Here is a 115,343-nt window from a genome sequence, read left to right as displayed (position 1 = left end):
AAGGCTTTGAGTCCCCGTTCCAACGCCAAATAGATCGCAAACTCGCCAACGATCGTCTTTCCGGCGCCGGTGGGAGCTGCTACAAGGACGCCGCGGCCCTCCTGAAGCGACCTGCACGCTTCGCGTTGGAAGTCGTCCAGTTCGAAGTCCAGGGAGCGGGCAAACGCTCCAAGGTAAGTTTTTGACTCAGCCGCCCGCTGGGCTGCCGCCTGGTAACGGTCTGATGGAGATGAAGACCCGGAAATGGAGGACATGCATCAAGCCTAGTGGGCCAAGGTCTAGAGATTCTCCAGATCCGAGGCCGGGGTTGCGATGTCTGCCGTGGCTTCAGTCTCAGCGGCGCGCTTGATGGCCCTGCGCTCACGGCGCCTGTCATTCAATACGCAAATACCGATTGCCGCGAAGAACAGGATCAGCATGGGGGCAGCAAGATAGAACATGCTCATAGCGTCGGCCCCCGGAGCGGCCATCGCAGCGAACAGGCACACCAGGAAAATAGTGATTCGCCAACTCTTGATGAGTTGCTTGCCCTTGATGATTCCAGCAAGGTTCAACCCCACCAGGACCACGGGTATAAGGAAGGCGATACCAAAGGCCAGCAGGAGCCGGAGGACAAAGGCCAAATAAATTTCAGCACTGATGAAGTTTGAACCGCCCACCGGGGTGAAATCGGTCAGCACCCGCACGGCGTTGGGGAGCACAAGCCACGCAAGCAGCACACCACCGATGAACAGCGGTACCGCAGCTGCCACGAAGGACAGCGCAAGACGCCGCTCCTTCTTGTGGAGTCCGGGGACAATGAAGGCCCACAGCTGGTAGATCCAGACAGGGCTGGAAAGGATGACGCCGAGGAAGACCGAAACCTGGACCATGAGGTCGAAGGAACTGGCCACGCCATCAAAGTTCAGTGTGGCAGCGCGTCCCTCCTTTTCGTTGAGGTCCTTGATCGGCTTGATCAATGCTTCCAGGAGGGGCTGGTAGACGATGAAGCCCACCACTGTTCCCACTATGACGCCGATTGCAGCCTTGAAGAGCCGGTTGCGCAGCTCCTTGAGGTGATCCAGGAGCGCCATCCGGGCTTCGGGGTTGGCTTTGCGCCCCTTCGTTTCTACCACTTCTCTTTAGACGCGGTTGGAGGGCGGTACGTCAGTTTCGCCGTTGTTCTTGGCCTTGACGTCCGGGTGGCCTACAACCTTGCCTTCGACGGCGTCGGAAGCGTCCTGGGAGTCTTTTGCCTCCGTGGAACCATCCTTCTTCATCTCCCGGACTTCAGACTTGAAAATACGCATCGACTGCCCGATGCTGCGCGCCATGGACGGCAGCTTCGGCGCTGCAAAGAGCACCAGGGCGAGAACGATGATGATGATGAGATGCCAGCCTTCGAGCCTCATATGGGGAGGTCCTTTCCTTTTGGATACATCCTACGTCTATCTGAATTCAATGTCGTGCAGGGACTGCGGCTGACCCCGCTCGGCTTTGCGCTTGACGCGCCGTTGACGACGAACTTCCTGACGGAAGGCTTTGGCCGTCAGGTAATCATGACGCATCTGCTCCGGGGAGGCAAAAATTGCGGACCCCGGTTCGGGACGCGGTTCCGCTGCTTCAACGTCGGAGGTTTCCGGGGCAGGGGAAAGATTGCTGAAACGTTTACCCGCGGCACCCAACTCGTGAACAGTTGACATGAATTTTCTGTACAAGCGGTAACCCAGTGTCAGGTGAAGGAGCAACGAAAGGGCTATAAGCGCGATCCACAACAGGATCCAGAACCACCAAGGCATTTGAGTAGTCTAGCCAGCCTTGGTGCCCGACGGTGAGTCGTACTGAGCCAGGGCGGCGTCGATCCACTTCCGGGTTTCCTCCCGCACGGACAGCGGTTCGAGAATCCGGACCGCGCCGCCATGCTGGGATACAAACATGGGCAGCCACCCTGCGTCGCCAAACCTCACCTCGGCGAGCAGACCGCCGTCGGGCAGTTGTGCGGTTCTTTCGGCGTAGTAGTCATCGGCAAGGCCGGCACCTTGGCGGGTCAGTTGGAGGGTCACCAGGACGTCGTCGTCACCGGGCGTGAACAACCGGGCCGGGAAGTCCTGCCCGGCAGTTGCAGCCACGGAGACAGCCCGGCCATTGGCCTCCAGGGCTTCCACCCTGTCCAACCGGAAGTTTCTGATGCCGGCCTTGCTGTGGCAGTAGGCCTCGAAGTACCAGGTATTGTCCAGGGAGTAGAGCCTCAGGGGGTCGACGTCGCGCTCGGTCACTTCGTCGCGTTGCAGCGAGAAGTAGCTGAGCCGCAGCTGCCTGCCTTCCCTGATTGCTTGGGTTATCGCGGCAAAGGCTTGTGATTGCTCTGGCGCCACGGATTGGCCGGATACGGAGCCGGCCAGTCTCGCTGCCTGCCCCGCAGCACCTGTCAGCTTGATGGTGACTGACTCCAGCGCACTGGCTGACTCGTCCTGGGGCATGCCTGCCAAGGCAGGCAGGTCTCCCAGCATGGCCAGTCCGGTCAGCAACGCTGCGGCTTCGTCTTCACTGAAACGCACGGGACGATTCAGATCCAGGTGTTCGGAAATGTACACGTGATCGTTTTCCCATTGGATGTCCAGAAGATCGTCCGGATACCCCTCGGGCAGGCCGGAGCAGATCAGGATCTTCAGGTCATCGATCAACGCCTTGCGGCTGATGCCAAAGTGATCAGCGACCTGTTGGATATGCAGGCCCTGATGGTGGACCAGGAACGGCACCAGTTGCAGCATGCGGGCAAGTTGATCTTCGGACGTGCGCTTCCGTGCCCGGGGCGTACGGCCCGCTTCACGAAATTCAACAGGCACTGGCGGAGCGTCATCAAAGTCTGCGGCAGCTTGGAGGCGGCGGACGACGGCGGAGCGCAGTTCGGCGGGTCCCTCCACCTTGAGGTGGGGGCCATAGGATGCCAGCTCTTCTGCCAGTTGCTCCGGATCCCTAAAATCCACCACTATGCGGTCACGGTCACTGTGCTCCGGGGACCCTTCGGCGGGAGCAGACCTCTTGCGCAGGGCAAGCAACCTGTTCTTTTCGACATCCAAGGTGGCTTGCCGGATAGGGAGCTCGTTGAGTTCGTCCAGCTCAGCCCGGGCGTCGAAGCCTTCCGGGGGGTGGAAGGTGCTGGTGGCAACCACGCTAACTGCGGTGGTCATCCGCGAGAGCCTGAAGAGCCTCTTGGCTCCCCTCCCCCGGTCCAGGCCCACGAGGTACCACTGGCCGAAGCGGCTGCCCAAGCCCCAAGGATCCACTTCCCGGACTTCCTCCAGCCCCGTGCTGACCGCAAGGTAGCCGAAGCGGACCGGGTGCTTGCCGTGCATGGCCGCAACGACGTCGTCGAAGGCTTGTCCAGCGGGTTTGATCCGTGGCTGAACTCCAGCAGGGAGATCCACGTCCGTGAAGCCTCCTGCGGCCTGCAGCTTGCGGACGGCGTTGGCCGCTGCCGTTCCCAGCGCGGCCCGTTCCCACAGCTGTGCAGCAAGCAAGAGCACGGTGCTCTCCGCAGGCGTCAGGTTCACATCAGGTAGCCGGTTGGAGTCCTTGCCGATGCGGTAACGCGCAGAGGCGGGGTCGTCCGCGCCGAAGTTTCGCGGATCCATCAAAGTCTCGATCTCGAAGCCAAACTGTTTGAGATCCACTTTGTCGCGCTCGAACATCCGTCCAAAGGCGACGTCATTCTCAGCTGAATCGTGGTACACCTTTTCACGCAGCACGGCACGTGGAAGGCCAACTTTGGTGTTGAGCAAAGCAAGGAGAAGGTTCAGGAGGCGTTCAGTGCGGGATGCGGACACCCTTGCTACGTTACTAAAAACCAGCCGGAAAGCAGCAAGGCGCGTCACCGCCCGGCAAAACCGGAAGGTAACGCGCCCTGCGAAAAACCGATAAGTCCTAGCGGACAGCCACGAGGTCGACGACGAAAATCAAGGCCTCGTTGGGCTTGATGGCTCCACCGGCGCCACGTGAGCCGTAGGCAAGTTCCGAGGGGATCTCCAAGCGACGGCGGCCGCCGACCTTCATGCCGAGCAGGCCCTGGTCCCAGCCCTGAATGACCTGGCCGACGCCCACGCGGAAGTCAAGAGGAGCGCCGCGGCCCCAGGAAGCGTCAAATTCTTCTCCCGTGGACCAGGCAACGCCCACGTAGTGAGTGGACACGGTGTCCCCTGCCTTGGCTTCGGGACCAGTGCCCTCGATCAGGTCAGTGATGACGAGGTCTGTGGGGACGTCGCCTTCCGGGAAGTCGATTTCGGGCTTGGTGCGGTCAAAGTCGCGCTGACCAAATGACATGGTTGCTCCTTAGGTTATGGGGGCGGAGAGAGATTTCAGGAACCAGCTTAGCCAGAACCCGCGCGGGGTTTTACTTCTTAGCGGTGATCTCAACGACGAACACCAGCGGGCCCGCAGGCTTGCCCTGGGCAGCAGCGCTTGCACCGTACGCAAGATCAGTGGGAATCGTCAGGAGAACCTTGGAGCCGACCTTCTGGCCTGTAAGTCCAAGCGTCCAGCCCTTGATGACCTGGTTCAAGCCGAACGTAGCGGCCTCGCCCCGATCATAGCTGGAGTCAAACTTGGTGCTGTCTTCCCAGCGCCAGCCAGTGTAGTTGGCATCGATCGTGTCAGTGTCTTTCAGTTCCTCACCCGTACCCTCGGAGAGGACCTTAACAGAAAGGCCTGCCGGGGCATCAGTCTTGGGAATTTCCACCGAGGGTGCGCCCTTGTCATCGAAGGTCACCTTGGGAAGTTTGCCGTCCTTGTCCAGCTGATCGGTCTCCTCCTTGCTGAGAAGACCAGGCGCGTTCTTGGCTGAGGCAATCTTGAAGACCACCAGCTGGGAGGAGGCAGGCGCCGAAGCAGAGGAGTTGCCCGGAGCAGCGATGGCTACATGACTGCCCACTTTGGCGCCGATGATGGCGTCAAAGATGAGTTCATTGCCGCTTTTCATCTGTTCGGAAAGTTCGATCGCCTGGGGCCCCTTGGCGTAACCGTCCTCAAGTGTCTTGCCATCGGTACCATCGACCGCGATGAACACCAGTTCAGCGATTTGACCCATCTTGACCGGCTCGCCGTCACCTTCTTTGACCACCTTGACGGTGGGTCCAGTCACGGCCAGAGGCTTGGAGAATTCAATGCCGGGCGCTTTGTCATTGCCGTTGTCCGTGATCTTTAGGGAGTCGAGCTTGGAGACGTCACCTACTGACTTGCTGGTGGGCTCAGTAGACGGGGTGTCTCCACCTCCGCACGCGGTCATGAGCAACAGGGCGGGCAGGAGAATTGCTAGGAGTCGGCGCACAAAAAGACACTTTCGTCGGGGCAAAGGGACACTCGGAAAGGCGCATAGCGTATCCAAGTAGGGTGTATCTCGGTAAGAGACCACTATCCAGAGTAGCCCGTGAAGCTGGGAGTCAGCTTACAAAGCCCTTTAGCCCATGGAATCCAGGAGGGCATCTACCCGCTCATCAACGTTCCGGAACGGATCTTTGCACAAGATGGTTTGGTGTGCGCGATCGTTCAGTTTCAGGTGCACCCAGTCCACCGTGTAGTCGCGGCCCAGCTCCTGTGCTCGTCGCACAAAATCTCCCCGCAGTTTCGCGCGCGTTGTCTGTGGTGGAGCGTCCACGGCATCTTTGACATCGGTTTCGGTGACCAGCCTGCGTGCTGCACCACGGGCCTGCAGCAGGAAAAAGATGCCGCGTTGCCGTGAGATGTCATGGTAGGTGAGGTCCAGCTGGGCAATGCGCGGTGAGTCGAGGCTGAGGTCGTGCCGCCGCATGTAACCGTCCATGAGCTTCTTTTTGATGGCCCAGTCCACTTCGGTATCAATGGTGCTGGTATCGCCGCTTTCAATGGCGTTCAAGGTTCGCTCCCACAAGTCCAGGATGAGTGGAACGTGGGCGTTGTGGGCACCATTGGCGGCTACGAACTCGGTGACCTTATTGAGGTACTCGCGCTGGATATCCAACGCAGTCAGCTGCCGGCCGTTGGCCAAGCGGACCAAGGCCCGGCCGCTGAGGTCGTGGGAGATTTCGCGGATGCTGCGGATGGGATTCTCCATGCGCATGTCGCGCATGATGACGCCCGCCTCGATCATGCGAAGGATGAGGTCCACCGTTCCGACCTTCAGCAAAGCCGAGGTTTCGGACATATTGGAGTCCCCCACAATCACATGCAGGCGACGGTAAAACTCGGCATCTGCGTGAGGCTCATCGCGGGTGTTGATAATGGGCCTGGACCTGGTGGTGGCGGAGGACACGCCTTCCCAGATGTGGTCGGCGCGCTGGGAGAAAGCGAACGTGGCACCGTGGGGTGTCTTTAGTACCTTGCCGGCCCCGGCTATCAATTGACGTGTAACCAGGAAAGGAATCAATATTTCGGCAAGGCGGGAGAACTCCCCGCGCCGCGGTATGAGGTAGTTCTCATGGCTGCCGTAGGAATTGCCCGCAGAATCGGTGTTGTTCTTGAAGAGGTACACAGTTCCGTTGAAACCCTCCGCGGCGAGCCTTGCCTGAGCCTCATCCACGAGGTCGTCAAGGATCAGTTCACCGGCCCTGTCATGGGCGATCAGCTGTGCGAGGTCGTCACACTCTGCGGTGGCATACTCCGGGTGCGACCCCACATCAAGGTAAAGCCGTGAACCGTTGGTAAGGAAAACGTTGGAGGACCTGCCCCAACTGACCACCTTGCGAAAGAGGTACCGTGCAACTTCCTCGGGGGCCAAAGGGCGGGAATCAGGGCTGGAATAGGAAATTCCGAACTCCGTTTCGATGCCAAATATCCGCTTATCCATCTCAGCTCTCCTCTGTGAGCAACCGGGTCATGTCTTCCGGCAACAGCCGCCTGAACGCCCTGCGTGATCCGCGATTGCTTTCGGAAGCGCGGTACAGCACGGCAGCTTCGACGGCGGTGGCGGGCAGCTCGTCGATTTCCTTGTTGGTGGCCAGGGCACGCAGAGCCAGTCGCATGGCCCCCGCCAAGGTGAGTTCCGGCTCCCACTCCCCGCTGACGACGTCGGAAATCTGGTCAGCGAGTCCGCCCATCACCACGAACCCGTTTTCATCGGCGATTGATCCATCGAAGGTCAAACGGTAGAGGTGGTCCTCCTCCCGGGTGAGACCAACCTCGGCCACCGCCAATTCCACCTCAAACGGTTTTTGCTCGGCGGTAAACACCGCTCCGAGGCTCTGAGCGTAGACACTTGCCAGGCCGCGGGCAGTCACGTCCTCACGGTCGTAGGAGTAGCCGCGGACGTCTGCATAGCGGACTCCTGCTTGCCTGAGGCTTTCAAATTCGTTGTACTTGCCCACCGCAGCGAAGGCGATTTTGTCGTAGATTTCACCGATTTTGTGAAGCGAAGGTGAAGGGTTTTCGGCGATCAGCGCGATGCCATCGGAGCAGCTGATGACCACAACAGAGCGCCCACGCGCTATGCCCTTCCGTGCGAAGTCCGCACGGTCCTTCATTAACTGCTCGGGAGAGACGTAGAACTGCTGTGTCATATCAGGCCTCCCGTCCGGCGGCAGCCCGCGATTCAACAATTGCGCCAGCAATTGCGGCCAGATCCCGTTCAGGGACCCGCCGGTTGCCGGATCGATCGACGGTATAAACCACCGGCCACAATTGGCGGACGGGGTCGGGCCCGCCAGTGGCGGAGTCGTCATCTGCGGCGTCATAGAGTGCCTCAACAGCTACTGCTACGGCGTTTTCCGCAGACAAATTAGGCTTCCAGAGCTTCTTGAGCGCGCCGCGGGCGAACACGGAACCGGAACCGACGGAGTGATGCTCCTGTTCTTCGTACCGGCCGCCTGTGACGTCGTAGGAGAACAAACGGCCCACACCGGAGCTGTGGTCGAAGCCTGCAAACAAGGGAACGACTGCCATCCCCTGCATCGCCATGGGCAGGTTTCCGCGGATCATGGCGCCCAGGCGGTTAGCCTTGCCGACCAGGCTGAGGAGCGTGCCCTCGATCTTTTCGTAATGCTCCAGCTCAACCTGGAAGAGCCGCGTGATGTCAATTGCCAGGCCGGCCGTACCAGCTATGCCGAGGACTGAATACTCGTCCGCCGGAAACACTTTCTCGATGTGGCGGCTGGCGATGATGTTGCCCATGGTCGCGCGCCGGTCCCCCGCCATCAGCACTCCACCTGCGTACGTCAAGGCAACGATGGTGGTGGCGTGCGGGGACGACGGCACCATGCCGGCGGGTAACGATTGATTAAAGGGAAGGAGTTCGGGACGCGAGCGTTGAAGATGCTCCGTGAAAGAAGACGTTGCCTGGGTGGCCAGGGGGCCGGTTGATGGGTCCTGCATTGCTGCACTCCTTCGACTCTGCATTCCGATGCCCGGCGGCCTTACGCCGACCGGGCAGTACATCCTCTGGCGGGTCCGCCTACTGTCCGCCCTTTTGGACAAACGCCCTGACGAACTCTTCGGCGTTGGATTCCAAAACGCCGTCAATTTCGTCGAGAAGGTCATCCACTCCTTGCGTCGCGTCCGAGGCCTGTGCCTCCGGTGCTGCCGGGGGCGCTTCGGGTGCGTCCACTTCGGTCTCGGTTTCCCGCGACTGCGGTTGTTGCTGCTCCTGTGCTGCCATTTTCTTTCTCCCTACTGTCAGTCCCCTGTTGACGGAGACTTCCTACTGCCATAGTGCCACGCCGACCGATGCTGCGGACGGCTTTAACCAACGGCGAATAATCCTGTGGCGGGCATCCATCAGCTCCTGGCCGGTGGCGGCGTCTGACCCAACAATTCGGCCAGGAAAGAAGCAGCATCCGGGTGACGGTCAAAGAGGGCGCCGGTCAAAGCCCGGGTTCCCCTCAAAGGCTCCCGGGTAGGCACCCGCTGCAGTTTCCCCAGCCCCGGAACATCAAAAATCACCGAGTCCCAACTGGCGCCTACAACATCTTTTCCGAATCTGGAGACGCACCGCCCGCGGAAATAAGCGCGGGTGTCCGACGGCGGTTCGGTCACCGCCCGGGTGATGTCGCCTTCGTCCACGACGCGCATCATCCGGTTCCTGGAGAGCAGCCTGTAGTAGAGGCCCTTCTCAGGCCGGATATCAGACCATTGAAGATCCACCAAGCCGAGCCTGGCGTCGTCCCATGCCAACCCGTCGCGGTTTCGGTAGCCCTCGAGTAGTGACTTCTTGGCCACCCACTCGACTGTCGAGGCAGCGGCATCAGGATCAATCCCCAGCGTTGTCAGCGTGGACTCCCACTGGGACAGGACCTGGTGCGTGTGGCCATCTCCGGTGACGGAATCCGCCACCCCTGTCTCTTGGGCCAGCTTGGAAGCTGCCTCGAAATACATCCACTGCAGATCGAGGGCTGTTACCCGCCTTCCGTCGAGGAGCCTGACGGTTGTGGCCAGCGTGGTGTCGTGGCTGACGGCTTGGAGCGCCTGGACGGGTTCGTGAACCTCGATCCTGGGAGCCTGCCCCGCTTCAATGAGGCTAAGAACCATGGCCGTGGTGCCAAACTTCAAAAAGTTGGAGGCCTGGCTGAGGTTTGCGTCCCCAATGATCACATGGAGGCGACGGTACTTGTCCGCTGTCGCGTGGGGCTCGTCCCTGGTATTGATGATGGGCCGGCGGATGGTTGTCTCCAGTCCCACTTCTGCTTCGAAGAAGTCTGCCCGCTGGCTGATCTGGTAACCGGGCGTGGAGCTATCCTGCCCCAGCCCCACCCGGCCCGCGCCACAGATGACCTGGCGGGAGACGAAGAAAGGCGTGAGCCCGCGGATGATGTCCCCGAAGGGCACCGAGCGTGGCATGAGGTAGTTCTCATGCGAGCCATAGGACACGGACTTGTTGTCAGTGTTGTTCTTGTACAGGTTGATCGCCGGGAGCGAGGCGTCGGCAGCTACCTTCCGTACCGTGGCCAGGGCCACCAGATCCCCGGCGGCGTCCCATGCCACGGCGTCGCGTGGGTTGGTGACCTCCGGACTGGAGTATTCAGGATGCGCGTGGTCCACGTAAAGGCGTGCACCATTGCCGAGGACCATGTTCATCAACAGTGAACCGGACTCGTCTGCGCCGTCCAGCTCCAGCTCCTGGCGGCCATAAGCCAAGGCGACCGCTTCGGCGTCGAGCACTGGCGGTTGATCCGTCAGTTGGCTGGGATCCGCCGCTGCCCTGTCCACGGTCCAACCGCGGGCGTCGTGCAGCGGTTCCTCATCCGTGTAGTCCCACCGGGTCTCAGCCCCGCCAGCCGCCCGTTGCCGGGTCACGGTCGCGTAGGCCTGAATGATCCGGGCGGACATCATGGTGGCGTTGGCCCCCGGAGCTGACGGCGCATGGATCCCATATTCAGTTTCCGAGCCCATGACGCGCATGGCGCCGCCTGCGGGAAGCTTCTCTGCGGGTGAACCTTCGGGCCTTGCTGTCACAGGTACTGACCCGTGTTGGCAGTGGTTTCGATGGACTTGCCAGGCTCCTGGCCTGCCTTGCCCTGGACGATGGTCCTAATGTAGGTGATCCTTTCGCCCTTCTTACCGGAAATCCTTGCCCAGTCATCCGGGTTGGTGGTGTTGGGCATGTCCTCATGCTCACGGAATTCATCCACCACGGCGCGGAGCAAGTGATCGATCCGAAGACCCTTCTGCTGTGAGGTCAGCAAGTCCTTGATGGCGTATTTCTTGGCACGGTCCACCACGTTTTGCACCACCGCGCCGGAGTTGAAGTCCTTGAAGTACAGCATCTCCGTATCTCCGTTGGCGTACGTCACCTCAAGGTACTCATTGGACTTCTCAGTGGAGTACATGGCCTCCACTGTGCGCTGGACCATGGCATCCACCGTGGCCTGCACATCGCCGCCGTACTCGGCCAAATCCTGGGGGTGGAAGGGCAGGTCAGTGGTGATGTACTTTGCGAAGATGTCGGCTGCAGCTTCGGCGTCGGGCCGTTGGATCTTGACCTTCACGTCGAGGCGACCTGGACGCAGGATGGCAGGATCAATCATGTCCTCACGGTTGGAGGCACCTATGACGATGACGTTGTCCAAACGCTCCACGCCGTCGATCTCACTGAGCAGCTGAGGCACGATGGTGGTCTCAACGTCCGAAGAAACGCCGGTGCCGCGGGTGCGGAACAGCGAGTCCATCTCGTCGAAAAAGACCACCACGGGGCTGCCATCTGAAGCCTTCTCGCGGGCACGGGAGAAGATCAAGCGGATGTGACGCTCAGTCTCCCCCACATACTTGTCCAGGAGTTCTGGACCTTTGATGTTGAGGAAGTAGCTCTTGAGATCGGTATTGCCGGCCCGCTCTGCTGCCCTGGCGGCAAGGGAATTCGCTACTGCCTTGGCGATCAGGGTTTTGCCGCATCCTGGAGGGCCATAGAGCAAAATGCCCTTAGGCGCTTTGAGCCCATGCTCGCGGTAGAGGTCCGGATGGAGGAACGGCAACTCCACGGCGTCCCGGATCTGCTCGATCTGCGGGCCAAGGCCACCGATATCCTGGTAGGTGATGTCCGGAACTTCTTCAAGGACGAGGTTCTCTACCTCGGCGCGCGGTACCTTCTCCAACGCGTAGCCCGTCCGTGAATCCAGTGACAAGGCGTCGCCCACCTTCAGGTGAAGGCCTTGGAGCGCCCCGGACAACCGGACCACCCGCTCTTCATCGGCGCGGCCAACCACCAGTGCGCGGTCCTTGCCAAGCATTTCCTTGAGCGTGACCAGTTCGCCGGCGCGTTCGTAGCCGAGGCCTGCCACTACCAGCAGCGCTTCGTTAAGCAGGACTTCCTGCCCCACGGCAAGCTGGTTGAGGTTCACGAGCGGGCTGACACCTACACGCATCTTGCGCCCGGCATTGAAGATGTCCACAGACTCTTCGGTAGCTGCCTGCCCTGAACTGCCTGGGGCGGGCTGCTTCCGCGGGTTGATCTGCACCACGGTCCCAAAGCTGTAAGGAGGTTGACCCTCCTGCTCCAAGGCGCCCTTCAAGCGCAGAATCTCAGCCTTGGCTGTTTCCAGCATGCTGACGAGTTTGCTGTTGTTCTGGGTCGCGGCTGCCAACTGGCGGTCGATGTGGCGAAGCTTGTCCCGAAGGATATTGATTTGCCGTTCGGCAACCGTCAGTTCACCCGAGGTTTCCGGCGGTTGAACGGCGCCGAACCTCCGGCCTGCCGTAGTCTCCGCTTCGCCGTTTGCATCGTCCGGCGTCGGCCGTCCAAGGTCGTTGTTTGACGTATCCACGATTCATCAGCCCCTTCCTGCGCTTAACAAGACCTTAGTCCCGAAAAGCTCAGGGCGCCGGGTGACATTCGGAATGCGAACCCTATTGTGACCTTTGTCAGTTTGTGACTGGAGGGTCATCCTGAACATTGGTCCCTGCGATTGCGTCACGTGCTGCGCGCCGAAGTTTCTTGTCAGACACGGAGCGCTCCCCCACCGCTGCAGGGGTCCACGCGTTGAGGTCCTCTTCGCTGAACTCCGTCTTGGATGGACGGCGCTTCACGGAAATTCCGGTGACACCGTCAGCAAGACGGCGTGTGACCAGCAGGAATCCGGTGTGGGCGACCATGCGGTGATCCGGACGGACCGCGAGGCCCTCGAGGTGCCAACCACGAACCATCGATTCCCAGGCATCCGGTTCGGTGAAGCGGCCGTCTGCGCGGATTGCTTCGGCGGTGCGGGACAGCTGGGTGACGGTGGCGACATAGTTGATCCAAACCCCGCCCGGTGCCAGGACAGTGGCTACCGCGTCCAAGCACTCCCAGGGTGCGAGCATGTCCAGGACAACCCTGTCCACGGAGCCCGGAGCTTCGGCTTTAATGACCTCTTCCTGGAAATCGCCCAAGGAGATCTGCCATGCGGGATGGGGGCCGCCAAAGATGGTTTCTACGTTTCCCCGCGCGATGTCCGCGAACTCCTCGCGGCGCTCGAAGGAATGGAGATAGCCCCCGTCCCCGACTGCGCGCAACAAGGAAATGGACAGAGCGCCCGAACCCACACCGGCTTCGACAACCCGCGCGCCGGGGAAGATGTCCGCCATGGTGACAATCTGGGCGGCATCCTTGGGGTAAACCACAGCAGCGCCCCGGGGCATGGACAGCACGAAGTCAGAGAGCAGCGGACGCAACGTCTGGTACTGCTGACCGACGTTGTTGCTGACCACGGAACCATCAACTTTTCCGATGATTTCATCGTGGTTCAGGAAACCGCGGTGGGTGTGGAAAGCGCCGCCTACTTCCAGTGTGATGGTGTTCATCCGGCCACGCTCGTCCGTGAGCTGGACCCGCTCGCCCACACGGAAAGGCCCGCGGCGTCGTGCAGCGCCCGTCGGCTGTACAGCCGAGCCGATGGCTGACTGGTCAGTGCCTGTGCTTGCTGCGGGGGCGGCGGTTTCGCTGCTCATGTGGTGTTCCTCGCTCCTGTACGGCTGGGCCGCGGTGTGTGACCGGCTGGTGGGCGCCAAAAAAATCGATGGGTCTCTTTTGTGTAACCGCCGGCATGTAACTCTACCGGCAACGCAGTCAGGAGCGCCCGCTCCTGCGTGCTTCCTTACCTGTTATGGCAGTCACTACTGCTTGCTGCCGAAGCAGCCCGGTGACGATTCCATTGTGGTCCACCACAGCGTATTCGCCGCCGTCCAGGCGAGCCAGGTACTGGATCAATTCCTGGCCCTTCGACCATTCCGGGACGTAAGCCCCGGCGGCCAGGGCATGAGCCACGGCGGTGACCGGCGTCGTCGTCGCATGTGCGGCCGGTACAGCGAGCGTTGCACCGAAATCCACCACACCCTGTGGCTTGCCGTCAGGACCGCAAATCACGACGGCGGGACTTCCGGTCGGTGAAATGTCCAGGACGTCAGCCACGGATGCCGAGTTCGGCACACCTACTGCTGGCTCAGCGAGGCCGGCAGCACTGACCAGGTAGAGGCGGCTGCGGAGCTTGGCGTGGTGGATGGAGCTGGAGGCGCCCATCCAGAGGAAACCGCAGACAAGCACGGTGACGGTGGTGTACGTCAGATCCGGCCATTGCCCCCTCAGGAAAGGGACCACGATGAACCAGATAACAAGTGCCACCACAATGATCCGGCCGGACCATCCTGCTGCAATGGTGCCCTTGTCCTGGCTGCCCGTAGCTTTCCAGACCGCAGATTCAACCAATCGACCCCCGTCCAGCGGCATCCCCGGGAGAATGTTGAAGATTCCAATCAGCAGATTGGCCATCACCACTATGTCTGTCAGCGTCCCGGCAACTCCCTTGAACTGGGCAACGGAGTCGATCGAGAACATCACTGCGGCTACCACGAAGTTGGATGCCGGGCCGGCCAACGCCACAACCACGGAACGCCCCGGAGAGGCGGTGAAGTTCTCGAACTGTGTGTGGCCGCCCCAAAGGTTGATGACGATTTTCTCGGTGGGCCAGTGGAAGACTTTCGCACTGAGGGCATGGGCTAGTTCATGGATAAGAACTGATAACGCCAGGAGTAACGCGACCGCCAACCCAACGAGGTAAGCCCAGTTGCCCAGTCCTGGTATGAAATCCATGATGAACGGACCGTAGAAGACCACGGTGATGGCTGCTATGACAAACCACGAGTACGCGAGGTAGACGGGCACGCCGGCAATCTTCCCCAGAGGGATGCCGTCACGTTTTTTGCTTTGCGAATGGTGCGGTGTGGACGGGCTGGTCACCTAGCTGGCCCCTTCAAGCAAGTTCGCTGCTGCGAAACGGTCAGCTACCAGCTCTTGCAGATCGGGAGCGGCACGGCCAACCAACGTGGGCCACATGATCATTCGTGGATCTTCCGGCAGGGGCACCTGATGGGGAATTCCCACAGTAATCACCCCCGAAGCAATGGCTGCCGTTGCGCCTGGGATGGAATCTTCGAGCGCGACGCAGTGGTGGATGCTCACGGAGGGGTCGTCCAGCTTGAGCCGTTCAACTGCCGTGAGATAGGCCTCCGGGTGCGGTTTTCCGTGGGTGACAGTATCGCCGGTGACCATGAACTCGAAGTAGGGCTTGGGTAGGCTTTCCACCACCACACCGGCCAGGGGCCCTTCGGACATGGTCACCAGTGCGCAGCGAATGCCTGCCTCGTGGAGTTCATCCAGCAGCTCGCGGGCGCCTGGCCGCCAGGGAACCTCTTTGCGGACCTGGGCGATCACTTGTGCACTCAAGGTGTCTACGATTTCGCGGGCCTCCAACCTGACGCCTGCGGCCTGCAGGACGGCTGCCGAGTGCAGTAAGGACTGTCCCACCAACTGCATGGCCTGCTGGTGGGACCAGGTCCCGCCGTGGGACTCCACCAGCGCACGCTCGGCCGCTATCCAATAGGGTTCGGTGTCCACGAGTGTGCCATCCATATCCCAGAGCACGGCTTTGAGGAGGGGCTGGCTGGGTGAGGAATGCATGGTTTCCAGTCTACGTGGAACCAAGCGCGCGGCCGTCCGCGGGTTGCGCTGTGGGCGAATCGCGGACACGCTTCGGGGTGAAATGCCATGCATCCACAAGGGTCTTGGACGTAGGGTGAGTGGATGAACAGTGTGGACGGGACCCCCGAAGGACAGGACATCACCGCGGAGCCCGAGCGTTTCCTCAAGGAACCCGCGGACGGCCGGCGTGTCACCGTAATGCTTGCCGCGTTTGAGGGCTGGAACGATGCCGGTGAGGCCGCCAGCGATGCTCTGCACTACTTGAACAAGCTCTGGGACGGCAAGAAGGTGGCCACCGTGGACGCCGAGGAGTACTACGACTTCCAGTTCACGCGGCCCACGGTGCGCCGGACGTCCTCAGGCGCCCGAAAGGTGAAATGGCCGTCAACCCGGATTTACAAGGCTGAAGTTCCGGACAGCAACGTGGATGTGGTCCTGGTTCTCGGCACCGAACCCTCATACCGCTGGCGTGCTTACACCACAGAATTGCTGGTCCATGCGGAAGCGCTCAAAGTGGACTCCGTGATTTTGGTGGGCGCACTGCTGGCCGATGTCCCCCACAGCCGTCCGATTCCGGTGAGTACTACCACCGAGGACAGTTCACTGCGGGAGCGCCTGAACCTGGAGGCATCCCAATACGAGGGACCAGTGGGCATTGTGGGTGTGCTCGCAGAGTTTGCAATGCTGGCAGGGCTGCCCACAGTCTCATTGTGGGCAGCAGTACCTCATTATGTCGCCCAGCCGCCCTCCCCCAAAGCACAGCTGGCCATTCTGCACAGGATCGAGGACCTCCTCCAAGTTCCTTTGGACAGCCAGCCATTGGCTGAAGAATCTGAGGCATGGGAACGCGGAGTAGACGAGCTTGCAACAGAAGACCCTGAGATTGCCGCCTATGTGCGGCAGCTGGAAGAAGCGAAAGATACAGCTGACCTGCCGGAGGCCTCAGGCGAATCCATTGCCCGTGAATTCGAGCGGTACCTGAAACGGCGCGGTAAAGAACGTCCCTAAGAGGACAAACCCCTCAAACAAGCAACGGCCCTGGCATGATGCCAGGGCCGTTGTTGGTTTCTCTTGGGAGTCGCTTAGAGCTCAACCCCGAGCAGAGCATCAATGGCGTCAGCAACAAGGGCGGCATCCGTAGCCGAGCTGACCGCGTCGGCGCGAATCGCTTCCCCTGCCCAATGGTCGACGACGGCGATGGCACCCGGGGCGTTGAGGTCGTTGGCCAGTTCACCACGCATGGCCGCTGTCAAGGCCGCAGCAGATCCAGCAGGGGCGTGATCCACGGCTATGCGCCACCGCTTGAGACGGTCTTTGGCTTCTGCAAACCCGGCATCGGTCCATGACCAGTCGGAGCGGTAGTGATGGGCCAGGATTGCCAGACGTATTGCCGCGGGTTCCTCACCGGCAGCGCGAAGTTTTGAGACAAGAACCAGGTTGCCTTTGGACTTGCTCATCTTCTCTCCGTCCAGCCCCACCATTCCGGCATGCGCATAATGGCGCGCAAGCGGAACTCCGGAGAGTGAATAAGCATGGCCGGCGCCCATTTCATGGTGCGGGAACACCAAGTCGGAGCCGCCACCCTGAACGGTGAAGGGTGCAGGAAGATACTTTTGCGCGATCACCGTACATTCGATGTGCCAGCCGGGACGGCCGTCGCCGAGGGTGGCGCCGGGCCAGCTCGGCTCGCCCTCACGGGCAACCCGCCACAGCAAAGGATCCAAGGCGTGGCGTTTGCCCGCCCGGGCCGGGTCTCCACCGCGTTCAGCGAACAATTCCAGCATGTCCTTCTCACCCAGGCCGGAAACATCGCCCAGCGTCCAGGCGTCTGTGGCGTCTGAGCGCTTGCCGGCGGTCTCGACGTCGTAGTAAACATCGCCGTCGGGCTCTCCTTCGGAGCCGGCAACCCGGTAGGCAACGCCGTCGGCGATCAGTTGCTCAATGGCCGGAACAATGTCCGGGATGGCCTCCACAGCGCCGATGTAGTGGTTCGGCGCGAGGACGTTCAAGGCGTCCATATCTGTCTGGAACAGCTCGATTTGGCTCTGGGCCAAGTCACGCCAATCCACTCCGGTAGCTGTAGCCCGCTCCAAGAGGGGGTCATCAATATCCGTGACGTTTTGGACGTAGGAGACCCGGACGCCGGAATCGCGCCAAGCGCGGTTCAGGAGATCAAACGCCACATAACTGGCTGCGTGTCCCATATGAGTCGCGTCATACGGGGTGATACCGCAGACATACATCGACTGCTCCGGCTGCTTCTCAACGTCCACCACCCGCCCAAGGGCTGTGTCATACAGCCGTAGTTGCGGCAGGCTGCCGGGCAGCTCAGGTACAGGGCGGGAGGTCCACGATTTCACGACTTAACCTTAGTGCTAGGCGCTGATCACGCCGAAACCGAGGAGGACATACAAGGCCAGACCCAGGAGGATCCGGTACCAAACGAACAGGCGGTAGCTGCGGGTGGAGACGAATTTCAGGAACCAGCCGATGATGATGTAACCCACCACGAAGGCGATGACCGTGGCCAGCGCAGTCTCCGGGAGGCCGTAGGGCCCGCCCAAGCCTTCGTTTGAAACCGTTTTGTAGAGCTGGTACAGGCCACTGCCGAACACTGCCGGTATGGCCAGGAGGAAGGAGTACCTGGCGGCGGCTTCACGGGTGTACCCCATCAGGAGGCCGGCGGTGATGGTGCCGCCCGAGCGTGACACGCCGGGGATCAAGGCCATCGCTTGGGCGAAGCCGTAAAGAATGCCGTGCTTATAGCTCAGTTGGGTGAGATCCCTCTCCTGCCGGCCAATGGCATCGGCTACAGCAAGGATCATGCCGAACACGATCAGCATGGTGGCCACAATCCACATGCTGCGCAGCACTGACTCGATCTGGTCCTGGAACAACAGGCCGAGGATGATGATCGGCAGGCTGCCGATGATCACCAGCCAGCCCATTCGGGCATCCGGGTTGTTCCGCTCTACCTTCCCTGTGAGGGAGCCGAACCAGGCCCGGACGATCCTTACGATGTCGCGCCAGAAGTAGACAATCACGGCGGTTTCAGTTCCCAGCTGCGTAATCGCCGTGAAGGCAGCGCCGGGGTCTGAGGCATTGGGAAGGAACGAGCCGACAATCCGCAGGTGTGCGCTCGAGGAAATCGGGAGGAATTCGGTGAGGCCCTGCACCAGGCCCAGCAAGGCTGCTTCTATCCAGTTCACGTGAATAGACCCTACGTCATGAAGTCCTCTAACTCCCCGTAAGCTAACTGCTATGCAGCAGCGTTATGTCGGAAACAGCGGATTCCGTGTGTCCTCATTGTCCCTCGGAACCATGTCCTGGGCACAGGAGACCGACGAACAGGACGCTGCTGAACTCCTCCACGCATTCGTTGCCGGGGGCGGCACCGTGGTGGACACAGCAGCGTCCTACGCGCAAGGGCGGGCAGAAGCCATGTTGGGATCCATGCTGGGCGATGTAGTGGCCCGGTCCGAGATTGTGATCTCCACCAAAGCCGGCGTGTCGTCAGCAGACTCCAGGCGAAGCGTCAACGCATCGCGGGGTGCACTGCTGTCCGCCCTTGATGCCAGCCTGGCCAGGCTGGGCACTGATTACATTGATATCTGGTTCGCTCACGAGTGGGATCCGAATGTACCACTGGACGAAACTCTCTCTGCCTTGGAACTAGCCCAGCGAAGCGGACGTGCCCGCTACGTTGGGATATCCAACTACAACAGCTGGCAGACAGCCAAGGCAGCGGCCGTGGCCGGTTTTACCCTGGTGGCAAACCAGTCCGAATACTCCCTCGTCCAACGCAAAGCCGAGGAAGAGCTCATCCCTGCCGTGGAAGACGCCGGACTGGGTCTGATGGCCTGGGCGCCTTTGGGCCGTGGTGTGCTGTCCGGTAAATATCGTGGACAAATACCTGCCGATTCCCGTGCCGCACAAAGCCGCCTTGCCGGTTACATTGAGCCCTATCTGGAATCGCGGGCGTCGCGCGTGGTTGAAGCAGTGGCGATGGCAGCCCGCGGACTGGGCCGCACTCCCCTGGACGTGTCCCTCAGCTGGTTGCTCGCCCGGCCGGGGGTAGCCACCGCAATCGTTGGCCCCAGGAACGCTGTTCAGCTCAAGGAACTGCTGGACGCGCAACTGACGGTTCTGCCGGCTGAGATTGCCCGCGCCCTGGAGGACGTTTCAGCAGCGTAGCTGGGTCTACTGGCGGTCCAGAATGTCCAGCAAGTAGCTTCCATAGCCGCTTTTTGCGAGCTTTGCAGCCTGCTGGCGGAGTCCGTCGTCGCTCAGGTATCCCATGCGCCAAGCCACCTCTTCGGGAGCCCCGATCTTCAAACCCTGCCGGTTCTCCGTGGTCCGGACGTAGTTTGAAGCGTCATTGAGGTCGCTGAAGGTGCCGGTGTCCAGCCAGGCAGTGCCCCGTGGAAACTTCTGCACATGCAAGCGGCCAAGTTCCATGTATTTCCGGTTGATATCCGTGATCTCCAGTTCCCCGCGCGGCGACGGTTGCAGGTCTTTCGCCATGGCAACAACGTTGTTGTCATAAAAGTAGAGCCCTGGAACGGCATAGTTGCTTTTGGGGACTGCGGGCTTTTCTTCAATGGAGACGGCCATTCCATGATCGTCGAACTCCACCACGCCGTACGCGGACGGATCCTTGACCCAGTAGCCGAAGATCGCACCGCCGTGGACGTCGGTGTAGTGCCTCAGCTGGTTGCCCATGCCGGGTCCATTGAAGATGTTGTCACCCAGGATCAGCGCCACGTTGCCGTTTCCGATGTGGTCCTCGCCCAGGATGAACGCCTGGGCAAGGCCGTCCGGGGTGGGCTGCTCTGCGTAGCTGAGATTGATGCCGAACTGTGAACCATCTCCGAGGAGCCGCTGGAACTGCGCGGCATCGCCGGGCGTGGTGATGACAAGAATGTCGCGAATTCCCGCCAGCATCAGCGTGCACAGAGGATAATAGATCATCGGCTTGTCGAACACCGGAACCAGCTGCTTACTGATTCCGAGCGTGATGGGATGAAGCCTTGAACCCGTTCCACCTGCAAGAACAATTCCTCGCAAACCTGCCGTCCTCACCTGTGCCCAGTATTGCCGCTGGCGGTTACTCTAGGGCCATGCAGAGAATCCTTGTCACCGGCGGGGCCGGATTCATCGGATGCAACTTTGTCCACTACATCATGGAGCACACCGGGCTTCATGTCACGGTATTGGACAAACTGACGTATGCCGGGAACATCGAATCTCTCTCCGGGCTGCCGCCGGAGCGCTTCACCTTCGTCAAGGGAGACATTTGCGATGCAGTGTTGGTTGACAAGCTGACGGAATCCGTTGAAGCGGTGGTGCATTTCGCAGCAGAGTCCCATAACGACAATTCGCTGCAGGATCCCCGACCCTTTCTTGATACAAATCTTACGGGAACGTTCACCATGATCGAAGCCGCACGAACGCACGGCACGCGATTCCATCACATTTCCACCGATGAGGTCTATGGCGACTTGGCGCTGGACGATCCCCACCGCTTTACGGAGAATTCCGTGTATCGGCCAACGAGTCCCTATTCGGCAACGAAAGCCGGCTCGGATATGTTGGTGCGCGCGTGGGTGCGCTCATTCGGCCTCAAAGCAACCATTAGCAATTGCTCCAACAATTACGGCCCGTACCAGCACGTGGAGAAATTCATACCGCGGCAGATAACCAACATCCTGGACGGGAACCGGCCACATCTTTACGGCAGCGGGCGGAATATTCGTGACTGGATCCACGTGGAAGACCATTCCTCCGCAGTCTTGGCAATTTTGGAGGGCGGACGCGTGGGCGAAACCTATTTGATAGGCGCAGACGGCGAAAGGTCCAACCGGGAGGTGGTTGAGATGCTGCTCTCCCTCGCAGGACGGCCGCGCGAAGCATATGACCTGGTCACGGACAGGCCAGGTCATGATCTGCGGTACGCCATCGATTCGGGCAAACTTCGGCGTGAGCTCGGTTGGGCGCCCCGCTATTCGGACTTCGACGCCGGACTGGCTGACACCGTCCAGTGGTACAAGGACAACGAACAGTGGTGGAGACCGCAGAAAGCGGCCACGGAATCCAAGTACGCAGGTCAAGGGCACTAAGGCGTGGAACAGGGACGCCAGCTACGTTCACGGGCCACGCCCATCCCCGGACTGCTGCTGTTTGAGCTTCCTGTTCATGGGGATGGCAGAGGATGGTTCAAAGAGAACTGGCACCGGGGCAAGATGCTTGATGCCGGGTTGCCGGACTTTGGCCCGGTGCAGAACAACATCTCCTTCAACGCAGTTCGTGGAACGGTTCGCGGTATCCATGCGGAGCCTTGGGACAAGTTCGTTTCACTGGCCTCCGGACGGATCTTCGGCGCGTGGGTGGACTTGCGGGAGGGGCCAACGTTCGGGAGGCTGTTCACCGCAGAACTGACCCCCGGCGAGGCCATCTACGTCCCCCGCGGCGTGGGCAACGCATTCCAGACCCTGGAGGACGACACCGCCTACACGTACCTGGTCAACGACCATTGGAGCACGGAGGCACAGAAGGACTACACGTTCCTTAACCTCGCCGACGAGGATGTGGCAGTTCCCTGGCCGATCCCCTTGGATCATTGCGTAATCTCCGCGCCGGACCAGAAGCACCCACGGCTGGCAAACGTCGTGCCAGTGCCCAGGCGGCGCACTCTGGTCCTTGGAGCGGACGGCCAGTTGGGCACTGGCCTTCGGAGTGCCTTCGCGGGTGACTCCACAGTGGAGTTCGCGGGCCGCGCGCGGTTCGACATCACCTCCGAGGACTCCTATCGGGCTGTGAACTGGCGCGAATATTCCGCCATCATCAACGCCGCCGCGTTCACCGCGGTAGATGTCGCCGAAACACCGGAAGGCCGGGCTGCTGCCTGGAGCATCAACGCCGCCGCCGTTTCCCGCTTGGCGCGTACCGCCGTCGAGCATTCACTAACTCTTGTCCACATCTCCAGTGACTACGTTTTCGACGGCACAGCAGAGGTTCACCTCGAGGATGAGCTTCCAGCTCCCCTGGGGGTCTACGGCCAAAGCAAGGCTGCCGGCGACCTCGCGGCGGGCATCGCGCCAAGGCATTACATCGTCAGGACTAGTTGGGTAGTGGGCAGCGGCAGGAACTTTGTTCGAACCATGGCGGCGTTGGCCGCGAAGGGTGCCTCGCCAACGGTGGTGAATGACCAATGGGGGCGATTGAGTTTCGCGTCCGACATCGCAGCGGGCATTCGTCACCTGCTCCTCAACAAAGCCCCGTACGGGACGTACAACCTCAGCAACGGTGGCAACCCCCAGACCTGGTTTGAGCTGGCCCGCGATGTCTACCGCCTTGTGGGCGCCGATCCGAATCTGGTGCGTCCGATCGGCACCGCCGACTACGCAGGACCCCACACTGCTCCAAGGCCGCGCAGCAGCGTCCTGGATTTGTCCGGTATCCGCGCGACCGGATTCGATCCACCCCCGGCAGCACAGCGTCTGGCCGAGTACATCAAAGGCCTGGAACTCTAGCGGAGTCCTGCGAAACGTCCTAAAGTAGCCGTACGGCAGCCTCTTGCAGGAGGCCGGGAGACAACTCAAATAAACATGTTGACACGGCGGCACTGGTCCGCCACCGACGATCCAGGCAGTGCAGCAGCCTCGGATCGTCGGCCACATGGTGATGCCTTGAGTTGGAGCCGAGAATGCTGCTACCGAAAATCATGCCCGTGGGAGATCTCCTCCACAGGGCAGTCCCCCACTTTTACCCGCGTCGCGGCGTCCCCGCCGGCGTACCCCAGGGCGAGGACCACCACAGTGTGGCCGCTTCCGCAGAGACGGTGGCTAAGGCTCCTTGGGTGAATCTGGGCGGGGTCCCGGTCAAGCTCATGGAGGCTGAGGGCGCGCTTCGGGAAATTTTGGATCGCGCCGGCTCCCCCGATGCTCCCCCTCTGGGCGTCTGCTCCGCAAACCTGGACCATATCCGACACTTCGGAACCGGAAGCCGCTGGATAGGCACTTTGGACCCGCCCGCACCTGTTGAATGGTTAACCCTGATTGACGGCGCCCCCCTGGCCACCCAGGCTCGGCGCCTGACGTCAAAGACATGGCCCCGGCTTGCCGGCAGCGACCTCATTCACCCCTTCCTGGCAGGAGCAGCGGCACGCGGCTTGCGCCTGGGTTTCCTGGGAGGTTCGGAAGAGACCCAAAAACTGATCGCAAGCAAGTTCGCAACCGAGCGGCCTGAGCTGAAGGTAGTTGGTTGGTGGGCTCCCGCCAGGTCCACGCTGGGAGACGCAGCAGCCTCCCGCAGGCTCGCCCGGGAGATACGGGCGGCATCGCCCGATGTCCTGATTGTTTGCTTGGGAAAACCCCGACAGGAACTGTGGATAGCCGAGTACGGTCACCTGACCGGCGCCAAGGTCCTGCTGGCATTCGGTGCCGTGGTCGATTTCCTGGCGGGGAACGTCCGGCGGGCTCCCTCCTGGGCCAGTTCGCACAGCCTTGAGTGGGCATGGCGCCTGATGCTGGAGCCACGCCGCTTGGCACGCCGCTATTTGGTGGAGGGGCCGGAGGCATACGTGAAGTTGCGGACCGCCAGCAGTTCCGACGTCGAGCCAAGAAAGCTGCTTTCCAGCGCCGCATACGCTGTCCCGGAACCCGTGCCCAGCCGGGCTCCGGGATCGTTCGTCCCGGCCACCGAAGCGGCCGACGTCGCCGTCGTGGTTGTCACCTACAACAACGCTGACGACGTCGGGCCGCTGGTGGCGAGCCTGCGCAAGGAAGCAGCCGATGTTTCCATCAAAGTGGTAGTGGCGGACAACTCCCCGGATGAGAGCACGCTGCGTGAGCTCGCACACCACCCCGACATCACAGCAGTGCGAACGGGCGGAAACCTCGGCTATGCGGGCGGAATCAACGCTGCGTTCTCTGTTGCAGGGGAAGCAGGAAGCTACCTCATCCTGAACCCGGACCTCCGCGTGGAACCAGGCGCGGTGGCCGCCATGCTCCAGCGGATGGATGAGCAGGGAGCCGGCATGGTGGTACCGGTCCTGTTGGACGATGACGGAAGCATCTACCCGTCGCTACGCCGTGAACCGGGCGTTCTGCGAGCGCTGGGTGATGCTGCTTTGGGTAGCCATGCGAAGGGCAGGCCGGGTTGGTTGTCGGAGATGGACTTTGACACTGAGAGCTATTTGCACGGGCACCGGGTTGATTGGGCCACGGGTGCGGCTCTGCTGATTAGCTCTGCGGCGTCGGAGGCGGTGGGTGCTTGGGATGAGCAGTTCTTTTTGTATTCGGAGGAGACGGACTATTGCCATCGGGTGAGGTCGGCGGGTTTCTCCATTTGGTTCGAACCCGCTGCCCGGATGTGGCATGAACGTGGTGGTTCGGGGTCATCTCCGCAGTTGACTGCTTTGATGTCGGTCAACAGGGTGCGGTATGCAGAGAAGTATCTTGGACGTGGGCGGGCGTTGGCATTCCGTGGTGCTGTGTTGGCTGCGGAAATTGCGCGGTTGAACAAAGCCGGGCATCGGGATGCTGCATTGGCGGTCCTTATGCAGCGGCGTTGGGAGAGGCTCCCGCACGCGACGCGGACCACGACGGCAGCCACGCCATGACTGTTACCCATCCTTCCGGTGCGGTGATCATCCCGGCGCATAATGAGGCCGGTGTTATCAGCAGGACGCTTGAGGCGTTGAGCGAGGTCATCGCGTGGGGCACAGTTGATGTGGTGGTGGCATGTAACGGGTGTAAGGATGCCACGGAGGCTATCGCGTCGAGGTACGGGGGTGTTCAGGTGCTTCACGTGCCGGAGGCTTCCAAGACTGCGGCGTTGAACGCTGCCGATCAGGCAACGCAGCGATGGCCGCGCGTGTACCTGGATGCCGATATTGAAGTCAGTGCCCCTGCGCTTCATGCAGTTTTTGTTGCTTTGGAGGATGGGACTTTGCTGGCTGCCCGTCCGGCTTTTCGCTATGACACCGAGGGCGCTTCGGTATTGGTGCGCTCGTATTACCGTGCCCGTTCCCGTATACCGGGCAATGCCGAGGCGCTTTGGGGTGCGGGTGCTTATGGGTTGAGTTTCACCGGGCATGAGCGGCTGGGGTCTTTTCCCCCTCTTACTGGTGATGACTACTATGTGGATCGGCTCTTCTCTGCCCATGAGAAGGCGGTGTTGGCTACGGTTCCTGTGGTGGTGCGGACGCCCCGGACGTGCAAGGCGTTGATGTCTGTTCTTAGGCGCACGTATCGGGGCAATGCGGAGCAGGATCTCGTATCCGGCGGTGCCTCCACGGCGAGGACTGTACGGCAGTTGCTTGCCTCCGTCAGGGGGCCGCTGAGCGTTTTTGATGCCGCCGTTTACGTCGTGTTCGCCGGTGCGGGCCGCCGTCGTGCGCTGTTTGGCCCTCAGGCGCTGCCTGGTTGGGAGCGGGACGACACCAGCCGTTAGTCAGAAGCCGCAGCTGCCCCCGCCTTCAATGCTGTAAAGGTGGACGGCGTTGCCGTCGGCGAAAGTGTCGGTGAAGGTTCCGGCCACTATGGGGATGGTGCGGTTTTCGTCGATGACGACGGCGGTGCTGCCGCCGCATTTCAGCGTGAAGGTCGCTGCGCCGCCGGTGTTCTTGTTCGCTCCCGCGAAGATGTAGACGTGGCCGTTGTGGAGTTTGGTGGCGAGGTCTACCGGGCCGGTGACTGTGGTGGCGCCGTCAAGGAAGGGGGCGTTGAGGACGGGTGCGAGGTCTGTGATTTGCTTGTTCACGGAAGTGAGTGTGGGCACTATGTCTTTGCCGCAGTCCCTAATGACGTGTTGGGTGACGCATGGGCCGCCGAAATTGTGGTTGAAATAGATGATTCCCCGGGCGCCGTGGATGAGGCTGCTCCAGACTGCGGCCTTGAGTTCAGGGCCGGTGATTGTTGTGGTGTTGGGGACATCGCCTGAAGGATGGCCATTCTCTACGAACGCCCACACAGGAATTCTGGTGGCGGGGTCCTGCAGATTCCGTAGCCTGTCGATGGTCCAGCCATAGTTGGCAGCTAGTCGGCATTCCTCTCGCGTCAGGTCTCTTGCATAGCCAACAATGGCACCTCCTTCGCCTTTGCCGCAGATGTTGGGATCGGTGAACCAGTAGTTATCCGCGGAGACCACATCCTGGACTCCCCTGATGAATCCGTGGGCTTCCTGGTCGGATTCCCAGAAGGTGACGCCTTTTCCGTAGTTGGAGTAAAGCAAGACGTTCTGTGGTGCGTATGCCCGCCGTTCCTTCTGTATGGTGTACCCGCATGGTGTGCCTTCGGGAAAACACGGTGCGCCGTCCCCTGGGTATCTGCCGGTCCATCGGGCGTCCCCCGGGCCTGCCCACATGTCCACTTCGTCGCTCAAGACGTAGCCCGCGGCAGCAGCGTGCCGAAAAGTTGGCAGCGCATACATGCCGGAGTCTTTGATCAACTGCACGTCGGAGTTCCCTGTCAGTTCAACGTAGGTGTTGATGCCGGCTGCCGAGTCCATGGCTGTGTTGCCTTTGTCCAGGACGCTTTCCAGCCACACCCCCAGAGGAAAGAAGGATGGGTCTGTTGGAAGGCTGTTGGCAAATTTCCCGTAGTAGTCCGGTCCTCCGTCCACGTCGCGCAGTGCCAGGGACGTTCCGGGCGCGGACCCGCTGCCGGGGGAACTTCCGGGAACCGGCAGGGCTGAGGGCGTGGGGGTCCGGCTTGATCCCACGACGGCGATCAGGCTGACGGCCGCGATTGCGAGCGCAGAACCGGCCCAGAGGCCAACTGTTTTGCCCTTCATTGTTTCCCTTTCCGGGAGTTGGTTCAGATCCGTGCTGCCATGATGCGGGCGCTCTTGGAGACGTCGTAGGATTCGCCAAGAGTTATCCGCGCCCGCTGTCCCATGGCTGCAGAGCGCGAGGGGTTGTGGAGGGTGTGCAGTATTGCCGCTGCCAGGGATGCGGGATTACCGGGATCGACCAAGGTGCCGGACTGTCCGGTAGCTATCAGGTCCGGGACGCCCCCGGCTGATGTGGCTACCACGGGAACCTCCATGGCCATGGCCTCCATGATGGCCACACCCAGTGGTTCCTGGTGGCTGGCCAAGGTGAAGATGTGTGCTCTTTGAAGTTCTTCCTTGACCCTGTGCTCCGGAACGGCACCGAGGAGCGTTACCCGCTGTGTGAGATCGAGTTCCTTGATGAGGTTTTCCATGGCTTGCCTGTAGCCCTTTCCTCCGATTTCGTCCTCGCCTGCGATGGTCAACTCGACGTCTATTCCGGTGTCTGTGATCAGACGGACCGCTGTGAGGAGTTCCTCGTGACCTTTGCTGGGGTTGAGCCGGGCACAGCAGAACAGCCGTGCAGGTCCTGCACCGTCCCACGGGACGTAAGGTGCGGTGCGTGTGAAGGCGGCCAGTTCCACCCCCATGGGGGCGACACTGACGTCCGCAGGCATGACGTCCTCAAGTTGCTGCAGGGTTTCACTCAGTAGCCGTTCGGTGATGACGAGGGAGAATTTGGCGTTGAGCCATTTCTGGTGCTGGTTTGGGCCGTAGTCGCTGAGGGGGCCATGGAGCGTCAGGCTGTAGGTGATGCCGGTGATCATATGGGCGAACAGGGCTACCTGGGCGGCGTGGGCGCAGGAATGGACATGTATGTGCTGCCACCCTCTGGTGCGCGCGTGCCGGGCCAGGGCGGCTCCTGCCCAGAGCAGTCCTGCCGTTTGCAGAACGTCGCGGGTCTGAGCCGGGGTCAGTGCGGGCTGCCGGTGGATGCCGGACGCTGCTACCAGCGTGTCAAGGTGGCGGAGTCCGGCCAAGGCCGTCTTGGCTGTGCCGCCGATGCCGGACAGGCCCGGTGGGACCAGGTAATGAATCTTAGGTAGTTGGTCCTGTGCCCAGGGAGGCACGGTCCCGGGCTGCTGTGGACGGCGGGTGGAAACTGGCTCCGGCTGGTGCCCGAGGTCGGTCAGTGCTTTGAGTTCACGCCAGAAGAAGCTGTGCGTCTGACCTGGGAATTCCGGCACCAGGTAACCAAATCTGGTCATTGCTGCATCGTCCCCAACCGTTAGCGGCTGTTGGTTGGTTGAACAGATGGTGTGGTGGTGGTTCTTCTATCTTCGTGGGGTTCAAGTGGGTGGATTGCCACCAGGGGCTCCGAAATCGGCAGAGCCTTGTCGTCGAAGGTTGGGTCCTTACCCGGCAGTACTAGCGTCGGGTTGCTTTCGGAGATCTTACGCAAGCTGCGCTTGCGGGGATCGTTTTTTGATTTACTCTCCCGATTCCTGGTGGTCTCCACCGCGCGCGCCAGCGAGACTGCGCCAAGTGTGAGAACCAGACCGGCAACCACCACGACGATGACGGACCTCAACCTGCTGGAGAACTGTTCTGTGGCTTTCTCTGGTGAAGCTACGACCAGTGCCGTGAACAGGTATCTATCAGAGGCGCCGTTGATCGCTTGGATGGTCCTTAGGTCTTGCTCCAGGCGCTCCCCCAGCGCCTTGGCGGTGCTGATTGCCTGGGCCTTGTCATCTGAGATTCCGGAGATGTCGATGAGGAAGGCGTCCGAGGGCCGTTCTACCTTGTAGTCCGTGCTGAGCCCTTGTTCTGCAAGGAAATCGCCCGTAGCAACATCGTTCAGACGGGTCACAGCTACCTGCGCTACGAGGGAAGTGTCGGCAGAGCGCAGGTAGGGGTTGTCAGTGTTGAGCAAGCCCAGGGCAGGATCCTTTTCGATCTGTTCCGCCGTTGGTACCTGTGGGGCGACTATGGCGTAGGTGGTGCGGGCTTCGTATGTTCTGGGGGCGTAGGAAAACATGTAGACCGCCGCCACCGCCGTCAGCAACAGGACGGGGAGTACGAAGATTTTGTAACGCCACAGGGTTTTGATGACGGCTACGGGGTCCATGATCTCTCCTTGGGGAGTAGTTTCTTCGTGTTAAGCGGCGGCCGCGTTCGGCCCTCTGTTGCAGCAGGATCTTTTTGATGTTCGAGCTCCCGCCGCACCATGTTCCACGTTCCTCCGGACAGCCCGACGATGAAGGGATAGGCGAGCGCGAAGACCGGGAATGACATGGAGTCGAACGTCAGGGAGCAGATGGCGGCAACGATTCCGGCAGCGGCGACGGCGCCCGCGAAGCATCGAAATGCGGGAAGGCGGGAAGCACGGGCGGCGAGGAGGGCGGATATGCCTGGGAACGTCAGGTAGGCGATCATGCCCACCAGACCCACCAGACCGATGGTGACTGTTGCGTTCAGATATTGGTTGTCGAGGATGTGTATGGCGTTGGTTGGCATGTAGTTTCCCGGACCTACGCCGAAGAACGGATGTTCATCCACCATTGCCGCCACCCGGGGGTAGTTGTTGGTTCGCGTGGTAATGGACGGGTCGCTTTCTCCCGCTGTCAACGATGCTCCCAGAGTGCCCACCAGGCCAGGGACGCCGAGAAACAAGACGGCTACGATCACGGGGGCCGCAACGAAAGCCCAACGCCTGGCAACCCGGGGCAGGAAAGGCAGGAAAACAGCCATACCGGCCAGCAGGCCGAGGATCCCTGAGCGCGAGACTGTTGAGGCGATGGCGAAAACCAAGAGTGCTGTGATGGTCCAATGCACCCATTTCCGGCCCTTTTGATCGTACAGGCTCCGCCATATGGACAGCGGAAGAAGCATTGCGCAGACAACGGCCATCTCGATTGAATGGAAGGTGCTCCCCGAGACACGCATCAACGACCCACGTATCTGGAATGTTGTGTTTCCCCCGTTGTTGGTGAACCCGGGCATCGCCATTTGCAGGAACTGCATGGGATCAACGCGGAAGAAGAATTGAACAGCCGCCACGAGACAGCAAAATGCCGCGCCAGCCAACAGGGCCCGCGTCAAGGCCATGGCTGTGTTCAGCGTCCTTACGGCTTCCGCAGTCACCAGAATGATTCCTGCACTGGCCAGCAGGAGGATCAGCCATCTGTCAGCTGCAGCGCGTGCAGGGCTTTCGCTTCCTCCCGTGTAGCCGGAGTACATGGCCGCATAGGAGGCACATGTTCCCACCCAGAGGAGAACCAAGCCCATGCGGCCGGGATGGCGGGTGTCCAGGGGGTTGGTCAGGCCAAAAAGGACAGAGCACAGCCAAACCGCCAGAAGAAGCAACGCAATCATCAGCGGCAACGTCCCTACAGCTCCCAGCGGTTTGAGCACCATATTGGAGGGAAAGAAGAAGATGGCGAAAGCGGCAAATTTAATCAACAACGGCACGTGTGCGCGGGGGGATAGTCCGCTGACGTTGAGATCATCCAGCCCCGCGGGCGCCGGCGCGGGCTGGAGATTCATGCGATTCCTGGAGATCCTCATAACAACCCCGGACTTCCGGGCTCGTTGGCGCAGGCCAATTCAATAACCCTGGCAAAGTTCTCCCGTGACACTGACCAGTCCAGACGCCCCCGTTGCGCAATGGCCGCCGCGCGTGCGTCTATGTTGGGGGCTTCCACTGCTTGTGCAAGAGCCTCGGCCATCCGGCCGGGGGTTGCCGGAGCCCACACGACGTCGGGGTCCCTCATCACCTGTTCCGAGAACGTCGATTCATTGATGACGGGAACATTGCCGGCAGCCATCAACTCTTCGGGGACAAGGGAGATGTTGGTGTAGGAGATCGCAAGTCCGGCGATGGTGCGGTTGTACAGTCTGTTCAATTCGGCAGGGCTTAGATTGCCGTGGTTGTTCACAGGGATGGACCATCCTGTGATCCTGTCCCCGTATACGTGGATCTCCTGCTCCGGGTGCAAGGAGTGGAACTGCTCCAAGGCCAGCTTGGCCAGGAGGTACCCGCGTCGATCCACAGCACGCTTCGCGTAATAGACCACCCCCTGGCGGGGCGCCTGACGTTCTCCGGCGTCCAACAGTCGGTACGTTGCGGTGTCACAGGCGAAGGGCACCGTCGCGGCGGGTTCCTGGCCTATTTCCGCTTTCATGACGGGGGTGATCATTTCTCCGAGGGCGATGTTGGTGAACCCCAGGCGATAACTGTTCTCAGCGAGCCAATACAACGTTCCCCGGGGGTAGAAGTAGGGCTCGTAGTCCTGGATGAAGTAGAAACCATGCACGTCCGGTCCCCGACGGGTCGCGGCCGCATATGCGGTTGGCCACGAACTTGCGACCACCGCGTCCAAACCGTCGAAACCTTCGGCAACACTTCTGATGCCGGCATCAACGTCCGGCCAGTATTGCCGGATGACGGAGGCGTGACGGGAAACGTCGTCGCTGTTTCGATCGTAGAGATACAGTGTGCAGCGGTGGCCGCGGTCAACCAGGCCCTGGACCATGCGGAAGAAAGTGGTGTGTCCGCCCGAGCCAGGTCCCGGAGGCGTGCACACCCACCCGACGTCAAGGCTGCCCGTTCTGGGACGTGGCTTGTCCACAGTGCCTCGCCTTGCCGCCTCCATAATGTCTTCAGGACGAAGGGGTAGCACAGGCTCATCCAATGCCAGGTTTTCAAGGGCTTTGGCGGCTGTCCTTTGCAGCACCTTCTTAGTGACCGAACGCCAGCCATGCTCTCTGGCGTGGGTAAGAACGCGGCGGTAAATGCTTCTCACTGGAGATCACCCCGTTCGGACCCGAGCGAGGAGTCAAGGTACGACCGCAGCGCACGCCTGCGCACGTCCAGCGGTATCCCGGCCTTGGCGGAGAGCATCACCACATTCTTGTTTTGGGTTGCCCCGCTGAGGAGGCGTTCGATTTCTGCCTGGCTCAGGGGTACCTCGGCGGTGTGGACAATCCCCAGCATTTCGCTGACGGCCGGGACCGTTCCGCCGGAGACTTCATCTACGTAGAGGCCATACAACATCATTTCGGAAAAATGCAGTTGTGCTCCCACTGCTGTGGGCCAGTCCCTACCCGTGACATTTTGGATGTGCTGAAGCATGTTTCTCACTACAGCGGGCTCCCATAGGCACGGCCAGCAAATGTAGTCCGCCAAGTCGGAGGCCGGTGGGGGCGCAAGGCCAAGGAGCCGGCGTGCCGTTACATGCCAGAGTCTGTGCCCTGGAAGGGTGTGATCAACGGCACCGGGAGCGCGGTACAGAGTCACTCGACCGTCCTTGCGGAATGTATCGAGGGTTGTCTCGCGTATAAGGATGCTGTCGGAGTCCAGAAGCAACGCCCCGTCAACATTAAGCCTCGCAACTACTGCCAGTTTGATGATTTGTTGGACGATCCAGCCGCGGATCGGCGGCCAGGGGCGGGCGGAATTGATCCATACATTGACTCCCGGGAGCCTGGTGAAAGACCGCGGAAGAAATTCCCGGGCACCGTGCACCTCTGTCCTGGGCCCGCCAAGGCCGGCGAAAGCATGGAGGTCATGATCCGGCACGATGATGTGGTGAGTGACGCCGGGCGCAGTCATCTCAAGGACGGATCGGTTCAGGTCCAAGCACAACTCCCGGTCAGGCAAATAGCTCGGGGTAACCACTGCCAGATCGGCACCTGGAACCGGGCCTGGACCCATGATCGGCAGGTTCGGAATCATGGCCGACCCTCCATCGCTGGCGTGTTCCCGGGCAGGGGTTGGCCTTTACGGAGCAGGCCACGCACTGTCCGCAGGAGTACTTTGCCCTGCCGGAACGTCAGCAGGGCATAAGCGGATCCGCCCAAGCAGCATCCCAACACGAGTGCCATCACAGGGTCCGTGATGCTGAACGTGGCGATCCGGGCCAAGAATCCCGCAACCATCGCCGCCGCAAGAGGGGCAATACTTCCACGCAACAACTCCCCGGCGCGGACGCCCAGCACTGACGCAAGAACCATGACGTACGTAGGTATGACAATCAGGCAGGCAACAGCCGCGTGGGCCACGCCGGCACCGGCAATCCCCCACCACCGGATACTGAAATACAGCGCGGGTGTGAGGGCAACAAGCCACACCACCTGGACCCAAAAGAGCCATACAGTCCTCCCTGCACCCACGCTCAAGTCGGCAAAGAGTTCCACAAGAATCCGTGCGGCCCCAAAAACGCCGAGGGTCGCCAGCGCGATGCCTGCAGGCGCCCACGTTTGTCCGTAGGCTGTGACCATCAGCGGCTCTGCAAGTGCGATGATCATCGCCGAGATAGGGAACGCGCAATACGAGACCCCCGCAACAAACCGCCCCGCCAATTCCCCAAGGGTGCCCTCGGCGAACAGCCTGCCGAAAGTGGGCACCGCGGTGGCACGGATGACTGCCGTGATCACCGAGCTCGGAAGACCGGCCAAATTGAAGGCCAACAGATAAAGACCCAGGGCGGCCGGGTCCAACATTCGGCCAATGAGGAGGTAATCCATGTTGAGGGTCACAAACACCACCAGGTTGGCCATGGCCAACGGCATGCCCAGGCGCAGGACCTCCTTGGCCACCGCGCGGTCAAAGCCGGGGGCATACCTCCTTGGCGTGATGACCCAATACCCAACCATGGCGAAGAACTGGCCGCCCACCCTGGACCAGGCCAGCGCCATGGCCCCCCACCCATCCAGCGCCATGGGAACAACGAGCACCAGCACTACCGCCACACTGCCAACGTCAACGACAACCCGCGGCTTCTGCAGGAACTCACGCCACACCATGGTGGACGGAACAGCACCAATACCTTGGAACAGGATGGTCAAAGAGAGTACCTGGATCACTGGAGTCGCCGCGGGGTCGTCAAAAGCTGCAGCCAAAGCTGGAGCCAGGAGCACGGCTCCGGCAGTCATCACTGCGCTGGTCACCAAAGAAATGGAGAAAACAGTTGGTCCGATCCTGTCCGGATCCCCGTTGCCCCTGGCCAACGCCGCTGTAGCACCCAGCTCTGCCATGTTCGTGGCGATGGTTTGCACCACAATAGCCACGGCCAGGGCACCGAAATGCTCGGGCGCAATCATCCGGGCCACGATGATGGTGGTGGCGAATTGGACGATCCTGCCGAGGGCCATGTTGACCCCGCCCCACAGCGTGGCGCTCGCGGACCGGGCGCCCAGAGTGCGGTCCGCACCGCTACCGGTCGTCATGAAATTCCTGTCATGGCCCACAAACGCCAGCGGATGCGCTCAAGCTGGCTCCGGACAAACTCGGCAGCACTCGTTGCCGGCCGTGGCCGACCGCCACGTGAGACACGTGTGATCCTGGCCTGAAGCGCGTTCGCCCTATGGACATTCCCCGGGACATCCTGCAGACACTCAATGAACTTACGCAACTCAATGGCAGTTTCCAGCGAGCCGCCACGGATGACTTCCCTTGCCCCCAAATGCGAGGCTTCCTTGCTGAGCGCACCCTTGGCCCGCCGCAACTGGCGAACCCGCTTTTCTGACGTAATCGGAAAACGGACATCTTCAAGAACCCGGAAGGCCTCAAGCCGATGCTGGAGGTCCACCGCCGCCGCAGCGAACTCCGTTTGGTGCATGTTGTTCCCATGAACCCGGTAGAAAGCCTGCACCGGCCCGTTGACCCGCCCAACATCCCAGGAAGCAGCCGCACGCAACCAATACTCCAAGTCCCCCGAATGTGGCAGCGAGGCACTGTAAGCGCCAACACTCAACACCGTCTCGGTCCGCATTACCACCTCGGGGGACAGAATGAAGTTCCGTCCGCGGGCACACGCAAGTGCGAGCCACCGGCTACCCTCCCACACCGTCCACGTGGTGCGCCCATGCAAGGCAACAGGCGGGGGCTGATCAACGAAGTCCTTCGGCAACCCATAAACCATCCCCACGTTCGGGTTGGCCTCCATCAAAGCCACAGCACGCCCCAGTGCACCGGGAGCGATCACATCATCGGCCGAAAGCAGCGTCACGTAACGGCCCCGGGCCCTGGAAAGTCCGTCGTTGTAAGTGGCAATATGCCCTTGGTTCTGCCCATGATGGACCACCGAAACCCGGGGATCCGCTGCGGCAAGCCCCCACGCGATCGCTGCGCTGCCATCCGTGGACGCGTCATCGACCACGATGACGTCCACTTCCACCATCTCCTGCGACAACGCACTATTGACAGCCTCCGGCAGATACCGCCCGTAGTTGTAGCAGGGAATCACCACCGTCACCGTCGGCCGGTTCACCAGGGGCCTGGGCCGCATCACTTTCATTTCACGCCCTCCAGCTCAGGAGAATTACCCCGCCGAATCACCCGGGCCGGCACACCCGCCCAGGTTTCATCCTCAGGAACATCGGCAAGGACAGCGGCCCCCATGCCGATGGTCGCTTTCGCCCCAATGCTCAGGCGCTCGCGGACACTGGCGTTCATTCCGAGGTATGCCGCCCTGCCGATGTGGACGTTTCCTCCGAGCGAGACGCCGGAGGCCAACGTGGCATAGTCGCCGATCACGTCGTCGTGGGTGAAGGTAACCCCCGGCATGGCAACAACATGGTTGCCGATGGTCACGGACGCCGTCATGCTCACGTGGGCGAGGATGATGCTTCCCCGGCCAATCACGCAGCCCTCGGGAACATGCACCGACGGATCTATCGCCGTGGCATAGCGGTCTTCAGCCAAGCCCAAAGCACGGAGCCTCAGCACGACGCTTTCCCGGCCGCTCCCCGTTCCAATGCAAATCAGCAGCAATGCGTGGGGGTAATTCATGGCCTCACGGATCGGACCGAGCACGTGGGCGCCGTCCACGACGCGGCCCAGCTTGTCCTCGTCGTCGTCCAGGATCCCTACGACGTCGAACGGCCCGCTGCTGCGGACCATGGCAAGCACCTCCCGGGCGAGGCCGCTTGCAGCAATGAGAAGTAGCTCGCTCATGGCTGTCCCGCCGCGCGCAGTACGGAGTCGATGACCCTAACTTGGTCGTGCAGTGCAAGTTCGTGGTAAAGCGGGAGGATCAGGGTGTGGTCGGACAACCATTCAGTGACTCCCAGTTCAGCGGCACCTGTATCGGCGCCTGCATAGGCAGGTTGCCGGTGCGCGGCCATGATCCCGCGACGGGCAGATATCCCGTCCGAGGCCAAATGTGCCATCAGAACCTCGCGTCCGACGGGGAAGGCCGGGCCCACCTCAAGCCAGCACGACTGGAAGTTGCTCATGCCGTACTCCGGATCGCTCACCAGGCGGAGACCTTCCACGCCGGCAAAGGCTTGGGCGTAGGTCGCTGCGAGTTCGCGGCGACGCCGGACAACCGCTTCGAGGCGGCTGAGTTGGACGATTCCGACGGCGGCCTGAAGATCGGTCATGCGGTAGTTGAACCCGATTTCGAGGTACTCCTCCGGGGCGGCGAGGAGGCTGGCGTGCCGGTCGGCGGCGGAAACGCTCATTGCATGTTCACGAAGTCGCCGTGCCCTGTCACCGAAGTCCTGGCGCGCAGTGGTGAGCATGCCGCCCTCTCCGGTGGTGAGGATTTTCCGCGGGTGGAATGACCACGCTGACAGCTCCGCGGTGGAACCCACCGGTTGTCCGCGGTAGAGGGAGCCGATGGCGCACGCCGCGTCCTCCACCACAATGATTCCGAGAGGATCGCAGAGTGCCCGGATGGGTTCCAAGTCAACCGGGACTCCGCCCTGGTCAACGGCTATGACCGCTTTGGTGGCAGGAGTCAGTGCAGCTTTGATGGTCGCAGCGGTGACGCAGCCTGTATGAAGATCGACATCGGCAAAAACCGGCCTGGCGCCGACGTATGCAGCAGCATTGGCGGTAGCAATGAAGGAGAAGGACGGCACCACAACGTCGTCACCGGCTCCTACGCCGGCAACAACAAGGGCCAGGTGCAGTGCGGAGGTACAACTCGAGGTTGCGATGGCGAATCCGGCATGCTGGCCAGCTGCAAAAGCGTCCTCGAATTCCCGCACCTTGGGGCCTTGGGCTACCCAGCCGGAGGCGACGACTTCAGCAAGCGCCTGCGCCTCTGCCTCGCCCAGCCATGGCTTCATGACATCAATACGGCCCAGCTGGGTTTCGGAGATAGTCATCGCACACCCACTGCCGGAGCCGTGGGGCGGGCTACCGCGCGGCCTGCGGCGATCTCTTCCCGCAGCGGACGCCACCAGGAGACCAGCGAGCGCAGCCCGTCTTCCAACGCTATGGCGGCCTCGAAGCCCAGGTCCTCGCGTGCTGCCGTGACGTCTGCGAGGCGTCTGGCAACTCCGTTGACAGCCCGTTCCGGGCCGTGTTCCACATCAAGGGGTGAGTCCATGACTTTGAGCAGCGTTTGAGCCAGTTCCGCCAGGCTGGTTTCGGTACCGCTGGCTACGTTGTAGACGCCTTCGCGTACTTCGCTGAGGGCGGCGAGGACATTGGCTCTGGCAACGTCCTCGGTATGGATGAAGTCCATGGTTTGGTCTCCGCTGCCGAAAATCACAGGGGGCAGGCCATCGACTATTCGCTCCATCCAGCGAACCAGGACTTCGGTGTAGAGGCCGTGGACGTCCATGCGGGGCCCGTAGACGTTGAAGTACCTCAGGAGGACGTAGTTCAGGCCTGACATGGCGCGGAAACTCCGGGCCATTCCTTCGTTGAAGGACTTTGCCGCGCCGTAGAAGGTGTCGTTGTTGTGATGATGGTGGGTTTCCTTGGTGGGAAATGCCTCGGCCATGCCGTAAACGGAGGCACTTGATGCTGAGATCAGTTTGTCCACTTTGTGTGTTGCAGCAGCCTCGTAGACGTTGAAGGTCCCGTCCACCAGGACTTCCAAAGCAAGCCGTGGTTCTTCCGCGCATTGGGTGATGCGGATGGCCGCTTGATGGAAGAGGAGGTCCTTGCCCCGGGTGAGATCGTGGACGAGGTCGCGGTCGCGCAGGTCTCCTTCGATCAGCTGCACCCTGCCAGTGGCGAGGGCGTCGCCGAGGTTTGCACGGCGGCCGCGGACGAGGTTGTCGAGCACGTCGACGTGCGCCGCGCCGGCGTCGAGCAGCTGGTCAACCAGCGTCGATCCGATGGTCCCGGCGCCTCCGGTAACCAGCACATGTGCTCCTGGAAGCTCTTTCACCGTACAACCTGGAGGGAGACTTCATTCCCGGCGACAATGGTTGATTGTCCGTCAGTGCTCAAGCTTCGGGTGACGGCTTCGAGCACAGACAGGACGCGGAGCCCGGATTCACCGCTGGTCCGTGGTGTTGTCCGGTTGCGGATGGAGGAGGCAAGTTCGCTTACTACTTGGCCCAGGGGTTCCCGTTCCTGAAGGGCCGGGGACCATGTGTCCCCCAGCCGGTAGGAAATAGCTGAGGTTCGTTTGTCTGCGGCAGACCTGGGTTGGTGCTCCAGGCTGACCCCGCGGTCGTAGACGCTGAGGCGCTGCTGGGGGTTGAGGTCGTCCCACACAAGGGTCCTCTTTGACCCTCCGATGATCATTTGCCGGATTTTGGTGGGACTGAGCCAGTTCACGTGGATATGGACCATGGCGTCGTTGGGCAGACCGAAGGTCAGGTGTCCAACGCAGTCCCTGCCGGTTCCCAGCGGATCCGCGCCGTGGGCGGAAATCTCCGTGGGATGCAGCCCGCCGGGCAGGACGAAGTCCAGGATGGACAGGTCATGCGGTGCCAGGTCCCAGAAAACGTTGACATCCGGTTGGACGAGGCCGAGGTTGATGCGGACGGAGTCGACATACAGGATGTCGCCCAAGGCGCCACTGGCCACCAGCTCCTGAATCTTGAGGACCGCTGGAGTGAAGCAGTAGGTGTGGTCTGCCATGAGGACCAATCCCCGCGCCTTTGCCTCTTCCACCATTTCCAGGCCCTTGGTGCGGCTGTCGGCAAGTGGCTTCTCCACCAGGACGTGTTTGCCTGCGCGCAGGGCTGTCATCACCACTCCATGATGGGTATGCGCGGGAGTCGCTACGGCTACGGCATCCAGATTGTAGGTATCCAACAGCTCGTCCAGGGATTCGACGACGGCCACCCCGCCCACCGTCTCCGCGAGCTTGAGGCCCCGCTCGACGTCGAGGTCGCAGATGGCAACGAGATCCCAGTCCGGGCTGGCTTTAAGGTTCCGGGCAAGATTGGGGCCCCAGTACCCTGCCCCGACCACAGCGATGCGGAGCCTGGGCAACAGCCCGTGGCCGTTCAATTGTCCCGATGGAATGGTTCGTATGGTCATTTCCCACTCTGCTTCTGTGTTGACAGCGCGATTCGTTTGGTGTTGGTCAGCTCTTGGCTAGTAGGCTCCGGTCGGTTGGATCATTGCCCTGAAAGTCCGCCACATGATCATCAGGTCTCCCGCTATGGACCAGTTCTCCACGTAGTAGAGGTCCAGTCGAACGGCCTCGTCCCATGGAAGGTCGGATCGCCCGTTGATCTGCCACAGGCCCGTGATGCCGGGTTTGATGAGGAGCCGGCGGTGTGTATGACGTTCATAGCCGCTCACCTCCTTGGCCAGCGGCGGCCGGGGCCCCACCAGGCTCATATTGCCCACCAGGACATTCCAGAACTGTGGCAGTTCATCCAGGGAATACTTACGCATCCAACGCCCGCACCGGGTGATACGCGGATCCCCGCGGATCTTGAACAGGACGCCCGCGCCCTCGTCCTGGGTAGTGAGCTCCTCCAAGCGGGATTCGGCGTCCACCACCATGGACCGGAACTTGAGCATGTGGAAGGTGCTGCCTCGCCGGCCAACCCGCTCCTGGCGAAAAAGGACGGGCCCGGGGCTGTCGTGGTTAACTATGGCGGCCAGGAGCAGCAGGACCGGTGACAGGACCAGCAATGCCGACGCCGAAACCGTAATGTCCATCAACCTCTTCAGAGTGTGCTTCCCCCCGGAGTAGTGCGGGATGTCCACGTGCATCAGTGGAAGTCCCTCCACCGGCCGCCAGTGGATGCGGGGGCCGGCTACGTTGGTCAGGGCGGCCGCTAGGACAAGTTCTGCCGCGTTTTCCTCCAGCCGCCATCCGAGCTCCTGAATGAATTGGTTTCCCCCGGGCACGGGGCCAGCCACAATGACCGCGTTGGCACCTGTCTGCCGGACGGTGTCGGCAATACCGTAGATCGATGACAGGACGGGGACGCGACGTTCGTCAACCTTCAGGACCGCACCGCGACGGGCGCCCGGGAGGCATGCTCCGAGGATGTCGTAGGCGGTGCCGGACTTTCGGTTGATCTGTTTGATGACGTACCGGACATCCTGGGGTTCGCCAACAACGATTGCACGGGAAAGGCAGCGTCCACGGGACTTCTCGTGACTCAGCCATCGGCGGAAACTCCACCTGCTGCCGGTGAGCGCCACCAGGCCAAGCGGCAAGGAAACGATGACAAATGAACTCACGGCATCAATACGGAAAACCACGGCCACAATGCCCAGGAAACCAAAGACGCGGAAACTGGCTGACAGAACGCGCTTGTATTCCTCCGGCCCAACGCCAAGGACCTTAGGATCGCGGGTGCGGTAGACCTCCAGCGAACCCAACCAAAGGAGTCCAAGTATCAGCCCCAACACCAGGTGCCGTGAGTAGCCTGGGCTTTGGGCGGCAAGGGACAGACCACCGGTGTTGAGAACAAAGCCGGCGAAGACCGCAGCAGCGACCAACGCGGTGTCTGTCATGCGGAGACTGTTGGTAAGCGAGTGCGCCCAATCGTCACCGCCCCGGGCGGTGGACTTATCTTTCGGCCCTCTGCGGGTGACTGGCGGCACGAAATCCAGGGTGACCTCGGACCTTGGTGCCGCCAGTCCCGCCTTTTCAGCCCGTTGTGCAGCAACGGACTTGTCAATCCAGGGAGACGCCGGCGGATTGACGTCGACGATGGCAGTTTTTGCTGGAAAGACTGAATGCGCTGAGGCACGGTCCGCACCCTGGGGTGCCGCTACCTTGCCCGTACGCAAGACTGGAACTTTCACCATGTCAGCCTTCTTCGCAGACCTGCCATTGCCTACATATCAGTGAAGCGGCGGCTCTGTGGTGACGCACCAGTAGTCGGTACTCAAGTTTGCGCAGTATTACCCATCACGCCTACGTGCGAGTACCTATCCGGGGAGGACGGGACTACGTGTTTTTGGTGTCATTCCCTATGGCGCGAACGGCAGAAATCCAGGCGGGAGTGGGATCTTTTGACGCCGGGAGGGGCATAAAAAACCGGCCACCCAAGGTGGCCGGTTCATGAGGGTGTTCAGTCCTCCACGATTTCCAAATCTTCGTCCAGGACATCGTCGTCTTCTTCATCCTCGTCATCGAAGACCTGCAGCGGAGTAACCTCGGAGTAGGCCTCGTACAGCGCATCTTCATAGACCTCAAAGGCATCAGCGACGGCGAAAAAGGCCGACTCAACGTTGGGGTCACCTTCACCTCTCCGAGCCGATGCGGCGGCCAGATGTTCTTCCAGGGCGGCGGTCAGTGATTGAAGCGCGACACGCGGATCGATGCTCATGACTTCACGTTAGCCGGAAAAAGACGAAAATGGAGAGGGATGAGAGAACAATTTCCAGGCAGCTCCGTAGAGCGCCAACGAGACTATGCACGTCAGTACGAATACCTCGTTCTGACGGTGGGGCCTGACGATTCCTTGCCGGACGCCCGGCGCCGGCTGGCCGAACATTCCGAATACGGCAAGTGGGAACTCGAACGCAGCGTGCTTTACCTGGGAGGCGGGCGGCGCTTCTGGCTTCGCCGCAAGGTCTACTCCGTGCAGCGAACCGTCTGAACCCTGCGACACCACCGGCCGGGTTGATGCAGCTAGTCCTCCAGCGGCCCCAACCATGCATTTGCCACAGTGTTATGGGCGGATTCGTCGTTGGAAGGATGGAAGATTCCCGCCAGGACATCCCTGTAAAGGCGCTCCATCTCGGAACCGCGGAAGTAGCTGGATCCTCCTGTCACCCGAATGGCCAAATCCACCACGTGGCGTGCGTTTTCCGTTGCCCGGGACTTGAGTCCCACAAGTTTGGGGAACCACTGGGCTCCGTGGTCCACCAGGTTGTCCACATCCCTGGCCAGGGACGAGATTTGCGGGGAAATGCCGTCCATCGCCAAGGCGGCATCGGCCACCTTCCAACGGATATCGGGATCCTGGGCGTAGCTCCGGCCACCGTGCTTCGCCGAAACCCTGCGCTTGACGTTCGCTACCCCAAGGGTGAACGCACGCTCGGCAACACCGGTATACACAGCGGCGAGCAACGTCTCAAAGCACGCGAAAATCGCGAAGAACAGCAGGTCCTTACCGGGACCCACCGGCAGTTTGCGGAAGATCCGCTCCGGCGGAACAACAGCACCGTGCAGGAGGGTGGTGTTGGACGCGCTGGCACGCATTCCCAGGGTGTCCCAGTCGCTCAGTGTTTCGTGGCCCGGCTCATCTCGCCTGAGAAAGCCGAAGACCAGCTCCCCTGCACCGTCCCGGGCGTCGGCATCCTTGCCGAAGGTTCCCAGCCGGGTCCAGCCACGGGAGAGGCTGGTAAAGATCTTCCTGCCCGTGAACCGGTAACTTCCGTCCGGCAGCGGCTCGGCAACCGTGCCGGAATCGAACAGCATGGAGTCGTTGCCGGCCTCGGAAATGCCGAACGCAAAAATCTCACCCTGCCCCGCCTCCTTCAACACGAAATCCAATGACGTGTCCCCGCGCGCGGTCATGACCTGCGCGACTCCGGTCCAGACCAGGTGCATATTGACGGCCAATGCCGTTGCGGGCGCGGCCGTGGCGAGACGCTGCTGCAACGCAGCCACCGCTTCGAGCCCGAGCCCAAAACCGCCGTCGGCCTCTGGCACGAACAGCTTGAGGTAACCGGCAGCGGCCAGTTCATCAAGGTCTTCGTGGAAGAACTGGTTGTTGTCGTCGTAGCCTGCCGCGCGGCCACGGAGCCGTTCAAGCAGTTCGTCGGGAAGGATTTCTTCGGGACTCACGGCGGGGACCTCCTCGTTAGTAGTTGCTTAGCAGGGTGTTCAGGACCCGTGCGCCGAACTGGAGGGACTCGGCCGGCACGCGCTCGTCAACCCCGTGGAACATTCCCGTAAAGTCGAGCTCGTCGGGCAGCATCAGCGGGGCGAAACCATAACCGGTGATACCAATCTTGCTCAACGACTTATTGTCGGTGCCCCCTGAGAGTGTGTAGGGAAGGACTTTCGCGCCCGGATCTTCAGTGTGCAGGGCATCGATCATGGAATCCACCAGGTTCCCTGCAAAGGGCACTTCCAAGGAAACATCCTTGTTGACATAGCTGATGTCGATGCCGTCGCCGGCGAGTTCCTTGATGGTCTCGAACACCAACTCCTGCTGGCCCGGCAGCGTGCGGCAGTCAACGAACGCCTCGGCTGACTCCGGGATGACGTTGTGCTTGTAACCGGAGCGCAGGTACGTGGGATTGGAAGTGTTCTGAAGGGTGGCGCCGACGAAGCGAGCTACAGTACCAAGCTCCTTGAGGAGGATGTCCGGGTTGTCGGCGTCGAACTCGACGCCGGTCAGTTCAGTCACGCCGTCCAGGAACTGTCGAGTGGTGGGTGTCAGTTCCACGGGCCACTTGTATTCCCCGATCCGGGTGACGGCCCCTGCCAACCGGGTGACAGCATTGTCAGTATTGATTTGAGAGCCGTGGCCCGCCCTGCCATGCGCAACCAAACGCAACCATGACAATCCCTTCTCAGCGGTCTGCAGCAGGTAAGTCCGCTGGCCACCGATCGTGGCGGAGAATCCACCCACTTCCGAGATCGCCTCGGTGGCCCCGTCGAAAAGTTCACGTCGGTGTTCGACGGCGTAGCGCGCCCCGTAGGTGCCGCCGGCCTCTTCGTCGGCGAAGAAAGCAAAAATGATGTCGCGCTTTGGCTTGCGGCCCGTCCGGGCGAAGTTGCGCATGACTGAAAGGATCATGGCATCCATGTCCTTCATGTCTACGGCGCCGCGCCCCCAGATCAGTCCGTCCTTCAGTTCGCCGCTGAAGGGGTCAACGCTCCATTGATCCTTGAGGGCGGGAACGACGTCCAAGTGACCGTGAACTACCAGCGCGTCGGCTGAAGGATCCTCCCCGGCCATGCGGGTTATCACGTTCGCGCGGCCCGGGGCCGACTCGAAAATCTCGGCTTCGAGGCCGACTTCGGTGATCAGGCCGGCCGTGTACTCTGCTGCTGCCCGCTCACCCGGGCCGGTTTCGTCGCCGAAGTTGGAGGAGTCAATCCTGATGAGTTCCTGGCAGATCCGGACAACTTCATCTTCAGGGCGGATGACAGACATGGAAACTCTCCTTGCGTGGCTGGGCTGCAGGTTCCGGCGACGCACGCTGCGGTCTTCGCGGCATCTGGCGTCCCTTGTTCCATCAGCCTACCCATCAGCGGTTGCCGGCGTCCGGAATATTCGCCGTGGCAAAGGCCTGAGATGATGACACCCGCGCCCGGACCAGGGCCGATTTTTCAGCGACCTGAAACCGTGTTAGAGTTTTTCTCGCTGCTTCGGAGGAAAGTAAAGCACCGGAAGGTGCCCAACAAACCATCTGAACACCACCTGCGCGGGTGGCGGAATGGCAGACGCGCTAGCTTGAGGTGCTAGTCCTCGAAAGGGGGTGGGGGTTCAAGTCCCCCTCCGCGCACCATCGCAAGGCCTGGAATCTATGGATTTCGGGCCTTGTTTTGTTTGTATGAAGACAACCATGCGAGACAATGCGAGTTTCATCACAACTGTTTCTTTAGTTGTCATTAATGAACAGTTTCTTTAGTTGCCGTTAACGAACAATGGCGGCGGGCACCTGGTGGTGGCCGCCGCCGTTGTTGCTGGTGGATCATGGCAAGGCAGTAACGCTTCCGGTGAAGTGCCGCCTGCCGCTGCGGGGATTCCACGCCACGTAGTCCGAGCGTTCCCAATGCCCCGAATCCGCCTGCAGCGTGGTGATGTCCAAGGCAACCCGCGCTGGAAGGAAGACCGGGGCTTCGAATGAGACATTCCAGGCAAATGAGTCCGCCTTGACGGCTCCGACGTCGGCCAGCGCACGGGAGGCCAGGTACATGCCGTGGGCAATGGATCCCCGCAACCCCAAAGCCTTCGCCGAAAGCACACTTAAGTGGATCGGATTGAAGTCGCCGGAAACCGCGGCGTAGCTTCGGCCGGTGTCCAGGTTAAGTTGCCACAGAGCGGTGGGATGCGGAGGGACAAAATCGCTGGCATCCAAGGCACCGTTCGGACTGCCCGCTTTGTCGATACCCGGCAGGAAGACACCCTTGGCCAAATAGGTTGAAACGCCCCGCCACAGCAAATCATCGCTGGAACCCGCACGGACTTCGGAAACTACGTCCAGCTGGGTTCCTGCTCTATGCCCGGCAAGATTCTGCGCCCAGGATCGGATGTCCAGTTCCTGGGCGAACTGAATGGGAGCCAGCTGTGCAATGCGGTTTTTCAGGTGGATCATGCCAAGAAGCGGCAGCGGAAAATCCTCGCGGTTCATGACGCTCATGGACACAGGAAATGCCAAAGCATGCACGTAGCCGGCGGGGAGGGTATCACTGGCTGTCTCCCCCAGCAGATGTTGGTAGGCGGTGAGGTTCTCGACGTCGGCCCGCACTCCCCTGACCTCGTGGCTGACAGCTGGAAGCCGCTTCTTGCCGGTGGAGGATCCAAGGACCCGACGGCGGGCTGCCGCGGCCGCTGCATTGACGTACAGCTTGGACAAGGACGGCAGTTCGCCCAGGACAACTGGCTGCGGATGGTTCATGCTCCCACCAGTTGCTGCCCGCATACGCGCAGTACTTCTCCGGAGATTCCGCCGGCAGCGTCGCTTGCCAGGAAGGCGATGGCCTCGGCCACATCCTGGGGCTGGCCCCCCTGCTTGAGGGAGTTGAGCCTGCGGGCGGCCTCACGGATCGCGAAGGGCATTTTTGCCGTCATCTCGGTTTCAATGAAACCAGGAGCTACGGCGTTGATTGTCCCGCCGAAAGGTTCCATCAGGGCCGCTGTGGACCTGACCATCCCTATGACGCCACCCTTGGACGCGCCGTAGTTGGTCTGCCCCCTATTTCCAGCGATGCCGCTGGTGGAAGCAACCGAGACGATGCGCGGTGATTCCTTGAAATGCTCCGATGCCAGAAGGGCTTCGTTAATCCTCAGTTGGGCGGCGATGTTGACCGCGATGACTGACTGCCAGCGGCCCTCGTCCATGTTGGCCAGCAGCCTGTCACGGGTGATTCCTGCGTTGTGGACCACGATGTCGAGCCGGCCATGGCGTTCCACCGCGTGTTCGATGATCCGGTGTCCTGCGTCATCCAGGCTGATATCAAGCTGCAGGGCGGTCCCGCGTACTTCGTTGGCTACTGCTGCCAGATGATCCCCGGCTGCCGGGATGTCCACAGCTACCACCTTGGCTCCGTCGCGGTGCAGGGTTCTGGCGATTGCTGCACCAATGCCGCGGGCCGCGCCTGTAACAACTGCTACTTTGCCGGCGAGTGGCTTGTAGGCGTCGTTCGGCAAGCTGCCGGACGTTGAGCGGACGGTGATGAACTGTCCGTCCACGTAGGCGGATCGGCCTGAGAGGAAGAACCTTAGCGCCCCCAGTGCTGAGGGACTGGTTGTTGCCAGATGCTCGTCCAAGTGCTCGTCCAGGAGAATGCCGTTGGCTGTGGCGCCCGCCCGCAGTTCCTTGGCAAGGGAGCGCAACATCCCATCAATGCCCTGCCGCGCAGCAGCCGATCCCGGGTTACGGGCTGACTGCGATGTCCGGGAGATAGTGATGACACGACCGTTGGGCGATAGGTCCCGCAAGGAAGCGGCCGCGGTCAGTACTGGTTTGCCCAGGTCCTCGGGGTGCTGGACGGCATCAAGGACCAGGATGATAGCCCCCAGCTTTTCCTTAGGCAACGCGTTGCGCCTGACGTCCAAACCCCATCCAAGCATTGTGGTGGCAAGGTCATCTGCGCCGGCGCTGTCGCCGCTTACCAGGACCGGACCGGTAACGAGGGGTGCGCCGGGTTCGTGGCGTCGAAGAACCACCGGTTGAGGCAGACCGAGCTTCTTGGCCACGTCCTTCCCTAGTCCCTGACTTACAAGCTGTGTGTACTTATCAGTCATCGCGCTCCCCCTTAAGCTGCTTCCAGAATCGCAACGACACCCTGACCGCCGGCGGCGCACACGGAAATGAGGCCACGGGCAGGGCGGCCGTCTACGCTGCCCTTCTCATGCAGCATTTTTGCAAGGGAAGCTACGATCCTGCCACCTGTAGCGGCAAACGGATGGCCCGCAGCTAGCGAGGATCCGTTGACGTTGAGCTTGGCACGGTCCACCTTTCCCAGTGCGCCATCCAGGCCCAAACGCGTCCTGCCAAAATCTTCGTCCTCCCACGCGGCAAGGGTGCTGAGCACCGTCCCGGCGAAGGCTTCATGGATTTCGAAGAAGTCGATGTCCTCGAAGGTAAGGCCGTGGCGGGCCAGGAGGCGTGGCACAGCGAAGACCGGCGCCATGAGGAGGCCGTCCTTGCCATGGACGAAGTCCACGGCGGCCGCCTCGCCGTCCAGGACCGTAGCGAGCTTGGGCAGGCCGTGGGCGTCCGCCCATTCCCCCGTTGCCAGGAGGACCGTTGATGCGCCGTCTGTCAGGGGTGTGGAGTTGCCAGCGGTCATAGTGGCCTCGGAGCCGAGCGTCTTACCAAAGACGGGCTTCAGGGTGGAGAGCTTCTCCAAGGTGGTTTCCGCGCGCAGGTTTGAATCCCGGTTCAGGCCGCGGTACGGGGTGATGAGGTCATCAAAGAAGCCCCGCTCGTACGCGGCCGCCAGATTGCGGTGGCTGTTGTAAGCAAGCTCGTCCTGGGCTTCCCTGGTAATTTTCCATTGTGCGGTTGTGAGGGCCTGGTGCTCACCCATGGACAATCCCGTGCGGGGCTCTCCGGTGTTGGGCGCGTCCGGGGCCAGATCCTTGGGCCGGATCCGGCCGATGATCTTTAGTTTCTGCACCGTGGTCTTTGCCCGGTTCAGATCCAACAGGATTTCACGCAATCCTTCACTGACAGCAATCGGGGCATCGGATGCCGAGTCCACCCCACCGGCGATACCTGAATCAATCTGTCCCAACTTGATCTTGTTGGACAGTCCCAGGACTGTCTCCAAACCTGTGGCACAGGCTTGTTGGAGGTCGTATGCGGGGGTTTCCGGAGACAAAGCAGAGCCGAGCACAGCTTCCCGGGTGAGGTTGAAGTCCCTTGAGTGTTTGAGGACCGCCCCGGCTGCTACCTCACCGATGCGTTCGTCCTGGAGCCCGAACCTGGCAATGAGTCCTTCCAAGGCCGCGGTCAGCATGTCTTGATTGGAGGATTTTACGTAGGCGCCGCCGGTGCGGGCGAACGGGATGCGATTGCCGCCCACGATGACCGCCGAACGCGATGCTTGTGGGGTGGTAGCCGGTTCCAAGGGCCCGTTCGTTGTCACGTCTGCTGCAGCCATGCTTGTCTCCTTCGATCAATGCCAGTTACTGATACCCAGCGTACCTGATACGCTGGGTATCGTGAACAGTCGCCACGAAGAATCCGCCGAAGCCGCCGGCTCCCCGCAGCTTGCCGTTGAAGTACCCGGTGCAGTGGACGCGGACGCGGTAGTGGATGGACGTGCAGCCCGGTGGCAGTCCCACCGTGAAGAGCGCCGGCGCGAACTCATCAAAACCGCGCGAAGAGCCGTCCACAGTCTTGGAAGCGATGCCTCCATGGAGGAGATCGCCGGGGCCGCCGGAACATCCAAATCAGTCTTTTACCGCTACTTCGGGGACAAGGCAGGTCTCCAGCAAGCCATGGGTGAAGTAGTGCTGGGGCAAATGCAGCGACGCATGCAGGAGGCCACCCAGCTGGCGCAAACTCCTCGCGAGGGACTCTTTGCCATGGTGTCGGCATATCTGCAGATGGCCGAATCCAGCCCTAACGTCTACGCCTTCATCACCCGGCTTACTCCCGGGGAGGCTTCGGCCCAGGATGCCATCGCGGCCTCGGGCGCCCTGGGCAACTTCTTCGAACAAATCACGGACATGATCGCAACTCCCATGCGGGAGCACCTTGGCGGAGACAAGGAAGCGGTCATCGTGTACTGGCCCACAGCCGCTATTGGACTCGTGAGGAATGCCGGCGAAATGTGGCTCGGCAGCCCCGCAGGCAGCACCAAACCCGATCAGGCAACCATGGCCGCCCAGATCACGGACTGGCTGTGCCTGGGCATCGCCCCGGAACTTAGAAGCACCACCTGACATCAGCAATGACTCATCAGTTGTCGGAACCAAAGAAGGAAGCAACATGACTGAAGTAGTGGACCGGGCTTCATCCGCCCAGCAACCCTCCGGCCGCGAAGACGCCGCCCTCGGCGCCGAGCCGGTGGTGGACGTAGCCGCCCTCGGAGAGCAGCTCCTTGGAAAATGGGCGCATATCCGCCACGAAGCCCGCAAGGTGGCGGGGAACCCGGTGGTGCAGAAGATCGAAGGCCTGCATCACACCGAGCACCGCGCCCGCGTGTTCGAGCAGCTGAAGTTCCTGGTGGACAACAACACTGTCCATCGCGCGTTCCCCACCCGTCTGGGCGGTTCGGATGACCACGGCGGCAACATCGCCGGCTTCGAAGAGATCGTCACTGCTGATCCGTCCCTTCAGATCAAGGCCGGCGTCCAGTGGGGCCTCTTCGGCTCTGCAGTGATGCACCTGGGCACGGTGGAACATCAGGATAAGTGGCTCCCGGGCATCATGAGCCTGGAGATTCCCGGTTGCTTCGCCATGACTGAAACAGGCCACGGCTCGGATGTCGCCAGCATTGCAACCACGGCGACGTATGACGAAGCCAGCCAGGAATTCATTATCAATACCCCCTTCAGGGCGGCGTGGAAGGACTACATCGGCAACGCGGCAAACGACGGCCTTGCCGCAGTGGTCTTTGCCCAGCTGATCACCAAGAACGTCAATCACGGTGTCCACGCTTTCTATGTGGAGCTCCGCGATCCAGCTACCAAAGAATTCCTCCCGGGTATCGGCGGCGAGGACGACGGCATCAAGGGCGGCCTGAACGGCATCGATAACGGCCGGTTGCACTTTACCGAGGTTCGCATACCGCGCACCAACCTCCTGAACCGCTACGGAGATGTAGCTGTGGACGGCACGTACTCCTCCACCATTGAGAGCCCCGGACGCCGCTTCTTCACGATGCTTGGAACGCTGGTCCAGGGCCGCGTTTCCCTTGACGGTGCCGCAGTGGCCGCGAGCAAATTGGCGCTGAAAACGGCCATCCAGTACGCCACCGAGCGTCGACAGTTCAATGCCTCGTCCAGCACCGACGAAGAGGTCCTTTTGGACTACCAGCGGCACCAGCGACGCTTGTTCACCCGGTTGGCAACTACCTACGCGGCCAGCTTTGCCCACGAGCAGCTCCTGCAAAAGTTCGACGACGTCTTTTCCGGCGCCCACGACACCGACGCGGACCGTCAGGACCTGGAGACATTGGCGGCCGCGCTCAAGCCACTCAGTACCTGGCATGCCTTGGACACCCTGCAGGAGTGCCGCGAAGCGTGTGGCGGCGCGGGCTTCCTGATCGAGAACCGATTTGCGTCGCTTCGTGCGGACCTGGACGTTTATGTCACGTTTGAAGGCGATAACACCGTCCTGCTGCAGCTGGTGGCCAAGCGGTTGCTGGCCGACTATGCCAAGGAATTCCGGAGTGCCGACTTTGGCGTCCTGGCCCGCTACGTGGTAGATCAAGCCGCGGGTGTCGCATTGCACCGGACGGGTCTGCGGCAAGTTGCCCAGTTCGTGGCCGATACCGGTTCAGTCCAGAAGGCAGCACTGGCTTTGCGGGACGAGGAAGGCCAGCGAACCCTCCTGGCTGACCGCGTCCAGTCCATGGTTGCAGAAGTCGGTGCTGCACTGAAGGGGGCCAACAAGCTTCCCCAACACCAGGCCGCTGCTCTCTTCAACCAGCACCAGCATGAGCTCATTGAAGCTGCCCAGGCACATGCTGAACTCCTGCAGTGGGAAGCCTTCACCGAGGCCCTCGCGGAGGTCAAGGATGAGGGAACCAAGCGGGTCCTGACCTGGCTCCGGGACCTGTTCGGCTTGTCCCTGATCGAGAAGCATCTGTCCTGGTACCTCATGAACGGAAGGTTGTCGATGCAGCGTGGCCGTACCGTAGGCACGTACATCAACCGCTTGCTGGTGAAGATCCGCCCGCACGCGGTGGACCTTGTGGACGCCTTTGGCTATGGTCCTGAGCACCTGCGTGCCTCCATTGCCACCGGCGCGGAAGCAACCCGGCAGGATGCGGCGCGTGATCACTTCCGCGAGCAGCGAGCCAACGGCAGTGCTCCTGCGGATGAGAAGACGCTAATGGCACTGAAGGCCTCGAAGAGCCGCTAGCAGCAGGCCGCTTACGAGCGGTGAACAATTGCGGAACTATTGAAAACCACGACGGCGCCGTCCTGCGATGCCCATTTCGCGGGCACGGGCGGGATCGGCCACAACCTGGTTCAATGCCGCGGCGAAGTCGCTGACGAACTTTTCCGGGTACAACGGCGTACCCGTGCCATCGGTTACCTGCTCAAGTTCCACCAGAAGGCCCGTTTCGCCGTGCTGGACAACCTCGGGAATGCCGCCCGTGGCACTGGCCACCACTGCGGCACCGCAGGCCATGGCTTCGAGGTTCACGATGCCAAGGGGCTCGTAGATCGACGGGCAGGCAAAGGCCGTGGCGTGGCTGAGGACCTGGATGAGTTCCCTACGCGGCAACATCCGCTCAATGAGAATGACGCCCTCACGCTTGGCCTGCAGTTCCTCAATGAGGCGTGCGGTTTCGGCAGCGAGCTCGGGAGTGTCCGCAGCGCCGAGGCAGAGCACCAACTGGACGTTGTCAGGCAGGCTTGAGGCGGCTCTCAGCAGGTACGGCACGCCTTTTTGACGTGTGTTGCGGCCAACGAAGACCACGCTGGGCTTGGCGGGATCGATGCCCAAGGCCCGGATTGCATCGTCCTCTTCATCACGTTCCCACAGGGAGACATCGATTCCGTTGTGGACGACGCGCACCTTGTCCGGGTCCACGTCAGGGTAGCTGCGCAGAATGTCCTGCCGCATGCCATCGGAGACGGCGATGATCGCCGCCGCAGCCTCATAGGCTGTCTTCTCCACCCAGGAAGACAAGGCGTAACCGCCACCCAGCTGTTCGGCCTTCCACGGACGCAGCGGCTCCAGGCTGTGAGCGCTGAGTACGTGCGGAATGCCATGGAGCAGCGAGGCGAGGTGTCCAGCCATGTTGGCGTACCAGGTGTGCGAGTGGACAAGGTCCGCCCCCGCAATGTCCGGAACGATCCTCAAGTCGACTCCGAGGGTCTGGATGGCAGCGTTGGCATCGCCGAGGTCTTCGGGTGTGGCGTAGGACGCCACCGAAGCCCCGTGATAGTCGGCGTCACGGGGCGCGCCGAACGCCCGAACATGAAGGTCGACGTGCTTTGCCAGCACCCGGCTGAGCTCGGCAACGTGGACACCGGCACCGCCATAAATTTCCGGAGGGAATTCTTTAGTCACAATGTCTATTCGCACGCTAACCAACGTAGTCGTTCCGGCGTATGTGTTCTAGTGTGAAAGAGTCCGGAAAATCGGACTTTTGGGGGATACGAAGACGTACGGGGAGCTGTGACCATGGCGTTGAAGAAAGTTTTGGCAATCGTATTGGCAGGCGGGGAAGGCAACCGACTCATGCCGCTAACGGCGGATCGGGCCAAACCAGCCGTTCCGTTCGCAGGCGGCTACAGGTTAATTGACTTTGCACTGTCCAATCTCGTTAATTCGGGATACTTGAAAATCGTCGTGCTGACGCAGTACAAATCGCACAGCCTCGACCGGCACATCTCGGAAACCTGGCGCATGTCAACGCAGCTGGGCCGCTATGTGGCATCTGTACCGGCGCAGCAGCGCGTGGGCAAAAGTTGGTTCCTTGGCAGTGCCAATGCAATTTATCAGTCGCTGAACCTCATCCACGATGACGCCCCGGACATCGTGGTAGTGGTCGGCGCTGACCACGTGTACCGCATGGATTTCTCCCAAATGGTGGAGCAACACATTGCCAGCGGCGCCAAAGCCACAGTTGCTGCAGTACGGCAACCGCTGAACATGGCCAACCAGTTCGGCGTGATCGAGGTAGACCAGAACGATCCCCGGAAGATCGCCGCGTTCGTGGAAAAGCCCGCCAGCACCCCCGGGCTGGCAGCCGACCCCACGCAGTTCCTGGCCTCCATGGGCAACTACGTCTTCAACGCAGACGCCCTCGTTGAAGCGCTGCATGTGGACGCGGAACGCCTCGATACCAAGCACGATATGGGTGGCGACATCATTCCTTACTTCGTGGACCAGGGAGAAGCCGGCGTCTATGACTTCACCCTTAACGACATTCCCGGTGCCACCGACCGCGACCGGACCTACTGGCGCGACGTCGGTACCATTGACTCGTTCTACGACGCTCATATGGACCTGATCTCCCCCGTGCCGATCTTCAACCTCTATAACTCGGAGTGGCCGATCTACACGCGCCAGAGCATCTCGCCGCCAGCGAAGTTTGTCCGTGGTGAGAACAACACAGTGGGAACAGCCCTGGATTCCATTGTTGCCAGCGGCGTGGTGGTTTCCGGCGGAATCGTTGAGGGATCCGTCCTCTCCAACGACGCCTATGTGGCTGCCGGCAGCCGGGTCCAGGACTCCGTGCTCATGGATAAGGTCCGTGTGGGCGAGGGCGCCGTCATCAGGAGGGCAATCCTGGACAAGAACGTCAAGGTGCCTGCGGGCGCGGCTATCGGCCTGGACCCCGCCTTGGATAAGGCCCGAGGTTACAAGGTCACCGAATCCGGCATTACCGTGCTGGCAAAGGGCCAGGTTGTTCCCGAGCCCGGTGAAGCCGAACTTGCGTTGTCCGCACAGCATCGGCGTGGGTTGCCGGAAGCGGTCAAAGCGGCCACGCATGACGATCCCGATATCCGCGACTCAGCGGAAAAGGTGGCAGCCGGCATCCAATCACGCGTAGCGGACGCCGCTGCGCAGGGTGCGTCGCATTAGCCCGTAGGCGCACCGCCGGCACCCACAGAACCCGAGGCAGGCCACTGGCTCCCAAGGCTGTAAAATCAGGTCAATGAGCTCCACCGATCTGACGCCTGAAGAGATCCAGGCCTGCCTCAAGGTTCTGACCACGATCCACGTCTACGACGAAGAGCACCCGGACTACGTTGCTGTCCGCCGTGCCACCGGCAAGATGTTCAAAGCCGTCAAACGGCACCGGCGCGTCACCAAGCGCGACTCCATCGCGGAAGCAGACAGGGCTGTCATTGCCCTCACTGCTACCGCAGCCCCGGACCGCATCGACGACGAAACCCGCGGAAACAAGCTGGCCCCTTCCACCACCGGGGAAATTGCAGGGCACCTCATTCGCTCCCGCCCCTGCTACATCTGCAAAAAGCACTACACGCAGGTTGACGCGTTCTACCACCAGCTTTGCCCCGAATGCGCGGCTTTCAGCCACAGCAAGCGCGATGCCCGCACTGATCTCACGGGACGGCGCGCATTGTTGACCGGCGGGCGCGCCAAGATCGGCATGTACATTGCCTTGCGCCTGCTCAGGGACGGCGCCCACACCACCATCACCACCCGCTTTCCCAAGGACGCTGCGCGTCGATTCGCTGCCATGGAAGACAGCGGCGAATGGTTGCACCGGCTCCGGATTGTGGGCATCGACCTCCGTGACCCGGCACAAGTGATGGCTTTGACCGACTCTCTTAATGAAGCCGGCCCGCTGGACGTTATCATCAACAATGCAGCTCAGACCGTGCGACGCTCGGGCAATGCGTACAAGCCCTTGGTCGATGCAGAAGACGAGCCCTTGCCGGCGGCGCTTGAAGTTGCCAACGGCGGGCCCGAGCTGGTGACCTTCGGGCACGCACATGACAAGCACCCGCTTGCCCTCGCCAGCAGCGTCACCGAACACCCGGTCCTGGCCGGCGATGCGATCACCTCTCTGGCGCTCTCCACGGGATCAGCATCACTGGAACGCATTGAATCGGGAACAGCGATCGACGCCGGCGGCCTGGTTCCGGACCTCGCCGCCATCAACAGCTGGACCCAGGTGGTGGACGAGGTGGATCCCTTGGAGATGCTCGAGGTCCAGTTGTGCAACGTTACGGCGCCCTTCCTGCTGGTCAGCCGTCTCAGGGACGCCATGAAACGGTCCACAGCCCACAGGAAGTACATCGTTAACGTCTCTGCCATGGAGGGCCAGTTCTCCCGCGCTTACAAGGGCCCGGGACACCCTCACACCAACATGGCAAAGGCTGCGTTGAACATGATGACCCGGACCAGCGCACAGGAAATGCTGGATTCCGATGGCATCCTCATGACCGCGGTAGATACCGGATGGATCACTGACGAACGGCCGCACTACACGAAGGTCCGGCTCATGGAGGAAGGGTTCCATGCTCCTTTGGACCTGGTGGACGGTGCTGCGCGTGTCTACGATCCCATCGTGATGGGTGAAAAGGGCGAGGACCAGTACGGGGTCTTCCTCAAGGACTACAAGCCGTCTCCTTGGTAGAAAGACGTTAAATTTTGAGTACAGACAAGGCCCTTAAGAGCGACTCTTAAGGGCCTTGTCTGTACATAAACTCCTAGGCGAGGCGGGTAATCTCCACGGATACCGAGAGTCCCGAACCGCCTCCCCCTGACAAGATGCCCTTCAAGGGCGGAACGTCCCGGTAGTCACGGCCGCGTGCCACTGTGACGTGGTAATCCCCTGCAGGCTTGTGGTTGGTGGGGTCCCAACTGCGCCATTCTCCATCCCACCATTCCAGCCAGGCGTGTGATTGGCCGGCTACGGTTTCGCCGATGTCCGCCGAGGACCGGGGGTGGATATAGCCGGAGACGTACCGCGCCGGAATGCCGCTGCAGCGTAAGGCACCGATCGCCAGGTGTGCCAGGTCCTGGCACACGCCCTGGCGTTGGGACCATGCCTGTTCGGCATTCGTGGTGACGCCGGTAGTGCCCTTCATATACGTCATCTCACCGGCCATCCACGCGAACACTGCGAGAGCGGCCTCATGGGGGTTCTTTCCCCGCACAACGTCGGGAATGATCCCCAGGACTTCCTCGCCTGGCCCGCTAAGACGGGACTGAGGCAGCCAGTCGCTGAACTCGTCCTGGACCTTCTCCGAGGCTATGACGTCCCATCCCACGATGTCATCCTCGGTTGCCACCCGTTCCGTGCGGTGCACCTCAACAGTGGCTGTAGCGAGGACTTCAAGACTTTCGTGCGGCATTTGCATATCGAACGCGGTGACACGCGTTCCCCAATAGTCACGGTAGGTGCTGACGGATGCCTGATGGGGTGAAACTTTCAGCGACGCCTCCAGGACCACTTGTTGACCGTCGGTCAGCGGGGTCATGCGGGCCTCGTTATAGGACAAGGTCACGCGTCGGTTGTACTTGTAGGCGGTTTTGTGAACGATGCTCAGCCGGGTCATGAAACTTCTCCCACCCAGGCGTGCTCGTCAGCCTGATTGAAGTACTTACGGGAAATTGCGTCCGACGCTTGCGTCACTGCCTTCTGCACACGTTCCATGTGCTCGGGCAGTTCGGACATGAGATCGTCCGTGCGGTGGAACTCCAGGAAGGTGCGGGCCTGGCCCACGATCCGTCGGGCATCGTTGATGAACCCGACGCGCTGCGCCGAAGGATCCAACTTGGCCAGGCAATCATCGGCATCACGCAAGGCATACACAATCGAACGCGGGAACAATCGGTCCAGGAGCAGGAACTCTGCCGCGTGCTGGTCCCCGAATGCAGCCCTGCGGGTCCGGATGAACGACTCATACGCTCCCGCACACCGGAGCATGTTGACCCATGACATCCCAGCGGATTGGACATCGCGCGTGGACAACATGCGGGCCGTCATATCGGCGCGTTCCAGTGAGCGGCCGAGCACCATGAACAACCAGCTCTCATCGTGGCTGACCGTGGTGTCCGCGAGCCCGCGGACCATGGCGGTGCGCTCCAAAACCCAGTTGCAGAAGCGGTAGGTTCCTACAACGTCCTTGCGATGCTGATTGAGGCCGTAATAAGTGGTGTTGAGGCTTTCCCAAAGGGACTGTGAGACAGTCTCGCGGGCCCGGCGTGCATTCTCACGGGCTGCGCCCAAAGAACCCGCTATGGAGGATGCGCTGTGCTTGTCATAGGCCAGCGCATGGAGGAGCTCGGGGAGGCCGAACTCTTCCCCTTGCGGCTTGGCACCCATCACGGCAAGGAGCTCCCGCGCGACGCTTCTCTGTTCCTCAAGGGGCAGGTGGTTCAAACGCTCAAGGTGTACATCCAAAATCCTGGAAGTACCGTCGGCACGCTCAACATAGCGTCCGATCCAGAAGAGTGACTCAGCAATGCGGCTCAGCATGGAACTGCCTCCTTCGCGTGGTGCAGATCGAAGTTCAAGTGTTGGTGGAGCGCGTTCACTGCTGCTGCTCCGTTTGGCGGTCCCGCCAATTGCTTTCCACCGGCCACACGGATACCTGCTCACGTATGGTGACGGATTGGCGGGGAATAATCTCGGCCGGCAACTGCGGCGAGTCAGCCAAAACCCAGGTGTCTTTGGAACCGCCACCCTGGCTGGAGTTCACTATCAAAGAGCCTTCTTTGAGCGCCACCCGGGTGAGGCCTCCGGGCAGGACCCAGACGTCGTCGCCGTCGTTGACTGCGAAAGGACGCAGGTCCACATGCCGCGGCCCGAACTTGTCGCCGGAGAGCGTCGGTACTGTGGAGAGCTGCAGGACAGGCTGGGCGATCCAACCGCGGGGATCGGCAATGACGCGCTTGCGCAAAGCGTCAAGCTCGTCCTTCGTTGCATCCGGTCCGATGACCAGGCCTTTACCACCGGAACCGTCCACAGGTTTGACCACCAGTTCGTCGAGGCGGTCCAGAACATGCTCCCTGGCTTCCTTTTCCTCAAGCCGGAAAGTGTCAACGTTGGCGATGATCGGCTCTTCGTGAAGGTAGTACCGGATCAAGTCAGGGACGTAACTGTACACGAGCTTGTCGTCCGCCACCCCGTTGCCTACAGCGTTGGCAATAGTCACCCCTCCGGCCCGTGCGGCGTTGACCAGGCCCGGGCAACCGAGCATGGAATCCGAGCGGAACTGCAACGGGTCCAGGAAGTCGTCATCGATGCGCTTATAGATCACGTCCACGCGCTGCTCACCGGCTGTGGTGCGCATGTAGACACGGTTGCCGCGGCAAATGAGGTCCCTGCCTTCAACGAGCTCGACGCCCATGAGCCCTGCAAGGAGGGTGTGCTCGAAGTAGGCGCTGTTGAAGACGCCCGGTGTCAGGACAACCACGGTGGGGTCGTCCACGCCTGCGGGAGCGGTCTTGCGCAGTGCGGAGAGGAGCCGCCTGGGGTACTCCTCCACAGGCCTGATGTGCTGTTGGCCGAAAGCCTCGGGCAAACCCTTGGCCATGGCGCGCCGGTTCTCCAGGACATAGCTGACGCCCGAAGGTACGCGGACGTTGTCTTCAAGGACGCGGAAAGTTCCGGCAGCATCCCTCACGACGTCGATCCCTGAGACATGGACCCGGACGCCACCTGACGGTTCGAAGCCGTGCACCGCGCGGTGAAAGTGCGCGCTGGTGGTCACCAGCTGCCGGGGAATCACGCCGTCGGTGACAACGGCCATTCGTCCGTAAACGTCATTGAGGAAGGCCTCAAGTGCCTTGACGCGTTGGGCTACGCCTCTCTCCAGCACATCCCACTCATCGGCGGGAATGACGCGCGGGACAATATCCAGGGGAAACGGCCGTTCCTCCCCCGCGTAGTCGAATGTCACGCCACGGTCCAGGAAGGTGCGCGCCATGGAGTCGGCACGGGCGGTGACATCGGCCAGGGAGAGCTCGCGGAGAGCCCCGGAAACCTGACCGTAGGATCTTCTGGCAACGTGGCCTTGGGCAAACATCTCGTCATAGGCGCCAGTGCGGGAAGCAGCCTCGGAGTAATCCTGGAATAGGTCAGACATGGGATTCAGGTAATCACCTTTTTGAGTCGAGCGCATTTCGCGCTGGTTGTGTCGCCGTTTCCGGGTGCTCCCGGTTCGCCTTCCGTGCCCCCATCCGGCAGGGTTGAGGCATGCCCTTCAACAGTCCCGCGCCCCGCTTGTCCCGGCTGGGGCCAGGCTTGGTCCTGAGCATCGCCGCCACGGGTCTTGCCTTCGCGATCCACAGCGTCTTTCCGGCTGTCCCGGCGATGACGCTAGCCGTTGCCTTGGGACTGCTTTCAGCAAATATACCGGGCACGGCTATCCTGGCCGCGGGGCGCGCCCGGCCAGGCCTGGACTTCGCGGGAAAGCACCTTATGCGTGCCGGAATTGTGCTCTTGGGCCTCAAGGTCAGCATCGGCGACGTCATCGGCCTGGGGTGGCTGTCGTTGCTGCTGATCGCCGGGGTTGTCCTGGTGAGCTTTGCGGGAACCTATGGGCTGGCGCGTCTGCTGCGTCTGCCCGGGGAAGCTGCCCTGCTCATTGCCACCGGCTTCTCCATCTGCGGCGCATCCGCGATCGGCGCCATGGCAGCTGTGCGACGCATCAAACATCAAGACACGGTGCTCCCCGTGGCACTGGTAACCCTCTGCGGTACCCTCGCCATCGGTGTTTTGCCGCTGCTCATGCACCCCTTGGGCCTGAACCCTGAACAGTTCGGAGCGTGGACAGGCGCCTCGGTGCATGACGTCGGCCAAGTAGTTGCCACTGCGCAAACTGCAGGTACATCGGCGCTGGCGATCGCCGTCGTCGTCAAATTGACGCGTGTGGTCCTACTGGCCCCGGTTGCGGCTGCCGCCGGGGTGCACCAACGAATCATCCATGTAAGGAAGCGTGCTATCAGCACAAGCGATGGGGCTGGTGGTATCGACGGGCGGTTCCCGCCGATTGTTCCTCTGTTTGTGGTCGGGTTCCTCGCCATGGTGGCACTGCGCTCACTGGGCTGGGTGCCGCAGACCGGTCTGGAAATGGCGGCCGCTGTCCAGGACATCCTCCTGGCGACTGCCCTGTTCGGGCTGGGTTCGGCGGTGCGTGTACGCACCCTGATTCATACGGGAGGGCGCGCCGTTCTGGTGGCGCTGGGCTCTTGGCTGCTCATCGCATCGCTGGGCCTGGGGGCCGCGTGGATCATGATTAGATAGCTGTGTGTCGAATCACAATCTCTCGCGCGATGAAGCCGCAACCCGTTCAGCCCTGATCACCACCCACAGCTACGACGTCACCCTCGATGTCCGCGACGCGGCAGATCCCGCCGTCGCCGGTTACCCGAGCATCAGCACGGTCACTTTCTCAGCCGAACCCGGCTCCGCCACCTTCATGGATTTCATCAGCGGCGGCATCGAATCCGTAGTGCTGAACGGCCTGACGCTTGACCTGCGGTCAGTGGTGGACCGCCACAGGATCATCCTGGAAGGCCTCGCTGCCGAGAATACCGTGACGGTGACAGGGACGGCGCTGTACAGCCGCTCAGGCGAGGGAATGCACCGCTTCGTGGATCCTGCGGATGGCCAGTGCTACCTCTACACGCAGTACGAACCGGCGGACAGTCGCCGCGTGTTCGCCAATTTCGAACAACCGGACCTCAAAGCCGAGTTCACCTTCCACGTGATCGCTCCAATCGGCTGGGAAGTCGCTTCCAACGGAGTTGAGGTGGCCCGCACGCCGGTTCAGGGCCAGCCGACTGCCGCGCGGTGGGATTTTGCCGCTACCAAGCGAATGTCCACCTACATCACCACGGTCCTTGCCGGCCCCTACTTCAAGGCCACGGACCACTGGGGAACAACGCTCGACGACGGCACTCGCCTGGACGTGCCACTGGCACTTTACTGCCGGGCTTCGTTGGCCGACTCCTTCGATGCCGATCACCTGTTCGGGTTGACCAAGAACGGTCTGGCCTTCTTCAACGACCTTTTCGCCTACCCCTACCCTTGGGGCAAGTACGATCAAGCGTTCGTGCCCGAATACAACCTCGGCGCCATGGAAAACCCCGGGCTCGTGACATTCACTGAAAAATACGTGTACGCCTCACGGGCCACCGACGCCCAGTACCAGGCCCGTGCCAATACCCTCATGCATGAGATGGCCCACATGTGGTTCGGAGACCTGGTGACTATGAGTTGGTGGGATGACCTCTGGCTCAAAGAGTCGTTCGCCGACTACATGGGGACACTGGGGGTGGACCGTGCCACGGATTGGGACACGGCATGGGTGAACTTCGCCAGCAAGCGCAAAGCCTGGGCCTATGTGCAGGACCAATTGCCCACCACGCACCCGATCGTGGCGGATATTCCGGACCTTGAAGCCGCCAAACAGAACTTTGACGGGATCACCTATGCCAAGGGTGCGTCGGTGTTGAAGCAGCTGGTTGCCTATGTTGGCTTTGATGCCTTCATTGCAGGATCCCGTCAGTACTTCAGGGACCACGCCTTCGGGAACACTTCCCTCCAGGATCTCCTGGCGGCCCTCAGCGCGGCCTCGGGACGGGATCTGGCCGGATGGGCCCGGCAGTGGCTGCAGACATCCGGCATCTCCACTATTTCGGCCGAGATTGTGGAAGACGACGGGATACTCGGTGCGGTAACGCTCCGGCAGGACGCCATCGATCCCCTCACCGGTCACCAGGAACTCCGTCCGCACCGTATGCGGCTGGGCCTGTATGACGCCGACTCAACGGGTGCCTTGGTAAGGACCGAAAGCATCGACGTAGACGTTGCAGGACCCAGCTCACTGGTGACGGAATTGCAGGGAAGGCGCCGGCCAGCGCTGCTCCTGGTCAACGATGACGACCTCAGTTACGTCAAGGTCCGGCTGGACAGCCGATCCGAACACACGGTAAGGACATCACTGAACAGGATTTCGGATCCTATGGCACGTGCTCTCTGCTGGACTGCGCTTTGGGATTCGGCCAGGGATGGCGTCACACCGGCGGCCCGTTACGTGACCGCCGTCGAGCAGTTCGCGCCTTCGGAAACGGGTATAGGTGTCCTGCTCAACGTGCTGGGCAACGCTGCCAGTGCCATCGAGCGCTACGTCCCCGCGGCCACGCGCGAGGGCGTGCGGAAGGATTTTCTGGGAGTAGCCGCTGAGCAGTTGATGGCTGCTGTTCCCGGCTCTGACCAGCAACTTGCCTGGGCCAGGACCGTGGCTGACGTTTCCAGGCACGGTGACAGCCAGCTCCCCCTGGTGCGGGGAATACTGGACGGCACCACCGTGGTGGAAGGCCTGGCCGTGGACGCTGAACTGCGCTGGAGCCTGTGGCAGGCGTTGGCAGCCCATGGGCAGGCGACCCTCGCGGAGTTGGACCGGGAGCTTGACGCTGATACCACAGCATCGGGCAAGGAGGGCTATGCTCTGGCCTCGGCCGCCCGTCCGGAGGCCTCAGTTAAGGCCGCAGCCTGGGATTCCATCGTCAACAGCACCGGTCTTTCCAACGAGATCCTCAGCGCCACCATAGCGGGGTTCGTCACTGCTCCCGGAGAGCTTCCTGAACGCTACATCGAGCCCTACTTCGAGTGCCTTGAACGAGTGTGGTCCGAACGGAGTATTGAAATCGCGGGCCGGATTGTCCGTGGACTCTTTCCCGGAGCCCAAAATCTCACCGAAGGCATGCGGCCTGCCGAGCATCCGGTCCTGCTGAGGACGGACCGTTGGCTTCATGAGCACCCAGGTGCTCCCCGTGCCCTGCGGCGCATCATCATCGAGCAACGGAGCCACTTGCTGAGAGCGTTGACCGCACAAGCGGCTGGGTGACCGCTCAAGCCGGTTGTGGGGAACGCCTAGGGAACCCGGTTCAGCCATTCCTCAGTGCCAAACTTCTCATTCACACGCTGCCTGGCTTCGTCGAGTTCACTCTCGGTGAGCCGTGATTCAACGGCACCGTAGCGTTCGATGAAGACATCCTGCATCGCCTCAATGATTGCCGACCGTGCGAGACCTGACTGGCGACGCAGGGGGTCCACGCGCTTCTTGGCGCTCCGGGTTCCTTTGTCCGAGAGCTTTTCCTTGCCGATGCGCAAGACCTCTACCATCTTGTCGGCGTCGATGTCGTAGCTCATGGTGACGTGATGGAGCATGCCGCCGTTAGCGAGCCTTTTCTGTGCGGCACCACCGATCTTGCCTTGATCGGTGGCGATGTCATTCAAGGGCACGTAGAAGGCAGTAATGCCCAGTTTTTCCAAGGCTGCCATGACCCAGGCATCGAGGAATGCGTAGGAGTCAGCAAAGCTGATGCCGTCCACCAGCGTCTGCGGCAGGTACAGCGAATAGGTGATGCAGTTTCCGGCCTCCATGAACATGGCACCTCCACCACTGATGCGACGCACCACGGAGATACCATGCCGCATGACCCCGTCCGGATCCACCTCGTTCCGCACCGACTGGAAGCTGCCGATCACCACGGATGGTTCTTCCCAGTCCCAGAACCGCAACGTGGGATTGCGTCGACCGGCTCCCACCTCTGCCGTGAGCACCTCATCCAGCGCGACGTTCACCTGAGTGGGCAGGACTGACGGCGGGATGACTTCCCACTGGTGGTCCGCCCAGCCTGTGGCCTTGGACAGTGCGCGACGGACTGCTACCGCCACCGCTTCGGCGGAGAAACCGAACATGACGGTGTTTTCGGGGAGGCCGCCCGTGACGGCCGCGGCGATGTCCGCCGCTGTTGAGTCTTCAGGAAGTCCGGTCAGCGCGCGGTTGATGTCCTCAAGGGCTTCATCGGGCTCCAGGAAAAAATCGCCGCTCAGCGAAACATTGGTAAACCGTCCATCAACCACCACCAGGTCAACTACTACGAGTTTGCCGCCCGGTACTTTGTATTCGCCGTGGAGGCGCGTGCCGTCGTCGTGGGTGGGCTGTTCGTGGGCCGGGTGGGAAGTCATGGTTTCCATCTTGCCGGAAAACGCAAAAGCCCGCATTGCCGGAAGTCCAGCAATGCGGGCCTTGAAAGCCTTGGGGTGAAGTGGGTTACTTCGAGCCGCCGAAGCCCTTGAAACGAGCGTTGAAGCGCTCGACGCGGCCAGCGGAGTCCATGATGCGCTGCTTGCCCGTGTAGAACGGGTGGGACTCCGAAGAGATTTCGACGTCGATAACCGGGTAGGTGTTTCCGTCTTCCCACTCGATGGTCTTCGAGGAAGACACGGTGGACTTGGTCAGGAACTGAGTACCGGAGGCCAGGTCGTTAAAGACAACAGCTTCGTACTTCGGGTGGATATCAGACTTCATAATGGGACCTTTTGTTCACGCAACTGGATTTTGCCAGCTGCCAGGTATGAATGGAGGTGGTCCGTGGCTGCAATGCGAACATTCCAGCGGGCGGGCCAACAACCAATCATAGCGGAAACGCCCATGCCAGACGAACCGGACTCAGTGCTGCGGACGAAGCTCCCAGAACGCCACTGCCGAGGCGGCTGCGACATTGAGTGAGTCCACACCTGCGCGCATGGGAATCTTCACGGTGAGGTCGACGGCGGCCAGCGTCTCCTCACTCATGCCGGCACCTTCGGTCCCCAGCACCAAGGCGAGTTTCGGGTAGTCTCTGGCGGCGAGTTCGTCCAGGGTCAACGCATCATCGGTCAGCTCCATGGCGGCCACCGTGAAGCCTTGCTCCTGCAGGCCTGCCAAGCTCTCAGGCCAGCTTTCCAAGCGCGCCCACGGTATTTGGAAGACCGTTCCCATGCTGACCCGAACGCTGCGCCTGTATAAGGGGTCCCCGCACCTGGGTGATACCAGCACGGCGTCCACACCCAGCGCCGCAGCTGAGCGGAAGATGGCGCCAACGTTGGTGTGGTCCACGATGTCCTCCAGCACAGCCACGCGTTGGGCGTTGCTAAGGAGCTGCGCCAGCGGAACGGGGGCTGGCCGGTGCATTGCAGCCATCGCTCCGCGGTGCAGGTGGAAGCCGGTGATCTCTTCCAATAGTGCAGCTTTGCCAATGAAAACCGGAACGTCGGGATACGCCTGGAAAACATCGTCCAGGTCCTCAAGCCACTTCTCCGCCAGGAAAAAGGAGCGTGGCTGATGGCCTGCGGCCAGTGCCCTGCGGAGGACCTTGGAGGATTCGGCGATGTACATGCCTTCCTGGGGCTCCCGGAGCTTCCGAAGATGAACATCGGTCAGCGTTGTGTAGTCGCTGACGCGGGGATCCTCGGCCGACTCAAGGTAGTGGAACGTCAAGGTGCGGTCACTTCAGCAGGTTGGCGATCATGAAGCCCAGTGCCACGATGCCGAGGACGAAGATCACGGCCCGCAGGACCTTCGGGGACAGCTTTCGGCCTACCTTTGAACCGATCAAGCCGCCAATGGTGGAGCTTACGGCGATGATGAGGACGAACAACCACTCAATACGGTCGAACGCAAAAATCAGGTAGGAAACGGCGGCAACCATGTTGACGCCCAGCACCAGGATGTTCTTCATGGCATTCGCGTTTTGCATGGTGCCGGAGAGGAAGACCCCCAGAATCCCCACCAGCAAGATTCCCTGTGCTGCCACGAAGTAACCTCCGTATACGCCTGCCAGGTACACGAGGACCACTAAAAGGACGTCGTGATTTCGATCGCGGATGGCATGCTCGGGGTTTTGTTCCCTGTTCTTCACCCAGGACTGCAGCTTGGGCTGGAAGACCACCATCAGCAAAGCCAGTATCAGCAGCACTGGGGCTACGTAGTGGAACACCTTCTCCGGGAGGTGGAGCAGCAGCCAGGCACCGGTAATGCCGCCCAGCAACGAGGCCGGCAAGAGTTTCATCAATTGCCGACCGCGGCCGGCGAGTTCGCGCCGGTAGCCCCAAGCGCCGGCGGCAGTCCCCGCCACCAGGCCCATGGCGTTGCTCATGGAGGCAACCACTGGCGCTGTGCCAATGGCGATGAGAACGGGGAATGTAACAAGGGTGCCGGAGCCGACGACGGCATTGATGGTGCCGGCCCACAAGCCCGCGAAAAAGACCAGGATGCTGCTAACAATCTCCACAGTAAGTTACAGAACTCCTCTAGCGCCGGGCAGTAGCCGTGTAGCGGCCGGCGTTCTCCGAAACATCCAAGGCCAGGCCGAAGGTGTTGCTGAGGTGCTCGTCGGTGAGTACTTCCTTGATGGGCCCAGCAGCGACCACTCCGCCTTCGCGCAGCAGCATGGCGTGAGTGAACCCTGGCGGCACTTCCTCAAGGTGGTGGGTGACAAGGACCATGGCCGGAGCTGCTTCGTCACTGGCGAGTTCGCCCAACTTGTGGACCAGTTCTTCGCGTCCCCCGAGATCAAGGCCGGCTGCGGGCTCGTCCAGCAGAAGCAGTTCGGGGTCCGTCATCAGTGCGCGGGCAATCTGGACACGTTTGCGCTCACCCTCGGACAGGGTGGCGAACGTCCGGTTCAGGAGAGGACCCATCCCCCAGTCGTTGAGCAGGGCAAAGGCGCGGCGTTCGTCGTCGCGCTCATAGCCCTCGCGCCAGCGGCCGGTAACTCCGTAGGCAGCGGTCACCACAACGTTGAGAACGTTCTCGTGTTCGGGAATCTGGGTGGCAAGAGCGGCGGAGGAAAGTCCGATCCGGGGTCGCAGTTCAAAGACGTCCACGCGGCCCAGGGTTTCGTCAAGGATTCCGGCCTTGCCGCTGCTTGGGTGCAGGCGGGCGGCAGCAATCTGGAGGAGGGTGGTCTTGCCGGCTCCATTGGGTCCCAGGATGACCCAGCGTTCGCCTTCGTTGACCTGCCAGTCAACCTTGTCCAGCAGGGTCTTCTTGCCTCGGACAACGCTGACGGAAGCCAATTCCAGAACATCACTCATAGCAGTAGACACTAGGACAAAAATACATATGACTGATAACCGGCAGTGAAGCAGGCTCTGTGTGGCGAAACGAATTCGGGCGCGTGCAACGCCCTCAGTAGGATTGGGGCCATGACTTCGAACTTGGCTGCAGTCAGCTATGGCGTGAACTTGTCCCCCGAATCCCTCGACAATGTGCGGAAGACGCTGGCCGATGCCGGCGCGGCAGTGTCATCGGAATCACAGGGTGGAGACGAGCGCTTTGGAGTGCACACGGCCGCTCTCTTGGTGGGCGGGGACACGGATGTGGAACTGCGCACCATGCGTCGGCTGGTGGCAGAGGCCGCAGAAGCAGGGGTGGATACTGCCATCGTGCCTGAATCGTTGCGCCAAGCCGCCCGAAAGCTCTTGATCATGGATGTTGATTCCACGCTGATCCAGCAAGAGGTCATTGAACTGCTGGCAGCGCACGCTGGCAAACGCGAGGAAGTCGCTGCCGTCACCGAAGCCGCAATGCGCGGCGAGTTGGACTTTGCCCAGAGCCTCCACGCCCGCGTTGCCGTCCTCGCAGGCCTGCCTGCCGCCGTCGTCGATTCTGTTCGCCAAGAGGTGCGCCTCAGCCTTGGTGCTGCAGAACTTGTGGCGGCTTTCAAGAAGGCGGGCCACGTGGTGGCGGTGGTGTCCGGAGGATTCAACCAGATCCTGGGTCCGATCGCTGATGAGCTCGGCTTGGACCATTGGATCGCCAACGAGCTTGAAATCGTCGACGGCGCGTTGACCGGTAAGGTGCTGGGCGCGGTGATCGATCGGGCCGCCAAGGAAAAGTACTTGCGCGAGTGGGCGGCTGCTGAGGGCATCAGCCTTGAGCACACCATCGCAGTGGGCGACGGTGCCAATGACCTTGACATGCTCAGTGCTGCCGGCATTGGAGTTGCTTTCAATGCCAAACCTGCTGTTCGCGCGGTGGCAGACGCCGTGATCACCATGCCGTATTTGGACGCCGTGCGGCACATAGCCAACGTGTGATTGCAGGGGCGCATTTTCCCCGAGCCCCTCTCCAGTCCCCTCGCAAAGCACCGGCGCGGTTATCCCGCCGGTGCTTTGACGTATCTGCGTGCCCGTTATCGACGCTCAAAACGTAAAGACCCGATCTGAAACAGTAAAACCAATTTCGTGACGCAGAAACAGAAACAATTTATACAATTGTCATTCTTTCTGGTGACGGAATACCCTCGATGGTAGCCGAGGGCGTATTTCAGTCTCCGATGCCCCTTAATTGTGTAAAGTGGAGATTCTTATCAATATCTCCGCATTATCAGCGGTTGACCGGAATGACGAAATTCGAGGGTAGGAAGTGGGCCGTTCAGAGCGCACATGGAAATGGTGGAAACGCGGCGAAGGCTACCAATCCAACGCCCATGAACAAGATGGCGCGGAAGGTCCCTTGTCACCCTTGCTTGAGATCCTCCACTTGGATCTTGATGACGACGACGCAAGCCGGTTTGTCGACTTCACAGAAACTCCCGATTACTCAATAGAACAGGAACTACCGGATATGAGCACACTGGACGAAGCCATAAAGCAACTGCTGGCCATCGAAGGATCAACTGGTGCTGCCGTGGTGGACTACTCCAGCGGCATGGCCTTGGCCCAGGGCGGAAGCCCCGGCTTTGACCTCGGAGTTGCTGCAGCCGGCAACTCCAACGTGGTGAGCGCCAAGTTGCGTACCATGGCCGACCTAAGCCTTGACAGCGACATCGAAGACATTCTTATTACCTTGGGAACGCAGTACCACCTCATCAACGTACTGAACTCGAGCGGCTCCAAGGGGCTGTTCGTCTACCTTGTGCTTGACAGGACCTATGCGAACCTGGCGCTTGCCCGGCACAAGCTCAAAAACCTCGCCAAGGACATCACCATCTGATCTTTCGAGGAAAGTCACTAGGGGCGGTGGCGCATCATGCGTCACCGCCCCTATTGCCGTGGCAGGGATCCAACGCGTCAAATTCTCGCGCGCCGGGCCTCGCTGCTGCCTGATTCAAATTTCACGCCCAACATATGGTGCACCAGCACATCTTCGTTGGTGTTGGCATTGGCCTCGATGGTCACGAGTTCGCCGTCTCGCATGACACCCACCCGGTGGCACCAGCTGATCAGTTCGGACAGGTCCGAGGACAGGAGAATAATGGCCACGCCTGTTTGGCTGAGCTCGTTGAGCATCTGGTAGACCGCTTCCTTGGCGCCGATGTCGATTCCGCGGCTCGGATGGCTAAGGATCAAGAGGTCGCAGCCTGTGGTCATCCACTTGGCAAGCTGCACTTTCTGGCGGTCGCCGCCCGAAAGCGTACTGATGTTTCCGTGGATGTTGGTGGTGCTGATGCGCATGCGTTGAATGACTTCCGCAACCCCACGAAGCTGCGTGATCTCATCCCGAAGGCTCGTTTCTCCCCCTTCCACGCCTCGCTGAAGGCCTGCCACTATGGTTCCCGTGGCCTGGTCAGCGTCGAGGGCATCGGACAAGTATCCGATCTTCAACCGCATGGCATCCTCGACCGACCGTATCTGCACTGCTTGTCCATGCATGAGCAGGTGGCCTGAGGTGCCGGGGCGGACACCCGCCAGCGCTTCGACCAACTCGTAGACGCCGGAACGATGCGTTCCTGCCAAGCCAAGAATCTCGCCCCTGCCCACACTGAAGGTAATGTCCCGAACCCTGTCCCCCACGCTGAGGGACACTACCCGCAGGACCTCATCAACCTCGGCGGGGTCGCTGGGCCTGGCGCTGCCTTCCAGTTCGTGCTGAAGCAACAGGAAGGCCAGTTCGTCGACGTCGGTATGGCTGGCCTCCAGGATTTTGTGCACCCGGCCTTCCCTGAGTATGGCTATGCGGTGGGCAATGGATCGGACCTCGTCCAGGCGATGGGTGATGTAAATGATGGCCCGTCCTTGCCGGACGAGCATGCGCAGAACCTGATGGAGCACGGCGACGTCATGGTCCGGAAGCGATGCAGCAACCTCGTCCATGATGACGAGCTGGGCTTCTTCGGCGACCATCCTCAGGACTTCCACCAGGGCTTGCTCAGCACGGATGAGGGATCCAGCTTTGGTGTCCGGATCCAGGCTGACGCCGATGTCACCGATCAGCTGGCTTGCTTGCTCACGGAGTTCCTCGTGGGGCCTGTCTGCCTGGAACGTACCGCGAAAGATGGCTTGTGCGATGGTTAGCTGGGGGTCGATCCTGAAGTTCTGCGGGATGAGGCCGACTCCGCAGGCTTGCGCTTCATCAAGGGATTCCGGCCCATACTTTTCTCCCGCCAGCGTCATCAGCCCGGCGTCGTGTTGATGCAAGCCGGCCAGTACACCCATCAGCGTGGTTTTTCCCGCACCGTTGGTTCCGATCAAACCCAGGATCTCGCCTCGTCGTACCGAAAGTGCAACGCCTTTGAGGATTCGCCGCTGATCGTATGATGCATGAATATTATCGGCGTGCAATAACAGGTCCAACGAAAGCTCCTAATGCAAGGGGACAATAATCGCCCTGTGAGTCAACCGAGTAGCTTCCACATGCTGCATGAGGTTGCTGAGCGTATCTAAACTCCCAACCCGGGGTTGTGCGGCCCGTTGATAACCAAGGGCGAGGGCGCCTTTGAGAGTCAATCAGATCAAATCCCATATTGCAAAGCGATTGCCGTAAAACAATAAAGCGCATTTCGTGACGCGAAAATCAAAATAATTGTTGGAATCGTTATTGTTCACACGCCAAGGCGTGTTTAAGCAGCAGAGGCCCGGGACACATGTCCCGGGCCTCTGCTGGAGTGGTGTGCGAAAGCTACTCTGACGTTTTGTCGAAGTAGTCGGCGCCGCCCACATATTCAGTGTGGCCGGATTCGACGTCGGCGGTCACCATCTTTGCCACCTCGGCTGCGAACTCCTCCACGGAGTAGAGCTTGCCGGCTTCCGCGCGGCGCGCTTCGATAGCGCCCGGGTTGGAGCGATCAAGCAACGTGGCAGTCACGGTGCCCTCGATCATATCGCCGGACACAACCACCAGTGAGATGCCCTTGTCCGCAAGGTTGGGCAGGAGGGCGCGCAGGGCATCCTCACCGGCGCGCTTGCTCTTTGCCACAGGCTCATACTCGGGCATAGTGGGCACGGTCTCCACAAAGTGCGCCTGGTGGCTGGTGACGAATACCACGCGAGATCCCTCGGGCATGAGGGGAACAGCCGCATTGAGCATGTTGACCTGGGCATCGCGGTTCAGCTTGAGTGCGTACCCCTCCTCCATGCCGGATTCCATACCGCCGGAGGCATTGAGGACCAGGATATCGAGGGAGCCGAACTCTTCCATCGCGGTGCTGGCCAGTGCGTGAACTCCTTCATCGGTAGTGAGGTCTGCGCCGACGGCGGCTGCACGTCCACCTGCAGCCTGGATCCCGGCCACTACCTTGTTGGCGCGAGGCGCCTTCTGGCGGTAGTTGACCACGACGGCGGCGCCCTCACCTGCGAGGATCTTGGCAACTTCGGCGCCAATTCCGCGGGAGGACCCTGTGACGATCGCGGTCTTGTTATCCAGCATTCCCATTCGTGCTCCTTTTGTTCACTTCATCCAAATTCGGTGGGCTCGGGTTCCATCATGCCAGCGGCACGGGAGAAATCCGTTGTTGCCCTCGAACAAAAACTTATGTGCGGGCTAGTTGCCTAGTGGCCCATCCCCAGGCCGCCATCCACAGGAATCACGGCTCCGGAGATGTACGCGGCCTCGTCACTGGCAACCCAGCGCACCACGTTTGCTACCTCGGAAGCTTCAGCGAAGCGTCCGGCGGGAACGTTGGCCAAATAGGACTTCTGCGTTTCCTCCGGCAATTCAGCAGTCATATCTGTGTTGATGAACCCGGGTGCAACAACGTTGGCCGTAATGCCGCGGCTGCCGAGTTCGCGCGTCAGCGAGCGTGCAATGCCCACCATGCCTGCCTTGGAAGCGGAGTAGTTGATCTGGCCGGGGGCGCCATAGAGACCGGAAACCGACGAGATGAGGACAACGCGGCCTTTCCGCAACCGGATCATGCCTTTGGAGGCCCGCTTGATGACACGGAAGGCGCCGGTGAGATTGGTGTCCAGGACTGACGTAAAGTCGTCCTCGCTCATGCGCAGCAGCAGCGTGTCCTTGGTAATGCCCGCGTTGGCAACCAGTACCTCCACAGGGCCATGCGCCTCTTCGACAATCTTGAACGCAGCGTCAATCGACGCCTCGTCCGTGACGTCGGCCTTCACCCCCAGGATGCCCTCAGGCAATTCTGATTCACTGCGGTAGGTGACAGCCACCTTGTCTCCATTGGCAAGGAAAGATTTGGCAATGGCGAGGCCGATGCCCCGGTTGCCGCCGGTGATCAGGACGCTGCGGCCGGTGGTTACTGCTTCAGACATGGGTTTGCTCCAGGTTCCGCGGCATTTGCCAGGCCGCTATGAGAGAGGGATTTTCTGAGTTGATCCTATCTGGCGGGCGCTGCAACCGGCGGGTAACCGGTCATCAGTGTGGTTTGGGCGAGTACGTCCTTGGTGAGAGAATTGATGAAGGCCTTTGGAGCGTGATGATTCAGTTGTGACACGAGAAAACAGTCCCCTGCAGCAAGTGCCCGGGGAACCGGACGCTTTTTCCGGTGCCCCCGAAGTCCACAGCATCACAGACGCCGCTGCTGCCCACTCCGAAGACATGCGTGATCGCATGGTCAAGTACGCGGTAGCCATGGGTATTCGCATGGTCTGTATCATCCTCATTTTTGTGGTCGATGGCTGGTTCAAGATCATTGCCATTGTGGGCGCCGTCTTCCTGCCGTGGATTGCGGTAGTCATAGCCAATGGCAATGACAAGGCCGAGGACCATAGCGAGTCCTTGTTGGACTACGTCGCCGTCCCTGAATTGGAACGTTCCCCCGAGCCTGAAGAAGCTCCCGTGGACGCCCCAACCGTGCTCCAAGGTGAACTGGTGGATGACGAAACACCTGGCACATCAGGAGGCCCGGCCACGGGCCATTCAAGCGATGCCGGACAGTCCGGCGACGAACGGGCGGCTTCATGAATATCTTCAACCTCGGCGGCCCGGGTGCGGCCAGCGGGGAGTCCGGACGCGCCACGGCTACGGCAACGTGCTCCCGCAAAGGTTGCCGCGCCGGCGCAGAGTGGCAGCTCCTGTGGAACAACCCGCGCATTCACACGCCGGATCGCCGTAAGGTGTGGCTTTCGTGCGGCGAACACCGGGACTGGCTGGAGGATTACCTGCAGACGCGTGGCCTCTGGAAGGAAACACTGCCGTTCAAGGCCAGTGAAGCAACAGCGAATGAGGCTGGCTGAATGTACCGTTTTCTCTTCTCCAGCAAGTGGCTGGGGTACTTCGTGCTGGCTGTTATTTTCGCCACAGCCTGTGTCTTCCTGGGGCGATGGCAGATGGACCGCCGGGCTGAGACGTTGGCAGAAATCAATCGGGTGGTGAGTAACTACTCGGCCACCCCCATCCCCTACGCCCAGATCAAGGACGAGTTCGACTCCCTGGACCCTGAACGGGAATGGACGCAGGTTGAGCTACGGGGCAGTTATGACCTCGACGGGCAGCGGGTTGTGCGCAACCGGCCGCTTAACGGCCAGCCAGGCTACGACGTCGTGGTTCCATTCCGGCTGACTACAGGCGAAGCAGTCGTGATCGACCGCGGCTGGCTACCCATCGGCAACAACACACCAGGCCGGCCTGACGTGATCCCTGCTCCACCCACTGGTGAAGTAACTGTGGTGGCCCGTCTCAAGCCTGCCGAACCCAAGCTGGATCGTGGCGCGGTTGACGGTCAGCTGGCTTCGATTGACCTCGCAAGCTTTGCCGAGGAACTCCCTTATCCAATCGCAACAGGTGCTTACGGGCAGTTGGCCAGTGAATCTCCTGCAGTGCGGCCGATGCCCACGCCTTTCCCCAAGCCGGCCACTGAGGAAGGGACGCACCTCTCCTACTCACTGCAATGGTTCGCCTTCGGCGTCCTGATGTTCATCGGCTTTGGATACGCTGCACGGCAACAGGCCCGGAACGCCGCCATTGATGCCGAAGACGAAGAGGACGAGCAGATCATGGCCGCGGGTGGCACGCCCAGGAAGCGTGCCCCCGCTCCCCGGAAAAACAAGCGACCCACGTCCGAAGAAGAGGAAGACGCCATCCTTGATGCTCAGGGCTACTGATCCGGTTCACGATCCGGTGCTCAATGTCCGGTCCGCTTTGACTGCCGCCGGCGCCGAGGACACCGTCCGGACATTCGAGGAAAAGGTCCCTACAGCTGCCGCCGCTGCTGCTGTGTTGGAATGTGAAGTCACGGCAATCACCAACAGCCTGGTCTTCGAACTTGATGGCGAGCCGCTGCTCATCCTCGCAAGCGGTGCGGCGAAGGTGGACACGGGGCTTGTGGCGGAGAAGCTGGGGGCCGGCAAAATCCGCCGCGCAAAACCCGACTTCGTGCTGGAACACACAGGCCAGGAAGTAGGCGGAGTAGCGCCCGTAGGCCACCCCAGGAAACTCCGCACCATCCTGGACACCTCGCTCCAAGAACACCCACTTCTCTGGGCAGGAGCCGGAGACCACAACTCCATGTTCTCCATCAGCTACGAAGAACTAGCGCGCATCACCGACGCTGAAGAACTCCGGGTCCGCTAGCTGCATCAGCCTGCGGGGGTGACCCCACCGCGAGCGAAGCGACGAGGTTGATCTGCGTAGCGTGCGTCTAAGCGAGGAACGAGCGAGCACGCGGCAGATCGAGCACGCCGCGCAGCGGAACGCAACCAGACGCGACGCAGCGGACGCAACACGCGCGCAGCCGAACGCAACCAGGGCTTACGCCAGCGTGATCAAGTCCAGGTAGTCCTCGTTCCAGTGGTCTTCAACACCGTCCGGGAGCAGCACAACGCGCTCCGGGTTCAGCGCTGACACGGCACCTTCGTCGTGGCTGACCATGACGACGGCGCCACTGTAGTTCTTGAGCGCACCCAGGATCTCTGCGCGGCTGGCCGGGTCCAGGTTGTTGGTGGGCTCATCGAGGAGCAGCACGTTGGCGCTGGAGGCAACAATGGTGGCCAGGGCCAGGCGTGTCTTCTCACCGCCGGAGAGGACGCCGGCGGGCTTGTCCACGTCGTCGCCGGAGAACAGGAACGAGCCCAGGATGCCTCGGACTTCGGCATCCTTCATGTCCGGAGCTGAAGACCGCATGTTTTCCAGGACCGTTCGGTCGACGTCGAGGGTCTCATGCTCCTGGGCGTAGTAGCCCACCTTGAGGCCGTGTCCGGGGATGATGTCGCCGGTGTCAGGCTTATCGACGCCGGCCAGCATGCGCAGAAGAGTGGTCTTGCCCGCACCGTTGAGTCCAAGGATGACCACCTTGGAACCGCGATCGATTGCCAGGTCCACGTCCGTGAAAATCTCCAGCGAACCGTAGGACTTGCTCAATCCCTCCGCAGTCAAGGGGGTCTTGCCGCAAGGAGACGGATCCGGGAACCGCAGAGCTGCCACGCGGTCGTTTTCGCGCACTGCCTCCAAGCCGCTCAGGAGCCGCTCTGCTCGCTTGGCCATGTTTTGGGCAGCGACGGCCTTGGTTGCCTTGGCGCGCATCTTGTTGGCCTGGTCGATCAGGACCTGCGCCTTCTTTTCGGCGTTGGCGCGTTCACGCTTCCGGGCGCGTTCATCCGTTTCGCGCTGGAGCAAGTAGCGCTTCCAGTCCATGTTGTAGTAATCGATCTGGGCGCGGTTGGCGTCCAGGAGGAAGACCTTGTTCACCGTCGCCTCGAGCAGGTCGGTGTCGTGACTGATCACGATCAAGCCACCCTGGTGGTTCTTCAGGAAGTCACGCAGCCAGGTGATGGAGTCGGCGTCAAGGTGGTTGGTGGGTTCGTCGAGGAGCAGGGTCTCCGCATCGGAGTACAGGATGCGCGCCAACTCCACACGGCGGCGCTGGCCACCGGAAAGGGTCTTGAGTGGCTGGTTGAGGAGGCGATCCGGCAACGCAAGGTTGGAGGAGATCGCAGCAGCTTCAGCTTCCGCTGCGTAGCCACCGCCCGAGAGAAACTCAGCCTCCAGGCGGTCGTAGCGATTCATGGCTTTACGCTGGACCGCCGCGTCATCGCTTGCCATATCCTCGTGGGCCTTCTTCAGCTTGCCCACCACCACATCCAGGCCGCGGGCCGAAAGGATGCGGTCACGGGCGAGCTGTTCCATGTCCGGAGTCCGCGGATCCTGTGGAAGGTAGCCGATCTCACCGCTGCGGGTGACCTTACCCCCGGCGGGGAGCCCTTCGCCGGCGAGGACCCGGGTGAGTGTGGTCTTGCCGGCACCGTTACGTCCGACGAGTCCAATCTTGTCCCCTTTGTCCACCCTGAAGTTGACCTGGTCCATGAGCAGGCGTGCGCCGGCGCGGAGTTCGAGGTCCTGGACGGTAATCAATTCGGGTGATGCCTTTCAATGGGGAACGCTCGCGGGGACCGGTGGGTCCGATAAGTGCGGCGGGGGCGGCCGTGAGAACAGCCTGTTCAAGTCTACCGGTACCTAGGCCGCTGTCTGACATCGGTCCTCCCAAGAGGAAACTGTGCTGACGGCCAAAGAATTCCGGGTCAGTGTTGTGGAAAGACTCCAAAATCCCGATTCCGTTCCCTCCGTACTCTCGACAACAGGGGAAACAAGAACATTCATCGCATCGCATTACACCCGATAGGACCGTCATGAGCCAGACCAACTCTTCCACTTCCGCTGCTACACTGCAGCGAACCGCGTCCTCCCGAAAACGCTGGACGGCCACAGACTTGGGCCTCATCGCAGTTTTCGCCGCCCTCGTAGCGGCCTCGGCAATTGTCCCGGGCATTCCGGTAGGCGCTCTTGGCGTTCCCATCACTTTGGTGACGTTGACGGTGATGCTCAGTGGACTGGTGCTCGGAGCCGGGCGTGGTTTCGCCGCCGTCGGGCTTTACGTGTTGCTCGGCTTCGCCGGTCTGCCGATCTTCAGCGGCGGGCGCAGCGGTTTGGGTATCCTCGCCACGCCCTCCGCCGGTTACATCATCGCGTTCCCGCTGGCGGCAGCCGCGACCGGTTACCTAACATCGGTGGTCATCCGCAGGACAGTCAAGTTCCGTTCACTGTGGCTCTTCGCAGCGACCATGGTGAGCAGCATCGTGGTTATTCACGCCCTCGGCGTCCTGGGCATGATGGTCAATGCCAAGTTGGATTTCACCAAGGCCTTCCTCGCAGACCTCCCTTTCGTCCCCGGCGATATCATTAAGAACGTCCTGGCCGTGATCATCGCCGTGGCAATCCACAAAGCCTTCCCGGATGTCTTGGTACGCCGGGTCAAGTAAGCGGGAACAATCACTCCATGAATTCCATCAGTTTCAGCAGGGTTTCGGTGCGTGTCGCAGTCGATGGCAGCGACACCCCCAAAACCCTGCTGCAAAATTTTTCCCTGGACCTCGCAGAACGCAGGATTGGAGTCATCGGCGCCAACGGCTCCGGAAAGTCCACGCTGCTGCGGCTCGTGAATGGCTTGGTTGAACCGAGCGAAGGCACAGTGGTAGTCCACGGAGATGACACTCTTGCCGATGTCCGCCGTGTCCGGGGCAATGTGGGTTTCGTCTTTACCGATCCCCTGTCACAGTTGGTGATGCCTACCGGGCGGGAAGATGTTGAGCTCTCGTTGCGCCGCTCCGTCAAGAACTCCAAGGAGCGGGCGGCGCGGGCAGAAGCAGTGCTGGATCGCTTCGGCCTGCTGCATCTGGCCGATCAAAGCATCTATGAACTGTCCGGTGGTGAAAGGCAGCTACTGGCCTTGGCCGCAGTCCTTGCGGTGGATCCCACCGTCCTGGTTCTCGACGAACCATCCACCCTCCTGGATCTTCGAAACCGCGAACTGCTGCGCCGCACAGTCGCTGGCCTGGATCAACAAGTCATCATGTCCACGCATGATCTCGACCTGGCCTTGGACATGGACAGGGTGCTGGTAGTTGAGGCCGGGCGTATCGTGTTCGACGGCGGTGCTGCAGACGGCGTCGCCCGGTACCGCGAGCTTTGCGCGGCTGCCCTGCCCGGTGCCGGCGTGGGTGATGTGCCGAGATGAGGGGGCATGGCTTCCTTATAGCCAACTACGTGCGAGGGAACTCGATCATCCACCGCACTCCCCTGTGGCTGAAATTTCTGGTTGTAGCGGCCTGCGGAGCGGCGTCCTTCCTTATTGTGGACTGGGCCGTGTCGCTGGTGGTCTTCGCCGTCATGTGTGGCTTATTCATGCTGACGGGGGCAGGCTTCCGCCGCCTTCTGAAGGCCATTTGGTTGGTGGCTCCTATCCTGCTGGTCATCGGTCTCTTCCAATGGTGGCAACTGGGCGGGCCCACCGCGGCACGCATCGTGTTCAATGTGCTGGTCTGCGTAGTGGCAGCTTCGGTCCTCACCGCGACTACTCCCGTGCAGGATCTTCTGGACGGCGTGGTGGCGTTGGCAAAACCGTTCCGGCGTTTCGGTGCCGATCCTGAACGATTCGCTTTGACCATCGCAGTGATGCTCAGGAGCATTCCCTTCATAGCCGGCGCCTTCACTGACGTAAGGGACTCAGCGCGGGCACGCGGGCTTGAACGCAATCCCCGCGCACTGGTGCTCCCTGTCTTCATCACCACTGTTGCGTATGCGCGCCAAACCGGTGATGCTTTGGCGGCCCGCGGGTTGGGCGAACCGGAGAGGGACTAGACCGGCGCAGGGGCTACAGCTTGGCGTACTGAAAGAGAGCTGCGGTTCCCATGCCTCCGGCGATACTGATCATGGCCAATGCCAGCGAACTCTCGCCCCGCACTGCGTAACTGCGGCGTGCTTGAGCCATCAACCTCGTCACCAGGACCGCTCCCGAAGCTCCGTAGCCATGACCCAAGGCAAGCGCGCCGCCATCAAGGTTGGCTTTCTGAGGATCAACGCCCAGATACTCCAGGCATGCGATGGTTTGGGAGGCGAATGCCTCATTGAACTCCACCAGATCAATGTCATCTGCGTCCACTCCATGGCGGTCCAGGAGCCGCTTGGCCGCGTGGGCTGCCCCTATGCCAAGAAATTCCGGATCAACGCCGACGGTCTCGCACCCCAGCACCAGCATCCCGTGCGTCGCGCCCAGGGTGCGGGCTCGTTTAAGGGACGTCATGACGACGGCGGACGCTGCGTCCGCGTCAAAGCATGAGTTTGCTGCCGTGACCGATCCGCCCGCCACGAATGCTGCTGGGAACCTCGCCATCAGCGGGGCCCGCAGTGAAGCTCGGGGGCCATCGTCCAGCGCCACCTGTTTCCCCTTGCTCTTGAGCGGAACAATTTCATCCTCAAAGAGCCCTGTCCTGGCAGCGTCAACGGCACGGTGATGGCTCCGGAGCGCGTACTCGTCCTGCCTCTGACGTGTCACGCCGAATTCGCGGGCGACATTCTCCGCCGCAACACCCATGTCCGGGTCGCCGAACTGCGGCGGCACAAAGCTGGCCCTGGAGTAGAAGTCGAGTTCGCCGTCGTCGTTTCTATTGGCCCGGGCCGGGGCGTTACTGATGCTTTCAACGCCCCCTGCCAAATACAGCGGATCCCCGCCGGCTGCCACCAAGCGGGATGCCAGTGCAATAGCGTCCAAACCTGAGCCGCATTGGCGGTCCACGGTAAGGCCAGGGACGTTGATGGGCAAACCCGCCTGGAGAGCTGCGAATCTGGCAACATTCCCGCCGCCGCCCACAGCATTGCCCACAATGACATCGTCCACCTCCGCCAGGTCCACGCCCGCTCTTTCAACCAGGGAAGCCAGTACGGGTGCCAGGAGGTCCGCGGCACGGAGGTGCTTCAGCCGGCCATTGGCACGACATATCGGGGACCGTAGTGCAGAGACAATGATGGGCTGTCGGGATTCATCGGCCCCACTGGCCGATCCGCTGCCGCTAACCAAGGACTTGCGCGCGCGGGTCATGGTTCTTGATCCAGTCCAGGAGAACTTTCCTGCTGACCTTGCCCCGGTCGGTCATGGGTAGCTCCGCCAACAAGTAATACTGCACCGGCCACTTGTCCCTGGCCAAGAGACCATCCAGGCCCGTGCGGAGCTGGGTGGCGGTGACCGCACCACAGGCAGGCACGACGCCGGCGATCACCTTTTGACCGCGGATGTCGTCTGGCACTCCAGCAGCCACCGCACCATCCACCCCGGGCACCGAAGCGATGGCAAGCTCAACCTCGTGCGGGTAGACGTTCTTGCCGGAGGTAATGATCATGTCCGAGCGACGGCCAAGGATATGCAGGGTGCCGTCCTCCAGAAAGCCCTGGTCCCCCACCGTGTACCAGCCATCAAGACACCGGAGGGCATGTCCGTCGTCGCCCCACAGGTAGCCGTTGCTGATCATCCCGCTGCGTACACTGATGTTCCCATGTTCCCCGTCGGGCAGGGGCCTGCCGGTGTCATCGAGGATGTTCAGTTCAACGCCTGGAAACGGGACGCCGATGCCGGTGCCACCGGCGTCCAACGGTTCGCCGGCAGCCAGCCGGGTCCCGGACACAAAGCTCAACTCCGAGGCACCGTAGTACTCGAAGATGGCCGCGCGGGGCGCCCACCGCCGTGCCGCTTCCAAGGTCCGGGCGTCCAGCTTGGAACCGGCACAGATGATGCTGCGGATACCGGAAGCATCAACGTCGCCGGCCAGTCCCCGCTCGCTGAGCAACCTCAGGGCAGTGGGCGCCAAAACAAGGCGGGTGATGCCGTCATGGCTGATGGCGGCATGGGCGTCGGCGACATCGAACGACTCAAGCGTATGGAAAGCCGAACCCGCGTACAGGCACTCTGAAAGGGCGAAAAGATTCAGGCTTGCTGACAAAGGACCGGGCGCAAGGGTCCGGTCCTCCTGGGACAAGCCAAAGAACTCGATGGAGGCATCGAAAGACACCTGCCAGGACCGGCGAGACCTGGTGAAGGCCTTGGGCACGGACGTGGTACCGGACGTGAGGCCGATGAGGAAGGTACTGGACGCGTCCCCGTCCACCAGTTCGGCGCCAACCGGTGTGGTGGTTGCGAGGACGCGTGAGGATACTTCTTCGATCATCGGGGCCGGCCATTCGGGGTCCAGAACGGCGCACCGCCGATCCCCCGCCACAGCGGCAGCATAGCGCTCCACGAAGCGCACAGAGTTGGGCTCTGCCAGAACGGTGGTGGCAGGGGCGTCCGCAACCAAGCCAGCTGCGGCGTCGCGGAGTCCCGCCCAGGTGAGCCGGCCGCTGCCCACAACGACGGCGGTGTCGTGGGGGCGCTCCTCGGCCCAGAGCTGAAGTTTATCCAGGAAAGGCATCCAAACAATTTTACGGCAGTGTCTGGCGCCAAGCACCAAAAGTGACGTCTATTCTGACTGTATGAGTTTCAATGACGGCGCGCAGCTTGACCCCTCCCAAGTGGAGGACCGACGTGGCAGTGGCATGGGCCGCGGTACCAAGATCGGTGGTGGAATCGGTGGCGGTATTGTGGTGCTGCTCCTGGCACTCTTCGGCATCAATCCCAGCATCCTTGGGGACCTGACCGGGGGCGGAATCCAGCCACCCGCCGTCGAAGGTGGCAGTGCCGGAGCCGGCGGCGTCCAGGAATGCCAGACCGGCGCCGATGCCGACAAACGCCTGGACTGCCGGATCACCGGTACGGTGAATAGCTTGAATGCTTTCTGGCCTGACTATCTGGCGGATTACAACGTCCAGTACCCGCGGCCCAAGACTGTCATCTTCAGCGAGGCCACAAACACCGGCTGTGGCGCGGCTACCAGCGCTGTTGGCCCCTTCTACTGCCCTGCAGACACCACCGCCTATTTCGATCCCGGCTTCTTCGATGAACTGGTGACCCGTTTTGGCTCTTCTGGAGGCCCGCTGGCACAAGAGTACGTAGTGGCCCACGAGTTCGGGCACCACGTCCAGAACATCCTCGGAAGCCTGGACAAGGCCCAGCAGGATCCACAGGGACCGCAGTCGGGGGCGGTGCGGGTGGAGCTCCAGGCAGACTGCTATGCGGGACTGTGGGTCCGCCATGCCACGACGCAGACGGATGCGAGCGGGAAGCCTTTCCTTGACCCCCTGACCCAGCAGGACCTGCAGGATGCGCTCTCGGCCGCTTCCGCCGTCGGCGATGACCGCATCCAGGAAGCCGCAACCGGCCGCGTCTCACCTGAGTCATGGACCCACGGCTCCAGCGAGCAGCGGCAAAAATGGTTCTATCAGGGGTACACCACGGGCGACATCAACAAGTGCGACACCTTCGGTGTGGCTGCGCCCTAAGGCATGACAACACCAAAAAGGAAGGGTTCCGGGTGATATACCCGGAACCCTTCCTTTGCCCGTTGCACGGGTGAAGGCTGGTTAGATGTTGAAGCCGAGGGCCCTCATCTGGTCCTTGCCGTCGTCGGTGATCCGTTCCGGACCCCATGGCGGCATCCATACCCAGTTCAGGCGCCAGTCGTCAACCACTCCGTCGAGGGACTTGCCCACCTGCTCTTCAAGCACATCCGTCAGCGGGCAAGCCGCCGTGGTCAGTGTCATGTCGATCAGGAGCGCGCCGTCATCGTCGGAGTACTTGAGTCCGTAAAGAAGGCCCAAGTCCACGATGTTGACCCCGAGCTCTGGGTCAATGACGTCCTTGAGCGCTTCCTCGACGTCCTCGAGGCTGGTTCGCGCCGTGTTGATTTCGGTCATGGAACGATCCTAACTAGGCCTGCACAGCAGGAGCAACGGCAACGCCGGCGCCTGGAGCGTAGCGGTCGTAGCCTTCTTCTTCAAGACGGTCTGCGAGCTCGGGGCCGCCCTCTTCAACAACCCTGCCGTCAACGAACACGTGAACGAAGTCCGGCTTGATGTAGCGCAGGATGCGGGTGTAGTGGGTGATGAGCAGCGTGCCCATGTTGCCCTCTTCGTGGGCGCGGTTGACGCCCTCGGAGACAACCTTCAAGGCGTCGACGTCCAAGCCGGAGTCGGTTTCGTCAAGGATGGCGAACTTCGGCTTGAAGAGTTCGAGCTGCAGGATCTCAACACGCTTCTTCTCACCACCGGAGAAGCCCTCGTTGACGTTGCGCTGTGCAAAGTCGGCGTCGATGCGCAGCTGCTGCATGGCAGCCTTGACGTCCTTAGTCCAGGTGCGCAGTGCCGGTGCTTCGCCGTCGATCGCGGTCTTGGCGGTGCGCAGGAAGTTGGTCATGGTCACACCGGGAACCTCTACCGGGTACTGCATGGCCAGGAACATGCCTGCACGGGCGCGCTCGTCGACGCTCATTTCCAGGACGTCTTCGCCGTCCAGCGTAATGGTGCCGCTGGTGACGTTGTAGCGCGGGTGACCGGCGATCGTGGAGGCGAGGGTGGACTTGCCCGAGCCGTTGGGGCCCATGATGGCGTGCGTTTCACCGGTCTTAATGGTGAGGCTGACGCCCTTCAGGATCTCCTTGGTGCCCTGCTCCGTCTCGATGCTGACGTGCAGGTCCTTGATTTCAAGAGTTGACATGCTCTTCTTTCTTTCCGTTCGTAAGTCTGGCGGTACTGGGCGCTCAGTAGTGATCTACCGAGGCACCGTTCACAACGTTGGTCACGTCCACGTAAACGTCGTCTCCATCGATGGTGACGGCAAAAACGGGGACGGGGTCATAAGCAGGCAGCTGGAGCGGTTGTCCGCTGCGGAGGTCGAACTGGGAACCGTGTCCCCAGCACTCGATCGCGCAGCCTTCAACCTCACCCTCGGACAACGAGATGTCCGCGTGCGAGCAGGTATCGGCGATCGCGTGGATCTCGCCCATCGAGTCCTTGACGATGGCTACAGGATAGTCATCGATCAGGACACGCAGCGCTTGCTTGACCTGGATGTCATTGGCGTTGCATACCAGTTCGCCCTTGGTTTCTTCACTCATTGTTTACTCTGCCTGGCCTGTCTTAGTTGTCGGTCGCGGCGAGTTCGCGCTCAACAGCTGCGGTCAGGCGATCTTCGATTGCCGGGACCTGGATCTGCTGGATGATCTCGTTGAGGAAGCCCCGGACCACCAGGCGGCGGGCAACCTTCTCAGGAATACCGCGGGCCATGAGGTAGAAGAGGTGCTCGTCATCGAAACGGCCGGTGGCGCTGGCGTGGCCTGCACCCTCGATCAAACCGGTTTCGATTTCGAGGTTGGGAACCGAGTCGGCGCGTGCACCGTCCGTGAGGACAAGGTTGCGGTTGGCCTCGTAGGTATCGGTACCTTCTGCTTCCTTACGGATCAGGACGTCGCCCACCCATACGCTGTGGGCATTGCGTCCCTGAAGAGCACCCTTGTAGAGGACGCGGGACTTGCAGTTGGCCACTGCGTGGTCAACAAAGAGGCGCTGCTCAAGGTGCTGGCCGGCGTCGGCGAAGTACAGGCCGAACATTTCGACGTCGGCACCGGGAGCCGTGAAACGCGTGGACGGCGTGACGCGAACGAGGTCGCCGCCAAGGCTGACCACGATGTGCTTGAACTTGGCATCGCGGCCGATCTTTGCCTGCTGCGAAGACGCGTGGACCGCGTCGTCTGCCCATTCCTGCAAGGAGACGACAGTCAGTTCAGCACCGTCCTCCACAATGATTTCCACGTTCTCGGAGACAACCGCGGAGCCCTGGTGATCCAGAACCACAACAGCCTTGGAGAAGCGTTCGGCCACAATCACGATGTGCTGTGCCGACGGCGCCTCACCAGCGCCGGTGACCAGGACGGAAACTTCACTCTCGGCCTGCAGATCGGCGGGCACGGTGATCACGGTGGCCTCGGCGAAGTTCTCCCAGGCATTGGCGGACACGAGGTCCTCGGGGATGCCCGCCTGGCCGATGCGCTTGTCATCGCGGCCAACAGTTTCAACAACGACGCCGGCCGGTGCGGTGACGCTGACAACAGGAGCTGCGCCGTTGAGGACATCGGTGTGGAGGCCGCGGAGGCGCTTCAACGGAGTGAATCGCCAGTCTTCCTCAAGGCCGTTCAGCGGCTTGAAGTCTGCAAGCTTGTACGAGGTGAGGCGGCCGGCGCGGGAGCTGTCCGGGATGCCGACCCCGCCACCGTGCGAGTGGCTCTTGGCCGAAGCGCCGGCGAGCGGACCAGCGGAGGGCTGCTCCGACGTCGTGCTGGTGTTCGTTCCGGTGTTGGCGGGCGAAAGGTTCTCGCCTTCCTCGGTGAAGCCGTTGATGAACGGCTGGGCCGAGGGCGCGCCGATGCGCGCTTTTTCAGTAGTGATATCAGTCATTGTTAACCGACGGACCCTTCCATCTGCAGTTCAATCAGGCGGTTCAGCTCAAGAGCGTATTCCATGGGCAGTTCACGGGCGATCGGCTCGATGAAGCCGCGCACGATCATGGCCATGGCCTCGTCTTCAGGCATGCCGCGGGACATCAGATAGAAGAGCTGCTCTTCGCTGACGCGTGAAACGGTGGCCTCGTGGCCCATGACAACGTCATCCTCGCGGATGTCGATGTACGGGTACGTGTCCGAACGGGAAATGGTGTCCACCAGCAGGGCATCACAGCGGACCGTGTTGGCCGAGTGCTTGGCACCCTCACGGACCTGGACCAGGCCGCGGTACGCTGCACGTCCGCCGCCGCGGGCGACCGACTTGGAAATGATGGAACTCTTGGTGTTCGGTGCAATGTGCACCATCTTGGACCCGGTGTCCTGGTGTTGGCCCTCCCCGGCGAAGGCGATGGACAGCGTCTCGCCCTTGGCATGCTCGCCAACGAGGTAGACGGCCGGGTACTTCATGGTCACCTTGGAACCGATGTTGCCATCGATCCACTCCATGGTGGCGCCCTCTTCGCAGATAGCGCGCTTGGTCACCAGGTTGTACACGTTGGTGGACCAGTTCTGGATGGTCGTGTAACGGACGCGGGCGCCCTTCTTCACGATGATCTCCACCACGGCCGAGTGCAGTGAGTCCGAGGTGTAGATCGGAGCCGTGCAGCCTTCGATGTAGTGAACGTAGGAGTCTTCATCAGCGATGATCAGCGTGCGCTCGAACTGGCCCATGTTCTCCGTGTTGATGCGGAAGTAGGCCTGCAGCGGGATGTCCACATGAACGCCCTTGGGCACGTACACGAATGATCCGCCGGACCATACGGCCGTGTTCAACGAAGCGAACTTGTTGTCGCCCACCGGGATGATGGTGCCGAAGTACTCCTGGAAGATCTCCGGGTGCTCGCGAAGTGCGGTGTCCGTGTCCAGGAAGATTACGCCCTGGGCTTCCAGGTCCTCGCGGATCTGGTGGTAGACAACCTCGGACTCGTACTGGGCTGCGACGCCCGAGACGAGACGGCTGCGCTCAGCTTCGGGGATACCCAGCTTCTCGTAGGTATTCCGGATGTCTTCCGGAAGGTCTTCCCACGTTGCCGCCTGCTTCTCGGTTGAGCGCACGAAGTATTTGATGTTGTCGAAGTCGATGCCGGAGAGGTCTGCACCCCAGGTAGGCATAGGCTTGCGGTCGAAGTACTTAAGGCCCTTGAGCCGCAGATCGAGCATCCATTCAGGCTCGTTCTTCTTCGAGGAGATATCGCGGACGACCTCCTCGTCGAGGCCACGACGGGCGTTGGCGCCAACGTCGTTCTTGTCGGCCCAGCCGTACTCGTAGTTTCCGATACCGTGCAGTTCGGGATTCTTCTCCAGAATCTCCGAGATCACAGTGCCGTCAGCTACCGCTTTCTCTGCTATTTGGTCCGTCATCACGGCCTTTCTTGCTGGTTGTTTGATTCCTGGTACGGGTTCCCGGACTGCACTGCGACATCCGGAGATGCCGTGGCAGCCGGGCGCCCGGTAGGTATATGGGTGGTGCACACATGTCCGCCCTGCGCGAGCGTGGAGAGACGCCGGACATCGACGCCCACCAAGCGCGAGAAGACCTCGGTCTCGGTGTCGCAGAAAACCGGAAACTCCGCAGCCAGGCGCTGGATAGGGCAGTGACCCTGGCACAGCTGGACGCTGGACAGTGCGGCGGGCAACGGGGCCTTGGCCTCAATGGAATGGGCTGATGCAACGAAGCGATCGCGGCTCAGGGCCCTGGACAGTGCCATGGCCCTGGCGGTGATGTCATCTCCGGCGGCCTCGACCTCGGGAGCGTAGCGCCGTTCCATATCGGAGAAGCGTTCCTCCGCATATGCGCGAACCGCGTCTTCGCCGGCGAGTTCCTGGAGACGGTGTAGCGCCGAGCTGGCAATGTTCAGGTAGTCATCGCCGAGAGTGGACTGTCCCTGCGAGCTCAGGACGTAGCGGCGCGCGGGGCGTCCCGCGCCGGAACCGGCCTTGGTCACACGCTTGACTTCGATTACGCCGTTGCGCTCCAAGTGGTCAAGGTGGCGGCGGACTGCGGCCGGCGTGAAGCCGAGGAGGTCGCCGAGCTCCGCGGCGCTCACTGGACCGTTTTCCAGAACGGCGCTTAGGACCCGGTCCCGTGTGCGATCATCCGCGTCCGGCATCGCGGGCGGGGCAACGAATGCCTCCGCCGCTGCAGCATGCCGTGTTGAAGGCATGGAAGTTGGACTGCTCATGGAATACACAACATAATCATGTCGTAATTTGTTTCATGCATCCAGTAAGGCAAGGCTGACCTGCGGAAGCCGCCAAGTGTGACCGTACTACTTCCCGTAGAATACTCTGGTGCGATCCCCCAAATCCCCCGTCCTCACTATAGATGGACTCATAAAGGACGTAGGCCCCCTGACCTCCCTTGACGGCAAAATGCTCAGGGTGGTCAGCGGACTGTCGCTGGTGGCCGAACGCGGCCAGGTAACCGCCCTATTGGGGGCTAACGGCGCGGGCAAGACCACCACGCTGGAGTGCGCCCAAGGTTTGCAGAAGCGAACGGGCGGAAATATCTCCCTCCTTGGCGCGGACCCTGATACTGCAGGTGCCGTCTTGAGATCCCGCGTAGGTGTGATGCTCCAGGACGGCGGCCTCCCGCCGTCGGCCCGTCCCATACCCTTGTTGCGGCATGTCGCCGGCATGTACCAAAAGCCCATGAACGTTGACGCGCTGGTGGAACGCCTGGGAATACACCAGTTCAGCCGGACCAGCGTGCGCCGCCTTTCCGGCGGCCAAAAGCAGCGGCTGGCACTCGCGGCGGCGCTGGTGGGTAACCCTGAAATCCTTTTCCTCGACGAGCCCAGTGCCGGCTTGGATCCACAGTCCCGGCAGATGGTTTTTGAGCTCATTGCCGAGCTCAGGGATGCCGGAATGGGCATTGTCCTGACCACCCACCTGATGGACGACGCGGAACGCCTGGCGGACTACGTCTACATCATCGACGGCGGTCACAACGTGGTTGAGGGAACGGTCGCCGAATTGCTTCGGCACGATCATCACGCAGCGGACTCCGCCATCACGGACCGGACGCTCTACTTCGACGCACCCGGCGGTCTAAGCTTGAACGGTGCTGTGGATGCCGGCCTGCAGATAACAGAGACGCGCTCCGGGAGTTACGCCATCACCGGCGCCATCACCCCGAAAGACCTTGCATCCCTGACTGCTTGGTGGGCTGAACGGAACATCATGCCCGCCTCGCTGCGGTTGGAAGCCCGTAGCCTGGAAGACGTGTTCCTGGACATTTCCGGAAGGGACCTCCGATGAGCCAACTTCTCTCGCCCAACGCCGGACCGGCATCCCTACCGCGCCGGATCATGCAGCAGGGCCGCTACGAGACCATCACCATGCTGCGCAACGGTGAGCAACTCATCCTCGCTATTGTCCTACCCTTGATGGCCTTGGTGGGACTGGTAGTGACGCCCCTCCTCGATGACATGGGCGGATCACGTGTAGACGTTGCAACGCCGGGCATCCTGGCACTTTGTGCGATGTCCACTGCCTTCACCGGCCAGGGCATCGCTACCGGCTTTGACCGCCGGTACGGAGTGCTCCGTTTCCTGTCCACAACCCCCCTTGGTCGGGGCGGGCTCATCGCAGGCAAGATCCTCGCCGTGCTGGTGGTCCTTTTTCTTCAGGTCCTGGTCGTGGCAGCCGTTGCCGGCATGCTGGGATGGCAACCACGCCTGGACGCCTGGCTTCCAGGGCTCGGACTTTTGGTTCTCGGTGCTGCAGCCTTCACGGCGCTGGGGCTGCTGGTGGCCGGTACGGTGCGCCCTGAAGCTACCCTGGCAATCACCAACCTGCTGTGGATTCTCCTGGGGGCCCTGGGCGGGATTGTGGTGCCGGCGGAACGACTACCTTCCCTACTTCAGGGCATCGTGCACTTCCTGCCCTCAGGGGCGCTGGGCCAAGCGCTCCGTGATGCTTTCCTCTCAGGCAGTGTTCCTTTCCCCGCCGTTTTAGTCCTCCTGCTGTGGACCGTACTGGCCGGTGCTGCGGCCATCCGATGGTTCAAATGGAACTAACCCATTCAGGCATTAACCACCAACGCAGAACTGAGAAGTGAGACAACTGTGAGCACGGCATCGCGCCTACCCAATACCGTCCAGCGATTGACGTCCAAGCTGCCCACCGAGGTCAACAACGCCGTGCGCCGCCTGGCACTGTTGTCCCTCATTGGACAGACAGTGCTTGTGGTGACCGGTGGTGCCGTGCGACTTACCGCTTCCGGCCTTGGGTGCCCTACGTGGCCGCGCTGCACCAGCGATTCGTTGGTGAATACGCCGGAGATGGGCATCCACGGTTTCATCGAATTCGGCAACCGGCTCCTGACCTTCGCTCTGGCAGCCGTTGCTGCGCTCATGCTGGTGTACTTGTGGAATCTCCGCAAAGAGCGCCGCGACCTGTTCGTCCTTGCTCTGGGCCTTCTGGCCAGCATTCCGGCGCAGGCTGTGATCGGTGGAATCACGGTTCTGTCCGGCCTTAACCCTTGGGTTGTGGGCCTTCACTTCCTTGTCTCCATGGCTCTGGTGGTCTTCGCCACACTCCTGGTCAACCGCGCTTACGGGCGGACCGGCCGGTTCATGAACCGCACGCTGCCTGTCCTGCCCGCTGTAACCCGTCCGGTGATGACGGCCGTTGCTGTTTTCTCGGCACTTTCGGTGATGCTGGGTGTCGTGGTCACTGGCGCCGGGCCCCACGCAGGCGATGCAGATGCTCCGCGCAATGACCTTGACTGGGACCTCTTCTCACATATCCACGCCGTACCGGCCTACCTGATCACTGCAGGAACACTATTCGCGGTGTACTTGGTTTTCAGGCACAAGCTTTCCGGGCCATTCCGGACGGCGACGTATCTCCTTCTGGGTGTAACCCTGCTGCAGGCCGTCATCGGCTTCACTCAGTATTACAACGGCATTCCCGCACTGCTCGTGGGCGCTCATATGTTCGGTGCTGCCGTGTTGATGAGTGCGGCCACCAACGCCGCTGATGTGGCGAAGTACAGCCCGAAGAGTTAGCTGCGGATGAGCTGCGCCGGATTCGCCCGCGACGCCACCACTGCCGGATAAACCGCTGAGAGGGTGCCACTGAGCAGGCCGGCCGCGATACCCCAAAGGGCCGCATCTGCTGGAATCACCGGGACCCAGCCCTCGTTTGCGGCGTAGGCAAGAGCGGCGCCCATGCCCACGGCGGCGCCGGCAATGCCACCAAGTGCACCCACTACTGCCCCTTCCACAAGGAACATGGATGCCAGAGCGGTCCGCCGCATTCCGAGGGCCAGCAGAACAACCGAAACTATCGCAACCATACGGCCGAGGTCAGTGTTGATTGCGTGTTTGAGATCCCTGAGGTCAGCGACGGTCTGAACCTCGATTGCCTCCGTTGACGCCGGACTCAGCGCTTTGGGGAGTACTTCCGCTATGGCAGCCGGCGCGCCGGTTTGCGTCCTGAGGACCGAATTCGCGGCCACATTGGTTGACCTTATGGGGTAGGACCGAACGCCAACCACAACGGCGCCATCGCGGATGGGGTCACGCCCCGGTTTATTGATGATTCCCACCACTGGTACTGGCTGGCCATAGAGCCACATCACGACGCCGGGTCCCGGCTTCGCGACGCCCAGCTGCCGTGCGGCGTCCCCGCCGAGGACGGCGACCGGAGCCCCGAATGAATGATCAAGCAGGGCGACATCACCAAAGGAATCGGTGGCACTTTGCAGACGGACAAATTGCGGCGTCTGCGATGCGGACAGCACCTCTGCATGGGGGCGCCTCGGGGATAGAGCCAGCCGGAATGTCGAAGGCTGTGTGTCGCTGGACTGTCCGCGTCACATCACGAACGATAGGGGGCGTTACGGGACCCCTGGAGCGGTTAGGCTCCGGGGGATGTGAGAGAGGGATCGGCTCAAGCCCGCGGGATGTGAGAGAGGGATCCGCTCAAGCCCGCGGGATGTGAGAGAGGGATCGGCTCAAGCCCGCGGGATGTGAGAGAGGGTCAGAGAAGAGCGCCGCAAAACGGCGACGCCGGCACTCTGGCGAGTACCGGCGTCGAGCGACTGCGGCTTGCAGAGCGTGTGCGGAGCTAAGCCCCGACGATCGCGGAGCCGACGAACGGATCAACGGCCAAGGCAATGAAGAGCAGCGTCAGGTAGCTGATGGAGCCATGGAAGACCTTCATTGCGCCCTTGTTGGAGACGTCGCCACCCTGGGCGCGCTTGTACAAGGCGTGGCTTTCGTAGAGGAACCAGGCGCCGGCGGCAACGGCGACGATGGTGTAGACCCAGCCGGCCCCACCAACGGGCACCATCAGCAACGAGCAGGCAACCATGGCCCACGCGTAGAGGACTACCTGTACAGAGACCACCTTCGCGCCGGCGATGGCGCCGAGCATGGGTACGTTGGCGTTGCGGTAGTCCTCGCCGTATCGCATGGAAAGCGGCCAGTAATGGGGAGGCGTCCAGAGGAAAATCACCATGAACAGGACAATGGCGGGCCACTCGACCGTGTTGGTAACGGCCGCCCAGGCGATGAGAACCGGGAAGCATCCGGCAGCACCACCCCAGACGATGTTCTGGGCCGTGCGACGCTTCAGGATCATGGTGTAAATGACCACGTAGAAAACGATCGCGCCGAGACCCAGCCACGCAGAAAGCGGGTTGGCACCGAACCACAGGATCGCGATCGAGGCGGCGCCCAGCACCCAGGCAAACACCAGGGCCTCGCGCGGCGATACTTCACCAGTGACCAAGGGCCGCTTTTCCGTGCGGTGCATGAGTTTGTCAATGTCGCGGTCGATGTAGCAGTTGAAGACGCCGGCACTGCCGGCAGCGAATGCACCACCAACGAGGGTCGCAAGAATCAGCCCGATGGACGGGAAACCGCGTTGCGCAAAAATCATGGTGGGCAGTGTGCTGACCAGGAGCAGTTCGATGACCCTGGGTTTGGTCAGAGCCAGATACGCCTTGAATTTACGGGACATTCCGATGCTTCCCCGTGCCGGGGACGCGTTAAGGGGCGTATCAGTTGTGCTCACGGCGGCAGTCACTCTGTTCTATGCTCTGGGGTTCTCGCAGCGGCTGCCGTCCCTGTTGTCGAAAGCAAACTCGGGCGCATGAACCGCTGCTGGCCTTCAAATATCATACCGTGGCGGAAAGAGGGCCGATGTCCGCAAAATACGTCAATGTTTCCGAAACTTCACTCCCCCGTGGTGCCATGGTGATTCATATAAGCGAATTTCTGTCCAGTTAGTGGGATTCCCTCAGTTACCTGACACGTTTAGGGCTAAGCTGTTGAGCAGATCAGCACACGTTGACCATCCGGGAAACCGTATTCTCGGATATCCGTGCGTCTGGATGAGAGATCAACGTTTCAATGGTGAACGGCTGGTAGACACATTGCAGCGGGCGCCATCCTGTGCTTCCTGCGTGCCGTGTCCGTACGCCTGCCGTCAGCACAGAGAGGGGCTCGGTTTTCGTGCCACATTTGGAAGAGCAAGAACTGTCATGGACCGATCTGGACAAAAAGGCAGTTGACACCGTTCGCGTGTTGGCCGCCGACGCCGTGGAGAAGGTCGGAAACGGTCACCCTGGTACGGCAATGAGCTTGGCTCCGGCAGCGTACCTGCTGTTCCAGAAGCTGATGCGTCATGACCCGAAGAACCCGGACTGGATTGGCCGCGACCGCTTTGTGTTGTCCCCCGGTCACACGTCATTGACCCTGTACATCCAGTTGTTCCTCTCCGGTTACGGCCTGGAACTGAAGGACCTCGAGGCGCTCCGCACCTGGGGTTCGCTGACCCCGGGTCACCCTGAGTACAAGCACACCGCCGGTGTGGAAATCACCACCGGCCCGCTGGGCCAGGGGCTGGCCTCCGCTGTTGGTTTCGCGTACTCCCAGCGTCGCCAGCGTGGATTGTTCGACGCCGATGCTCCCGCCGGCGAATCGCCGTTCGACCACACCATCTGGGTCATCGCTTCCGACGGCGACCTGCAGGAAGGCGTGACGTCCGAGGCGTCCTCGCTTGCCGGGCACCAGGAACTGGGCAACCTCGTTGTGATCTACGACGAGAACCACATCTCCATCGAAGACGACACCGACATCGCCTTCACTGAAGACGTCCTTAAGCGCTACGAGGCGTACGGCTGGCACACCCAGCGCGTTGACTGGACCAAGACCGGCGACTACGTCGAAGACGTCCAGGAGCTCTACTCCGCACTGCAGGCAGCCAAGGCAGAGACGAACAAGCCGTCCATCATCTCGCTGCGCACCATCATCGGCTACCCGGCACCAAAGAAGCAGAACACCGGCAAGATCCACGGTTCCGCTTTGGGTGCCGAGGAAGTCGCAGCACTGAAGACCGTGCTCGGTTTCGATTCGGCCAAGTCCTTCGACGTTGACGAAGAAGTTCTGGCCCACGCACGCAAGGTCCTGGACCGCGGCGCCGAGTCACGCGCCGCGTGGCAGGCATCGTTCGAGGCATGGCAGTCCGCCAACCCGGATGCCGCTGCCCTGCTCGAGCGCGTCGAAGCGAAGAAGTTGCCGGCTGAGCTTGACGCTGCGCTTCCTGTCTTCGAAGCTGGCAAGGACGTGTCCACCCGTGCGGCCTCGGGCAAGGTCCTCAACGCCATTGGTCCGGTCCTGCCGGAGCTCTGGGGCGGTTCGGCCGACCTCGCCGAGTCCAACAACACCACCATTGAAGGCTCGCCGTCGTTTATCCCGACCTCGCGCTCCACGGATGCCTGGAAGGGCAACCCGTACGGACGTGTCCTGCACTTCGGTATCCGTGAGCACGCTGCTGCTTCGATCGTGAACGGCATCTCCTTGCACGGACGCACCCGGGCCTTCTCCGGTACGTTCCTGATCTTCTCCGACTACCAGCGCCCGGCGATCCGCCTTGGCGCTCTGATGGGTGTCCCATCCCTGTACGTGTGGACGCACGACTCCATCGGCCTGGGCGAAGACGGACCTACCCACCAGCCGGTGGAGCAGCTCGCGTCGCTGCGCGCCATCCCGGGCCTGGATGTCGTCCGTCCCGGCGACGCCAACGAGGTCTCGGCTGCATGGAAGGCCATGCTGGAGAACCACGAGAACCCGGCAGGCATTGTCCTGACCCGCCAGAACATCCCCACCTACGCCCGCGGCGAAGGCGAAGCTGCTGGTGACACCTTCGGTTCCACCGCAGGTGTAGCCAAGGGCGGGTACGTCCTTGCCGAAGCCTCCAAAGACGGCGAATCCGTTGACGCGCAGGTCATCCTGATCGGCACCGGCTCCGAGGTTCAGCTCGCAGTCCAGGCCCGCGAAGCCCTGCAGGCCGAAGGCATCGCAGCCCGCGTTGTCTCCATGCCGTGCGTTGAGTGGTTCAACAAGCAGGACGAGGCTTACCGCGAGTCCGTGCTCCCCGCTGCTGTCAAGGCCCGCGTTTCGGTCGAAGCCGGTCTGGCACTGGGCTGGCGCGAATTCGTCGGCGACGCCGGCCGCTCCATCTCCCTGGAACACTTCGGCGCCTCGGCCGACTACAAGCGGCTCTTCAACGAGTTCGGCATCACCGCCGAAGCCGTTGCCGCCGCAGCCAAAGACTCCCTCGCAGACTCCAACGCATAACAGTCTGCTTCCCTCTCACAAGGAGAAACACACATGTCTACAACTCCCACGCAGCAGCTCTCTGACGCCGGCGTTTCGATCTGGCTCGATGACCTCTCCCGCACCCGCCTGGATACCGGCACGCTGCAGAAGCTCATCGACGAGAAGAACGTTGTTGGTGTGACCACCAACCCGTCCATCTTCCACGCCGCCATCACCGCCGGCACGGACTACGACGCCACCATTGCCGCCCAGGCTGCCGCCGGCGCCAGTGTCGAAGAGACGATTTTCGAGATCACCACCACGGACGTCGCTGACGCCTGCGATCTCTTCGCCCCGATCGCCGCCGCCACCAATGGTGTGGATGGCCGAGTCTCCATCGAGGTTGACCCCCGCCTTGCCTGGGACACCGCCGGTACCATTGCCGAGGCCAAGCACCTGCACGCCAAGGTCAACAAGGACAACGTCCACATCAAGATCCCGGCAACCCTGGAAGGCCTGGAGGCCATCACGGCCACCCTCGCCGAGGGCATCAGCGTCAACGTCACGCTGATCTTCTCCTTGGAGCGCTACCGCGCAGTCATCAACGCCTTCCAGTCCGGTCTTGAGCAGGCCAAGGAAAACGGCCACGACCTTTCCAAGATCCACTCGGTGGCATCGTTCTTCGTGTCCCGCGTGGATTCGGAAATCGACAAGCGCCTTGACGCCATCGGCACCGATGAAGCCAAGGCACTCAAGGGCAAGGCCGGCGTGGCGAACGCACGCCTGGCCTACCAGGTCTACGAAGAGCTCTTCTCCACCGAGCGTTGGGCAGTGCTGGCTGAAGCAGGCGCTCTCCCCCAGCGCCCCCTGTGGGCTTCCACCGGCGTGAAGGACCCGGCCTACCCGGACACCCTCTACGTCACCGAACTCGTCGCTGCGGGCGTTGTCAACACCATGCCCGAGAAGACCCTCGACGCCACGTTCGACCACGGAGTAGTCACCGGCGACACCATCACCGGCACCTACGACGAAGCGAACGAGACCCTCAACGCCCTCGAAGCCCTCGGTGTCTCCTACAACGACGTCGTCACCCTCCTTGAGACCGAAGGCCTCGAGAAGTTCGTGGGCTCCTGGAAGGAACTCCTCGCCGACGTTGAAGGCGCACTCGTCACCGCACGGAAGGCTTCCTAACACACCATGAGCACAATCAGCTACGACGCCAGCGGTGCCGCCCAGCAGGCTATTGCCCAGCACATTGACGGCTTGGTCGAGGAAAAGATCGCCACGCGGATTTTCGCCAAGGACCACACTTTGTGGGGCCCTGACGCGGAGTCCGAATCGGCGGTACGCCTCGGCTGGGTAGAAGCCGCCACAGTGTCTCAGGCTTTGGTCGGTGACATCCTGGAACTTCGCGATGCCCTTCGCGGTGAAGGGGTCACCCGCATTGTCCTTTGTGGCATGGGTGGGTCTTCCTTGGCGCCTGAGGTTATTGCCGGCACCGCCGGCGTCGAGCTGACGGTGCTGGACAGCACCGACCCCGAACAGGTCAGTGCTGCATTGGCGGACCGGCTGGCGGAGACGGCTATTGTTGTTTCCTCCAAGTCGGGTTCCACCGTTGAAACCGACTCCCAGCGACGAGTGTTCGAGAAGGCGTTCAACGACGCCGGCATCGACGCCAAGAGCCGCATCATCATCGTCACCGATCCCGGTTCGCCGCTGGATAACGCTTCCCGCGAAGCGGGCTACCGCGCAGTGTTCAACGCCGATCCGAATGTGGGTGGACGTTTCTCTGCACTGACAGCTTTTGGCTTGGTCCCGTGTGGGCTGGCCGGTGTCGACATCCAGGCATTCCTGGATGAAGCTGAAGAAGCTGCTGAGATTCTCAATGAGGATTCAGCGGACAACATCGGCCTTGCCCTCGGCATCGCCCTGGGTGGTACCAACCCGCTGCGCAACAAGATCGTGATCGCCGAAGACGGTTCGGGCATTGTCGGCTTCGCTGACTGGGCCGAACAGCTGATCGCGGAATCCACCGGCAAGCTGGGCACCGGTGTTCTGCCGGTCGTTGCCGGTCCGGATTCCCCGGAGGCCCTTGGCGGTGCCGGGGATGTCCTGGTGGTCCGCCTGGTGAGTGCTGATGCCGACGTCGAACTTCGTGAGAACGAGGTTGCCATTGCCGGTGGGCTTCCCTCGCAGATGTTTGCTTGGGAATTCGCCACCGCGGTTGCGGGCCGTCTGCTGGGCATCAACCCGTTTGACCAGCCCGACGTCGAGGCAGCTAAGGTTGCCGCGCGCGGCCTGTTGGACGCCCGCCCTGAACCGACCCCCGCAGCGTTCACCGATGGTGCTGTGGAGGTTCGCGGCGGTGACTGGCTCGGGGACGCCTCGACGGCGAGCGAAGCTGTGCAGGCGCTCCTTGGCCAGCTCGGTGCAGATGGTTATTTGAGCGTTCAGGCCTACCTGGACCGCATTTCCCATGCACCGCTCGAAGGCATCCGTGACGAACTGGCTGCCGTCAGTGGCCGTCCGGTGACGTTCGGTTGGGGCCCGCGTTTCCTGCACTCCACGGGACAGTTCCATAAGGGCGGACCGGCAATCGGAGTGTTCCTGCAGATCACTGCAGCATCAGCTACGGATCTCGAGATCCCGGAGCGTCCCTTCACGTTCGGCCAGCTCATTGCTGCGCAGGCCTCGGGTGATGCCCAGGTCCTGGAAGGTCACGGCCGCCCGGTACTGCGCCTGCACCTCACCGACCGTGCAGCCGGCGTAGCCCAGCTCCAGGAAATCGTCTCTGCGTTGGCTAACCAGGCCAGCGCACTCGAAAGCTAAGGCACAGAACCAAACATGCCAGAAACTAAGAACGGCAGTACCCGGAATCCTTTGCGGGATCCGCGGGACCGTCGCCTGAATCGGATTGCCGGGCCGTCGTCGTTGGTGTTCTTCGGAGTCACCGGGGACCTGGCTCGTAAGAAGCTCATGCCGGCGGTCTATGATCTCGCCAACCGCGGTCTCTTGCCTCCCAGCTTCGCGTTGGTGGGCTTCGGCCGCCGTGACTGGGACAACGCCGAGTTCGCGGCCGAAGTCAAGGAAAACGTCAAGGCGCACGCGCGGACCAAATTTGATGAAGCGGTGTGGGAGCAGCTTGCCTCCGGTATCCGCTTTGTTCAGGGAGAGTTCGACGACGACGACGCTTTCGAACGTCTGGGCGATGTCCTGGATGAGCTCGATGAGACCCGGGGAACCCGTGGGAACCACGGGTTCTACCTGTCCATCCCGCCCAAAGCGTTTGAACAGGTCTGCCGGCAGCTGTCCAAGCATGGCTTGGCGCAGGCGAAGCCGGGGCAATGGCGGCGTGTGGTCATCGAGAAGCCGTTCGGGCACGATCTTGAGTCTGCCCGCCAGCTCAACGACATTGTGGAGTCGGTATTCCCGGCTGACGCCGTGTTCAGGATCGACCACTACTTGGGTAAGGAGACGGTGCAGAACATCCTGGCGTTGCGCTTCGCGAACCAGCTGTTCGAACCGCTCTGGAACGCCAACTACGTAGACCACGTCCAGATCACCATGGCCGAGGACATCGGCACCGGTGGGCGTGCGGGGTATTACGACGGCGTGGGTGCTGCCCGCGATGTTATCCAGAACCACCTGCTCCAGTTGCTCGCGTTGACAGCGATGGAAGAGCCCATCTCCTTCAACGCCGATGACTTGCGGGCGGAGAAGGAAAAGGTCCTCGCAGCGGTCAAGCTGCCCGAGGACCTCTCCACACACTCCGCACGTGGTCAGTTCACCGGAGGCTGGCAGGGCGGCGAGGAAGTCCTGGGCTACCTGGACGAAGACGGAATCCCGGCCGATTCCAAGACCGAGACGTTCGCCGCGATCCGGGTGGACATCAACACGCGTCGGTGGAATGGTGTGCCGTTCTATCTGCGGGCCGGCAAGCGTTTGGGCCGTCGCGTCACGGAGATCGCCGTGGTCTTCAAACGCGCACCCAACCTGCTGTTCCGTGATCACGGCGAGGACGACTTTGGACAGAACGCCGTGGTCATCCGCGTGCAGCCCGACGAGGGCGCAACCATCCGGTTGGGCTCCAAGGTTCCGGGCACGCAGATGGAAGTCCGCGATGTCACCATGGACTTCGGCTACGGCCACTCCTTCACCGAGTCCAGCCCCGAAGCCTATGAACGCCTCATCCTGGACGTACTTCTGGGTGAGCCGCCGCTGTTCCCGCGCCACCAGGAAGTGGAACTGTCCTGGAAGATCCTTGACCCGTTCGAGGAATACTGGGCCGGGCTCGATGAACAACCGCAACCCTACGCACCGGGTAGTTGGGGGCCGGCCTCGGCCGATGCCTTGCTGGCCCGTGACGGACGAACCTGGAGAAGGCCATGATCGTAGATCTTCCCGACACAACCACCTCCAAGATCTCCAAGAAGATCATGTCCCTGCGCGAGCAAGGCGGCGTGATTGCCCTGGGCCGTGTGCTGACCCTGGTAGTGGTGACGAAGTCCGGGTATGAAGAAGAAGCCATCGAAGCGGCCAACGAAGCCAGCAGGGAACACCCCTGCCGGATCATTGTCCTCGCCGACGCAGGCGTTGAAGGTCCTGACCGCCTCGACGCGCAGATCCGCGTCGGTGGCGACGCCGGTGCATCTGAAGTCATCGTCCTGCGAGGTCACGGTCACATGGCCCACGAAAGCGAATCCCTCGTGGCCGCTCTCCTGCTGCCGGACGCACCGATCGTGGCGTGGTGGCCTCACGGCGCGCCGGAAAGCGCCTGTGAGACCTCCATCGGCCGCATCGCGCACCGACGCATCACCGACTCCGCCAACGAGCCGGACCCGCGCCTGGCCCTGGAAAACATCCGTGCCACCTACAAAGCCGGCGACACCGATCTGGCATGGACCCGCCTGACCAACTGGCGCATGCAACTCGCAGCTGTCTTCGACCAGGTCGATAGCGACCCTGTCTCAGCCGTTGCCGTTGAAGGCGCTTCCGATTCCCCCAGCACCCTGTTGCTGGCGGCGTGGCTCAGTCTGGCGCTGGAGTCCCCGGTCACTATTGTGGCGGACCCTGCAGGTACCGGTATCCGCCGTGTCCGCCTGACGCGTGCCAGTGGCGACGTCCAGCTCTTCCGTCCCGGCCTCTCTGTTGCCGAGCTGACCCAACCCGGGCAGCCGGCACAACGCATCACGCTCCCCCGCCGAAGCCTCAAGGACTGCCTCGCTGAAGAACTGCGGCGGCTTGATCCGGACGAAGTGTTCGGAGAAGTGATTACGATGGGACTTCCACTTACCAGTCAGAGGAGAGTCCAGACCAGTGCACGCTGAGCCCAGAGTAAGTATCCACCCCGACTCGAAGGTGTTGATGGCCGCCATAGCGGCACGTCTGATCACCAAGCTTGTGGATGTCCAGGACAAGCATGGCGAGGCCACGGTGGTCCTCACCGGCGGAACCGTTGGTATCGGGACCCTGAAGGCTGTGGCTGACTCCGCTGCCGCACCTGCCGTGGATTGGTCGAGGGTGAACTTCTGGTGGGGCGATGAACGGTTCGTCGCTGCCGACAGCGATGACAGGAACACGCGCCAGGCCCACCAAGCACTGCTAGCCCACTTGGCGGTCGACCCGGCCAGGGTTCACGAACCCGGCTCCACCGATGCATATGCCACAGCTGACGAAGCAGCAGCAGCTTACGCCCAGGAGCTCAAGGCAGCTGCTGAGGCTGAGCACGCAGCAGACACATCAGACAACAGGCCTGAGCAACCGGGAATCCTGCCGCGCTTTGACATCCTGCTCTTGGGCGTTGGACCAGACGCACACGTAGCATCGCTCTTTCCTGAGCAAGCCGGAATTCGCGAGAAGACCCGCACTGTGGTGGGCGTGGAGAACTCACCTAAGCCGCCGCCGTCGCGCATCTCGCTGACGCTTCCAGCGATCAATACCGCACAGGAAATCTGGATGGTTGTTGCCGGCGAGGATAAGGCAGGAGCCGTGGGCCTGGCCCTCGCGGGTGCCAACCCTGTTCAGGTCCCCGCAGCGGGTCCGGTGGGGCGGGCGAGGACCCTATGGCTTATCGACGAGAATGCGGCGTCACGTGTCCCCCAGCAGTTGGTCCGGAAGGACCCCGCGGGCGCGTAACCGATCCAGCGCTCCGGCCAGGGCCACTTCGGCATCCTGGCTGGAGCGTCTTTCTTTAACGTAGTCCAGGTGCGATTTGAAAATCTCATCGTCAGGTCTTTCCGGGGCCGGATTCCCGGGGTCGCGCGTGGCGGGCGAACCACATTTGGGACAGTCCCACGTCTTGGGAATCTGCTCGTCCGGCAGTTTAAGGAAAACAAGCCGCGTTTCGTGTCCCTTGGCGCACCAGTAGGGAACGCGAATACGCGGCACTTGTTGTCCGGGGCCGTGGTCGCTCTGATGTCGCGGACTGGAACCCTGGGTAACGCCTACGCGTGTGCCCCGATATCCGGACGTGCCATGAACCATTTTCGAACCCCTCGCGACTCGGTGGTGGGCCGTCACGGCCAACAGGGCAAGTCTAGTGCGAGGGGCCCGACGGCGGCAGTAGCGTTGGGTGCCCGGGACAAAAAAGGGAGGCTCCCGTCAGGAGCCTCCCTTTCCTGGTATGACTAGGAATCGCCACCGGAGGTGAATCGCATGATCAGGCCCAAGCCGATGATCACGACGCCCCACGTGATGCCAAGGATAATGGTGAAGCGGTTCAGGTTACGCTCGGCGACACCGGACGAACTCAATCCGGAGCTCATACCACCACCGAACATGTCGGACAAACCGCCGCCACGTCCCTTGTGCAGGAGGATGAGCAGAGTCAGCAGAAGGCTGGTGATGCCCAGCAGGATCTGCAGAATGACTTGAAGAACGTCCACGACGGCCTTTCGAAGAAGCGGAAATCGGGAGCCGGACTAGTCCGTGACGAGGTGGCTCTCGAACCTGACAATGTTAGCAAACTCAGCGGGGTCCAGGCTGGCGCCACCCACAAGCAATCCGTCAACGTCGCTTTCTGCCATGATGGCTGCAGCATTGTTGGCCTTGACAGAGCCGCCGTAGAGCAGTCGTGTCTTCGCTGCGACGGTTTCGTCGATGAGTTCGGCGAGCTCAGCACGGATGGCTGCGCACATTTCCTGTGCGTCTTCCGGGCCCGCGACTTCGCCGGTGCCAATGGCCCAGACGGGTTCGTAAGCCACAACGAGTTCAGCAGCTTGCTCAGCCGTGAGGCCTTCCACACCGGCGCGAAGCTGAGCCAGGGTGTGCTCCACGTGCGTGCCCGCCTGACGGATCTCAAGGCCCTCTCCTACGCACAGTACGGGAGTAACTCCGTGACGGAAGCCGGCCTTGACCTTGGCGTTCAGAACATCGTCAGACTCGTTGTGGATAGTGCGGCGTTCACTGTGGCCCACCAGGACGTAGGCACAGCCAAGCTTGCTCAGGAACTGACCGGAGATATCGCCCGTGTAAGCGCCGGAGTCAAACTGGGACAGGTCCTGGCCGCCGTAGACGACTTCCAGCTCGTCACCCTGAACCAGCGTCTGGACACCGCGGAGGTCCGTGAACGGAGGAAACACTGCCACCTCGGTACGGCTGTAGTCGTGCTTGGCGTCGGACAGTGTCCAGGCCAGCTTCTGCAGCAAGGTGATTCCCTGGACGTGGTCCATGTTCATCTTCCAGTTGCCGGCGATGAAGGGTTTGCGGATGAAGTTGCCGTTAGCAGAGGTAGTCACATGAACTCCAAAAAAATGCGTTGAGATATGGAACGACCGGCAGGACGCGGTTGCGCCCTGCCGGTCGGTTGATGCTTAGCGGTCCAGGACGCTCAGACCGGGAAGTTCCTTGCCTTCAAGGTATTCCAGGCTGGCGCCGCCACCGGTGGAAATGTGGCCGAACTGCGAATCCTCGAAGCCGAGGGTGCGGACTGCTGCAGCAGAATCGCCGCCACCAACTACGGTGAACGCAACGGTATCCGTCAGGGCCTGCGCAATGGCGCGCGTGCCGCTGGAGAAGGCCTCGAATTCGAAGACGCCCATGGGGCCGTTCCAGAACACGGTTTTGGCACCCTCGATCTGGGCAGCGAATGCCGATGCAGATTCCGGGCCAATATCAAGCCCAATCCCGGAAGCACCAAAACGGCTGTCCTCAATGGCGTCTGCCTTGACGACCTCGTGCTCAGCGTCTGCAGCGAAACGGCTTGCGACCACCACGTCTGTGGGGATCACGAACGACGTTCCGGCATCGGACGCGCGCTTGAGGTAATCCTGGACGACAGGAATCTGGTCCTCTTCAAGGAGGCTGCCCGCGACCTTGTGTCCGGCTGCGGCCAGGAAGGTGAAGAGCATTCCCCCGCCAACCAGGATGGTGTCAGCCTTGCCCAGGAGGTTGTCGATGACTGCCAGCTTGTCCGAAACCTTGGAGCCACCAAGAACCACAACGTAGGGACGCTGGGTGTCCGTGGTGAGCTTCCGAAGAACCTCTACCTCCGTGTGAACGAGGTCGCCCAGGTACGACGGCAGGCGAGTAGCGACATCGAAGACGCTGGCGTGTTTCCGGTGGACGGCGCCAAAAGCGTCATCGACGAAGGCGCCGTTTGTTCCGGTGAGGGCAACCAGTTCGTCAGCAAACGCGCCACGCTCGGCGTCGTCCTTGCTGGTTTCGCGGGCATCGAACCGAACGTTTTCCAAGACGAGAACTTCGCCGTCCTGGAGATTGGCTGCAAGCGCCTTGGCGGAATCTCCCACCGTGTCTTCGGCCAGCTGGACCGTGAAGTCCGCGAGTTCCGCCAGACGGGCTGCAGCGGGCTTCAGGGAGTACTTTTCCTCAGGTGTGCCTTTGGGGCGGCCGAGGTGGGCGGTTACGAGCACACGGGCACCGGCGTCCGACAGCTTCTTGAGGACCGGAAGGGAGGCCTTGATACGGCCGTCGTCGGTCACTGCAGAGCCGTCGAGCGGCACATTCAGGTCACTTCTGACCAGAATGTACCGCCCGCGGACACCTTCAGCGATGAGTTCGTTGAGGGTGTGAGATGTCATGTGTCTACCCTAGCCCAGCTTGGATGCGACGAGCTCCGTGAGGTCTACGAGGCGGTTGGAGTAACCCCACTCGTTGTCATACCAGGAAACAACCTTGACCTGGTTGCCAATGACCTTGGTGAGGCCGGAATCGAAGATGGAAGAGGCGGGGTCTCCGACGATGTCCGAGGACACAATGGGGGCGTCCGTGTAGCTGAGGATTCCAGCGAACTGCTCGGACTCTGCGGCAGCCTTGACGGCAGCGTTGACTTCCTCAACCGTGACTTCGCGGGAAACAGTGACCGTGAGGTCCGTAGCGGAGCCGGTGGGGACGGGCACGCGAATGGCGTAACCATCCAGCTTGCCCTTGAGTTCCGGGAGGACCAGGCCGATTGCCTTGGCAGCACCGGTGGACGTGGGGACCATGTTGATCGCAGCAGCGCGGGCACGGCGGAGATCTCCGTGCGGGCCATCCTGCAGGTTCTGGTCTGCGGTGTAGGCGTGGACCGTGGTCATCAGGCCGCGCTCAATGCCGAAAGCGTCATTGACAACCTTGGCCAGCGGGCCGAGGCAGTTGGTGGTGCAGGATGCGTTGGAGATGATGTTGTGGGCTGCGGGGTCATACAGCTCGTGGTTGACGCCCATGACGATGGTGATGTCTTCGTCGCTGGCAGGTGCAGAGATGAGGACCTTCTTGGCGCCGGCATCAATGTGCTTCTGTGCGGCTGCAGCTTTGGTGAAGAAGCCGGTGGACTCGATGACGATGTCGACACCAAGCTCGCCCCAAGGCAGGTTGGCGGGATCACGCTCAGCAAGGACCTTGATGGACTTACCGTCAACTACCAGGTTTCCATCGACAACTTCCACGGTCTGGGCGAGACGGCCGCCGACGGAGTCGTACTTCAGGAGGTGCGCGAGCGTTTCGGGGCTGGTGAGGTCGTTGACTGCCACGATCTCAAGATCTGCGCCCTGGGCCAGTGCTGCGCGGAAGTAGTTACGGCCGATGCGGCCGAAGCCGTTGATACCAATACGGGTGGTCACTATGTGTCAATCTCCTTGGTGCTCTTGCAAGCACGCCTAGTGAGTCGGATCAAATATTTCCAACTAACAGACCCCGCACGTCTTTGGGCAGAGGTGATTATCAGATCGGAGGGCGACCAGCCACGTTGCTGAAGGCTAACCGCCTTCCGTGATCCATCTTACGTTTAACTAAGCCTGCCCCCGCAACTGCGGAGGCAGGCTTTTGAGCTTTTCGCCCGATTTCACGCTAAAGGTGACTTTTATTACATCTGCGTGAACCGGAACTCACCAACTAGAGGACGATGAGGCCCGTGGCGTTGGCGCGGGCGGCTTCGAAGCGCTTGGCGACGTCTGCCCAGTTGACGATGTTCCAGAATGCCTTGACGTAGTCAGCCTTGACGTTGACGTAGTCCAGGTAGAAGGCGTGCTCCCACATGTCCAGCATCAGCAGCGGGGTGGTGCCCACGGCTACGTTGCCCTGCTGATCGTAGAGCTGCTCGATGAGCAGGTTTCCACCGATGGGCTCATAGGCCAGGAAAGCCCAGCCGGAACCCTGCAGGCCCAGGGCAGCTGCGCTGAACTGAGCACGGAAAGCATCAAACGAGCCGAAGGCGTCGTCGATAGCGGCTGCGAGTTCGCCTTCGGGCTTGTCGCCGCCGTCCGGGGAGATGTTGTTCCAGAACACGGAGTGGTTGATGTGGCCGCCGGTGTGGAACGCGAGGTCCTTGGAGAGGCGGTTGATGTTGGCGAAATCATTCTTCTCGCGCGCATCGGCCAGTTGGGAGAGGGCGTTGTTGGCGCCTGCAACGTATGCCGCATGGTGCTTGCTGTGGTGCAGCTCCATGATCTTTGCAGAAATATGCGGCTCGAGTGCTGCGTAGTCGTAGCCGAGCTCGGGCAGAACGTACTCTGTCACGAAATCCTCCAATGTAGTGGACTCACGTCCGGTTGGTAACTCTCGTTATGTCATCCGGCCAGCGGGCCGGCCGGAAATCCTTGGCGAAGCAAACTGCTCTTGCCTCCATCGGGAACAACCCGCGGTGGCCTTGCAGTATTTCCTCCGCACTTTCTCGATTCTATGGGTGCGCCCTACTCGTCCATCATTTCGGGAGTCACATTTGCCTCAGTCCCGGGAATGCCCAAATCCACCGCACGTTTGTCCGCCATGGCAAGGAGCCGTCGGATACGGCCCGCGATGGCGTCCTTGGTCATGGGCGGATCGGCGAGGCGGCCGAGCTCATCCAGGCTCGCCTGCTTGTGGGCAACACGAAGCTCCCCTGCGTACTTGAGGTGGTCAGGGACGTCGTCTCCCAGGATCTCCAACGCGCGGTCCACCCTGGCGCCCGCTGCCACAGCGGCTTGCGCCGAGCGCCGAAGATTGGCGTCATCAAAGTTGGCCAGCCTGTTGGCGGTGGCCCGTACTTCTTTTCGCATCCGGCGTTCTTCCCAAACCATCAGGGCGTCATGCGCGCCCATGCGGGTCAAGAGAGCAGCGATGGTGTCGCCGTCGCGGATGACCACGCGGTCCACACCGCGAACTTCACGCGCCTTGGCCTGAATCCCCAAGCGTCGGGCTGCGCCGACCAGTGCCAGCGCCGATTCAGGGCCGGGGCAGGTCACTTCAAGGGAGGAGGAGCGACCCGGTTCGGTCAGCGAGCCATGAGCAAGGAATGCACCCCTCCACACAGCCTCAGCATCTGCAGCGGAGCCGTTCACGACCGCTGAAGGGAGACCGCGGACAGGGCGCCCACGGCCGTCCAGCAAACCGGTTTGGCGGGCCAGCGCCTCGCCGTCACGGACAACGCGGACGACGTAGCGGCTCCCCCGGCGCAAGCCTCCGCCGGAAACAACGATTATTTCACTCTGATGTCCGTAAACTTCGGCGATCGCTGCCCGGAGACGGCGTGCGGTGGAGGCAAGATCCACCTCAGCCTCGATGACGATACGTCCCGAAATGATGTGCAAGCCGCCCGCAAAACGCAGCATTGCCGAAACCTCCGCCTTGCGGACCGAAGATTTCTTGATGTCCAGCCGGGACAGTTCGTCCTTGACCGACGCAGTAAGTGCCATCGCGTGTTCCTAACTGTTCCCGAAAATATCGTGGTACGCCGCTGCCAACAGCAGTGGATCATGGACGGGGCGGCGCCTCGACGCACCTACTCTACCCAACACCACTTCGGCACCGATCATTGCAGCGGCCTTCTCAAAAGCCTTGAGATCCTGCACGGCTGCGGGATCGGCCAGGACCACGTCCACTGTGAACTCAGGCGCATAGCGGCGTAGAACGTCCAAGTGGTCCGCTGCGGTCATGCCGGAAGTTTCCTTGGTTTCCACATCCAGGTTCATGGTGAGGCAGCGTTTGGCGGCGGTGTCACCGAGGGCCCGCCGCAGCTCAGGCAGCAGCAAGTGCGGCAGAACCGAGGTGTACCAGGAGCCGGGGCCGAGGATGACCCAATCAGCAAGCTCGATAGCAGTGAGAGCCTCCACGCAGGCCGGGGCGGCATCGGGAAGGAGCCTGACTTCTTCCAGCTTTCCTGCCACGGCACATTTCGCCTGTCCCCGAACCGTCCTTAGTTCATTGCCGCCATCGGGCAACTCCACGCGGGCCTTGCCCTCAATGGTGAGGGGAACGCTGGACATGGGCAGGACCTGGCCGCGGGCGCCAAGCAGCGCTCCCGCCCACTTGAGGCCGGCAACAGTGTCCCCCAGCAGCTCCCATAACGTGACGATCAGGAGGTTGCCCATGGCGTGGTTATCCAGCGAACCGCCTTTAGCCGAACCGGCTTCGAAGCGGTGTTGCATGACGTCCCGCCACGTCCGCCCCCAGTCCGTATCGTCGCAAAGGGCGCTGAGCGCCATCCGAAGGTCTCCGGGCGGAAGGACACCGTACTCCTCACGCAGACGACCGGAACTGCCGCCGTCGTCCGCGACTGTGACGATTGCCGTCAGCTCAGAGGTGAGCAGCCGCAGGGCGGACAACGAAGCGGCCAGTCCGTGACCGCCACCCAGGGCGACCACGGAGGGGCTCTTCTTCTGTTGGCTGCCGGGAACGCCCTTGGGCGGAATGAGTGGCAGCGGTCCCGTCAGGACCCCCACTATTCACGCCCCAGGTCGCGGTGGGTGGTGGTCACTGTTACGCGGGGGTATTGGGCCAGGCGCTTGGACAGTTCCATGGCCACCGCCACTGAGCGATGCTTGCCTCCTGTACAACCAACAGCCAGCGTGGCGTAATGCTTGTTCTCCTGCCGGTAGCCGTCCAGGACAGGCTCCAACGCCCGAACGTAACGATCCACGAACTCCTGGACACCCGCCGCGCCCAGGACATACTCGCTGACGTCCTCATCCAGGCCCGTATGGGGCCGAAGTTGGGGAACCCAGTGCGGGTTGGGAATGAAGCGGGCGTCCGCCACGAAGTTCGCATCCACGGGGAGCCCGTACTTGAAACCAAAGCTCATGACATTGAGCCGAAGCGTCACAGGGCCGGTATCGCTGAATAATTCCGTGATGGCGGTGGCCAGGCCATGAACGTTGAAGTCGGAGGTGTCCAGTACCACATCGGCGTGTTCACGCAGTTCGCGCAGGACCTCACGCTCGATTCCGATGCCGTCCAGGATCCTCCCGCCGCCCTGCAACGGATGCGGGCGGCGACCCTGCTCGAAACGGCGGACCAGGACGTCGTCATTGGCATCCAGGAAGAGGACCCGGAACGTGATGCCGCTTGCGCTCAATGCCCCCAGGGCGGTCTGGATGTCCGTGAAGAGATCCTTGCTGCGAACGTCCACCACTACTGCCAGCTTGGGAATGGACTTGGGCGCATGCGAGACAATTTCGGCCAGGGTACCCAGCATCTGCGGAGGAAGGTTGTCCACCACATACCAGCCGTGATCCTCCAAGGCGTCCGAGGCGGTGCTGCGGCCGGCACCCGACATGCCGGTTACCACCAACAGCTCAGCCTCCGGCGGCTTCACGGGCGTCAGGCCGTCCTGCTCCGTGCCGGACCCTGCCGTAGCCTCATCCATCAGTTGTCCCCGTTTCGTAGGAAGTGGTCAGTGAAAATGATCGTGGTTGCCGCCCGGGGCGCCGTGGTGCAAGCAGCCGGTTACAGGCGTCCGGCTGCTCGATCGCGCCGACCGGACAAGTTCTTACCCTAGCTAAGATTCAAGGATTTCGCCGGTGGTCATGTTCACCGCCGGTGCCGTTTCACCTGAATCCTCAGTGGCACCAAGGTGCTGGACCACCGCGGCTGCAAGCGCCGGTCCGATGCCCTTGGCCGATGTCAGCTCCTCCACTGACGCGGCTTTGATCTTCTTGAGTGAGCCAAAATGCGCCACCAGTGCCTTTCGCTTTGCCTCACCCAGCCCAGGAACGCCATCCAAGGCCGAGACCGTCATCGCCTTGCCGCGCTTCTGCCGGTGGAACGTGATGGCGAATCGGTGGGCTTCGTCGCGAATGCGCTGCAGCAGGTACAGGCCTTGAGATGTTCGGGGAAGGATGACGGGGAAGTCGCTGTCCGGGAGCCAGACTTCCTCAAGTCGCTTTGCCAGCCCCACCACGTAAACGTCATCAATGCCCAACTCCGCTAGGGCGCGGGCCGCGGCGTTGACCTGCGGTTGCCCGCCGTCCACCACCACAAGATTGGGCGGATACGCGAATTTGGCCTTCGGGGCCTGAACTTCAGGGTCCGACGTCGGAAGCTTGGCACTGCTTTTGGCGCCGGTTCGCGTGGGGTTGACGATCTCCCCGGAAACAATGGGGACCTGGGCAGCTTTGTCCGTCAGGTAGTGCCTGAACCGGCGCGTGAGGACGTCGTGCATGGCTGCGGTATCGTCCGTGGCCGCAGCACCCGTGATGGAAAACTTCCGGTAATCCGATTTTTTGGGCAGCCCGTCTTCCACTACCACCATGGACGCGACCACGTTGGTGCCCTGGACGTGGGAAATATCGAAGCATTCAATCCTCAGCAGGGGAACCGGAATCTCCAACGCCTCCTGCAGTTCCTGAAGTGCAACGGACCTAACGGTAATGTCTCCAGCGCGCCGCGTCTTGTGCAGCTTCAGTGCTTGCTCCGCATTCTCGCGCACCGTGGACATCAAGGCAGCCTTGTCACCGCGCTGCGGGACCCGGATGTCCACCCTTGCCCCGCGTAATCCCCCCAGCCATTCAGTCAGTTCCGCATGGTTGCTGGGGTTCTCGGGAACCAGGACTTCCCGTGGGATGCGGCCCTGAACTTCACTGTCTTCTCCATAAACCTGCTGCAGCAGATGTTCGATCAGTTCCGGGGAGGTGGCATCTTCCACCTTTTCCACCACCCAACCGCGCTGGCCCCGGACCCGGCCGCCGCGCACGTGGAACACCTGAACGGACGCTTCAAGTTCATCCTCATGGAGGGCGAAGACGTCTGCGTCAGTGTCCTCGGCAAGGACCACTGCGTTCCGTTCAAAGACCTTACGGAGGGCGATGATGTCGTCCCGCAGGCCCGCCGCGCGCTCGTAGTCCAGTTCAGCAACGGCGGCAGCCATGTCCTTTTCCAGCCGGCCTATAAAACGCTTGGCTTCGCCGCCCATGAAGGAACAGAAGTCCTCAGCCAGTCCACGGTGCTCCTCAGGGGTGACCCGTCCGACACAGGGTGCCGAGCATTTGTCGATATACCCCAGAAGGCAGGGCCGGCCGCTGGACTCAGCCCGCTTGAAGACACCGGCGCTGCAACTCCGCACGGGGAAGACCCGCAGAAGAGTGTCCATGGTCTCCCTGATGGCACCGGCAGTGTAGGGACCGAAATACCGGGTCCCTTTCCTTCTCTCGCCACGCATGACCTGGACCCTGGGATATTTCTCCCCCATGGTGACCGCTAGGTAGGGATAAGTTTTGTCATCCCGGAAGACCACATTGAACCGTGGCTTGAACTCCTTGATCCACGTGTATTCCAACTGCAACGATTCCAGCTCGCTGCCTACCATGGTCCATTCAACGCTACTGGCCGCGTGGACCATTGCATGGGTCTTGGGAAGAAGACCTGCAGGGTTGGCGAAATACGAATTCAGCCTGGAACGGAGGTTCTTTGCCTTGCCCACATAAATGACCCGACCATGGGGGTCACGGAAACGATAGACGCCGGGGGTGGTGGGAATTTCACCCGTTTGGGGCCGGTAACTTGCTGGATCTGCCACGATTCCAGTCTAATGAACCGTAACGACACTCTTTGCCACGGAGCCGGTTTACCAGGCCTTAGTCGACAGACTTGCTTTGGTTGTAGCTTGTGGACCGTTCCTGCCCGCTGAGCACCGCAATGGCATCCATGATCTTGTCAGTGACTTCGCGCCTGGCCGGCAACGAATGGTCCGGGCCTGTCTTGTCGAAGTAAAGGGGCTCGCCCACTTTCATGGTGAAGTGCTGGGGACGGACTGCGTTCTTGTCCGCAGGCTGCAGTTTCTCGGTGCCGATCAACCCCACCGGGATCACCGGAGCGCCAGTAGTGAGGGCCAGCCAGCCCACACCCGTCCTGCCCCGGTATAGGATGCCGTCCCGGGACCGGGTGCCTTCAGGATAGATGCCGATGCCCTTACCGGATTCCAGGATGTCCAGCAGCGTCTTGAGCGCCTGCACGCTGGCCGCCTGCTCGCCGCGCTCAACGGGAATGGAACCCACTGCTTCAAAGAACGACTTCATCACCGCGCCCTTGACGCCTTTGGTGGTGAAGTATTCCGCCTTGGCAAAAAAAGCAACAGGCCGGGGCATGAGCGCCTGGACGATGACGCTGTCCAGGAAGGACAGATGATTGGGTGCCACGATGAATGGCCCATCCTTGGGAACGTTCTCCAGTCCAATGACCGTTGGACGGCACGTGGAGGAGATCAGGCCACGGGTTGTCCAGCGGATCGCATCAAAGACTGCCATCGTTTTGTACCTCGCTCAGGGCTGCCGCGCGGACAGCGTCAAGTTCTTCAATTGTGCTGCGAAGCTCCACGGCGGTGCTTACTACTGCGACTGCTCCGGCTTCCTCAAGTTCACCGTCCGGGGCGAAACCCCAACTGACCCCGATGCAGTCCAGTCCATTGGCCAAAGCACCCGCGACGTCCTGATGCCTGTCCCCCACCATGACGGCCGGCTGGGAGTGAAGATCCTTCAAGGCCGCGCCCACGATCTCGACTTTGCCGGGCGCCGTGTTGGCCTTGAGGGATTCGTCGTCCGCAGCACCCCGAATGGAGACGAAAAAGTCTGCGATTCTGTGGTGCTCAAGCACCAGCCGCGCAATTGACTGTGGCTTCTGGGTGGCTACCGCAACGGCCCGGCCGGTCTCCGCGAAATACTCAAGGAGATCGAAGATGCCCGGGTACAGCTTGCTCTGGCCAATACCGGTTTCCCTATAGTGACGCCGGTATCGCTCAATGGTTTCATCCACCAATTCGCCGGGGACGTTGGCCAAATGCAGAAGGGAGTCGCTGAGTTTAGGCCCCACCATTGAATTTAAGACGGCTTGCTCCGGAACAGGGAGCTCCATTTCCCGGAGGGCTGCAGAAATGCCTCCCGTGATACCTCCGGCAGGATCGACAAGGGTGCCGTCCAGATCGAATATTACGGGCACCGTTGTTTGAGTCACCGGGTTAGTTTCTCACGAGTAGCGGCATGCCTGAAACTCGCATGCCGCTACAGGAATACTTCCAAGGTCGCAGAGATATTCCCTGACGGCCTTCCGGCCGCCCGTGAGTAGCTATCAGAGAATCTCGGCCAGGAAGGTCGCCGTGTGGCTGTCCGTGGATTTGGCCACCTGTTCCGGCGTTCCTGTGGCCACGATCTTCCCGCCGCCCGAACCACCATTGGGACCAAGGTCCACAATCCAGTCCGCGGATTTGATGACATCCAGGTTGTGTTCGATGGTGATCACGGTGTTGCCCTTATCCACCAAGCCCTGAAGAACCAGGAGCAGCTTACGTATGTCCTCAAAGTGCAGGCCCGTGGTGGGCTCATCGAGGACGTAGATGCTGCGTCCGTTCGACCGCTTCTGAAGCTCGGCTGCCAGCTTCACGCGCTGCGCCTCGCCGCCTGAGAGTGTGGTTGCAGGTTGGCCAAGCCTGACGTAGCCCAAGCCCACATCCACCAAGGTCTTCAAATGCCGTGCGATGGGGGTGAAGGCAGCGAAGAACTCGGCACCTTCTTCAATGGGCATGTTGAGGACGTCCGCAATGGTCTTGCCTTTGTAGTGAACCTCAAGGGTTTCCCGGTTGTACCTGGCGCCGTGGCACACTTCGCAAGGAACATAGACATCCGGCAGGAAGTTCATTTCGATCTTCAGTGTGCCGTCGCCCGAACAAGCCTCGCAGCGCCCGCCCTTGACATTGAAGGAGAAGCGCCCCGGCTGGTAGCCCCGCACCTTGGCTTCGGTGGTCTCAGCAAAGAGTTTCCGGATGTTGTCAAAGACACCGGTGTACGTAGCTGGGTTGGACCGGGGTGTACGGCCGATGGGGCTTTGATCAACGTGGACCACCTTGTCCAGGTGCTCGAGTCCAGCAACTGTGCGGTGGCGGCCTGCAACCTGCTTGGCTCCGTTGAGCTTGTTGGCGAGGACCTTGTAGAGGATTTCGTTCACCAACGTGGACTTGCCGGATCCACTGACACCAGTGACCGCCGTGAAAAGTCCCAGGGGGAACGTGGCGTCAACATTGTTGAGGTTGTTCTCCCGGGCACCTACAACCTTGAGTTCACGCTTTTTGTCGTACTTACGGCGTTTGGTGGGGACATCGATCTTGCGACGACCGGACAGGTAGTCACCGGTCAGTGACTCCGTGTTTTTCAGCAGCTCCTTGTAGGTACCGGAGTGCACTACCTGGCCGCCGTGTTCGCCGGCACCCGGTCCGATGTCCACCACCCAGTCGGCTTCGTGGATGGTGTCTTCGTCGTGCTCCACGACGATCAGGGTGTTACCGAGGTCCCGGAGGCGCGTGAGCGTCTCGATGAGCCGCCGGTTGTCCCGCTGGTGCAAACCAATGGATGGCTCATCCAAAACATAGAGGACACCCACCAGGCCAGAGCCAATTTGGGTGGCAAGACGGATGCGCTGAGCCTCACCGCCCGACAGGGTTCCCGAAGGGCGTTCAAGGTTCAGGTACTCCAGTCCAACGTCCAGGAGGAAGGTCAGGCGGGCCTGGATCTCCTTCAGGACCTGGTTGGCAATCTGGGCTTCCCTGTTGGTCAGGGTAAGGCTGCCCAGGAACTCCGCGCACTCACGCATGGGCAGGGCTGCAACCTCGGCGATCGACTTACCGTTGATGAGCACGGACAGCGAGGCAGGGTTGAGACGGGCACCGTTGCACTCGGGGCACGGAATCTGACGCATGTACTCTTCGTACCGGTCGCGGGCCCAGTCGGAGTCTGTTTCTCCGTGCTTGCGGTGAACGTACTGTATGGCACCCTCGAAGCCGGTGCTGTACTTACGCTCGCGGCCAAAGCGGTTCTTGTACTGGACAACCACCTTGTGGTCCTTGCCGTGCAGGACCGTATTCCGGATGTCCTTGGGCAGTTTCTCCCAGGAGGTCTTCATGGAGAAGCCCAGCTCGTGCGCCAGCCCCTCAAGGAGACGGTTCCAGTACTCCGTGGTGGCTGTGCCAAGGGCCCAAGGGGCAATGGCACCCTCGCCAAGGGACAACTCGGGATTGGGAACAATCAGTTCTTCATCCACTTCCAGCCTGGTGCCGATGCCGCTGCAGGCAGAGCAGGCGCCAAAGGGGTTGTTGAAGGAGAACGAACGGGGTTCGATCTCATCGATGGCCAGGGGGTGTTCGTTGGGACACGCCAGGTTCTCTGAGAAGGCGCGGATACGGTTGGGGTCCTCGGCCTCAAGGTCCACGAACTCCACCAGCACACGGCCTTCAGCGAGGCCGAGGGCGGTCTCGACGGAATCAGTGAGGCGTTGGCTGATCTCTTCCTTGACCACCAGGCGGTCCACTACAACTTCAATGGTGTGCTTGAACTGCTTGCCGAGTTTGGGCGGATCGCTCAGCTGAACCAGCTCGCCGTCTACGCGGGCGCGGGAATAGCCCTTCGCCGTCAATTCCTTGAAAAGATCGACGAACTCACCCTTGCGTCCTCGCACAACGGGGGCAAGGACCTGGAATCGGGTACCCGGATCCAGTTCCAGGAGCTGATCCACAATCTGCTGAGGTGTCTGCCGGGCGATAGGCTCGCCACAGACAGGGCAGTGCGGACGACCGACGCGCGCCCACAGCAAACGCATGTAGTCGTAAATCTCGGTGATGGTGCCCACCGTGGACCGTGGATTCTTGCTGGTGGACTTCTGGTCGATGGATACCGCCGGAGACAGACCCTCGATGAAGTCGACATCAGGTTTGTCTACCTGGCCAAGGAACTGACGTGCATATGCGGACAATGACTCCAC

General features: G+C 61.5%; 106 protein-coding genes and 1 tRNA gene (2 of these 107 cut by a window edge). 33 read left to right on the top strand and 74 right to left on the bottom strand.

The features are described from left to right. The 16 genes from MOD31_RS07555 to MOD31_RS07480 form a co-directional block, all read right to left on the bottom strand. A protein-coding gene (locus MOD31_RS07555; RefSeq protein ID WP_142939153.1) for an RNA helicase crosses the window boundary here: on the bottom strand, positions 1–254 show its start. It extends 2,722 nt beyond the left edge of the window; only the first 254 of its 2,976 coding nucleotides appear in the window; its start codon is at positions 252–254; its stop codon lies beyond the left edge, outside the window. Between the two features lie 24 nt (positions 255–278). Continuing rightward, a complete protein-coding gene (gene tatC, locus MOD31_RS07550) occupies positions 279–1,115 on the bottom strand; it encodes a twin-arginine translocase subunit TatC (RefSeq protein WP_142939154.1) in 837 nt (278 codons plus the stop codon). Positions 1,116–1,121: 6 nt separating this feature from the next. After that, positions 1,122–1,391, bottom strand: coding sequence for a Sec-independent protein translocase subunit TatA (gene tatA / locus MOD31_RS07545; protein ID WP_223940349.1), 270 nt, complete (start codon positions 1,389–1,391; stop codon positions 1,122–1,124). 36 nt (positions 1,392–1,427) lie between these two features. Continuing rightward, positions 1,428–1,778, bottom strand: coding sequence for a hypothetical protein (locus tag MOD31_RS07540; protein ID WP_250820223.1), 351 nt, complete (start codon positions 1,776–1,778; stop codon positions 1,428–1,430). 9 nt (positions 1,779–1,787) lie between these two features. After that, a complete protein-coding gene (locus MOD31_RS07535) occupies positions 1,788–3,806 on the bottom strand; it encodes a WYL domain-containing protein (RefSeq protein WP_250820222.1) in 2,019 nt (672 codons plus the stop codon). A 97-nt stretch (positions 3,807–3,903) separates the two neighbouring features. Further along, positions 3,904–4,299, bottom strand: a complete 396-nt coding sequence (locus MOD31_RS07530; RefSeq protein WP_017200957.1) for an FKBP-type peptidyl-prolyl cis-trans isomerase — start codon at positions 4,297–4,299, stop codon at positions 3,904–3,906. Positions 4,300–4,369: 70 nt separating this feature from the next. Further along, positions 4,370–5,302 carry an FKBP-type peptidyl-prolyl cis-trans isomerase gene (locus tag MOD31_RS07525; protein WP_250820221.1) on the bottom strand — a complete coding sequence of 311 codons (933 nt, stop codon included), beginning with the start codon at positions 5,300–5,302 and terminating at the stop codon, positions 4,370–4,372. 129 nt (positions 5,303–5,431) lie between these two features. Further along, positions 5,432–6,796, bottom strand: coding sequence for a Pup--protein ligase (pafA, locus tag MOD31_RS07520; protein WP_142939159.1), 1,365 nt, complete (start codon positions 6,794–6,796; stop codon positions 5,432–5,434). A gap of 1 nt (position 6,797) precedes the next feature. Next, on the bottom strand, positions 6,798–7,505 hold the full coding sequence (gene prcA / locus MOD31_RS07515) for a proteasome subunit alpha (protein ID WP_142939160.1): 708 nt from the start codon (positions 7,503–7,505) through the stop codon (positions 6,798–6,800). Position 7,506: 1 nt separating this feature from the next. Beyond that, entirely contained in the window at positions 7,507–8,316 is an 810-nt protein-coding gene (gene prcB / locus MOD31_RS07510) for a proteasome subunit beta (protein WP_250820220.1), read from the bottom strand. 79 nt (positions 8,317–8,395) lie between these two features. Then, the gene (locus tag MOD31_RS07505; protein ID WP_142939162.1) at positions 8,396–8,599 is read right to left on the bottom strand and encodes a ubiquitin-like protein Pup; all 204 of its coding nucleotides are present in this window, start codon (positions 8,597–8,599) and stop codon (positions 8,396–8,398) included. 119 nt (positions 8,600–8,718) lie between these two features. Further along, positions 8,719–10,338, bottom strand: coding sequence for a depupylase/deamidase Dop (gene dop / locus MOD31_RS07500; RefSeq protein WP_223942634.1), 1,620 nt, complete (start codon positions 10,336–10,338; stop codon positions 8,719–8,721). Between the two features lie 50 nt (positions 10,339–10,388). After that, positions 10,389–12,197 carry a proteasome ATPase gene (gene arc / locus MOD31_RS07495; protein ID WP_250820219.1) on the bottom strand — a complete coding sequence of 603 codons (1,809 nt, stop codon included), beginning with the start codon at positions 12,195–12,197 and terminating at the stop codon, positions 10,389–10,391. A gap of 97 nt (positions 12,198–12,294) precedes the next feature. Further along, positions 12,295–13,359 carry a tRNA (adenine-N1)-methyltransferase gene (locus MOD31_RS07490; RefSeq protein WP_223940343.1) on the bottom strand — a complete coding sequence of 355 codons (1,065 nt, stop codon included), beginning with the start codon at positions 13,357–13,359 and terminating at the stop codon, positions 12,295–12,297. A gap of 118 nt (positions 13,360–13,477) precedes the next feature. Next, complete coding sequence (locus MOD31_RS07485) at positions 13,478–14,644, bottom strand: site-2 protease family protein (protein WP_250820218.1); 1,167 nt, start codon at positions 14,642–14,644, stop codon at positions 13,478–13,480. Then, positions 14,645–15,457, bottom strand: a complete 813-nt coding sequence (locus MOD31_RS07480) for an HAD family phosphatase (protein WP_250820217.1) — start codon at positions 15,455–15,457, stop codon at positions 14,645–14,647. 30 nt (positions 15,458–15,487) lie between these two features. Between MOD31_RS07480 and MOD31_RS07475 the strand changes: the two genes are divergently transcribed. Continuing rightward, positions 15,488–16,393, top strand: coding sequence for a PAC2 family protein (locus tag MOD31_RS07475; protein ID WP_142939166.1), 906 nt, complete (start codon positions 15,488–15,490; stop codon positions 16,391–16,393). A 74-nt stretch (positions 16,394–16,467) separates the two neighbouring features. Here MOD31_RS07475 and mshC read toward each other — a convergent pair whose 3' ends face one another. After that, a complete protein-coding gene (gene mshC, locus MOD31_RS07470) occupies positions 16,468–17,745 on the bottom strand; it encodes a cysteine--1-D-myo-inosityl 2-amino-2-deoxy-alpha-D-glucopyranoside ligase (RefSeq protein WP_142939167.1) in 1,278 nt (425 codons plus the stop codon). Positions 17,746–17,760: 15 nt separating this feature from the next. Next, a complete protein-coding gene (locus tag MOD31_RS07465) occupies positions 17,761–18,594 on the bottom strand; it encodes an undecaprenyl-diphosphate phosphatase (RefSeq protein ID WP_166840700.1) in 834 nt (277 codons plus the stop codon). 52 nt (positions 18,595–18,646) lie between these two features. On the opposite strand from MOD31_RS07465, the gene MOD31_RS07460 reads away from it, so the two are divergent. Beyond that, positions 18,647–19,579, top strand: coding sequence for an aldo/keto reductase (locus MOD31_RS07460; RefSeq protein WP_142939169.1), 933 nt, complete (start codon positions 18,647–18,649; stop codon positions 19,577–19,579). A gap of 6 nt (positions 19,580–19,585) precedes the next feature. On the opposite strand, the gene rfbA is transcribed toward MOD31_RS07460, so the two are convergent. Then, positions 19,586–20,452 (bottom strand): glucose-1-phosphate thymidylyltransferase RfbA, encoded by an 867-nt coding sequence (gene rfbA, locus MOD31_RS07455; RefSeq protein WP_142939170.1) that lies wholly within the window; start codon positions 20,450–20,452, stop codon positions 19,586–19,588. 53 nt (positions 20,453–20,505) lie between these two features. On the opposite strand from rfbA, the gene rfbB reads away from it, so the two are divergent. From rfbB to MOD31_RS07435, 4 genes are all read left to right on the top strand, one after another. Then, the gene (gene rfbB, locus MOD31_RS07450) at positions 20,506–21,504 is read left to right on the top strand and encodes a dTDP-glucose 4,6-dehydratase (protein WP_250820216.1); all 999 of its coding nucleotides are present in this window, start codon (positions 20,506–20,508) and stop codon (positions 21,502–21,504) included. A 3-nt stretch (positions 21,505–21,507) separates the two neighbouring features. Next, entirely contained in the window at positions 21,508–22,917 is a 1,410-nt protein-coding gene (locus MOD31_RS07445; RefSeq protein ID WP_250820215.1) for a bifunctional dTDP-4-dehydrorhamnose 3,5-epimerase family protein/NAD(P)-dependent oxidoreductase, read from the top strand. 191 nt (positions 22,918–23,108) lie between these two features. After that, a complete protein-coding gene (locus MOD31_RS07440) occupies positions 23,109–25,007 on the top strand; it encodes a WecB/TagA/CpsF family glycosyltransferase (RefSeq protein WP_250820241.1) in 1,899 nt (632 codons plus the stop codon). Further along, positions 25,004–25,840: a glycosyltransferase family 2 protein gene (locus MOD31_RS07435; RefSeq protein ID WP_166840705.1), complete on the top strand. Its 837-nt coding sequence runs from the start codon at positions 25,004–25,006 to the stop codon at positions 25,838–25,840. Before MOD31_RS07440 ends, MOD31_RS07435 begins: the two co-directional genes overlap by 4 nt. On the opposite strand, the gene MOD31_RS07430 is transcribed toward MOD31_RS07435, so the two are convergent. The 14 genes from MOD31_RS07430 to MOD31_RS07365 all read right to left on the bottom strand — a co-directional run bounded on the left by MOD31_RS07430 (position 25,841) and on the right by MOD31_RS07365 (position 41,662). Continuing rightward, on the bottom strand, positions 25,841–27,181 hold the full coding sequence (locus MOD31_RS07430) for a hypothetical protein (protein WP_166840707.1): 1,341 nt from the start codon (positions 27,179–27,181) through the stop codon (positions 25,841–25,843). 23 nt (positions 27,182–27,204) lie between these two features. Further along, a complete protein-coding gene (epsE, locus tag MOD31_RS07425) occupies positions 27,205–28,428 on the bottom strand; it encodes an exopolysaccharide biosynthesis GT4 family glycosyltransferase EpsE (RefSeq protein WP_166840709.1) in 1,224 nt (407 codons plus the stop codon). Between the two features lie 20 nt (positions 28,429–28,448). Next, on the bottom strand, positions 28,449–29,288 hold the full coding sequence (locus tag MOD31_RS07420) for a chain-length determining protein (RefSeq protein WP_223940336.1): 840 nt from the start codon (positions 29,286–29,288) through the stop codon (positions 28,449–28,451). After that, positions 29,276–30,706, bottom strand: coding sequence for an O-antigen ligase (locus tag MOD31_RS07415; protein ID WP_250820214.1), 1,431 nt, complete (start codon positions 30,704–30,706; stop codon positions 29,276–29,278). Before MOD31_RS07415 ends, MOD31_RS07420 begins: the two co-directional genes overlap by 13 nt. A 17-nt stretch (positions 30,707–30,723) precedes the next feature. Further along, a complete protein-coding gene (locus MOD31_RS07410) occupies positions 30,724–31,965 on the bottom strand; it encodes a glycosyltransferase family 1 protein (protein WP_250820213.1) in 1,242 nt (413 codons plus the stop codon). Further along, on the bottom strand, positions 31,962–32,897 hold the full coding sequence (locus MOD31_RS07405) for a DUF6492 family protein (protein ID WP_223940333.1): 936 nt from the start codon (positions 32,895–32,897) through the stop codon (positions 31,962–31,964). Before MOD31_RS07405 ends, MOD31_RS07410 begins: the two co-directional genes overlap by 4 nt. Beyond that, complete coding sequence (locus tag MOD31_RS07400; RefSeq protein WP_250820212.1) at positions 32,894–34,390, bottom strand: oligosaccharide flippase family protein; 1,497 nt, start codon at positions 34,388–34,390, stop codon at positions 32,894–32,896. Before MOD31_RS07400 ends, MOD31_RS07405 begins: the two co-directional genes overlap by 4 nt. Then, positions 34,387–35,451 carry a glycosyltransferase family 2 protein gene (locus MOD31_RS07395; RefSeq protein WP_250820211.1) on the bottom strand — a complete coding sequence of 355 codons (1,065 nt, stop codon included), beginning with the start codon at positions 35,449–35,451 and terminating at the stop codon, positions 34,387–34,389. The genes MOD31_RS07400 and MOD31_RS07395 overlap by 4 nt, the downstream gene beginning before the upstream one ends. A 5-nt stretch (positions 35,452–35,456) precedes the next feature. Continuing rightward, complete coding sequence (locus tag MOD31_RS07390) at positions 35,457–36,119, bottom strand: acetyltransferase (RefSeq protein ID WP_142939182.1); 663 nt, start codon at positions 36,117–36,119, stop codon at positions 35,457–35,459. Then, positions 36,116–37,279, bottom strand: coding sequence for a DegT/DnrJ/EryC1/StrS aminotransferase family protein (locus tag MOD31_RS07385; RefSeq protein WP_142939183.1), 1,164 nt, complete (start codon positions 37,277–37,279; stop codon positions 36,116–36,118). The genes MOD31_RS07390 and MOD31_RS07385 overlap by 4 nt, the downstream gene beginning before the upstream one ends. Further along, positions 37,276–38,295 carry an NAD-dependent epimerase/dehydratase family protein gene (locus MOD31_RS07380; RefSeq protein ID WP_250820210.1) on the bottom strand — a complete coding sequence of 340 codons (1,020 nt, stop codon included), beginning with the start codon at positions 38,293–38,295 and terminating at the stop codon, positions 37,276–37,278. Before MOD31_RS07380 ends, MOD31_RS07385 begins: the two co-directional genes overlap by 4 nt. Continuing rightward, positions 38,292–39,401 carry a Gfo/Idh/MocA family protein gene (locus tag MOD31_RS07375; RefSeq protein ID WP_223940328.1) on the bottom strand — a complete coding sequence of 370 codons (1,110 nt, stop codon included), beginning with the start codon at positions 39,399–39,401 and terminating at the stop codon, positions 38,292–38,294. The genes MOD31_RS07380 and MOD31_RS07375 overlap by 4 nt, the downstream gene beginning before the upstream one ends. 57 nt (positions 39,402–39,458) lie before the next feature. Further along, a complete protein-coding gene (locus MOD31_RS07370; protein WP_250820209.1) occupies positions 39,459–41,138 on the bottom strand; it encodes a sugar transferase in 1,680 nt (559 codons plus the stop codon). 266 nt (positions 41,139–41,404) lie between these two features. After that, positions 41,405–41,662, bottom strand: a complete 258-nt coding sequence (locus MOD31_RS07365) for a hypothetical protein (protein ID WP_142939187.1) — start codon at positions 41,660–41,662, stop codon at positions 41,405–41,407. Between the two features lie 39 nt (positions 41,663–41,701). Between MOD31_RS07365 and MOD31_RS07360 the strand changes: the two genes are divergently transcribed. After that, positions 41,702–41,935, top strand: coding sequence for a DUF5703 family protein (locus tag MOD31_RS07360; protein WP_011774832.1), 234 nt, complete (start codon positions 41,702–41,704; stop codon positions 41,933–41,935). A 32-nt stretch (positions 41,936–41,967) separates the two neighbouring features. Here MOD31_RS07360 and MOD31_RS07355 read toward each other — a convergent pair whose 3' ends face one another. Then, complete coding sequence (locus MOD31_RS07355; RefSeq protein ID WP_142939188.1) at positions 41,968–43,128, bottom strand: acyl-CoA dehydrogenase family protein; 1,161 nt, start codon at positions 43,126–43,128, stop codon at positions 41,968–41,970. A 16-nt stretch (positions 43,129–43,144) separates the two neighbouring features. After that, on the bottom strand, positions 43,145–44,449 hold the full coding sequence (locus MOD31_RS07350; protein WP_142939189.1) for a M20/M25/M40 family metallo-hydrolase: 1,305 nt from the start codon (positions 44,447–44,449) through the stop codon (positions 43,145–43,147). Between the two features lie 269 nt (positions 44,450–44,718). On the opposite strand from MOD31_RS07350, the gene MOD31_RS07345 reads away from it, so the two are divergent. Next, a tRNA-Leu gene (locus MOD31_RS07345) sits at positions 44,719–44,804 on the top strand. 186 nt (positions 44,805–44,990) lie between these two features. Here MOD31_RS07345 and MOD31_RS07340 read toward each other — a convergent pair. The 3 genes from MOD31_RS07340 to MOD31_RS07330 are packed head-to-tail and all read right to left on the bottom strand — an operon-like array spanning position 44,991 to position 48,630. Beyond that, positions 44,991–45,917, bottom strand: a complete 927-nt coding sequence (locus MOD31_RS07340) for a MaoC/PaaZ C-terminal domain-containing protein (RefSeq protein WP_250820208.1) — start codon at positions 45,915–45,917, stop codon at positions 44,991–44,993. Then, on the bottom strand, positions 45,914–47,266 hold the full coding sequence (locus MOD31_RS07335) for a 3-oxoacyl-ACP reductase (protein WP_250820207.1): 1,353 nt from the start codon (positions 47,264–47,266) through the stop codon (positions 45,914–45,916). The genes MOD31_RS07340 and MOD31_RS07335 overlap by 4 nt, the downstream gene beginning before the upstream one ends. Positions 47,267–47,277: 11 nt before the next feature. Continuing rightward, positions 47,278–48,630 carry an acetyl-CoA C-acetyltransferase gene (locus MOD31_RS07330; protein WP_250820206.1) on the bottom strand — a complete coding sequence of 451 codons (1,353 nt, stop codon included), beginning with the start codon at positions 48,628–48,630 and terminating at the stop codon, positions 47,278–47,280. Here MOD31_RS07330 and MOD31_RS07325 point away from each other — a divergent pair. Both MOD31_RS07325 and MOD31_RS07320 read left to right on the top strand, forming a co-directional pair. Then, the gene (locus MOD31_RS07325; RefSeq protein ID WP_166840729.1) at positions 48,629–49,417 is read left to right on the top strand and encodes a TetR/AcrR family transcriptional regulator; all 789 of its coding nucleotides are present in this window, start codon (positions 48,629–48,631) and stop codon (positions 49,415–49,417) included. The genes MOD31_RS07330 and MOD31_RS07325 overlap by 2 nt on opposite strands. 46 nt (positions 49,418–49,463) lie before the next feature. Further along, a complete protein-coding gene (locus MOD31_RS07320; protein WP_250820205.1) occupies positions 49,464–51,563 on the top strand; it encodes an acyl-CoA dehydrogenase in 2,100 nt (699 codons plus the stop codon). Between the two features lie 36 nt (positions 51,564–51,599). On the opposite strand, the gene glgA is transcribed toward MOD31_RS07320, so the two are convergent. Then, positions 51,600–52,739 (bottom strand): glycogen synthase, encoded by a 1,140-nt coding sequence (gene glgA, locus MOD31_RS07315; RefSeq protein WP_250820204.1) that lies wholly within the window; start codon positions 52,737–52,739, stop codon positions 51,600–51,602. 93 nt (positions 52,740–52,832) lie between these two features. On the opposite strand from glgA, the gene glgC reads away from it, so the two are divergent. Both glgC and MOD31_RS07305 read left to right on the top strand, forming a co-directional pair. Beyond that, positions 52,833–54,245 (top strand): glucose-1-phosphate adenylyltransferase, encoded by a 1,413-nt coding sequence (glgC, locus tag MOD31_RS07310; protein WP_223940321.1) that lies wholly within the window; start codon positions 52,833–52,835, stop codon positions 54,243–54,245. 73 nt (positions 54,246–54,318) lie between these two features. Then, positions 54,319–55,770, top strand: a complete 1,452-nt coding sequence (locus MOD31_RS07305; protein ID WP_250820203.1) for an SDR family NAD(P)-dependent oxidoreductase — start codon at positions 54,319–54,321, stop codon at positions 55,768–55,770. Between the two features lie 73 nt (positions 55,771–55,843). Here the strand turns inward: MOD31_RS07305 and MOD31_RS07300 are convergent, their stop codons facing one another. The 3 genes from MOD31_RS07300 to MOD31_RS07290 are packed head-to-tail and all read right to left on the bottom strand — an operon-like array spanning position 55,844 to position 59,230. Beyond that, entirely contained in the window at positions 55,844–56,695 is an 852-nt protein-coding gene (locus tag MOD31_RS07300; protein ID WP_142939198.1) for a transglutaminase family protein, read from the bottom strand. Next, positions 56,692–57,618 carry an alpha-E domain-containing protein gene (locus MOD31_RS07295; protein ID WP_142939199.1) on the bottom strand — a complete coding sequence of 309 codons (927 nt, stop codon included), beginning with the start codon at positions 57,616–57,618 and terminating at the stop codon, positions 56,692–56,694. The genes MOD31_RS07300 and MOD31_RS07295 overlap by 4 nt, the downstream gene beginning before the upstream one ends. Before the next feature lie 55 nt (positions 57,619–57,673). After that, the gene (locus MOD31_RS07290; protein ID WP_142939200.1) at positions 57,674–59,230 is read right to left on the bottom strand and encodes a circularly permuted type 2 ATP-grasp protein; all 1,557 of its coding nucleotides are present in this window, start codon (positions 59,228–59,230) and stop codon (positions 57,674–57,676) included. Between the two features lie 110 nt (positions 59,231–59,340). On the opposite strand from MOD31_RS07290, the gene MOD31_RS07285 reads away from it, so the two are divergent. After that, positions 59,341–60,390, top strand: coding sequence for a YeiH family protein (locus MOD31_RS07285; RefSeq protein WP_250820202.1), 1,050 nt, complete (start codon positions 59,341–59,343; stop codon positions 60,388–60,390). A gap of 4 nt (positions 60,391–60,394) precedes the next feature. Next, positions 60,395–62,998, top strand: coding sequence for an aminopeptidase N (gene pepN / locus MOD31_RS07280; RefSeq protein ID WP_250820201.1), 2,604 nt, complete (start codon positions 60,395–60,397; stop codon positions 62,996–62,998). Between the two features lie 26 nt (positions 62,999–63,024). Here the strand turns inward: pepN and MOD31_RS07275 are convergent, their stop codons facing one another. From MOD31_RS07275 to MOD31_RS07255, 5 genes are all read right to left on the bottom strand, one after another. Beyond that, positions 63,025–64,134 (bottom strand): biotin/lipoate A/B protein ligase family protein, encoded by a 1,110-nt coding sequence (locus tag MOD31_RS07275; protein WP_374206981.1) that lies wholly within the window; start codon positions 64,132–64,134, stop codon positions 63,025–63,027. Positions 64,135–64,210: 76 nt separating this feature from the next. Next, the gene (locus MOD31_RS07270) at positions 64,211–64,468 is read right to left on the bottom strand and encodes a type B 50S ribosomal protein L31 (protein WP_142939204.1); all 258 of its coding nucleotides are present in this window, start codon (positions 64,466–64,468) and stop codon (positions 64,211–64,213) included. A gap of 141 nt (positions 64,469–64,609) precedes the next feature. Next, entirely contained in the window at positions 64,610–65,419 is an 810-nt protein-coding gene (locus MOD31_RS07265; RefSeq protein WP_250820199.1) for an RNA methyltransferase, read from the bottom strand. A 7-nt stretch (positions 65,420–65,426) separates the two neighbouring features. Continuing rightward, the gene (locus MOD31_RS07260) at positions 65,427–66,212 is read right to left on the bottom strand and encodes a sulfite exporter TauE/SafE family protein (RefSeq protein WP_250820198.1); all 786 of its coding nucleotides are present in this window, start codon (positions 66,210–66,212) and stop codon (positions 65,427–65,429) included. Positions 66,213–66,231: 19 nt separating this feature from the next. After that, positions 66,232–67,017: an ABC transporter ATP-binding protein gene (locus MOD31_RS07255; protein ID WP_062068735.1), complete on the bottom strand. Its 786-nt coding sequence runs from the start codon at positions 67,015–67,017 to the stop codon at positions 66,232–66,234. A gap of 111 nt (positions 67,018–67,128) precedes the next feature. Here MOD31_RS07255 and serB point away from each other — a divergent pair, with 111 nt between their 5' ends. Both serB and MOD31_RS07245 read left to right on the top strand, forming a co-directional pair. After that, the gene (gene serB, locus MOD31_RS07250; protein WP_142939208.1) at positions 67,129–68,022 is read left to right on the top strand and encodes a phosphoserine phosphatase SerB; all 894 of its coding nucleotides are present in this window, start codon (positions 67,129–67,131) and stop codon (positions 68,020–68,022) included. Positions 68,023–68,449: 427 nt separating this feature from the next. After that, complete coding sequence (locus tag MOD31_RS07245; RefSeq protein WP_250820197.1) at positions 68,450–68,920, top strand: hypothetical protein; 471 nt, start codon at positions 68,450–68,452, stop codon at positions 68,918–68,920. 77 nt (positions 68,921–68,997) lie between these two features. On the opposite strand, the gene MOD31_RS07240 is transcribed toward MOD31_RS07245, so the two are convergent. The 3 genes from MOD31_RS07240 to MOD31_RS07230 form a co-directional block, all read right to left on the bottom strand. Then, positions 68,998–70,500 (bottom strand): sugar ABC transporter ATP-binding protein, encoded by a 1,503-nt coding sequence (locus tag MOD31_RS07240; RefSeq protein WP_166840745.1) that lies wholly within the window; start codon positions 70,498–70,500, stop codon positions 68,998–69,000. A gap of 325 nt (positions 70,501–70,825) precedes the next feature. After that, positions 70,826–71,578 (bottom strand): SDR family oxidoreductase, encoded by a 753-nt coding sequence (locus tag MOD31_RS07235; protein ID WP_142939209.1) that lies wholly within the window; start codon positions 71,576–71,578, stop codon positions 70,826–70,828. Between the two features lie 116 nt (positions 71,579–71,694). Further along, the gene (locus MOD31_RS07230; protein ID WP_142939210.1) at positions 71,695–72,420 is read right to left on the bottom strand and encodes a beta-ketoacyl-ACP reductase; all 726 of its coding nucleotides are present in this window, start codon (positions 72,418–72,420) and stop codon (positions 71,695–71,697) included. 154 nt (positions 72,421–72,574) lie between these two features. Here MOD31_RS07230 and MOD31_RS07225 point away from each other — a divergent pair, with 154 nt between their 5' ends. From MOD31_RS07225 to MOD31_RS07210, 4 genes are read left to right on the top strand one after another with little or no spacing between them, the layout of a single operon-like run. Beyond that, positions 72,575–73,072: a DUF3099 domain-containing protein gene (locus tag MOD31_RS07225; protein WP_223940315.1), complete on the top strand. Its 498-nt coding sequence runs from the start codon at positions 72,575–72,577 to the stop codon at positions 73,070–73,072. Continuing rightward, a complete protein-coding gene (locus tag MOD31_RS07220; RefSeq protein WP_142939212.1) occupies positions 73,069–73,344 on the top strand; it encodes a hypothetical protein in 276 nt (91 codons plus the stop codon). The genes MOD31_RS07225 and MOD31_RS07220 overlap by 4 nt, the downstream gene beginning before the upstream one ends. Further along, the gene (locus MOD31_RS07215; RefSeq protein WP_142939213.1) at positions 73,345–74,211 is read left to right on the top strand and encodes an SURF1 family protein; all 867 of its coding nucleotides are present in this window, start codon (positions 73,345–73,347) and stop codon (positions 74,209–74,211) included. Beyond that, positions 74,195–74,680 carry a YbaK/EbsC family protein gene (locus MOD31_RS07210; RefSeq protein WP_250820196.1) on the top strand — a complete coding sequence of 162 codons (486 nt, stop codon included), beginning with the start codon at positions 74,195–74,197 and terminating at the stop codon, positions 74,678–74,680. The genes MOD31_RS07215 and MOD31_RS07210 overlap by 17 nt, the downstream gene beginning before the upstream one ends. A 177-nt stretch (positions 74,681–74,857) precedes the next feature. On the opposite strand, the gene MOD31_RS07205 is transcribed toward MOD31_RS07210, so the two are convergent. Further along, the gene (locus tag MOD31_RS07205) at positions 74,858–76,456 is read right to left on the bottom strand and encodes an ABC-F family ATP-binding cassette domain-containing protein (protein ID WP_062068715.1); all 1,599 of its coding nucleotides are present in this window, start codon (positions 76,454–76,456) and stop codon (positions 74,858–74,860) included. Positions 76,457–76,731: 275 nt separating this feature from the next. Between MOD31_RS07205 and MOD31_RS07200 the strand changes: the two genes are divergently transcribed. From MOD31_RS07200 to MOD31_RS07190, 3 genes are read left to right on the top strand one after another with little or no spacing between them, the layout of a single operon-like run. Next, positions 76,732–77,361 (top strand): biotin transporter BioY, encoded by a 630-nt coding sequence (locus tag MOD31_RS07200; protein ID WP_142939215.1) that lies wholly within the window; start codon positions 76,732–76,734, stop codon positions 77,359–77,361. A 17-nt stretch (positions 77,362–77,378) separates the two neighbouring features. Beyond that, positions 77,379–78,116, top strand: coding sequence for an energy-coupling factor ABC transporter ATP-binding protein (locus MOD31_RS07195; protein WP_142939216.1), 738 nt, complete (start codon positions 77,379–77,381; stop codon positions 78,114–78,116). Then, a complete protein-coding gene (locus MOD31_RS07190; protein WP_142939217.1) occupies positions 78,113–78,739 on the top strand; it encodes an energy-coupling factor transporter transmembrane protein EcfT in 627 nt (208 codons plus the stop codon). The genes MOD31_RS07195 and MOD31_RS07190 overlap by 4 nt, the downstream gene beginning before the upstream one ends. A 13-nt stretch (positions 78,740–78,752) precedes the next feature. Here the strand turns inward: MOD31_RS07190 and MOD31_RS07185 are convergent, their stop codons facing one another. Both MOD31_RS07185 and MOD31_RS07180 read right to left on the bottom strand, forming a co-directional pair. Beyond that, positions 78,753–79,976 (bottom strand): thiolase family protein, encoded by a 1,224-nt coding sequence (locus MOD31_RS07185; RefSeq protein ID WP_250820195.1) that lies wholly within the window; start codon positions 79,974–79,976, stop codon positions 78,753–78,755. Next, complete coding sequence (locus tag MOD31_RS07180) at positions 79,948–81,339, bottom strand: class I adenylate-forming enzyme family protein (RefSeq protein WP_250820194.1); 1,392 nt, start codon at positions 81,337–81,339, stop codon at positions 79,948–79,950. Before MOD31_RS07180 ends, MOD31_RS07185 begins: the two co-directional genes overlap by 29 nt. Positions 81,340–81,400: 61 nt before the next feature. Between MOD31_RS07180 and MOD31_RS07175 the strand changes: the two genes are divergently transcribed. Then, a complete protein-coding gene (locus tag MOD31_RS07175) occupies positions 81,401–82,306 on the top strand; it encodes a neutral zinc metallopeptidase (protein WP_250820193.1) in 906 nt (301 codons plus the stop codon). Positions 82,307–82,387: 81 nt separating this feature from the next. On the opposite strand, the gene MOD31_RS07170 is transcribed toward MOD31_RS07175, so the two are convergent. The 6 genes from MOD31_RS07170 to MOD31_RS07145 are packed head-to-tail and all read right to left on the bottom strand — an operon-like array spanning position 82,388 to position 87,542. Then, positions 82,388–82,720: a metal-sulfur cluster assembly factor gene (locus MOD31_RS07170; protein WP_089595078.1), complete on the bottom strand. Its 333-nt coding sequence runs from the start codon at positions 82,718–82,720 to the stop codon at positions 82,388–82,390. A 13-nt stretch (positions 82,721–82,733) separates the two neighbouring features. Then, positions 82,734–83,519 carry a Fe-S cluster assembly ATPase SufC gene (gene sufC, locus MOD31_RS07165; protein ID WP_142939221.1) on the bottom strand — a complete coding sequence of 262 codons (786 nt, stop codon included), beginning with the start codon at positions 83,517–83,519 and terminating at the stop codon, positions 82,734–82,736. Between the two features lie 43 nt (positions 83,520–83,562). Next, positions 83,563–83,919 (bottom strand): non-heme iron oxygenase ferredoxin subunit, encoded by a 357-nt coding sequence (locus tag MOD31_RS07160; protein WP_089595076.1) that lies wholly within the window; start codon positions 83,917–83,919, stop codon positions 83,563–83,565. A gap of 22 nt (positions 83,920–83,941) precedes the next feature. Next, on the bottom strand, positions 83,942–85,255 hold the full coding sequence (sufD, locus tag MOD31_RS07155) for a Fe-S cluster assembly protein SufD (protein WP_250820192.1): 1,314 nt from the start codon (positions 85,253–85,255) through the stop codon (positions 83,942–83,944). Positions 85,256–85,257: 2 nt separating this feature from the next. Next, positions 85,258–86,721, bottom strand: a complete 1,464-nt coding sequence (gene sufB / locus MOD31_RS07150; protein WP_250820191.1) for a Fe-S cluster assembly protein SufB — start codon at positions 86,719–86,721, stop codon at positions 85,258–85,260. Continuing rightward, positions 86,721–87,542 carry a metalloregulator ArsR/SmtB family transcription factor gene (locus MOD31_RS07145; protein ID WP_142939224.1) on the bottom strand — a complete coding sequence of 274 codons (822 nt, stop codon included), beginning with the start codon at positions 87,540–87,542 and terminating at the stop codon, positions 86,721–86,723. The genes sufB and MOD31_RS07145 overlap by 1 nt, the downstream gene beginning before the upstream one ends. A gap of 109 nt (positions 87,543–87,651) precedes the next feature. Between MOD31_RS07145 and MOD31_RS07140 the strand changes: the two genes are divergently transcribed. Genes MOD31_RS07140 through MOD31_RS07130 form a run of 3 tightly spaced genes read left to right on the top strand, consistent with a single transcriptional unit; the run spans position 87,652 to position 90,374 of the window. Beyond that, positions 87,652–88,620, top strand: coding sequence for an ABC transporter ATP-binding protein (locus MOD31_RS07140; protein ID WP_250820190.1), 969 nt, complete (start codon positions 87,652–87,654; stop codon positions 88,618–88,620). Further along, a complete protein-coding gene (locus MOD31_RS07135; RefSeq protein WP_250820189.1) occupies positions 88,617–89,381 on the top strand; it encodes an ABC transporter permease in 765 nt (254 codons plus the stop codon). The genes MOD31_RS07140 and MOD31_RS07135 overlap by 4 nt, the downstream gene beginning before the upstream one ends. Before the next feature lie 48 nt (positions 89,382–89,429). Further along, positions 89,430–90,374 (top strand): COX15/CtaA family protein, encoded by a 945-nt coding sequence (locus tag MOD31_RS07130; protein ID WP_250820188.1) that lies wholly within the window; start codon positions 89,430–89,432, stop codon positions 90,372–90,374. Here MOD31_RS07130 and MOD31_RS07125 read toward each other — a convergent pair. Further along, positions 90,371–91,111 (bottom strand): ABC transporter permease, encoded by a 741-nt coding sequence (locus MOD31_RS07125; protein WP_250820187.1) that lies wholly within the window; start codon positions 91,109–91,111, stop codon positions 90,371–90,373. The genes MOD31_RS07130 and MOD31_RS07125 overlap by 4 nt on opposite strands. A gap of 326 nt (positions 91,112–91,437) precedes the next feature. Continuing rightward, complete coding sequence (locus MOD31_RS07120) at positions 91,438–92,400, bottom strand: heme o synthase (protein WP_142939229.1); 963 nt, start codon at positions 92,398–92,400, stop codon at positions 91,438–91,440. Positions 92,401–92,828: 428 nt separating this feature from the next. Between MOD31_RS07120 and tkt the strand changes: the two genes are divergently transcribed. Genes tkt through pgl form a run of 6 tightly spaced genes read left to right on the top strand, consistent with a single transcriptional unit; the run spans position 92,829 to position 101,051 of the window. Further along, entirely contained in the window at positions 92,829–94,955 is a 2,127-nt protein-coding gene (gene tkt / locus MOD31_RS07115; protein ID WP_250820186.1) for a transketolase, read from the top strand. A gap of 33 nt (positions 94,956–94,988) precedes the next feature. Continuing rightward, positions 94,989–96,107, top strand: a complete 1,119-nt coding sequence (gene tal, locus MOD31_RS07110) for a transaldolase (RefSeq protein ID WP_142939230.1) — start codon at positions 94,989–94,991, stop codon at positions 96,105–96,107. Positions 96,108–96,113: 6 nt separating this feature from the next. Then, positions 96,114–97,745: a glucose-6-phosphate isomerase gene (locus tag MOD31_RS07105; RefSeq protein ID WP_250820185.1), complete on the top strand. Its 1,632-nt coding sequence runs from the start codon at positions 96,114–96,116 to the stop codon at positions 97,743–97,745. A 15-nt stretch (positions 97,746–97,760) separates the two neighbouring features. Continuing rightward, the gene (gene zwf, locus MOD31_RS07100) at positions 97,761–99,305 is read left to right on the top strand and encodes a glucose-6-phosphate dehydrogenase (RefSeq protein WP_142939232.1); all 1,545 of its coding nucleotides are present in this window, start codon (positions 97,761–97,763) and stop codon (positions 99,303–99,305) included. Then, entirely contained in the window at positions 99,302–100,243 is a 942-nt protein-coding gene (locus MOD31_RS07095) for a glucose-6-phosphate dehydrogenase assembly protein OpcA (protein WP_250820184.1), read from the top strand. The genes zwf and MOD31_RS07095 overlap by 4 nt, the downstream gene beginning before the upstream one ends. Continuing rightward, complete coding sequence (gene pgl / locus MOD31_RS07090; protein ID WP_142939234.1) at positions 100,233–101,051, top strand: 6-phosphogluconolactonase; 819 nt, start codon at positions 100,233–100,235, stop codon at positions 101,049–101,051. Before MOD31_RS07095 ends, pgl begins: the two co-directional genes overlap by 11 nt. Here the strand turns inward: pgl and MOD31_RS07085 are convergent. From MOD31_RS07085 to uvrA, 13 genes are all read right to left on the bottom strand, one after another. After that, positions 101,004–101,399, bottom strand: coding sequence for an RNA polymerase-binding protein RbpA (locus tag MOD31_RS07085; protein WP_142939235.1), 396 nt, complete (start codon positions 101,397–101,399; stop codon positions 101,004–101,006). The genes pgl and MOD31_RS07085 overlap by 48 nt on opposite strands. 143 nt (positions 101,400–101,542) lie before the next feature. Continuing rightward, the gene (gene secG, locus MOD31_RS07080; protein ID WP_017198454.1) at positions 101,543–101,800 is read right to left on the bottom strand and encodes a preprotein translocase subunit SecG; all 258 of its coding nucleotides are present in this window, start codon (positions 101,798–101,800) and stop codon (positions 101,543–101,545) included. Positions 101,801–101,836: 36 nt separating this feature from the next. Beyond that, positions 101,837–102,652 carry a triose-phosphate isomerase gene (tpiA, locus tag MOD31_RS07075; RefSeq protein ID WP_250820183.1) on the bottom strand — a complete coding sequence of 272 codons (816 nt, stop codon included), beginning with the start codon at positions 102,650–102,652 and terminating at the stop codon, positions 101,837–101,839. Positions 102,653–102,727: 75 nt separating this feature from the next. After that, positions 102,728–103,954 (bottom strand): phosphoglycerate kinase, encoded by a 1,227-nt coding sequence (pgk, locus tag MOD31_RS07070; RefSeq protein ID WP_223940306.1) that lies wholly within the window; start codon positions 103,952–103,954, stop codon positions 102,728–102,730. 9 nt (positions 103,955–103,963) lie between these two features. After that, on the bottom strand, positions 103,964–104,974 hold the full coding sequence (gene gap / locus MOD31_RS07065) for a type I glyceraldehyde-3-phosphate dehydrogenase (protein ID WP_089595055.1): 1,011 nt from the start codon (positions 104,972–104,974) through the stop codon (positions 103,964–103,966). Positions 104,975–105,245: 271 nt separating this feature from the next. Beyond that, positions 105,246–105,869: a superoxide dismutase gene (locus MOD31_RS07060; RefSeq protein ID WP_091467344.1), complete on the bottom strand. Its 624-nt coding sequence runs from the start codon at positions 105,867–105,869 to the stop codon at positions 105,246–105,248. A 173-nt stretch (positions 105,870–106,042) separates the two neighbouring features. Then, a complete protein-coding gene (whiA, locus tag MOD31_RS07055) occupies positions 106,043–107,023 on the bottom strand; it encodes a DNA-binding protein WhiA (RefSeq protein WP_062069705.1) in 981 nt (326 codons plus the stop codon). Between the two features lie 9 nt (positions 107,024–107,032). Further along, on the bottom strand, positions 107,033–108,049 hold the full coding sequence (gene yvcK / locus MOD31_RS07050) for a uridine diphosphate-N-acetylglucosamine-binding protein YvcK (RefSeq protein ID WP_142939238.1): 1,017 nt from the start codon (positions 108,047–108,049) through the stop codon (positions 107,033–107,035). Continuing rightward, positions 108,049–108,972 (bottom strand): RNase adapter RapZ, encoded by a 924-nt coding sequence (gene rapZ / locus MOD31_RS07045; RefSeq protein WP_142939239.1) that lies wholly within the window; start codon positions 108,970–108,972, stop codon positions 108,049–108,051. Before rapZ ends, yvcK begins: the two co-directional genes overlap by 1 nt. A gap of 132 nt (positions 108,973–109,104) precedes the next feature. Beyond that, positions 109,105–111,120 (bottom strand): excinuclease ABC subunit UvrC, encoded by a 2,016-nt coding sequence (uvrC, locus tag MOD31_RS07040; RefSeq protein WP_166840776.1) that lies wholly within the window; start codon positions 111,118–111,120, stop codon positions 109,105–109,107. A gap of 58 nt (positions 111,121–111,178) precedes the next feature. After that, positions 111,179–111,847, bottom strand: a complete 669-nt coding sequence (locus MOD31_RS07035; protein ID WP_142939241.1) for a 1-acyl-sn-glycerol-3-phosphate acyltransferase — start codon at positions 111,845–111,847, stop codon at positions 111,179–111,181. Next, entirely contained in the window at positions 111,834–112,550 is a 717-nt protein-coding gene (locus MOD31_RS07030; RefSeq protein ID WP_142939242.1) for an HAD hydrolase-like protein, read from the bottom strand. Before MOD31_RS07030 ends, MOD31_RS07035 begins: the two co-directional genes overlap by 14 nt. A 114-nt stretch (positions 112,551–112,664) precedes the next feature. Further along, on the bottom strand, positions 112,665–115,343 hold the 3' portion of the coding sequence (gene uvrA / locus MOD31_RS07025) for an excinuclease ABC subunit UvrA (RefSeq protein ID WP_142939243.1). 246 nt of this gene lie beyond the right edge of the window; 2,679 of the gene's 2,925 nt are visible here — the last part of the coding sequence; the start codon falls outside the window, past its right edge; the stop codon is at positions 112,665–112,667.

The sequence above is a fragment of the Paenarthrobacter sp. TYUT067 genome (genome assembly GCF_023656375.1).
Lineage (GTDB): Bacteria > Actinomycetota > Actinomycetes > Actinomycetales > Micrococcaceae > Arthrobacter.
The sequence above is the reverse complement of the archived record's forward strand: the minus strand, read 5'-3'. Positions and strand labels throughout refer to the sequence as shown.

What these genes read in the sequence shown, in the direction of transcription:
- tatA (WP_223940349.1), bottom strand. Translation starts at nt 1,391, where the DNA reads ATGAGGCTCGAAGGCTGGCATCTCATCATCATCATCGTTCTCGCCCTG.
- MOD31_RS07540 (WP_250820223.1), bottom strand. Translation starts at nt 1,778, where the DNA reads ATGCCTTGGTGGTTCTGGATCCTGTTGTGGATCGCGCTTATAGCCCTT.
- MOD31_RS07530 (WP_017200957.1), bottom strand. Translation starts at nt 4,299, where the DNA reads ATGTCATTTGGTCAGCGCGACTTTGACCGCACCAAGCCCGAAATCGAC.
- pafA (WP_142939159.1), bottom strand. Translation starts at nt 6,796, where the DNA reads ATGGATAAGCGGATATTTGGCATCGAAACGGAGTTCGGAATTTCCTAT.
- prcA (WP_142939160.1), bottom strand. Translation starts at nt 7,505, where the DNA reads ATGACACAGCAGTTCTACGTCTCTCCCGAGCAGTTAATGAAGGACCGT.
- prcB (WP_250820220.1), bottom strand. Translation starts at nt 8,316, where the DNA reads ATGCAGGACCCATCAACCGGCCCCCTGGCCACCCAGGCAACGTCTTCT.
- MOD31_RS07505 (WP_142939162.1), bottom strand. Translation starts at nt 8,599, where the DNA reads ATGGCAGCACAGGAGCAGCAACAACCGCAGTCGCGGGAAACCGAGACC.
- dop (WP_223942634.1), bottom strand. Translation starts at nt 10,338, where the DNA reads ATGCGCGTCATGGGCTCGGAAACTGAATATGGGATCCATGCGCCGTCA.
- MOD31_RS07490 (WP_223940343.1), bottom strand. Translation starts at nt 13,359, where the DNA reads ATGAGCAGCGAAACCGCCGCCCCCGCAGCAAGCACAGGCACTGACCAG.
- MOD31_RS07480 (WP_250820217.1), bottom strand. Translation starts at nt 15,457, where the DNA reads ATGCATGGCATTTCACCCCGAAGCGTGTCCGCGATTCGCCCACAGCGC.
- MOD31_RS07475 (WP_142939166.1), top strand. Translation starts at nt 15,488, where the DNA reads ATGAACAGTGTGGACGGGACCCCCGAAGGACAGGACATCACCGCGGAG.
- MOD31_RS07460 (WP_142939169.1), top strand. Translation starts at nt 18,647, where the DNA reads ATGCAGCAGCGTTATGTCGGAAACAGCGGATTCCGTGTGTCCTCATTG.
- rfbB (WP_250820216.1), top strand. Translation starts at nt 20,506, where the DNA reads ATGCAGAGAATCCTTGTCACCGGCGGGGCCGGATTCATCGGATGCAAC.
- MOD31_RS07440 (WP_250820241.1), top strand. Translation starts at nt 23,109, where the DNA reads ATGCCCGTGGGAGATCTCCTCCACAGGGCAGTCCCCCACTTTTACCCG.
- MOD31_RS07435 (WP_166840705.1), top strand. Translation starts at nt 25,004, where the DNA reads ATGACTGTTACCCATCCTTCCGGTGCGGTGATCATCCCGGCGCATAAT.
- MOD31_RS07430 (WP_166840707.1), bottom strand. Translation starts at nt 27,181, where the DNA reads ATGAAGGGCAAAACAGTTGGCCTCTGGGCCGGTTCTGCGCTCGCAATC.
- epsE (WP_166840709.1), bottom strand. Translation starts at nt 28,428, where the DNA reads ATGACCAGATTTGGTTACCTGGTGCCGGAATTCCCAGGTCAGACGCAC.
- MOD31_RS07420 (WP_223940336.1), bottom strand. Translation starts at nt 29,288, where the DNA reads ATGGACCCCGTAGCCGTCATCAAAACCCTGTGGCGTTACAAAATCTTC.
- MOD31_RS07415 (WP_250820214.1), bottom strand. Translation starts at nt 30,706, where the DNA reads ATGAATCTCCAGCCCGCGCCGGCGCCCGCGGGGCTGGATGATCTCAAC.
- MOD31_RS07405 (WP_223940333.1), bottom strand. Translation starts at nt 32,897, where the DNA reads ATGATTCCGAACCTGCCGATCATGGGTCCAGGCCCGGTTCCAGGTGCC.
- MOD31_RS07400 (WP_250820212.1), bottom strand. Translation starts at nt 34,390, where the DNA reads ATGACGACCGGTAGCGGTGCGGACCGCACTCTGGGCGCCCGGTCCGCG.
- MOD31_RS07395 (WP_250820211.1), bottom strand. Translation starts at nt 35,451, where the DNA reads ATGCGGCCCAGGCCCCTGGTGAACCGGCCGACGGTGACGGTGGTGATT.
- MOD31_RS07390 (WP_142939182.1), bottom strand. Translation starts at nt 36,119, where the DNA reads ATGAGCGAGCTACTTCTCATTGCTGCAAGCGGCCTCGCCCGGGAGGTG.
- MOD31_RS07385 (WP_142939183.1), bottom strand. Translation starts at nt 37,279, where the DNA reads ATGACTATCTCCGAAACCCAGCTGGGCCGTATTGATGTCATGAAGCCA.
- MOD31_RS07375 (WP_223940328.1), bottom strand. Translation starts at nt 39,401, where the DNA reads ATGACCATACGAACCATTCCATCGGGACAATTGAACGGCCACGGGCTG.
- MOD31_RS07370 (WP_250820209.1), bottom strand. Translation starts at nt 41,138, where the DNA reads ATGGTGAAAGTTCCAGTCTTGCGTACGGGCAAGGTAGCGGCACCCCAG.
- MOD31_RS07365 (WP_142939187.1), bottom strand. Translation starts at nt 41,662, where the DNA reads ATGAGCATCGATCCGCGTGTCGCGCTTCAATCACTGACCGCCGCCCTG.
- MOD31_RS07360 (WP_011774832.1), top strand. Translation starts at nt 41,702, where the DNA reads ATGAGAGAACAATTTCCAGGCAGCTCCGTAGAGCGCCAACGAGACTAT.
- MOD31_RS07350 (WP_142939189.1), bottom strand. Translation starts at nt 44,449, where the DNA reads ATGTCTGTCATCCGCCCTGAAGATGAAGTTGTCCGGATCTGCCAGGAA.
- MOD31_RS07340 (WP_250820208.1), bottom strand. Translation starts at nt 45,917, where the DNA reads ATGAACCATCCGCAGCCAGTTGTCCTGGGCGAACTGCCGTCCTTGTCC.
- MOD31_RS07335 (WP_250820207.1), bottom strand. Translation starts at nt 47,266, where the DNA reads ATGACTGATAAGTACACACAGCTTGTAAGTCAGGGACTAGGGAAGGAC.
- MOD31_RS07325 (WP_166840729.1), top strand. Translation starts at nt 48,629, where the DNA reads ATGCTTGTCTCCTTCGATCAATGCCAGTTACTGATACCCAGCGTACCT.
- MOD31_RS07330 (WP_250820206.1), bottom strand. Translation starts at nt 48,630, where the DNA reads ATGGCTGCAGCAGACGTGACAACGAACGGGCCCTTGGAACCGGCTACC.
- MOD31_RS07320 (WP_250820205.1), top strand. Translation starts at nt 49,464, where the DNA reads ATGACTGAAGTAGTGGACCGGGCTTCATCCGCCCAGCAACCCTCCGGC.
- MOD31_RS07305 (WP_250820203.1), top strand. Translation starts at nt 54,319, where the DNA reads ATGAGCTCCACCGATCTGACGCCTGAAGAGATCCAGGCCTGCCTCAAG.
- MOD31_RS07300 (WP_142939198.1), bottom strand. Translation starts at nt 56,695, where the DNA reads ATGACCCGGCTGAGCATCGTTCACAAAACCGCCTACAAGTACAACCGA.
- MOD31_RS07295 (WP_142939199.1), bottom strand. Translation starts at nt 57,618, where the DNA reads ATGCTGAGCCGCATTGCTGAGTCACTCTTCTGGATCGGACGCTATGTT.
- MOD31_RS07290 (WP_142939200.1), bottom strand. Translation starts at nt 59,230, where the DNA reads ATGTCTGACCTATTCCAGGATTACTCCGAGGCTGCTTCCCGCACTGGC.
- MOD31_RS07285 (WP_250820202.1), top strand. Translation starts at nt 59,341, where the DNA reads ATGCCCTTCAACAGTCCCGCGCCCCGCTTGTCCCGGCTGGGGCCAGGC.
- MOD31_RS07275 (WP_374206981.1), bottom strand. Translation starts at nt 64,134, where the DNA reads ATGGAAACCATGACTTCCCACCCGGCCCACGAACAGCCCACCCACGAC.
- MOD31_RS07270 (WP_142939204.1), bottom strand. Translation starts at nt 64,468, where the DNA reads ATGAAGTCTGATATCCACCCGAAGTACGAAGCTGTTGTCTTTAACGAC.
- MOD31_RS07255 (WP_062068735.1), bottom strand. Translation starts at nt 67,017, where the DNA reads ATGAGTGATGTTCTGGAATTGGCTTCCGTCAGCGTTGTCCGAGGCAAG.
- serB (WP_142939208.1), top strand. Translation starts at nt 67,129, where the DNA reads ATGACTTCGAACTTGGCTGCAGTCAGCTATGGCGTGAACTTGTCCCCC.
- MOD31_RS07235 (WP_142939209.1), bottom strand. Translation starts at nt 71,578, where the DNA reads ATGGGAATGCTGGATAACAAGACCGCGATCGTCACAGGGTCCTCCCGC.
- MOD31_RS07230 (WP_142939210.1), bottom strand. Translation starts at nt 72,420, where the DNA reads ATGTCTGAAGCAGTAACCACCGGCCGCAGCGTCCTGATCACCGGCGGC.
- MOD31_RS07220 (WP_142939212.1), top strand. Translation starts at nt 73,069, where the DNA reads ATGAATATCTTCAACCTCGGCGGCCCGGGTGCGGCCAGCGGGGAGTCC.
- MOD31_RS07215 (WP_142939213.1), top strand. Translation starts at nt 73,345, where the DNA reads ATGTACCGTTTTCTCTTCTCCAGCAAGTGGCTGGGGTACTTCGTGCTG.
- MOD31_RS07210 (WP_250820196.1), top strand. Translation starts at nt 74,195, where the DNA reads ATGCTCAGGGCTACTGATCCGGTTCACGATCCGGTGCTCAATGTCCGG.
- MOD31_RS07200 (WP_142939215.1), top strand. Translation starts at nt 76,732, where the DNA reads ATGAGCCAGACCAACTCTTCCACTTCCGCTGCTACACTGCAGCGAACC.
- MOD31_RS07195 (WP_142939216.1), top strand. Translation starts at nt 77,379, where the DNA reads ATGAATTCCATCAGTTTCAGCAGGGTTTCGGTGCGTGTCGCAGTCGAT.
- MOD31_RS07190 (WP_142939217.1), top strand. Translation starts at nt 78,113, where the DNA reads ATGAGGGGGCATGGCTTCCTTATAGCCAACTACGTGCGAGGGAACTCG.
- MOD31_RS07185 (WP_250820195.1), bottom strand. Translation starts at nt 79,976, where the DNA reads ATGACCCGCGCGCGCAAGTCCTTGGTTAGCGGCAGCGGATCGGCCAGT.
- MOD31_RS07180 (WP_250820194.1), bottom strand. Translation starts at nt 81,339, where the DNA reads ATGCCTTTCCTGGATAAACTTCAGCTCTGGGCCGAGGAGCGCCCCCAC.
- MOD31_RS07175 (WP_250820193.1), top strand. Translation starts at nt 81,401, where the DNA reads ATGAGTTTCAATGACGGCGCGCAGCTTGACCCCTCCCAAGTGGAGGAC.
- MOD31_RS07170 (WP_089595078.1), bottom strand. Translation starts at nt 82,720, where the DNA reads ATGACCGAAATCAACACGGCGCGAACCAGCCTCGAGGACGTCGAGGAA.
- sufC (WP_142939221.1), bottom strand. Translation starts at nt 83,519, where the DNA reads ATGTCAACTCTTGAAATCAAGGACCTGCACGTCAGCATCGAGACGGAG.
- MOD31_RS07160 (WP_089595076.1), bottom strand. Translation starts at nt 83,919, where the DNA reads ATGAGTGAAGAAACCAAGGGCGAACTGGTATGCAACGCCAATGACATC.
- sufD (WP_250820192.1), bottom strand. Translation starts at nt 85,255, where the DNA reads ATGACTGATATCACTACTGAAAAAGCGCGCATCGGCGCGCCCTCGGCC.
- sufB (WP_250820191.1), bottom strand. Translation starts at nt 86,721, where the DNA reads ATGACGGACCAAATAGCAGAGAAAGCGGTAGCTGACGGCACTGTGATC.
- MOD31_RS07145 (WP_142939224.1), bottom strand. Translation starts at nt 87,542, where the DNA reads ATGAGCAGTCCAACTTCCATGCCTTCAACACGGCATGCTGCAGCGGCG.
- MOD31_RS07135 (WP_250820189.1), top strand. Translation starts at nt 88,617, where the DNA reads ATGAGCCAACTTCTCTCGCCCAACGCCGGACCGGCATCCCTACCGCGC.
- tal (WP_142939230.1), top strand. Translation starts at nt 94,989, where the DNA reads ATGTCTACAACTCCCACGCAGCAGCTCTCTGACGCCGGCGTTTCGATC.
- MOD31_RS07105 (WP_250820185.1), top strand. Translation starts at nt 96,114, where the DNA reads ATGAGCACAATCAGCTACGACGCCAGCGGTGCCGCCCAGCAGGCTATT.
- zwf (WP_142939232.1), top strand. Translation starts at nt 97,761, where the DNA reads ATGCCAGAAACTAAGAACGGCAGTACCCGGAATCCTTTGCGGGATCCG.
- MOD31_RS07095 (WP_250820184.1), top strand. Translation starts at nt 99,302, where the DNA reads ATGATCGTAGATCTTCCCGACACAACCACCTCCAAGATCTCCAAGAAG.
- MOD31_RS07085 (WP_142939235.1), bottom strand. Translation starts at nt 101,399, where the DNA reads ATGGTTCATGGCACGTCCGGATATCGGGGCACACGCGTAGGCGTTACC.
- pgk (WP_223940306.1), bottom strand. Translation starts at nt 103,954, where the DNA reads ATGACATCTCACACCCTCAACGAACTCATCGCTGAAGGTGTCCGCGGG.
- whiA (WP_062069705.1), bottom strand. Translation starts at nt 107,023, where the DNA reads ATGGCACTTACTGCGTCGGTCAAGGACGAACTGTCCCGGCTGGACATC.
- rapZ (WP_142939239.1), bottom strand. Translation starts at nt 108,972, where the DNA reads ATGGATGAGGCTACGGCAGGGTCCGGCACGGAGCAGGACGGCCTGACG.
- MOD31_RS07035 (WP_142939241.1), bottom strand. Translation starts at nt 111,847, where the DNA reads ATGGCAGTCTTTGATGCGATCCGCTGGACAACCCGTGGCCTGATCTCC.